This window comes from Acidovorax sp. Root275, from assembly GCF_001428965.1.
In the GTDB taxonomy this organism is placed as follows: domain Bacteria; phylum Pseudomonadota; class Gammaproteobacteria; order Burkholderiales; family Burkholderiaceae_C; genus Acidovorax; species Acidovorax radicis.
The window spans coordinates 799,082-909,342 of record NZ_LMJH01000010.1; the positions used below are offsets into that span (position 1 = coordinate 799,082).

General features: G+C 65.2%; 85 protein-coding genes and 2 tRNA genes (1 of these 87 cut by a window edge). 23 read left to right on the forward strand and 64 right to left on the reverse strand.

Features of this window, described 5'->3' with window-relative positions; all coding sequences use genetic code 11:
• Positions 1-288 carry the beginning of an FMN reductase gene (gene msuE / locus ASE52_RS23010; RefSeq protein WP_057229501.1) on the reverse strand. The gene continues 306 nt to the left of window position 1, outside the view, so 288 of the gene's 594 nt are visible here — the first part of the coding sequence; its start codon is at positions 286-288; its stop codon lies beyond the left edge, outside the window.
• A 77-nt stretch (positions 289-365) separates the two neighbouring features.
• Between msuE and ASE52_RS23015 the strand changes: the two genes are divergently transcribed.
• On the forward strand, positions 366-1,268 hold the full coding sequence (locus ASE52_RS23015; RefSeq protein ID WP_010462941.1) for a LysR family transcriptional regulator: 903 nt from the start codon (positions 366-368) through the stop codon (positions 1,266-1,268).
• On the opposite strand, the gene ASE52_RS23020 is transcribed toward ASE52_RS23015, so the two are convergent.
• The 4 genes from ASE52_RS23020 to ASE52_RS23035 all read right to left on the reverse strand — a co-directional run bounded on the left by ASE52_RS23020 (position 1,249) and on the right by ASE52_RS23035 (position 6,842).
• Positions 1,249-2,901, reverse strand: coding sequence for a tannase/feruloyl esterase family alpha/beta hydrolase (locus tag ASE52_RS23020; RefSeq protein ID WP_057229503.1), 1,653 nt, complete (start codon positions 2,899-2,901; stop codon positions 1,249-1,251). The genes ASE52_RS23015 and ASE52_RS23020 overlap by 20 nt on opposite strands.
• A gap of 268 nt (positions 2,902-3,169) precedes the next feature.
• Positions 3,170-4,177: a helix-turn-helix transcriptional regulator gene (locus ASE52_RS23025; protein ID WP_057229505.1), complete on the reverse strand. Its 1,008-nt coding sequence runs from the start codon at positions 4,175-4,177 to the stop codon at positions 3,170-3,172.
• Positions 4,178-4,422: 245 nt separating this feature from the next.
• Positions 4,423-5,520: a M14 family metallopeptidase gene (locus ASE52_RS23030; protein ID WP_057229507.1), complete on the reverse strand. Its 1,098-nt coding sequence runs from the start codon at positions 5,518-5,520 to the stop codon at positions 4,423-4,425.
• 110 nt (positions 5,521-5,630) lie between these two features.
• Positions 5,631-6,842 (reverse strand): M20 aminoacylase family protein, encoded by a 1,212-nt coding sequence (locus ASE52_RS23035; protein ID WP_057229508.1) that lies wholly within the window; start codon positions 6,840-6,842, stop codon positions 5,631-5,633.
• Positions 6,843-6,918: 76 nt separating this feature from the next.
• Between ASE52_RS23035 and argE the strand changes: the two genes are divergently transcribed.
• Positions 6,919-8,079, forward strand: a complete 1,161-nt coding sequence (gene argE, locus ASE52_RS23040; RefSeq protein WP_057229510.1) for an acetylornithine deacetylase — start codon at positions 6,919-6,921, stop codon at positions 8,077-8,079.
• 146 nt (positions 8,080-8,225) lie between these two features.
• Here argE and ASE52_RS23045 read toward each other — a convergent pair whose 3' ends face one another.
• Complete coding sequence (locus ASE52_RS23045) at positions 8,226-9,374, reverse strand: ABC transporter substrate-binding protein (RefSeq protein ID WP_010462952.1); 1,149 nt, start codon at positions 9,372-9,374, stop codon at positions 8,226-8,228.
• A 128-nt stretch (positions 9,375-9,502) separates the two neighbouring features.
• Between ASE52_RS23045 and ASE52_RS23050 the strand changes: the two genes are divergently transcribed.
• Positions 9,503-11,602: a molybdopterin oxidoreductase family protein gene (locus ASE52_RS23050; protein ID WP_057229512.1), complete on the forward strand. Its 2,100-nt coding sequence runs from the start codon at positions 9,503-9,505 to the stop codon at positions 11,600-11,602.
• Positions 11,603-11,696: 94 nt separating this feature from the next.
• Here ASE52_RS23050 and ASE52_RS23055 read toward each other — a convergent pair whose 3' ends face one another.
• From ASE52_RS23055 to ASE52_RS23075, 5 genes are all read right to left on the reverse strand, one after another.
• The gene (locus ASE52_RS23055; RefSeq protein WP_057229514.1) at positions 11,697-13,373 is read right to left on the reverse strand and encodes an MFS transporter; all 1,677 of its coding nucleotides are present in this window, start codon (positions 13,371-13,373) and stop codon (positions 11,697-11,699) included.
• A complete protein-coding gene (locus ASE52_RS23060; RefSeq protein ID WP_057229716.1) occupies positions 13,363-13,773 on the reverse strand; it encodes a DoxX family protein in 411 nt (136 codons plus the stop codon). Before ASE52_RS23060 ends, ASE52_RS23055 begins: the two co-directional genes overlap by 11 nt.
• 2 nt (positions 13,774-13,775) lie before the next feature.
• Positions 13,776-15,677: an amidohydrolase gene (locus ASE52_RS23065; protein WP_057229515.1), complete on the reverse strand. Its 1,902-nt coding sequence runs from the start codon at positions 15,675-15,677 to the stop codon at positions 13,776-13,778.
• 161 nt (positions 15,678-15,838) lie between these two features.
• Complete coding sequence (locus ASE52_RS23070; RefSeq protein ID WP_057229517.1) at positions 15,839-16,528, reverse strand: hydrolase; 690 nt, start codon at positions 16,526-16,528, stop codon at positions 15,839-15,841.
• 135 nt (positions 16,529-16,663) lie between these two features.
• Positions 16,664-17,392 (reverse strand): pirin family protein, encoded by a 729-nt coding sequence (locus tag ASE52_RS23075; RefSeq protein ID WP_057229519.1) that lies wholly within the window; start codon positions 17,390-17,392, stop codon positions 16,664-16,666.
• 185 nt (positions 17,393-17,577) lie between these two features.
• On the opposite strand from ASE52_RS23075, the gene ASE52_RS23080 reads away from it, so the two are divergent.
• On the forward strand, positions 17,578-18,480 hold the full coding sequence (locus ASE52_RS23080) for a LysR family transcriptional regulator (RefSeq protein ID WP_057229521.1): 903 nt from the start codon (positions 17,578-17,580) through the stop codon (positions 18,478-18,480).
• A 257-nt stretch (positions 18,481-18,737) separates the two neighbouring features.
• Here ASE52_RS23080 and ASE52_RS23085 read toward each other — a convergent pair whose 3' ends face one another.
• The 5 genes from ASE52_RS23085 to ASE52_RS23105 all read right to left on the reverse strand — a co-directional run bounded on the left by ASE52_RS23085 (position 18,738) and on the right by ASE52_RS23105 (position 22,988).
• On the reverse strand, positions 18,738-19,808 hold the full coding sequence (locus ASE52_RS23085; protein ID WP_241777083.1) for a hypothetical protein: 1,071 nt from the start codon (positions 19,806-19,808) through the stop codon (positions 18,738-18,740).
• Positions 19,809-20,047: 239 nt separating this feature from the next.
• Positions 20,048-20,728 carry a type 1 glutamine amidotransferase domain-containing protein gene (locus ASE52_RS23090; RefSeq protein ID WP_057229525.1) on the reverse strand — a complete coding sequence of 227 codons (681 nt, stop codon included), beginning with the start codon at positions 20,726-20,728 and terminating at the stop codon, positions 20,048-20,050.
• A gap of 98 nt (positions 20,729-20,826) precedes the next feature.
• Positions 20,827-21,990 (reverse strand): iron-containing alcohol dehydrogenase, encoded by a 1,164-nt coding sequence (locus ASE52_RS23095; RefSeq protein ID WP_057229527.1) that lies wholly within the window; start codon positions 21,988-21,990, stop codon positions 20,827-20,829.
• Positions 21,991-22,304: 314 nt separating this feature from the next.
• Positions 22,305-22,622 (reverse strand): hypothetical protein, encoded by a 318-nt coding sequence (locus ASE52_RS23100; RefSeq protein WP_057229530.1) that lies wholly within the window; start codon positions 22,620-22,622, stop codon positions 22,305-22,307.
• 36 nt (positions 22,623-22,658) lie between these two features.
• A complete protein-coding gene (locus ASE52_RS23105; RefSeq protein ID WP_057229532.1) occupies positions 22,659-22,988 on the reverse strand; it encodes a hypothetical protein in 330 nt (109 codons plus the stop codon).
• A 257-nt stretch (positions 22,989-23,245) separates the two neighbouring features.
• Between ASE52_RS23105 and ASE52_RS23110 the strand changes: the two genes are divergently transcribed.
• Positions 23,246-23,659: a VOC family protein gene (locus ASE52_RS23110; protein ID WP_057229534.1), complete on the forward strand. Its 414-nt coding sequence runs from the start codon at positions 23,246-23,248 to the stop codon at positions 23,657-23,659.
• Between the two features lie 196 nt (positions 23,660-23,855).
• Here ASE52_RS23110 and ASE52_RS23115 read toward each other — a convergent pair whose 3' ends face one another.
• Together ASE52_RS23115 and ASE52_RS23120 are read right to left on the reverse strand one after the other, a co-directional pair.
• The gene (locus tag ASE52_RS23115; RefSeq protein ID WP_057229536.1) at positions 23,856-24,836 is read right to left on the reverse strand and encodes a tripartite tricarboxylate transporter substrate binding protein; all 981 of its coding nucleotides are present in this window, start codon (positions 24,834-24,836) and stop codon (positions 23,856-23,858) included.
• A 330-nt stretch (positions 24,837-25,166) separates the two neighbouring features.
• The gene (locus ASE52_RS23120; RefSeq protein WP_057229538.1) at positions 25,167-26,180 is read right to left on the reverse strand and encodes a fumarylacetoacetate hydrolase family protein; all 1,014 of its coding nucleotides are present in this window, start codon (positions 26,178-26,180) and stop codon (positions 25,167-25,169) included.
• 103 nt (positions 26,181-26,283) lie between these two features.
• Here ASE52_RS23120 and ASE52_RS23125 point away from each other — a divergent pair, with 103 nt between their 5' ends.
• The 3 genes from ASE52_RS23125 (at position 26,284) to ASE52_RS23135 (ending at position 28,882) form a co-directional block, all read left to right on the forward strand.
• Positions 26,284-27,066 (forward strand): IclR family transcriptional regulator, encoded by a 783-nt coding sequence (locus ASE52_RS23125; RefSeq protein WP_010462987.1) that lies wholly within the window; start codon positions 26,284-26,286, stop codon positions 27,064-27,066.
• Between the two features lie 28 nt (positions 27,067-27,094).
• Positions 27,095-28,249: a DUF3108 domain-containing protein gene (locus tag ASE52_RS23130; RefSeq protein ID WP_057229718.1), complete on the forward strand. Its 1,155-nt coding sequence runs from the start codon at positions 27,095-27,097 to the stop codon at positions 28,247-28,249.
• A 333-nt stretch (positions 28,250-28,582) separates the two neighbouring features.
• Positions 28,583-28,882 carry a DUF3567 domain-containing protein gene (locus ASE52_RS23135; RefSeq protein WP_010462989.1) on the forward strand — a complete coding sequence of 100 codons (300 nt, stop codon included), beginning with the start codon at positions 28,583-28,585 and terminating at the stop codon, positions 28,880-28,882.
• A 110-nt stretch (positions 28,883-28,992) separates the two neighbouring features.
• Here the strand turns inward: ASE52_RS23135 and ASE52_RS23140 are convergent, their stop codons facing one another.
• From ASE52_RS23140 to ASE52_RS23235, 20 genes are all read right to left on the reverse strand, one after another.
• Complete coding sequence (locus tag ASE52_RS23140; protein ID WP_057229540.1) at positions 28,993-31,422, reverse strand: tetratricopeptide repeat protein; 2,430 nt, start codon at positions 31,420-31,422, stop codon at positions 28,993-28,995.
• A 97-nt stretch (positions 31,423-31,519) separates the two neighbouring features.
• Positions 31,520-32,587, reverse strand: coding sequence for an AbrB family transcriptional regulator (locus tag ASE52_RS23145; protein ID WP_057229542.1), 1,068 nt, complete (start codon positions 32,585-32,587; stop codon positions 31,520-31,522).
• Between the two features lie 177 nt (positions 32,588-32,764).
• Complete coding sequence (locus ASE52_RS23150) at positions 32,765-33,715, reverse strand: UDP-glucuronic acid decarboxylase family protein (RefSeq protein WP_057229544.1); 951 nt, start codon at positions 33,713-33,715, stop codon at positions 32,765-32,767.
• Positions 33,712-35,112, reverse strand: coding sequence for a UDP-glucose/GDP-mannose dehydrogenase family protein (locus tag ASE52_RS23155; RefSeq protein WP_057229546.1), 1,401 nt, complete (start codon positions 35,110-35,112; stop codon positions 33,712-33,714). Before ASE52_RS23155 ends, ASE52_RS23150 begins: the two co-directional genes overlap by 4 nt.
• Before the next feature lie 69 nt (positions 35,113-35,181).
• The gene (locus ASE52_RS23160; protein ID WP_057229548.1) at positions 35,182-37,398 is read right to left on the reverse strand and encodes a glycosyltransferase family 41 protein; all 2,217 of its coding nucleotides are present in this window, start codon (positions 37,396-37,398) and stop codon (positions 35,182-35,184) included.
• A gap of 192 nt (positions 37,399-37,590) precedes the next feature.
• Positions 37,591-38,148, reverse strand: a complete 558-nt coding sequence (locus ASE52_RS23165) for a hemerythrin domain-containing protein (RefSeq protein WP_057229550.1) — start codon at positions 38,146-38,148, stop codon at positions 37,591-37,593.
• 7 nt (positions 38,149-38,155) lie between these two features.
• Positions 38,156-38,569, reverse strand: coding sequence for a hypothetical protein (locus ASE52_RS23170; RefSeq protein ID WP_010462995.1), 414 nt, complete (start codon positions 38,567-38,569; stop codon positions 38,156-38,158).
• Between the two features lie 48 nt (positions 38,570-38,617).
• Entirely contained in the window at positions 38,618-39,289 is a 672-nt protein-coding gene (locus ASE52_RS23175) for a nitroreductase (RefSeq protein ID WP_140426318.1), read from the reverse strand.
• 24 nt (positions 39,290-39,313) lie between these two features.
• Positions 39,314-40,645: an NnrS family protein gene (locus tag ASE52_RS23180; protein ID WP_241777084.1), complete on the reverse strand. Its 1,332-nt coding sequence runs from the start codon at positions 40,643-40,645 to the stop codon at positions 39,314-39,316.
• Positions 40,642-43,086, reverse strand: a complete 2,445-nt coding sequence (locus ASE52_RS23185; protein ID WP_057229724.1) for an adenosylcobalamin-dependent ribonucleoside-diphosphate reductase — start codon at positions 43,084-43,086, stop codon at positions 40,642-40,644. The genes ASE52_RS23180 and ASE52_RS23185 overlap by 4 nt, the downstream gene beginning before the upstream one ends.
• Before the next feature lie 96 nt (positions 43,087-43,182).
• Positions 43,183-43,863 carry a carbonic anhydrase gene (locus ASE52_RS23190; RefSeq protein ID WP_057229552.1) on the reverse strand — a complete coding sequence of 227 codons (681 nt, stop codon included), beginning with the start codon at positions 43,861-43,863 and terminating at the stop codon, positions 43,183-43,185.
• Positions 43,864-43,890: 27 nt separating this feature from the next.
• Positions 43,891-44,697 carry a peptidylprolyl isomerase gene (locus ASE52_RS23195; RefSeq protein ID WP_057229553.1) on the reverse strand — a complete coding sequence of 269 codons (807 nt, stop codon included), beginning with the start codon at positions 44,695-44,697 and terminating at the stop codon, positions 43,891-43,893.
• Positions 44,698-44,854: 157 nt separating this feature from the next.
• Entirely contained in the window at positions 44,855-45,589 is a 735-nt protein-coding gene (gene narI / locus ASE52_RS23200) for a respiratory nitrate reductase subunit gamma (RefSeq protein ID WP_010463001.1), read from the reverse strand.
• On the reverse strand, positions 45,586-46,287 hold the full coding sequence (gene narJ, locus ASE52_RS23205; protein ID WP_057229555.1) for a nitrate reductase molybdenum cofactor assembly chaperone: 702 nt from the start codon (positions 46,285-46,287) through the stop codon (positions 45,586-45,588). The genes narI and narJ overlap by 4 nt, the downstream gene beginning before the upstream one ends.
• A gap of 21 nt (positions 46,288-46,308) precedes the next feature.
• Positions 46,309-47,832 (reverse strand): nitrate reductase subunit beta, encoded by a 1,524-nt coding sequence (gene narH / locus ASE52_RS23210; RefSeq protein WP_010463003.1) that lies wholly within the window; start codon positions 47,830-47,832, stop codon positions 46,309-46,311.
• Positions 47,833-47,855: 23 nt separating this feature from the next.
• Entirely contained in the window at positions 47,856-51,659 is a 3,804-nt protein-coding gene (locus ASE52_RS23215) for a nitrate reductase subunit alpha (RefSeq protein ID WP_057229557.1), read from the reverse strand.
• 34 nt (positions 51,660-51,693) lie between these two features.
• Complete coding sequence (locus ASE52_RS23220; protein ID WP_057229559.1) at positions 51,694-53,103, reverse strand: NarK family nitrate/nitrite MFS transporter; 1,410 nt, start codon at positions 53,101-53,103, stop codon at positions 51,694-51,696.
• Between the two features lie 20 nt (positions 53,104-53,123).
• Positions 53,124-54,416, reverse strand: a complete 1,293-nt coding sequence (locus ASE52_RS23225) for a nitrate/nitrite transporter (protein WP_057229561.1) — start codon at positions 54,414-54,416, stop codon at positions 53,124-53,126.
• Positions 54,417-54,803: 387 nt separating this feature from the next.
• Entirely contained in the window at positions 54,804-55,583 is a 780-nt protein-coding gene (locus tag ASE52_RS23230) for a response regulator (RefSeq protein ID WP_241777085.1), read from the reverse strand.
• A complete protein-coding gene (locus ASE52_RS23235) occupies positions 55,580-57,568 on the reverse strand; it encodes a type IV pili methyl-accepting chemotaxis transducer N-terminal domain-containing protein (RefSeq protein WP_057229565.1) in 1,989 nt (662 codons plus the stop codon). Before ASE52_RS23235 ends, ASE52_RS23230 begins: the two co-directional genes overlap by 4 nt.
• 73 nt (positions 57,569-57,641) lie before the next feature.
• On the opposite strand from ASE52_RS23235, the gene ASE52_RS23240 reads away from it, so the two are divergent.
• Positions 57,642-58,520, forward strand: a complete 879-nt coding sequence (locus ASE52_RS23240; RefSeq protein ID WP_057229567.1) for a ChaN family lipoprotein — start codon at positions 57,642-57,644, stop codon at positions 58,518-58,520.
• 6 nt (positions 58,521-58,526) lie between these two features.
• On the opposite strand, the gene ASE52_RS23245 is transcribed toward ASE52_RS23240, so the two are convergent.
• Complete coding sequence (locus tag ASE52_RS23245; protein ID WP_057229569.1) at positions 58,527-60,839, reverse strand: bifunctional diguanylate cyclase/phosphodiesterase; 2,313 nt, start codon at positions 60,837-60,839, stop codon at positions 58,527-58,529.
• Between the two features lie 85 nt (positions 60,840-60,924).
• Between ASE52_RS23245 and purU the strand changes: the two genes are divergently transcribed.
• The 6 genes from purU to ASE52_RS23270 all read left to right on the forward strand — a co-directional run bounded on the left by purU (position 60,925) and on the right by ASE52_RS23270 (position 67,921).
• A complete protein-coding gene (purU, locus tag ASE52_RS23250; protein ID WP_057229571.1) occupies positions 60,925-61,773 on the forward strand; it encodes a formyltetrahydrofolate deformylase in 849 nt (282 codons plus the stop codon).
• A 13-nt stretch (positions 61,774-61,786) separates the two neighbouring features.
• Complete coding sequence (locus ASE52_RS23255) at positions 61,787-62,692, forward strand: LysR substrate-binding domain-containing protein (protein ID WP_010463019.1); 906 nt, start codon at positions 61,787-61,789, stop codon at positions 62,690-62,692.
• A gap of 175 nt (positions 62,693-62,867) precedes the next feature.
• Entirely contained in the window at positions 62,868-64,925 is a 2,058-nt protein-coding gene (locus tag ASE52_RS23260; RefSeq protein WP_241777086.1) for an ATP-dependent helicase, read from the forward strand.
• A gap of 175 nt (positions 64,926-65,100) precedes the next feature.
• Entirely contained in the window at positions 65,101-66,600 is a 1,500-nt protein-coding gene (locus ASE52_RS23265) for an FAD-linked oxidase C-terminal domain-containing protein (RefSeq protein ID WP_057229575.1), read from the forward strand.
• Positions 66,601-66,791: 191 nt separating this feature from the next.
• Positions 66,792-67,304 carry a hypothetical protein gene (locus ASE52_RS25870; RefSeq protein WP_140426320.1) on the forward strand — a complete coding sequence of 171 codons (513 nt, stop codon included), beginning with the start codon at positions 66,792-66,794 and terminating at the stop codon, positions 67,302-67,304.
• Positions 67,305-67,486: 182 nt separating this feature from the next.
• Entirely contained in the window at positions 67,487-67,921 is a 435-nt protein-coding gene (locus ASE52_RS23270; protein ID WP_057229577.1) for a hypothetical protein, read from the forward strand.
• A 446-nt stretch (positions 67,922-68,367) separates the two neighbouring features.
• Here ASE52_RS23270 and ASE52_RS23275 read toward each other — a convergent pair whose 3' ends face one another.
• The 4 genes from ASE52_RS23275 to ASE52_RS23290 form a co-directional block, all read right to left on the reverse strand.
• The gene (locus ASE52_RS23275) at positions 68,368-69,663 is read right to left on the reverse strand and encodes a DUF445 family protein (protein WP_057229579.1); all 1,296 of its coding nucleotides are present in this window, start codon (positions 69,661-69,663) and stop codon (positions 68,368-68,370) included.
• A gap of 33 nt (positions 69,664-69,696) precedes the next feature.
• On the reverse strand, positions 69,697-70,836 hold the full coding sequence (locus ASE52_RS23280) for an aminotransferase class V-fold PLP-dependent enzyme (protein ID WP_057229582.1): 1,140 nt from the start codon (positions 70,834-70,836) through the stop codon (positions 69,697-69,699).
• A gap of 39 nt (positions 70,837-70,875) precedes the next feature.
• The gene (locus ASE52_RS23285; RefSeq protein WP_057229726.1) at positions 70,876-74,148 is read right to left on the reverse strand and encodes a carboxyl transferase domain-containing protein; all 3,273 of its coding nucleotides are present in this window, start codon (positions 74,146-74,148) and stop codon (positions 70,876-70,878) included.
• A gap of 87 nt (positions 74,149-74,235) precedes the next feature.
• A complete protein-coding gene (locus ASE52_RS23290) occupies positions 74,236-75,846 on the reverse strand; it encodes an AMP-binding protein (RefSeq protein ID WP_057229583.1) in 1,611 nt (536 codons plus the stop codon).
• A gap of 155 nt (positions 75,847-76,001) precedes the next feature.
• Here ASE52_RS23290 and ASE52_RS23295 point away from each other — a divergent pair, with 155 nt between their 5' ends.
• The 3 genes from ASE52_RS23295 (at position 76,002) to ltaE (ending at position 79,152) form a co-directional block, all read left to right on the forward strand.
• Positions 76,002-76,652 (forward strand): TetR/AcrR family transcriptional regulator, encoded by a 651-nt coding sequence (locus ASE52_RS23295; protein ID WP_057229585.1) that lies wholly within the window; start codon positions 76,002-76,004, stop codon positions 76,650-76,652.
• Between the two features lie 73 nt (positions 76,653-76,725).
• Positions 76,726-77,976: a branched-chain amino acid ABC transporter substrate-binding protein gene (locus ASE52_RS23300; RefSeq protein WP_140426321.1), complete on the forward strand. Its 1,251-nt coding sequence runs from the start codon at positions 76,726-76,728 to the stop codon at positions 77,974-77,976.
• Positions 77,977-78,084: 108 nt separating this feature from the next.
• Complete coding sequence (gene ltaE / locus ASE52_RS23305; RefSeq protein WP_057229587.1) at positions 78,085-79,152, forward strand: low-specificity L-threonine aldolase; 1,068 nt, start codon at positions 78,085-78,087, stop codon at positions 79,150-79,152.
• Positions 79,153-79,404: 252 nt separating this feature from the next.
• Here ltaE and ASE52_RS23310 read toward each other — a convergent pair whose 3' ends face one another.
• Positions 79,405-80,112, reverse strand: coding sequence for a YggS family pyridoxal phosphate-dependent enzyme (locus tag ASE52_RS23310; protein WP_057229589.1), 708 nt, complete (start codon positions 80,110-80,112; stop codon positions 79,405-79,407).
• Between the two features lie 37 nt (positions 80,113-80,149).
• On the opposite strand from ASE52_RS23310, the gene ASE52_RS23315 reads away from it, so the two are divergent.
• The 4 genes from ASE52_RS23315 (at position 80,150) to ASE52_RS23330 (ending at position 84,168) form a co-directional block, all read left to right on the forward strand.
• On the forward strand, positions 80,150-81,193 hold the full coding sequence (locus ASE52_RS23315) for a type IV pilus twitching motility protein PilT (RefSeq protein WP_010463046.1): 1,044 nt from the start codon (positions 80,150-80,152) through the stop codon (positions 81,191-81,193).
• Between the two features lie 57 nt (positions 81,194-81,250).
• Entirely contained in the window at positions 81,251-81,886 is a 636-nt protein-coding gene (locus ASE52_RS23320) for a cyclic nucleotide-binding domain-containing protein (RefSeq protein WP_010463048.1), read from the forward strand.
• Positions 81,887-81,947: 61 nt separating this feature from the next.
• Positions 81,948-83,084, forward strand: a complete 1,137-nt coding sequence (locus ASE52_RS23325; RefSeq protein WP_010463050.1) for a PilT/PilU family type 4a pilus ATPase — start codon at positions 81,948-81,950, stop codon at positions 83,082-83,084.
• Positions 83,085-83,253: 169 nt separating this feature from the next.
• The gene (locus ASE52_RS23330; RefSeq protein ID WP_057229591.1) at positions 83,254-84,168 is read left to right on the forward strand and encodes an NAD(P)-dependent oxidoreductase; all 915 of its coding nucleotides are present in this window, start codon (positions 83,254-83,256) and stop codon (positions 84,166-84,168) included.
• A 245-nt stretch (positions 84,169-84,413) separates the two neighbouring features.
• Here ASE52_RS23330 and ASE52_RS23335 read toward each other — a convergent pair whose 3' ends face one another.
• The 3 genes from ASE52_RS23335 to ASE52_RS23345 all read right to left on the reverse strand — a co-directional run bounded on the left by ASE52_RS23335 (position 84,414) and on the right by ASE52_RS23345 (position 86,192).
• A complete protein-coding gene (locus tag ASE52_RS23335; protein ID WP_057229594.1) occupies positions 84,414-85,082 on the reverse strand; it encodes a BON domain-containing protein in 669 nt (222 codons plus the stop codon).
• Positions 85,079-85,681 carry an SIS domain-containing protein gene (locus ASE52_RS23340; RefSeq protein WP_010463055.1) on the reverse strand — a complete coding sequence of 201 codons (603 nt, stop codon included), beginning with the start codon at positions 85,679-85,681 and terminating at the stop codon, positions 85,079-85,081. Before ASE52_RS23340 ends, ASE52_RS23335 begins: the two co-directional genes overlap by 4 nt.
• 100 nt (positions 85,682-85,781) lie before the next feature.
• Complete coding sequence (locus tag ASE52_RS23345; RefSeq protein WP_010463057.1) at positions 85,782-86,192, reverse strand: YraN family protein; 411 nt, start codon at positions 86,190-86,192, stop codon at positions 85,782-85,784.
• Between ASE52_RS23345 and rsmI the strand changes: the two genes are divergently transcribed.
• Positions 86,192-87,145: a 16S rRNA (cytidine(1402)-2'-O)-methyltransferase gene (rsmI, locus tag ASE52_RS23350; RefSeq protein ID WP_057229595.1), complete on the forward strand. Its 954-nt coding sequence runs from the start codon at positions 86,192-86,194 to the stop codon at positions 87,143-87,145. The genes ASE52_RS23345 and rsmI overlap by 1 nt on opposite strands.
• A gap of 137 nt (positions 87,146-87,282) precedes the next feature.
• Here the strand turns inward: rsmI and ASE52_RS23355 are convergent, their stop codons facing one another.
• The 17 genes from ASE52_RS23355 to ASE52_RS23435 all read right to left on the reverse strand — a co-directional run bounded on the left by ASE52_RS23355 (position 87,283) and on the right by ASE52_RS23435 (position 110,185).
• A complete protein-coding gene (locus ASE52_RS23355; RefSeq protein ID WP_057229597.1) occupies positions 87,283-88,539 on the reverse strand; it encodes an Hsp70 family protein in 1,257 nt (418 codons plus the stop codon).
• A 471-nt stretch (positions 88,540-89,010) separates the two neighbouring features.
• Entirely contained in the window at positions 89,011-91,077 is a 2,067-nt protein-coding gene (locus ASE52_RS23360; RefSeq protein WP_241777087.1) for an IPTL-CTERM sorting domain-containing protein, read from the reverse strand.
• An 863-nt stretch (positions 91,078-91,940) separates the two neighbouring features.
• A tRNA-Phe gene (locus tag ASE52_RS23365) sits at positions 91,941-92,016 on the reverse strand.
• A 65-nt stretch (positions 92,017-92,081) separates the two neighbouring features.
• Entirely contained in the window at positions 92,082-92,765 is a 684-nt protein-coding gene (locus ASE52_RS23370; protein WP_057229601.1) for a response regulator, read from the reverse strand.
• A 39-nt stretch (positions 92,766-92,804) separates the two neighbouring features.
• On the reverse strand, positions 92,805-95,102 hold the full coding sequence (locus ASE52_RS23375; RefSeq protein WP_057229603.1) for an ATP-binding protein: 2,298 nt from the start codon (positions 95,100-95,102) through the stop codon (positions 92,805-92,807).
• A complete protein-coding gene (locus tag ASE52_RS23380) occupies positions 95,099-95,668 on the reverse strand; it encodes a DUF4390 domain-containing protein (RefSeq protein ID WP_100199533.1) in 570 nt (189 codons plus the stop codon). Before ASE52_RS23380 ends, ASE52_RS23375 begins: the two co-directional genes overlap by 4 nt.
• Before the next feature lie 46 nt (positions 95,669-95,714).
• Positions 95,715-97,142: a 16S rRNA (cytosine(967)-C(5))-methyltransferase RsmB gene (rsmB, locus tag ASE52_RS23385; protein WP_082606992.1), complete on the reverse strand. Its 1,428-nt coding sequence runs from the start codon at positions 97,140-97,142 to the stop codon at positions 95,715-95,717.
• Positions 97,143-97,197: 55 nt separating this feature from the next.
• Complete coding sequence (locus ASE52_RS23390; protein ID WP_057229605.1) at positions 97,198-97,782, reverse strand: LemA family protein; 585 nt, start codon at positions 97,780-97,782, stop codon at positions 97,198-97,200.
• 149 nt (positions 97,783-97,931) lie between these two features.
• Entirely contained in the window at positions 97,932-102,167 is a 4,236-nt protein-coding gene (rpoC, locus tag ASE52_RS23395) for a DNA-directed RNA polymerase subunit beta' (RefSeq protein ID WP_010467244.1), read from the reverse strand.
• A gap of 21 nt (positions 102,168-102,188) precedes the next feature.
• On the reverse strand, positions 102,189-106,301 hold the full coding sequence (rpoB, locus tag ASE52_RS23400; protein WP_010467243.1) for a DNA-directed RNA polymerase subunit beta: 4,113 nt from the start codon (positions 106,299-106,301) through the stop codon (positions 102,189-102,191).
• A gap of 266 nt (positions 106,302-106,567) precedes the next feature.
• Entirely contained in the window at positions 106,568-106,942 is a 375-nt protein-coding gene (gene rplL / locus ASE52_RS23405) for a 50S ribosomal protein L7/L12 (RefSeq protein ID WP_010467242.1), read from the reverse strand.
• A gap of 40 nt (positions 106,943-106,982) precedes the next feature.
• Positions 106,983-107,507 carry a 50S ribosomal protein L10 gene (gene rplJ, locus ASE52_RS23410; protein ID WP_029414402.1) on the reverse strand — a complete coding sequence of 175 codons (525 nt, stop codon included), beginning with the start codon at positions 107,505-107,507 and terminating at the stop codon, positions 106,983-106,985.
• Positions 107,508-107,747: 240 nt separating this feature from the next.
• Positions 107,748-108,446, reverse strand: a complete 699-nt coding sequence (rplA, locus tag ASE52_RS23415; RefSeq protein WP_010467239.1) for a 50S ribosomal protein L1 — start codon at positions 108,444-108,446, stop codon at positions 107,748-107,750.
• On the reverse strand, positions 108,447-108,878 hold the full coding sequence (gene rplK, locus ASE52_RS23420; RefSeq protein WP_010467238.1) for a 50S ribosomal protein L11: 432 nt from the start codon (positions 108,876-108,878) through the stop codon (positions 108,447-108,449). It abuts the gene before it with no gap.
• A gap of 160 nt (positions 108,879-109,038) precedes the next feature.
• Positions 109,039-109,635 (reverse strand): transcription termination/antitermination protein NusG, encoded by a 597-nt coding sequence (nusG, locus tag ASE52_RS23425; protein ID WP_010467237.1) that lies wholly within the window; start codon positions 109,633-109,635, stop codon positions 109,039-109,041.
• Positions 109,632-110,018 carry a preprotein translocase subunit SecE gene (gene secE / locus ASE52_RS23430; RefSeq protein WP_010467236.1) on the reverse strand — a complete coding sequence of 129 codons (387 nt, stop codon included), beginning with the start codon at positions 110,016-110,018 and terminating at the stop codon, positions 109,632-109,634. The genes nusG and secE overlap by 4 nt, the downstream gene beginning before the upstream one ends.
• A gap of 91 nt (positions 110,019-110,109) precedes the next feature.
• A tRNA-Trp gene (locus tag ASE52_RS23435) sits at positions 110,110-110,185 on the reverse strand.
• Positions 110,186-110,261: the final 76 nt, after the last annotated feature.

Here is a 110,261-nt window from a genome sequence, read left to right on the forward strand (position 1 = left end):
GAACAACCCCGCATAGGACCCGCGGTACACCGGTGTCGCCACCACCAGGATGTCGGCCTGCTCGACCGCCGCCAATTCCCGCTCTACGGCGTTGGGCAGTTGATCGCGCCAGACCGCGCCAGCGAACATCGGTGCCAGCTGGCCCAGGTCGATCAGGCGTTGTTCGCAGGGACGCTCGTCGGCGATGAGGTCCAGCAGGTGCTCTGCCAGGGCAGCGGACCTGGAGGGGCGCTGCAGCCCGCCGGAGACTGCGACGATGCGCAGGGGATGTGCTGTAGGTGCGTTCATGGGAGGGGATGCTAGTGGCTGCGAACCATGAAGTAAAATGGTCTTATTTCATAAATCCATGAAAACGGATCATCTGAATGCTTGAGCGCATCCACCTCAGCATCGTCCAGCAGGTCGAAAAACAAGGGTCGTTGACGGCCGCTGCAGGCGTGCTGAACCTGACCCAGTCGGCCCTGAGCCACAGCATGAAGAAGCTGGAGCAGCAACTGGGCACCGACGTGTGGTTGCGCGAAGGTCGAAGCCTGCGCCTCACGCAGGCCGGCCAGTACCTGCTGGCAGTGGCCAACCGGGTGCTGCCGCAGCTGGACCTGGCCGAAGAGCGCCTGGGCCAGTTTGCACAGGGCGAACGCGGTGCGCTGCGCATCGGCATGGAATGCCACCCTTGCTACCAGTGGCTGCTCAAGGTGGTGTCCCCTTATCTGGCCGCATGGCCCGACGTGGACGTGGACGTCAAGCAGAAGTTTCAGTTCGGCGGGATCGGCGCGCTCTTCGGCTTCGAGATCGACCTGCTGGTCACGCCCGACCCGTTGTTCAAGCCAGGGCTGAAGTTCGAACCCGTGTTCGACTACGAGCAGGTGCTCGTCGTGGCCAAGGGCCATGCCCTGGCTTCGGCGGCCTATGTGAAGCCCCAGCAGCTGACACAGGAAGTGCTCATCAGCTACCCCGTCGACATCGAGCGCCTGGACATCTACAGCCAGTTCCTGTTGCCGGCCGGTGTCACGCCCAAGCGCCACAAAGCCATCGAAACCACCGACATCATGCTGCAGATGGTGGCCAGCGGCCGCGGGGTGGCCGCCCTGCCGCGCTGGCTGGTGCAAGAGTACGCGGCCAAGATGGACGTGGTGCCTGTCCGGCTGGGCGTGCGCGGCATCGCCAAGCAGATCTTCCTCGGGGCACGCGAGACGGACACCGCCATTGACTACGTGCGGGCCTTCATCGAACTGGCCCGCACCGCAGTGCCTACGTCGCAGAGCAGGTGAAGCTCTCGGCCTTGGACGGGTCACCCGTGCCGTTGTGGCGCGGGAACTTCGGGTACTCGCACACCGGGCGCTGCGCCACGGGTGTGCTGGTGCCGGGTGCGAACTTCGTGGCGACCAGCTTGTCGGGCGCCGTGCTCTTTTCCACCCAGGCGTCCATGGCGGCCAGCAGGTCGATGGAGCGCGGCTCGGTGCCCGCGCCGTCCAGGTCATGCCCGTTGGAAGGCGAGGTGACCATGCGCGCAAAGCCCTGCACCTTGCTGGCGCCCAGACGCTGCTTCACCGAGTCGAAATAGTCCGCCGTGCGGTACACCGACACGCAGGTGTCGCCCAGGCCATACCAGATCAGCAGCTTGCCGCCGTTGTCGGCAAAGGCGGAGATGTCGGGGTCGGTCGCGTCGATCATCTCGGCAAGCCGCGCGTACTGCGTCTGGTACTGCGTGGGGTCGTGGCTCAGAACGCTGGCGTTGGGGTTGCCCTCTACCAGCCGTGCGGCTTCCGTCACGGCCATGTGGTTGAACGAATCGGGCGCGTCGAAGCTGGTGCCGAACATGTACGACTGCCAGTCCGAGGTGGACGCCCCGCCCCGGCCGTAGCGCGGGTAGCCCACCGCGCCGCGCGACAGGGTCACGGGCGTCCGGTGGTCGCTGTAGATGAGGCGGATCGATTCGATCTGCCCGGCGGTGAGGCAGGTGTCGCTGTCGGCGCCCTTGCACAGCAGGTCGGTGGGCACATAGCTGCAGGCCTCGACGTTGCCGATGATGCCGTCCTTCAAGCCATCCAGCCCATCGCAGGCGGCGGTTTCGGCTTTGGCGTAGAGCGCGATCTTGGCGGGGCTGAGCCAGTTGTCGCGGCTCTTGAAGATGTGCCGCAGCACCGTGGGGCCCAGGTTGACCTGGTGCGCCTGCTGGCTGATGGCGGGCTCCATGGCGACCACGCCGTCGTAGTCCTTGGGGTACTTCTGCGTGGCGATGAGGCCGGAGCGCCCGCCGTTGGAATGGCCCATGTGGTAGCGCCGCGCGGGGCGCTTGCCATAGAACTCGGTAGCGATCGCCGTGCCGACTTCGAGCACGAAATGGTTGGCGTCGAACGCATGGTTGCGCAGCGCGACATCGCTCTTGCCCCAGGCGAAGCCGCGAATCTGGTGGCCCGAGTCGGAGCTGATCTTCACGTACGCGTGGGCGGACGGCCCCACGAGCTGCTGGTACCACGGGTCGTCCGTGGGGATGAACCCGTCGAAGCCCCCGCCGCCGATGGTCAGCGTCTTGCCGTTCCACTGCGCGAGCGTGGGCAGCTCGACGGCCCAGCGGATGGTGGACTCGGCCGACGAGACGATCTCGCCGCGCACGATGCAGGCGTCGGGCAGCGTGGCGTCGGCCTTGCGCAGCTCGGTGCGGGTGACCTTGGCGCCGTGGGGCAGCGCGGCGGAGGTGTAGGCGGCGCAGGCTTCGGCCAGTGGCTTGGCGGCCAGGGGGGGGGCGGCGTCGCTGCCGCCGCCACCGCAGGCCGCCAACGTCAGCGCGGCAATGGCGCCCAGGCCGCCGATGGCCCAGGGGCGGTTGCGTGCAGCAGTGCCTTGGGTGCCGCGGGTGCGGTGGGGGGGCGCATTGGTGGCGCGCGGTGGGTTGAATGTCATGCGTCGGTCTCCTGTTGTTGGGGTTTTGAAGGAGCCGGGGTGCAGCAGCAGCCGCTGCAGCCATCGTTGCAGTACCGCCACCACAGCCCTTGTGGCTCCGGTGGGGACGATAGAAAAAGAGGCTGCGTTTGCAGCCTCTGCAAATGCAGAGGGGCCGGGAAACTACCGAGCGCTGCCGCCGGCCGACCCGCGCCACGGTCGGCATGCCAGGCGCCACGAACTTCACGAACCCAACGATCCCAACTAACGCGGCGAACGCGTCAAAGCTTCAGGCAGTGCGCAGCGCCGCCACCAGCTCCAGCTTGTTGCTCACCCCCAGCGCGGCATAGGCGGTGCGCAGGTACGTGCGCACGGTGGCGGGCGTGAGCCCGAGCGTGGCGGCGATGTCCTTGTGCGAGCGCCCCTGCGCGTAGAGCATGGCCGCGCTCAGTTCGCGCGGCGCCAGCGGCGACTTCGGGTGGCGCGATGCGATGCTGATGGCCACCAGCGAGCCGCAGGGTTCCATCCGCAGGCGGCAGGCCTTGCCCACGGCCACGGTGCACGGCGCGCGCGCAAGACCTTGCACCACGGCCGTCGGCAGCCGCGTGCCGGCCCAGCCGGGGTGGGCCTCGCCCAGCGCCAAGCTGATGCGCAGCCCCGCAAACAGCAGATCGCCCGAAGGCTCGGCGAGCGCAAAGCTGTCCCACGGGCGGCTGGGCGAATCGCTTTGCAGCGCCTGCAGCCGGTGGTGCCAGTGCTGCAGCAAGTGCACGACAAACTCGCCGAACAGCACGGTCTCCTCGTCAGTGAATTCGGTGCGGGTCTGCGGGCGGTACACCGAGACGAAGAACAGCAGGCCGCTGTGCGGCAGCTCGGCCGTGAGCGCCATGCAGTGGTACAGGCCATGGCGCTCGCTGAACGCCAGCACCTTGGCGTGTTCGGCGATGTCGCCGGTCACGTCGCGTTCGCGGATCACCACGCCGAGCCGGCTCATGGACTGGCGCGCGAACTCGTCCACGGCAGACAGTTCATTCCATTCCTGCGCGAAGCTCTGGCTCAGGCCCATGCTGCCATGCAGCCAGTTGCGAGGGCTGGTGTGCACATCGCCTGCCGACATCTCGCCCCACCAGGCCGAGTCGAACGGCACCAGCGCCTGCAGCGTCTGCAGGGCCTGGTGCAGCATGTCCTGGGGTTGCGTGTGCCGCGCCAGCTGCCCCAGCGCGAGCAGGCTGCGGCTGAGCGCCCGCACGGCATCGGGGTGCCGGCCCGTGCGGGGCTGGGAGCCTGGCACGCTCATCGGAGCGGGTGCTGCGCTGCGCGCAGCGCGGTGGGTGCAAAGGCCATGGCGCGGTCTCCTGGTTTTTTGGGCGATGGTAGCCGCCGCGCGCACGACGCCAGCGCCCCCGGCCCGCGCAGAGCGTGCACCCGCGCCGCCGTGCGCCCCGCGCGCCGCATCGCAAACGGCCTCACATCCACCAGACACTATATTTTTTATAGCGCCTTGCGCTTAATGGTTAAGCGCTAGAGGCCGATTCGACCTATCTATCGGGCCAGGCCATCCACCGCCTGGAACATCGACTGGCGCGCCTGGCTCACGATCTGGCCCTTCCACGCATCGGTGTCGGTGTAGAACGCGGCCAGCATTTTCGCCTTGATCTGGGCATGCTGCTCGGCCGGTGCCTCGGGGTGCAGGTTGAGCCACTGCTCGGCGCGGATCGCGTCCATCACCTCCAGCACCGGCACGGTGCCGTATTCCATCGCGATGCCCGTGGTCTCGGCATGGGGGCACTCGTCGTAAACGGAGTTCCACATCAGCCCGGTGAGGAAGGCCGACGTCGAGGAGCCGTCGTAGATGGACGTGACCGGCGTGGCGCCGCCGCCGTCCCACCAGGCACGGGCGCGCGCCACAGAGCTTGCATCGTCCTTGCCGGCGTAGATGCGCTCGCCATGGCCGCTCGGGCCCAGGCCCGTGTGCAGGTCAATCCAGGCGATGTGCGATGCGTTGGCGCCATGCTGGCGCAGCACCTGGCGCAGCGTGCGGTTGCTCCAGGTGGGCTCGGTGCCGCCAAAGAACACGCCCTGCGGAAACTCGTGCTGGCCCTGCGAGATGGCAGCCTGCCAGGCGGCTTCGCCGTGGGCGTCGATGTACTGCTGCCGCGCGGCGGCGTTCTCTGCCGAGGGCGGCCACTGCTCGGGCAGCAGCAGGGGCTGCACTTCGCGGTAGGCCTTGTTCACGGGCAGGGGTTGGGAGAAGTCCTGGAAGTTGCGGTTCAGGTCCACGTTCTCGTGCGTGAAGCGGCGCACGTGCGAGAAGCCGTAGGGGTTGAGCGCATGGATGTACAGCGTGGCCACGCCGGCGGCACGTGCCTTGTCGCGCCACTCTTGGTCGTGCAGCGCAAACACCTGCACGCCGCTGCCGCAGTAGCCCTCCACGCCGTGGCAGGCGCTGCTCACGATGAGCAGCTTCTTCGCATCGGCCGGGCCGTCGCGCACCACGTCCATGGCCAGGTCTTCGCCGTCACGGCCCTTGAGTGGGTGGACATGGGATTCGATGGGCAGGCCAGCTGCAGCGGCGCCCTCCAGGAACTTGGTGCGGGCCTGCGCGTAGCTCGCGGAAAAGGCGCTGGGGATGCCGATCATGGGCGGGGCTTTCAGAGGTCGGGAAGGGGGACAAAAGAAAACCCGGGGCACACGGGTCGCCCAGGGTTTCAAGAAAGAACGAAAAATCAGCGGCTGCAGAGCGGTGGCGCTCAGGCCGTCGCCGTGGGCTGGGCCAGCCACTGCTCGGCCAGCTTGACCCAGTAGGTGGCGCCCAGCGGGATCAGGTCGTCGTTGAAGTCGTAGCTCGGGTTGTGCAGCATGCAGGGGCCGCCGCCATGGCCCATCTCGCGGTGCGCGCCGTCGCCGTTGGCGATGAAGCAATACGCGCCGGGCTTGGCCTGCAGCATGTAGGCAAAGTCTTCGGCGCCCATGGTGGGCTCCTGGGGCAGCACATGTTCAGCGCCGACGATCTCGGTCATGACCTTGCGCGCGAACTCGGCCTCGGCGGGCGAGTTGACGGTGGGCGGGTAGTTGCGCACGAACGCGAATTCGCAGGTGGCGTCGTGCGCCGCGCAGGTGTGTTCGGCGATCTGGCGCATGCGCTTTTCGATCAGCTCCAGCACCTCGACGGTGAAGGTGCGCACGGTGCCTTGCAGCTCGACGCTGTCGGGCACCACGTTGGTGGCCTCGCCCGCGTGGATCATGGTGACCGAGATCACGCCCGCATCCACCGGCTTCTTGTTGCGGCTGATGATGGTCTGGAAGGTCTGCACCATCTGGCAGGCGATCGGCACCGGGTCGATGCCGGTGTGCGGCAGCGCTGCATGGCCACCCTTGCCGCGGATCACGATCTTGAATTCGCTGGTCGACGCCATCACGGGCCCGGGGCTCACGGCAAACGTGCCCACCGGCATGCCGGGCCAGTTGTGCATGCCGTACACGGCCTGCATGGGAAACTGCTCGAACAGGCCGTCCTCGATCATCACGCGGGCACCGCCGCCGCCCTCTTCCGCGGGCTGGAAGATCAGGTACACGGTGCCGTCGAAATTGCGGTGCTTGGCAAAGTGCTGCGCCGCGGCCAGCAGCATGGCCACGTGGCCGTCGTGGCCGCACGCGTGCATCTTGCCCTGGTGCTTGCTGGCGTGGGCGAAGGTGTTGAACTCCTGCATGGGCAGGGCGTCCATGTCGGCACGCAGGCCGATGGCCCGGCCGCTGGCGCCGCCATCGCGCCCCTTGACGATGCCCACCACGCCGGTCTTGCCCAGCCCCCGGTGGATCGGAATCCCCCATTCGGTGAGCTTTTGGGCCACCACGTCAGCGGTGCGCACCTCTTCGAAGCACAGCTCGGGATGCGCGTGAATGTCCCGGCGCACCGCTGCAATACTGGCCGCCTGGGTGACGATGGAGTCGATAACGTTCATGATATGTGTCCTTACGATCTCACAGTCTAGCCCGCTGGCCTGCCTTGCGCCACCCGGGGTTTATTTGCACTGCAACATGAAGCTTTCCCCACACGCCCTCGAACTTGCGCAAACCCTCGTACGCATGAACACCGTCAGCGACCAGTCCAACCTGGAGCTGATCCATTTCATCCGTGACCACTTGGCACGGCTGGGCGTCAAAAGCCGCCTGACCTTCAATGCCGACAAAACCAAGGCCAACCTGTTTGCCACGCTGGGCGAGGGCAAGTCGGCGGGGGTGATCCTGTCGGGCCATACCGACACCGTCCCCTGGGACGGCCAGGACTGGAGCATGGACCCGCTGAGCGCGCTCGTGAAGGACGACAGGCTCTACGGGCGCGGCAGCGCCGACATGAAGGCTTTCATCGGCATTGCCGTCTCACATGCGGAGCAGTTCCTGAACAGCCATGCACCCTTCGCCATCCACCTGGCCTTCAGCTACGAAGAAGAGATCGGCTGCTTCGGCGTGAAGGAGCTGATCGCCGACCTGCGCGACGCGAACATCAAGCCCCTGGCGTGCATCGTGGGGGAGCCCACCAGTATGGTGCCGGCCATCGCCCACAAGGGCGTATACCGCTACAAGTGCTGCGTTCGGGGCAAGGAGGCGCATTCGTCCCTCACGCCACATTCCGTCAACGCCATCGAGATGGCCGCCCGCGTGGTGGGCCGGGTGCGCGACATGGCAGAAGATTTTGAAAGGAACGAACCCCGCTTCGAGGGCTTTGACGTGCCGTTCTCGACCACCAGCGTGGGGCAGTTTCACGGCGGCATCGCCGACAACGTGGTGCCGCGCGACGCCGAGTTCCGCTACGAATTCCGCGACCTGCCCACGGCCAACGCCGCGCAGATGCAGTCCGAAGTGGTGGCGTACGCCAAATCGCTGGAGCCGCGCATGAAACAGGTGGCGCCCGCAGCCGGCTTCTCGTTTGAAACCATCTGCGAGATCCCGAGCTTTCTGGGTAGCAAGGACGACCCGGTCACGCGCCTGGCGCAAACCCTGTCGGGCGAGAAGAGCACCACCCTCGTGGCCTTCGGCACCGAAGCCGGCCTGTTCAAGAACGCCGGCATCTCCACCGTGGTCTGCGGCCCCGGCAGCATCCAGCAGGCGCACCAGCCCGACGAGTACGTGAGCCTGGAACAGCTCGGCCGGTGCGAGGCGTTCATGCAGGGCCTGGCGCGCACCACGGCCATTGGCTGAAACACAGACATTCGACAGACGGTAGACAACGCCCGTCCCACCCGCAACTGGCGCGCCCCAAGGCCAGCGCCACCGTGGAACTGGCTCCGCCAGGCCACGGGTGGCGTCCCCCTTGGGGGGAAGACGCGAAGCGGCTCAGGGGGATATCAAGTCCTCACTCGCCCATCACCGGTCAGCATCGACATTTCGACAAATTTCGATGCCGCATGGCTGGTGGCACTGAACGCAATGGGAAAGCCCGAGACCACCTGGTTGCCCAAGGACTCAATGCCGGCAATCAGCCCTTCGCGCGTGGGTTTTCCACTGCCCTGGGCTTGGCGCAGGCCCTCCGTGAACACCCGGGCTGCCAAGTAGCCTTCCATGCTCGAGTAATTGGCCTGCACCTTGTCGCCACCCTTCTTGATGGCTTCGAGAAACTCGCGGGTGATCTGGCGCGACGGCTGGTAAGGGGAAGGCACGACCTGCGACACCACCACGCCAGCGCCATCCTTGCCCAGCTCATCGGCCAGCGCCTGGGTGCCCACAAACGACACGTTGTAGAACGTGCCGCCAAAGCCCGCCTTGCGCGCTGCGCGCACGAAGGCTGCGGCCGAGGCATAGGCGGTGATCTGCACCACGGCATCCGGCTTAGCCGGCACCAGCTTGTCGACTGCCGCTTTCACGTCGGTCGAATTGCGCTCCACCGTGGCGGTGGCTACAGGCGCGAGCTTGAGTTCGGTCAGCGCCTTCGTCACACCATCGAGCCCGGCCTTGCCATAGGCATCGTTCTGGTAGAAAACCGCGATCTTCTTGAGTCCCAGGTTGGTGAGCTGGCGCACGATGAGCGCGGTCTCGTCATAGTACGAAGCACGCACATGGAAAATCAGCCGATTGAAAGGCTGGCGCAGCGCCTCGGCGCCGGTGAAGGGGCCGAAAAACGGCACTTTTTCCTTGGTGAAGATGGGCATCGCCGCCAAGCTGGTGGGCGTGCCGATGTAACCAAACAGGGCAAACACGTCTTCGGCAATGAGCTTCCTGGTGTTCTCGGCACAGCGGTCGGGCTCGTAGCCGTCGTCCATGGTGCGGATTTCCACCGTGCGCTTGCCCACGCCACCCTGCGCATTGAGCTGGTCGAAAAAGAGCTTGGCGCCCAGGTTGAACTGCACACCCAGCTGAGCGGCAGGGCCGGTAAAGGCGGCAGACTGCCCCAGCACAATCCGGCCTTCGCTTTGCGCGTGTGCCAGATGGAAGCCCCCGAGGGCTGCCGCACCCAAGCCCACGGAAAACTGCCTGCGCCCCAATACCGGTTGGTTCATGGTGAAATCTCTGCTCTTGTAAAAGAGGGTGAACCCTCTGCGCTGCCTTCAGGCAGCCTCTTTGGAACTGCGGCAACCTATGCACGCCGTTTCCAACCCTGCTTGCAGTTTAACGATCAACCCACAGAATGCACACGTCTTCTGCCGCCAATTCCCCTCTGTCTGTACCGATTCAGGTGCGCGGGGCCTGCCCGCACGACTGCCCGGACACCTGCGCTCTGATCACCACGGTGGAAAACGGCGTGGCCACCCGCGTGCATGGCAACCCCGACCACCGCCACACCGACGGCGTGCTCTGCGCCAAGGTGAGCAAGTACACCGAACGCAGCTACCACCCCGAGCGCGTGCTAACTCCGCTCAAGCGCACAGGCCCCAAGGGCAGCGGCCAATTCGCGCCCGTGGGCTGGGACGAAGCCCTGGACGACATCGCCCAGCGCCTGCAATCCATCGCCGCGCGCGCTCCCGAAGCCGTGTTGCCATACAGCTACGCCGGCACCATGGGCATGGTGCAGGGCGAGAGCATGGACCGGCGCTTCTTCCACCAGTTGGGCGCATCGCTGCTGGACCGCACCATCTGCGCATCGGCCGGCGCCGAAGCGCTGACGCAGACTCTGGGCGGCAAGGTGGGCATGAAGGTGGAGTTCTTCGCCGAATCGCAGCTCATCCTGATCTGGGGCAGCAACTCCATCGGCAGCAACCTGCACTTCTGGCGCTACGCGCAGCAGGCCAAGCGCAATGGCGCCAAGCTGGTGTGCATCGACCCGCGCAAGAGCGAGACGGCCGACAAGTGCCACGAGCACATCGCCCTGCGCCCGGGCACCGACGCCGCGCTGGCCCTGGCGCTGATGCACGAGCTGATTGCCCACGGCTGGCTGGACCACGACTACATCGCGCGCCACACGCTGGGCTGGGACCAGCTGCGCGAACGCGCCCTGCAGTGGCCGCCCGAGCGCGCGGCCGAAGTCTGCGGCATTCCGGTCGAGCAGATCCGCCAGCTGGCCCAGGACTACGGCACCACGAAGCCCGCCGCCATCCGCCTGAACTACGGTATGCAGCGCGTGCGCGGCGGCGGCAATGCCGTGCGCGCCGTGGCCTGCCTGCCCGCCCTCACCGGTGCCTGGCGCCACCGCGCGGGCGGTTTGCTGCTGTCGAGCTCGGGCCAGTTCCCGGCCCAGCGCGCGGTGCTGCAGCGGCCCGACCTGATGCCCCAGGCGGCCGCAGGGCGCGTGCCGCGCACGATCAACATGACGACCATCGGCGACGACCTGCTGCGCGAGGCATCGCCCGCCTTCGGCCCGAAGGTCGAGGCCGTGGTCGTCTACAACAGCAACCCCGTGGCCGTGGCCCCGGACTCGGGCAAGGTGGTGCGCGGCTTTGCGCGCGAAGACCTGTTCACCGTGGTGCTGGAGCACTTCCAGACCGACACCGCCGACTACGCAGACTACATCCTTCCCGCCACCACGCAGCTCGAACACTGGGACGTGCACCTGTCCTATGGCCACACCGACGTGGTGCTCAACCGCCCCGCGATTGCGCCGCTGGGCGAAGCCCGCAGCAACGCCCAGATCTTCCGCGACCTGGCCGCGCGCATGGGCTTTGCCGACCCCTGCTTTGCCGACACCGACGAGGCGCTGTGCCGCCAGGCCTTTGGCGATGCCGTGGACTACGCGCTGCTCGAATCCCAGGGCTTTGCCACCGTGGCCATTCCCGACGCGCTGTTTGCCGAGGGCAACTTTCCGTCACCGTCGGGCAAGTGCGAGTTCTACAGCGCCCGCCTGGCCGCCCAGGGCCTGGACGGCCTGCCCGACCACCTGCCGAATTACGAACTGCAGGGCACCGACGCACGCTACCCCCTGGCCATGATCTCGCCGCCGGCGCGCAACTTCCTGAACTCCACCTTCGTGAACGTGACGAGCCTGCGCAACATCGAAGGCCGCCCGATCCTGGAGATCCACCCCGACGACGCCGAGGCGCGTGGCATTGCCAACGACGCCGTGGTGCGCGTGTTCAACGACCGGGGCAGCTACCAGTGCCACGCCACCATCTCCCGCCGCGCACGGCCCGGCGTGGTCAACGGCCTGGGCATCTGGTGGCGCAAGCTGGGGCTCGATGGGACGAACGTGAACGAGGTGACGAGCCAGGCACTGACGGATTTGGGGCGGGCGCCGACGTTTTATGACTGTTTGGTGGAGGTGGAGGCTGTGGAGGCAGCGGCAATAGCAGGCTGACCGCGCTCTGCCAGACACGCAGAATGCTCATTTTTTGATAGCTTCTGGCGCTTATTGGACAGGCGCCAGTAGCTATTTTCACTAAAACCACCTCTCACTGCGCCTGCATGGCAGGGACGCGGCCTGCGTCCCCCGCAGTCAACGCCAGAAAGTGATGCACCACGGGCCGCTCCGCTCCCTGGTGAAACTGCAGCGCCTCCGCCTGCAAGTCCGCGTCCGCCTTCGAAACGCGGTGGTGCTGGCGCAGGTGTTCGGCCCAGGACTCGACCAGAAACCACTCGATCACGCGGCCCGGCTCGCCGGTGTGTTCGGCCACGCCCCAGGCGTAGGCGCCGTCGCGGCGGCGTTCCTGGGACAGGCGCTGCATGGCCTGCAGGAAGGCGGGCAGGTCGGGCTTGGCGATGCGGTATTCGATCTGCACCATCACCGGGCCCCGGTCGTGCGCGACGGGCTCGGCCAGCAGAGGCTCGGGCCAGTGGTTGGAGGGCTGCAGGTCGGCCTCGCCGGTGGGCAGCTTCACGCGGTGAAAAATAAGCGACGCCACCACCAGCCCGGCCGCGCCCATCAGCAGCGTGACCGGCAAGCCGGCCTGCCCCGCGATGAGGCCCCAGCCCAGGCTGCCGGCGGCCATCGCGCCGTTGAAGACCATGAGGTAGATGGCCAGGCCGCGGCCGCGCACCCAGTTGGGCAGCACGGCCTGGGCCACGCCGTTGAGGGTGGTCAGCGCGATGATCCAGCCCAGGCCCAGCACCAGCATCAGCGCCACGGCGGCCCACTGGGGCGGGGCCACGGTCAGCACGCCCATGACGGCAGCAGTGAGCAGGGATGCCAGCAGCATCAGGCCGTCGGTGTCGAGCCGCTGGCGCAGGCGCGGCAGCAGCAAGGCGCCCAGGATGGCGCCCGCGCCCACGGCGCCCAGCATGACGCCGTAGAAGCCTGCCGAGCCGCCCAGCATGCGGCGCGCCACCAGCGGCAGCAGCGCCCAGACGGAGCTGGCGAACAGAAAGAACACGGCCGCGCGCAGCAGCACCACGTGCAGCTCGCGGCTGGCGCGTGCGTAGCGCACGCCGGCACGGAATGCGCCGAAGAACTGCTCGTTCAAACCCGACGCCTCGGCCTTCGGGCGCTTCCACCACAGCAGCGCGGCGATCACGAACACATAGCTCAGCACATCCAGGCCGTAGGCCATAGCGGCGCCGAAGCTGGCCAGCAGCAGGCCGCCCGCCGCAGGGCCGATGGCGCGTGCGATGTTGATGCCCAGCGAGTTGAGCGCCACGGCGCTCTTGAGCTCGCTGCGCGGCACCAGCTCGGGCACGATGGACTGCCAGGTGGGGCCCATGAGCGCAGCGCCGATGCCGCCCACGAAGGTCAGCGCCACCAGCCACTCCACCGTCAGCGTGTGGGTGTTGGCCAGGATGAGCAGCGTGCCGCTGACGGCCGCCAGCAGTACCTGCACGCCGATGAGGAAACGGCGACGGTCCAGGATGTCCGACAGCACGCCCGCAGGGATGGCGAGCAGAAAGACGGGCAGCGTGGCGGCGGTCTGGATCAGCGCGACCGCGGTGGGGCTGGACGAGAGCTCGGTCACCATCCAGGCGCTGGCGACGTCGCGCATGAAGCTGCCGATGTTGCCCAGCACGGTGGCGGCCCAGAGCACCGCGAAGACGGGGATGGCCAGCGGAGCGAAGCTGCCGGATGCCGCGGGTGCAGGCGATGCCGGCGCTGCAGCAACGGGGGCGTGGTGATGGTGATCGTGTTGGTTATCCGGCATGGTGGCCTCCGAGGTCGTGCCAGGCGACGAGCAGCATGCCGCCCACCAGGCCCCAATGTTCAAAGAATGCGTTGGCGCTGCGCTGCCGTTCGCTTGCCGGTGCAGCCCAGAAGCGGTCTGCCAGCAAGGCTGCGAGCACGGTGAACCCTGCCAGGGCCAGCGCCCCCAGCCAGCGGTACCAGCCCGACAGGATGAGCGCCGAGGCTCCGAGCTGCAGCACCAGCGTGGCAGCCGCGATGGGCGCGGCGGGCGCAAGGCCAAGCGAGCGCACCTCGGCCACGGCACTCGCAAAGTCGCGGGCCTTGCCGATGCCGCCCTGCAGGTATGCGGCGCACAGGCACAGCAGCGCCAGCGTTTGCACCCAGGGCGCGGTGGCGGCGATTTGCAATGCGTGCGGCACGGTCACACCGCCCAGCAGGCGCAGCCCATCGCACCCCAGAAGCCCTGCAGGTCGGACACCGGCAGCTTGCTGCTCCAGGCCGTGGCATGGGCGTGGCCGTGCAGGTTGCAGTTGCTGGCACAGCCGCAGTTCGCCGCCGCGTTGCGCAGCACGGCCTGCAGCGGCGCGCCGTCCGGCCCTCCCTGGGCGCCCCAGGCGCCGTAGCCGCCGAAGGTGCGCACGGGCGACCAGTCGGGCATGGCGGGCGGCGGGGCCGCGTCGTCGAAGCGCGCAAAGTCGCCCACGCCATAGACCACCTTGCCGCCCACCACGGTGAGCAGGGCCGTGGTGTCGGCGATGTCGGACTCGGGGCAGGCGAAGAAGTCGCGGTCGGGCACGACGAGGTCGGCCAGCTGGCCGGCTTCGATGCGGCCCTTCTTGCCCTGCTCGTTGCTGAACCACGTGACGTTCTCGGTCCACATGCGCAGGGCCTGGTCGCGGGTGAGGCAGTTGCGCTGCGGCGTGAGCTGCAGGCCGCCCACCGTCTTGCCGGTGACGAGCCAGGACAGCGACACCCAGGGGTTGTAGCTGGCCACGCGGGTGGCGTCGGTGCCGGCGGACACGTTGACACCCTTCTCCAGCATGCGCTTGACCGGGGGCGTGGCCTCGGCCGCCGCGGCGCCGTAGCGCTCCACGAAGTACTCGCCCTGGTAGGCCATGCGGTGCTGCACGGCCACGCCGCCGCCCAGCGCCGCGATGCGGTCGATGGACTTTTCCGAGATGGTTTCGGCGTGGTCGAAGAACCAGTTCAGGCCGGCCAGCGGCGTGTCCTGGTTGACCTTTTCGAACACATTGAGCGCGCGCTCGATGGTCTCGTCGTAGGTGGCGTGCATGCGCCAGGGCCAGCGGTTCTGCGCGAGGATGCGCACCACCTCTTCCAGCTCGCCTTCCATGCCGGGGGCGAGCTCGGGCTGGGGCTGGCGGAAGTCCTCGAAGTCGGCGGCGGAGAACACCAGCATCTCGCCCGCGCCGTTGTGGCGAAAGTAGTCCGTGCCCTGCTTGTACTGCGACGTGGCCGTCCAGTTCAGGAAGTCTTCCTTCTCGTGCTGGGGCTTTTGCGTGAACAGGTTGTAGGCCAGGCGGATGGTGAGCTGGTCGGCATCGGCCAGCTCCTGGATCACGTCGTAGTCATCCGGGTAGTTCTGCATGCCGCCGCCCGCGTCGATGGCGCCGGTCACGCCCAGGCGGTTGAGCTCGCGCATGAAGTGGCGCGTGGAGTTGACCTGGTAGTCGTGCGGCAGCTTGGGGCCCTTGGCCAGCGTGGCATACAGGATGGCCGCATTGGGCTTGGCCAGCAGCAGGCCCGTAGGGTTGCCCGCGCTGTCGCGCACGATCTCGCCACCGGGTGGCGCGGGCGTGTCCTTGCCATAGCCCACGGCGCGCAGCGCGGCGCCGTTGAGCAATGCGCGGTCGTACAGGTGCAGGATGAACACGGGCGTGTCCGGCGCCGCGGCGTTCAGCTCGGCCAGCGTGGGCAGGCGCTTTTCCGCAAACTGGTGCTCGGTGAAGCCGCCCACCACGCGCACCCATTGCGGCGCGGGCGTCACCGCGACCTGCGCTTTGAGCATGGCCATGGCGTCGGCCAGGCTGCGCACCCCGTCCCACCGCAGCTCCATGTTGAAGTTGAGGCCGCCACGGATGATGTGCAGGTGGTTGTCGATGAGCCCCGGCAGCACGCTGCGCCCGCCCAGGTCGATGACCCGCGTGCCCGCACCGGCCAGCGCCATCACTTCGCGGTCGTCACCCACCTTGGTGAAGCGCCCTTGCGCAATGGCCACCGCACTGGCCGTGGGGTTGGCGCGGTCCAGCGTGGTGAAGCGGCCGTTGCACAGGATGAGGTCAGGGGTGATGGCGGGTTGGGTCATGGTGTTCAGGCCTTCAAGAATTTCAGCAATGGCAGAGCGCAAAAAGGGTGCAGTGGCCGTAGCGAGCGGCCCTAGCCTGCATCGAGGACCGCAGCCGTACTCTCGTACGGTGAGGACCACAGGTGCGGTATCCGGCCGCGCAGTAGGCTGATGCGCCCTTTTTAACCTTCGTGGGCGTTGAACATGGTTTTGGCGTAGGTGATGCCCAGGCCATAGCCGCCGCCGAACTTCTTGGCGATGCCCGTCGTCATGTCGTACGTCTCGCCCCGCGCCCAGTCGCGCTGCAGCTCCAGCAGGTACTGCAGGGCCGTGATGGGCCGCGCGCCGGCCTGCACCATGCGCTCCATGGCGCGGTTGTGGGCTTCGGCCGAGATGTCACCGCTGGCGTCGGCGATCACATACACCTCGAAGCCCTGGTCCAGCGCCGACAGCGCCGGGCCCACGATGCACACGCTGGTCCACAGGCCGGCCAGCACGATGCGCGGCTTGCCGATGGCGTTGACCCGGGCGATCACGGCCTCGTCTTCCCAGGTGTTCATGGAGGTACGGTCCAGCAGCGCCTGGCCAGGGAACGGCGCGGTCACTTCCTCGAACATGGGGCCGCTGAAGCTCTTTTCGGCCACGGTGGTGAGGATGGTGGAGACACCAAACCCGGCGGCTGCGCTGGCCACCAGGCCGGCGTTGGAGCGCAGCGTGATCGCGTCGATGGAGTGCGTGGCAAAGGCCATCTGCGACTGGAAGTCGATCATGACCAGGGTGTGGTCGTCGGCGTTCAGCAGCGTGGCGCCGGGCTTGGCGTAGGCGACGGGGCGGGCGGTGGTGTTGGCAGTCGTGGTGTTGGCGTGGGTCATGGTGAGCTCCCTGGAATTTTGAAGATGAGGTAGTACGTCGAGAGGAACAAAAACGAGACGAGGCAATGCGGCGGGCCGGGGCGCAAGGGATGGGCGGCATCGCCCACCCACCCGCACCTCAGGGTGCCCATTCGCTCAGTGCGGCATCGTGGGCAGCTCGTTCGGCCGCAGGTCGAACACCAGCACCTCGGCGCCTTCGCCGTGGGCAAAGCGCAGGGCCCCGGCGTCGCGGATGCGGGCGCCGTCGCCTTCGGACAGCCGCTCGCCGTTCACCTCCAGGCTGCCGCGGGCCACGTGCACATACACGTTGCGGCCCGGGCCCACGTCCAGATCGGCCGCTTCTTCGCTGCCGTTGAACAAGCCGGCATAGACCCGGGCGTCCTGGTGCACGGCCAGCGATCCGTCGGCCCCTTCGGGCGAGATGATCTGGCGCAGGCGGCCTCGCTTGTCGGCCTCGCTGAAGTGCACCTGCTGGTAGCGGGGCGCGGCGCCGCGATGGCCGGGCACGATCCAGATCTGCAGGAAGTGCACGGGCTCTTCGCTGGAGTGGTTGAACTCGCTGTGGCGCACGCCGGTGCCGGCGCTCATCATCTGCACGTCGCCGGGGCGGATGACCGAGCCGGTGCCCATGGAGTCCTTGTGCTCCAGCGCGCCTTCCAGCACGTACGAGAAGATTTCCATGTCACGGTGCGGGTGGGTGCCGAAGCCCTTGCCCGGGGCCACGCGGTCGTCGTTGATGACCAGCAGGTCGGAAAAGCCTTGCTGGTTGGCGTCGTGGTAGTGGCCGAACGAGAAGGTGTGGCGCGAATGGAGCCAGCCGTGGTTGGCGTTGCCGCGGTGTTGGGATTTGCGGATGTCGAGCATGGTGTCTTCCTTTCAATGTCTGTCGATGATTTTCACACTGGGTGGGCGGTTTGAAATCTGCTGGATTTCATTGGTCTTCAGTGCTGCGATGGATGAAGTATCCTGCGCATGGCAGGGCATCAGGTTGAAAGGTTTGGCCTGCAATCATCGATAATTTCGATGATTGAAATTTCGGGTTTTTTGCCATGCTGAAACTTTCCCTCGAAGCCATCGAACTGGTGGATGCGATTGCCCGCTACGGCTCGTTCGCGGGCGCCTCGGAGCGGCTGCACAAGGTGCCGTCCACCATCTCCTATGCCGTGGGCAAGCTCGAGGAGCAACTGGGCCTGGCCCTGTTCACGCGCAACGGGCCGCGCGTGGCGCTCACGCCCGCGGGGCACGAGCTGCTCAAGGAGGGCCGCTGGCTGCTGGCCTCGGCCCGGCAGCTCGAATCGCGCCTGCGGCAGATCGCCACCGGGTTCGAGTCCGAGCTGCGGCTGGTGCACGACTCGCTGATACCCACCAGTGCGTTCAACGACGACATCGCGGCCTTTGAAGGGCTGCACTGCGGCACGCGCCTGCGCATCGGCTGCGAGGCGCTGACGGGCACCTGGGAGGCGCTGCGCGACGGGCGCGCCGACATCATCGTGGCGGCGGGCGAAGGCCCCGCCGGCGGCGGCTACAAGGCCGTGGCGGTGGGCAGCCTGGACTTCGTGTTCTGCGTGACCGCGTCGCACCCGCTGGCGCGCCTGGGTCGGCCGCTCACGCGCAGCGACCTGCTGGAGCACACGGCCGTGGTGGTGGGCGACGGGGCGCGCACGCTGTCGGACCGCACGGTGGGCCTGCTGTCGGGCCAGCGGCGCATCACCGTGCCGTCGATGCAGGCCAAGATCGCCTGCCAGGCCGCCGGGCTGGGCCACGGTTTTGTGCCGCGCGCCTGCGTGCGGGTGGAGCTGGAAAACGGCATCCTGGTGGAGGTGCCGGTGGAGGAGCCCCGGGCCGATGAGACCTTCTGGCTGGCCTGGAAGCCCGAGCACCGGGGCGAGGCGCTCAAGTGGTGGTGCGAGCGGCTGGCCCGGCCGCTGCTGCCCGGGATCCTGCCGTACTAGGGATCCTCTGCACGAATCGAGCTGCCAAGTGTGCGCTGCGGATCGGGATGGACTGCAAGGCGCAAAACGCGGCAATAGCCGTAGCTATTGCGAGTATTTGCAACGCCGCAGGCCGCCCGAGACCGCAGATGCACACAGCGCGATGATTCGTGCAGAGGGTCCCTAGGGGCCCGGCGGAAGCCGGCACTACACTTTTGATAGCTGTTTGCGCTCGCCAGACAAGCGGTAGGCAGCTTTTTTATCTTAGAAAGTCAGACTTAGCGCCACTGCTGCGCGAAGAACTGCACCACTTGCGCCTCCAGCACCGCGTGGTAAGCCACGCGGTCGAAGCTTGCAGGATTGGCGGCGGCGTCGCCCGCGTCGGACGGCAGGCTCTGGACAGGCTGGGCCATGAAGGCGAAGTGACCTGCGCCGGGCACGGTGGCCGCCTGCGCGGTGGTCAGATTCGCGGCCACCAGCCCGCCGTGGTACTTGCCCGTCAGCACGGCATCCTGCTCGGCCACGCGCAGCAGCACCGGCACGGTCACGGCTTTCAGGCTCTCGGGGGTGAACACAACGGCCATGGGCGCCAGGGCGACGATGGCGCGGATGCGCGGGTCGGGCACGGAGACCAGGGCGCCGTCCGGCACCACGTTGGCGGGCGTGGCCGTGTTGGCAGCGGCGACCGGCTGCGGCGCCTTGGGGCCCTGGGCCAGGCCGCAGAAGCCGGGGTCGTCCTGCACGCTGCGGCAGTGCTGCGCGGCACGGGCGGGCTCGGCCTGCGCGCCGGCCAGGGCCAGCACGGTGTAGCCGCCGGCCGAGTGGCCCAGTGCGCCGATGCGGCCGGCCGGAATGCGGGGGCCCCACTCAGGGCTGGCCAGCAGCGCGTCGAGCACGCGGCTGACCTGGCGCGGGCGCTCGCCGAAGTAGCGGCCCGAGGTGATCATGGAGCGGTCCTGCCAGTTGTCACCCGGGTGGCGCACGGCGGCCACCAGGTAGCCCTCGGCCGCCAGGCGCGTGGCCAGGTTGTGGTGCGCGAGTTCATTGCCGCCCGTGCCGTGCGACACCAGGATCAGTCCCTTGAGCGGCTCGGCCGACACGGGCGCGCCCAGGCCGACCACTGGGCGCCAAGGGCCCAGCTGCACCACGCCTGCACTGCGCACGGTGGGGTAGAACAGCGCGACGTTGATCGGCTCGTCACCGGGCACGACCAGGGTGCGCAGGCCGGCGTGCTGGGCCGATGCGGGGCCTGCCAGTGCGGCCAGCGCCACGAAGGCGGTGGCCGCCACGGACCGGACGTGCCGCGCTGCCCACCGCAGAGCGAGGGAAAGAAGAATGAGGAGGATCACGGTGCGCCTTTCGTCTTGGAGTGCCAGGGGCCGCGACCGTGGAGTGACGATCGGTGCAGCATGGCGGCACTGTAGGCACCGCGGGCCGGCAGAGGCAACGGCATGCGACGAAACGCAAGGGCGTGGCGCGAAACGGCAGGCGACGGGCGCGGGCCGTGTGCGAACCGGGCGTTAACGCGCGCTGGGTGGGCGGGTTGTGACCCGTCCGGGTGGCCGGCCTCCCGGCCACCCCGTGCGCGTCAACCCAGCGCTTTGAGCAGCGCGTGCGCCGCCGGCTCCGACGACGCCGGGTTCTGCCCGGTGATCAGCAGCCCGTCGGTGACCACGTGCGGCTGCCAGTCGGCCTGCTTCGTGTACAGGCCGCCGTGCGACATGAGCATGTTCTCCACCAGGAAGGGCACGACGTCCGTCAGGCCCGCAGCGGCCTCCTCGCCGTTGGTGAAGCCCGTCACATTCTTGCCGCGCACCAGGGGCGTGCCGTCTGCCGCCTTGACGCCGCGCAGCACGCCGGGCGCGTGGCACACGGCCGCCAGGGGCTTGCCAGCGGCCAGGGTGGCCTCGATGAGGGCGATGGACTGCGTGTCGTACGCCAGATCCCACAGCGGGCCGTGGCCGCCGGGGTAGAACACGGCGTCGAACTGGGCAGCGTTCACCTCGGACAGCTTCAGGGTGCTGGCCAGGTGCGCCTGGGCGGCGGCATCGCCCTTGAAGCGGCGCGTGGCGTCGGTCTGCGCATCGGGCGCATCGCTCTTGGGGTCCAGCGGGGGCTGGCCGCCCTGGGGCGATGCCAGGGTCACCTCGGCCCCCGCATCCTTGAACACGTAGTACGGGGCGGCAAACTCTTCGAGCCAGAAACCGGTTTTCTTGCCGGTGTCGCCCAACTCGCTGTGGGATGTGAGAACCATAAGGATGTGGGCCATAGCGATCCCTTTCTGGGGTTGAGTGAAACGTCAAGCCGCCCACCGTACCCGCAATCCGCGCAGATGCGCCCTGGTGCGGCGCAGGTTGCGGCGTTGGCTTACAGCGCCGCTTCGAGAATGCGCCGGCTGACGGCGGGCGTGATCTCGCGCTGCTCGCCCAGCGTGACCATGCCGTGCGCCTCCAGCTGCGCCACCACGGCACCTACGGTGTCGGCGCCCAGGCCATAGCCCGACAGGCGCGTGGCGATGCCCATGCTTTCAAAGAAGCCGCGCGTGCGGTCGATGGCGGCGGTGATGCGCTCGTCGTCGGTGCCGGTGGTGATGCCCCACACGCGCTCGCCGTACTGCAGCAGCTTGGCGCGCTTGGCACCGCGGCGCTCGTGCAGCAGCGCAGGCAGCACGATGGCCAGCGTGCGCGCGTGGTCGATGCCGTGCAGCGCCGTGAGCTCGTGGCCGATCATGTGCGTGGCCCAGTCCTGCGGCACGCCCGCGCCGATCAGGCCGTTGAGCGCCATGGTGGCCGCCCACATGAGGTTGGCGCGGTCGTCGTACACGGGCTCGGGGGCGGCCAGCAGGCGCGGGCCGATCTCGATCAGCGTCTGCAGGATGCCTTCGGCAAAGCGGTCCTGCACGGGTGCGTTGACCGGGTAGGTGAGGTACTGCTCCACCGTGTGCACGAAGGCATCGACCACGCCATTGGCCAGCTGCTGGGGTGGCAGTGTGTAGGTCTTGGTGGGGTCGAGCACCGAGAACACGGGGTAGGTGTGGTTACTGCCAAAGGCCAGCTTGGCGCCTTTGGCACGGTGGGTGATGACGCCGCCGTTGTTCATCTCGGAGCCCGTGGCGGGCAGCGTGAGCACGGCGCCGAAGGGCAGCGCGGCGGTGACGTTGCGTCCGTGCTTTTCCAGAATGGCCCAGGGGTCGCCGCCTTCGAACTTGACGGCCGCGGCGATGAACTTCACTGCATCGATCACCGAGCCGCCGCCCACCGCAAGCAGGAAGTCGAACCCGCCGCCCTCGATCTGCGCGACGGCCTTCATCGAGGTCTCGTAGCTGGGGTTGGGCTCGATGCCGCTGAAGGTGGCGTGCTGGCGTCTGGCGAGTGCCGTGCGCACCTCGGCCAGCGTGCCGGTCTTCTCGGCGCTGGCGCCGCCCACGAGGATGAGTACCTTGGCGGCGGCGGGCACGAGCTTGTCCAGGTCGGCGATGCGGCCCTGGCCGAAGGCGATGTGGGTGGGGTTGTGGAAGTCGAAGTTCAGCATGGGGATCCTTGGTGGTGGAAGCGAGACCAATGGGTCACTGGCAGGCGCCGGTCAACATGCAACGCAGGCGGCGCTGGCGCCCGTGGTCCGAAAAGACAAAACGGCCCAGGCATGGAGGCGATGCACGCGGCATCTGCAACGCCACACGCTCTGCACGCCACGGCTCCGTTGGCCCCCTCGGCGGCCAGGTTGGCGCTGAGATTGTGTCGCGATTGCGCCGGCCGCCGGTCGCCTTGGCAACAGAGCCCGTGCTGGCGTGCAGGGCAACGGTCGCCACCCCAAGCGTTCTAAGCTCGGGGAGGTTAAACGACGCCCTAACGCGCCAACACCAGCACCGCAAACCCGCCCAGCACCAAAGCCGCAATCCCCGCAAAGGCCGCGATGCCAACGACCAGTGCCTTGACCGCCCACTGCCAGCGGCCCCGCCCGCCTCCGGGCATCGAGCGCAAGCCCCACAGGAGCAGGACCACAGCGACACACAAAGTGCCCAAGGCAATGGCAAACGCCGAGCCGATGCAAGTCATGCCAAAGGTGCCACAACCCGCCGCATGCCCAAAGCCGCTGAGTGCGGCTGCCGCCGCCCCCAGGCCCACCAGCAGGACCGCCAGGCCGACCCCAACGGGAGCCGGCACCGCAGGAGCAGAGGAGGAATGATTCGGCTTCATCGGTCAACCCAGGGCCGGCTGCCACGGCAGCGTGGCGTCAGTCAACGCCATCTGCCAGAGGTCGGCGTAGACCGGGAACGCCTGCATACGGGTTTCGTCGGACTCAAGCTCCAACGCCTCATCGGTCAGCGCCCGCACGCTCCAGTCGGCAAACGCTGCGTACCGCCGCCCGTGCATGTCGATCAGCACCGAATGCAGAGCACTGGTGGTGCAGGCCACGTACCGCCCGTTGGGGCTGACGAAAAAATAGCGCACCTCGGCCGGCACGAGGGCGGCCATGGGCAGGGCGCGATGCAATGCGTCGGCCCATTCGGGGGCTGTGGGAGTGGACATCGGGGAAAGCTTTGGTGGGCGCGGGTGAAGAAATGCCGCACCGCGGACGCATCCGTGTTGGGGCACTGTACCCCGGCGTCCGAAAATCGAGGCCGTGCCCTGCCCAAACGCCACGGCAGTCTGCGTGCGGAGCCAGTGGCAGGGTTCTCGTGCCCACAACACCCATCCGTTTTAGCTTGCGACAAATACTGTATTTGCATACAGTCTCCACATGTATGCAAAACGCGTGCAGAACAACCCAGAGAGCAAATCTCCCCATGATTGACCACATGACTTTCCGCGTGACCGACATCGGCCGCGCCAAGGCTTTCTACGGCGCAGCCCTTGCGCCCCTCGGCTACAGCCTGTGTTTTGAGGGCAACTACGGCTCAAACATGCTGGGCTTCGCCTACCCCGATGCATCCGAGCCCGATGGCAAAAAGGCCGATGTGTGGTTCATCGACGGACCGTCGCCGTACGGTGGCCCGCCAGCCACCACGGGCTGCCACCTGGCGTGGCGGGCGGCAAATCGGGCGCAGGTGGATGCCTTCTACGCCGCAGCCATCGCCGCCGGCGGCAAGGGCAATGGCGCCCCCGGCCTGCGGACCGACTACCACGAGCACTACTACGGCGCCTTCGTCATCGACCCCGAGGGCAACAACGTGGAAGCGGTGTGCCACCTGCCAGAGTAGGCGGCCTTTTTGCGCTTGGAACGGCGCGGCAAGTACCTGGGTCGTACCCCGCGGAACTGGCTTTTCCGCTCACTGGGAACGAGCCCTTGGGCTGAAGCCTGCAACCGCAGTCTGCCGCGCAGGCATGGACAGATAGAAGATCCCTCGTTTGGAGCGAGCACCGAGTGGCGCGGCGCTCAAACCGGGCATGAATGCATCAGTCCAGCTTCACGCCCGCCGTCTTGATGATTTCGCCCCAACGTTTGGACTCCGCCCGCGCCATCGCACGGAACTGCTCCGGCGTACCCGGCAGGGCTTCCATGCCGAAGTCGTTCATGCGCTTGACCACGGCGGGGTTCAGCAGGGCCTTGTTCAGGTCACCGTTCAGTCGGGCCGTGATGGCCGCGGGCAGGCCGGCGGGCGCCAGGATGCCCTGGAAGGCGAACACCTCCGTGTTGGGCACACCGGCTTCGGCCAGCGTGGGCACGTCGGGCAGCGCGGCCACGCGCTTGGCCGAGCCGATGGCCAGGGCGCGCACCTTGCCGGAGGTGATCACGGGCAGGCCGGCGGCCAAGTCCAGGAACATGCAGGGCACCTGCCCGCCCATCACGTCCTGCAGCGCAGGCGCAGCGCCCCGGTAGGGGATGTGCGTGAGGAAGGTCTTGGTGCGGTTCTTGAACATCTCCATCGCCAGGTGGTGCGGCGAACCGTTGCCGGGAGATGCGTAGTTGAGCTTGCCGGGGTTGGCGCGCGCGTAGGCCAGGAATTCCTTGACCGTCTTGGCTTCGAACGCGGGGTTGACCACCAGCGCCAGCGGAAAGCGGCTGATGCCGCCCACGTAGGTGAAGTCTTTCTCGGGGTTGAACGGCAGCTTGGTGAACAGGTGCTCGTTGAAGGCCAGCACGGCGTTGTCGGCCGACATGAAGGTATTGCCGTCGGGCTTGGCGGTGGCCACCATCTGCGCGCCGATGTTGGTGGACGCGCCGGGGCGGTTATCCACGATGATCTGCTGGCCCAGGGTCTGGCGCATGGCCTCGGCCACGGTGCGCGCCAGCACGTCGGTGCCGCCGCCGGCCGGGTACGGCACGACCCAGCGCAGGGGTTGGTCAGGCCAGGCGGCCTGCTGGGCAGCGCCCCACGGGGCTGCGGTGGAGGCGCCTGCGGCGGCCAGGGCGGACAAGAGGGTTCTGCGTTGCATGGGGCTGTCTCCTTGTAGTTACTATGAATTTAATAGCTGCTAGCGCTTGACTATCAAGCGGTAGAGGCTGTTTTTATTGATATTTTGCACCTGCTGCGGGAGCCTGGGGGCTGAACACGGTGTTCCATCGCTCGGCCCTGGCTTCGACAGGCTCAGCCCGAACGGGCGAGGGGTGGGCTGGCAGGCGCGCCCTGCAGAACGAGCGGTGCGCGGGGCCCGCCCTGCCGGACAAGGCCACTGCACATTCGCTCGCAACCGCTACTGCTAACGCTGCCAGCAGCCACTGGCTGTGGCGACGGTTGCAGTTGCAGTGGCCGTCGCGGCTCAGGCTCAGGCTTCAGGCGCAGCAATCGTCTGGTCGATGGCGCCAAAGATGCTGGCGCCGTCCTTGCCCTTGACCTCGATGCGGATGGTGTCGCCGAACTTCATGAAGTCCGTGCTGGGCTTGCCGTCCTGGATGGTCTCGATGCAGCGCTTTTCGGCGATGCAGCTGTAGCCCTTGGGCCACTCGGTGCGGCCGCTGGCGTCGGTGATGCCCTTGTTGCTCACGGTGCCGCTGCCGATGATGGAGCCGGCGCGCAGGTTGCGCGTCTTGGCCACGTGGGCGATCAGTTGGCCGAAGTGGAAGGTCATCTCGGGGCCGGCGTCGCACATGCCGACCTTGCGGCCGTTCCAGGTGGACTGCACGGTCAGGTGTACGCGGCCATGGTCCCAGGCGTCGCCCAGCTCGTCCAGCGTCACGGCCACGGGGCCGAAGGCGGTGGCGGGCTTGCTCTGGAAGAAGCCGAAGCCCTTGGCCAGCTCGGCCGGGATCAGGTTGCGCAGGCTCACGTCGTTGGCAATCATCACCAGGCGGATGCCGTCCAGCGCCTGGTCAGCGTTGGTGCCCATCTTCACGTCGCCGGTGATGACGGCAATCTCGGCCTCGAAATCGATGCCCATGGCTTCGCTCGGGACCACCACGTCGTCGCGGGGGCCGATGAAGTCGTCGCTGCCACCCTGGTACATCAGCGGGTCGGTGTAGAAGCTCTCGGGCACCTCGGAGTTGCGCGCTTTTCGCACCAGTTCAACGTGGTTGATGTAGGCCGAGCCGTCAGCCCACTGGTAAGCGCGCGGCAGCGGTGCCATGCACTGGGCGGGGTCGAAGGGGAAAGCGTGGCGCGCGCGGCCGCTGTTGAGCTGGTCGTACAGGTCCTGCAGCTGGGGCGAGAGGAAGCCCCAGTCGTCCAGCACCTGCTGCAGCTTGCTGGCAATGCCGGTCGCATAATGGGCTGTGCCCAGGTCGCGGGAGACGACAACCAGTTGGCCGTCGCGCGAGCCGTCTTTGTAGGTAGCGAGTTTCATGGTGGCAGGACCTTTGTCTCAAGGGGTTGAAAGTCTTCACCCAACACGAATTACGCTTGGGTAAATTGATTTAACTAAACAAAACTCGCAAATTTTAGTGCACATGGACAAAGAACGTGCAGGAATTCAATCGGTCGAGGTGGGTTTTGCCCTGCTGGAGGGGCTGACACGCTCGCGCGGGCCACTGATGCTCAAGGATGTGGCGGCCTCGGCCGGCATGAGCGCGGCCAAGGCGCACCGGTATCTGGTGAGCTTTCAGCGCCTGGGCCTGGTCACGCAGGACCCGCGCAACGCGCGATACGACCTGGGCCCCGCCGCCCTCAAGCTGGGGCTGGCCTCGCTGGCCCGGCTCGATGCCGTGCGCCTGGCGCGCGAGCGCATGCCCGAGCTCATGGAAAGCATCGGCCACACCTTGGCGCTGGCCGTGTGGGGCAACCACGGCCCGACCATCGTGCACTGGGAGGAATCGCCTCAGGCTGTCACTGCCAACTTGCGGCTGGGCGACGTGATGCCGCTGTTGTCGTCGGCCACCGGCCGCTGCTTTGCGGCGCACATGGCGCCTGATGTGGTGGCCCCGCTGCTCAAGGACGAGTTGGCCCGCGCCGTGAAGATGCGGCGCACCGACCTGCCCTCCACCATGACCGAGGTGAACGCCCTGTTGGCCGAGGTGCGCACGCGCGGTGCCGCCCGCGTGGTCGACACCCTGCTGCCAGGCATCGTGGCGTTCTGCGCGCCCGTGTTCGATTCGGACGGGCACCTGGAGCTGGGCATCACCACGCTGGGCTCCATCGCCACCTTCGACCCCGAGTGGGGCGGCGCCATTGACGTGCCGCTGCGCGCGGCTGCCGCCCAGCTCTCCAGTGATCTGGGCGCAGGCAGCGCCTGACACCCGCCACCGTACAGCGACCGACTGGATGCCACGACAGGCCCTGGTTCTCATCACCGCCTTGGTATTGGCCTTGCACTGGCTGGTGCTGCACGGCGTGCCCCTGGCCTGGGACAGCCCTCAGCAGCCGATGGCGGGCCGCGTCTTCAGCACGCGCAGCGTGGCAGCCGCGCCACCCGCTCCAGCCCCCGTTGCGGCCCCAACAGCCGCGCCCACCCCGCCTGCGGCCATAGCGGCCAAGCCCGTGGTGCGCAGAAGACAGGCGCCACCCGCCCCCTCCCCGGCTGCAGCAGATCCGACGGTTGCGGCGCCCGAGGCCTCTGTGCAGGTGGCGGGTGCAGAGGCCAGCGCAAACTCCACCGCCGCGGCGCCAGCACCAGACATTGCCACGCCAAGCACAGCCACCCCAGCATCACCCCCCCCGGCCGAGGTGCCGGCGTCAGGGGCTTCGGCACCGTCTGCAGAAGAAACCACCGCCGCCGGGATCGACATCGCGCCCCCTGGCTCCGGCACAGACCGCACTGCAGGCGCCCCACCGCCCCCCGTACGGATTCCGGCCCCCACCCGGCTGGTGTTCGACGTGAGCGGGCAGGCCAAGAAGTTCGCCTACAACGCCCGTGCCGAGCTGCTCTGGCAACACGACGGCAGCCGCTACGAAGCGCGCCAGGAGGTCAGCGCCTTCCTGGTGGGCAGCCGTACGCAGCGCAGCGTGGGCGCCATCACGGCCCAGGGCCTGCTGCCCGAGAAGTTCTCCGACAAGTCCCGCAGCGAGCAGGCTGCACATTTCGACCATGCCAAGGGCCGGGTGACCTTCAGCGCCAACACGCCCGAGGCCGCCGTGGGCCCTGGCGCGCAGGACCGGCTGAGCCTGTTTATCCAGCTGGGCGCCATGCTGGCCGCCGACCCCGTCCGTTTTGTGCCCGGCACCCAGGTCACCATCACCACCGTGAGCGCCCGCACCGCCGACCGCTGGACCTTCACCGTGGAGGGCCCGGAAACGCTGGATCTGCCTGCAGGCCCCACCCCCGCCTTGAAGCTGCTGCGCCTGCCCCGCAAGGACTACGACCAGAAGGCCGAGCTGTGGGTGGCGCCCAGCCTCAACTACCTGCCAGTGCGCATCAAGCTGACCCAGGCCAACAGCGACTTTGCGGACCTGCTACTGCGCAGCAGTGGCGCACCTTGAGGCGTGGTCGGGGCAAGGCCGACTGAAGCTGGGCTCCGCGAGAGAGAAGGCGGCAGAGCGGACGGCTGCGACACCCCCTCCTGCATCAAAGTGTTGCGCCCGAACGCCACCCGAGCCCTGGAGCGGTAAAAAACCCGCACGAACCCGGTCGCATCACTTTTTCATGAAATACTGGAACGCAGCAGAGAACCAAGCCCAGAGCGGGCTTCCCCTGATAACCGATCCGTAGGACAAGGCGTTACGCGCCTTGCCAGCGTTTCCTGGAAGCTGCCTTGGGCCTTGAACTCTGCGAACCCGCTGTCATCTGACATCTATATCGACAAGGGGAACACGATGCACATGCTCTACGACTCAGAATCCTTCGTGGTGGTCCACATGCTGCCCGACGCCGTGGAGAAAAAGAGCACCCAGGCGCTCAACGACACCGCCCCCGCAGTTCCCCAGCTCGCACGCCATGGCTTTGAAATCGTGGACAAGCGTTCGGGCAAAGAGGTGTACCTGGACGGTTCCTGGGCCGAGATGTTCCAGGAGCAGATCCTGGCCTGGCAGCGCGACACCCCCACGCAAGAAGAAGTGGAAGACGCCTTGGACCGTTATGCGGGCCTGGCGCAGAACCCCGTGGTCGTGCACTGATCCACCTGCGGTTCAGCTGTTTCTACTGCAACGGTAGCGGCACACCCGGAGGCCCTACGGGCCTCGCCAAAACCCGGGGCTGGGGGAGCATGCCCTCCCCGCCTTCGGCTCTATACATCGATCACTTCAGGCGCCAGGCCCTGCATGTACCGCCCATGCATCGCCACGTAGGCGGCCTCGATGTCGCGCGCAAACTGACGGGTGTTGAACAGTGGGGACTGGGCTTTTTCCGCTTGGAGTTTGTCGCGGAGCGCTTTCAGGCGCGCAGGATCCCGCGCGAGTGAGATCGCCAGAGCTTCATACTCTGCGGCGCTGTGGGTCACGAGTTCCGGCAGGCCCACGGCATGCAGCAGGCTCGCCGCCACACGCGCCGCAAACGATTCTCCCAGCCGCGTAAGCACCGGTAGACCCGCCCACAAGGCATCACTGGCCGTGGTGTGGGCGTTGTAGGGCAAGGTATCCAGAAACAGGTCGGCCAGCCGGTGGCGCGCCAGGTGCTGATCCAGAGGCAGGCGCTGTGCAAACACCAGCCTCTCAGGCGCCACGCCGCGCGCCTGCGCCTCACGCCGCAGGCTGCCCTCCACAGCAGGGTTATCTGCCAAAAGCCAGAGAACGCTGTCCGGAACCGCCTGCAGGATGCGCATCCAGCTATCAAAGACCTGTGGAAGGATCTTCTGGTTGTTGTTGAAACAGCAGAACACGCGCCCTGTCGCAGGCAACCGTGCCTCCTCTCTGGTGAAGACCCGATCACTGATTGCGCGCTGCGAGTCATTGACTTGGTAGCTGTGCGGCAGGTAGGCGAGTTTTTCGGTGAAATGGATCTGCGCCTGGGCTGGGACGACCACCTTGTCGGCAATCACGTAGTCCATATAGTTCGCACCGGTCGTCCCCGGGTAGCCCAGATAACCGGCCTGGATGGGTGCGCAGCGGTGGGCAAAAATGCCAAATCGGCAGCCCGTCGTGAAACCCATCAGGTCAATGGCGATGTCAATGCCCAGCTCCCGCGACAAGCGGGCGATATCGGTCTCGCTGCGCTCGCGCACGTCGATGAAATGGTCGAAACCTGCGACCAGACGCGCGCGCATGGCATCCGTCGCGGGAGGTCCAAACGAAAACGCAAACCACTCGAAGCGTTCACGGTCATGGACTTCGAAAAGCTGCGCTATCAGATACGAAGTGGCGTGGCCGTGGAAATCCGCAGAGTAGTAGCCGACCCGGATCTTGCCTCCGCCAGCACGCGCAAGGATGGGGCCCAGGACGGTGGACTCTGGGAAATCCTGCTGCACGGAAGCTTGTGCCGCCTGCTTATGCAGCTCGGGCGCGTCGAACAGCGAAAGAGCGATGAAGGGCTTCACACCCAGCTCACCGGCCCGGATACTCTGCTCACATTGCGCCATATCGTCCGCCAGGTGCCTCCAATCGCCGGTCTTGAGCCGACTGCTCGCAAGATACCCCAGCAAATACTTGGCATCTGGCTTGAGGCGATACACCGCCATGTAGTCGGCCACGGCATCCTCATGCCGATTGAACCGGATGTGCAAATTTGCGCGGTTGTAGTGCAGGTCCGGCCTTTCAGGCGCCAACCGGATCGCCTGGTCGTAGGCGGCCAGTGCTTCGGCATACCGCCCCGCCTCCAGCAATGAAAGAGCCAGAAACGACAGGATCTCCACATCTTGCGGGCTCAGCTGGACAGCCCTCTGAAAAGCCGTCACGGCATTCGACAATTGGAAAAGGCTGCGCTGCGCGAGCCCCAGGTTCTTGTGGGCCTGGACCAGTTTTTCATTGCCCTGAATGGCGGCCTCGAAGTGCGCAATGGCCTGCGTCCACTGCTCCCTTTGCGCCAGGATCGCGCCCTTGCCGTTGTTGGCTTCCGCATGCTGCGGCCGCAGAGCGATGACCCGGTCAAAGCACTGCAAAGCCTCGTCCGGGCGGCCTGCGTCGGCATGCAGCATGCCCATGTTCTGACACGCATCCACGTCGTCGCTGTCCAGGGCAAAGGCCTGCTCATAACATTTCAGCGCCTCTTCCAACCGGTCGAGCTGGCGCAAGGCATTGCCCTTGTTGTTGAACGCGGCCGCCAGACGGGGCTGGAGGGCAATCGCCTGGTCGTAGCTCGCAATGGCATCCAGGGGCCGCGACAGCTCTTTCAGGGTGATCCCCCGGTTGACATAGGCCTCGGCGAAACCAGGGCGCAGGCTGATGGCCCGCTCAAAGTGCGCCAGTGCTTCGTCATGGCGCTTCAAAGCACCCAAGGCAAGCCCGCGATTGACATGGGGAGCCGCATCCTCTGGCACCAGCTTGATGGACTGGCCGATCAGATCCACCGCCATTTGCAGATGGCCCGCCTGGTACGCCAGCACACCTTGCATGTGCAGGGCGCCAACGTTTTTCGGATCATTCTTCAAAATGGTGTTGTAGAGCTGGTTGGCCTGCGCAAGGCGTCCCTGCTGGTGCGCTTGCATGGCCTGCTCCAGCCACGCGGCCAGCTGGGCTTTCGTTGCTTGGGGAGGGCGTACGCCGAAGTTGTAGTGAATGCTCATGGTCGGGGATGTGCAACGGATGGGAACGCTCACAGACCGTCGCCAGGACAATCCATCAGCGTCGACAGAGGTGGGATTGTGACGCGCCCGCAACCGGTCAGGCCACGGTGGCAGGGTAGATGCACCGGTAGAGCGGGCCGACCAGCATCAGCACGGCCATCAGCCGACACACCTGAAACGCAGTGACCACCGGCACGCCCAGCTGCAGCACCTTGGCGGTGATGGCCATCTCGGTGATGCCTCCTGGCGAGGTACCCAGCAGCAATGTGACCCACGGCAGCCCCGTGGCCCAGGCCAGCAGTACCGCAAACAGCGCACACGCCCCCATCAGCACCACGGTGCCCGCAGACACAGACACGAGCCAGCGCGGCGCCGTGTGCAGGAAATCTGCGCGAAACCGGACGCCCAGGCTTATGCCGATCACCAGTTGCGCTGCATTCACCATCGACTGCGGCACGGCGGACAGGGTGATGCCCGCCATGGTGAGCCCCATGGACACCAGCATGGCCCCCATGAACCAGGGGTTGGCCCGGTCCAGCCGGTCCATCAACAAAGCCCCAGCCCCCGTCAGCAGCGCCATCAGCGCCAGCCCGGGCCAGCTCACCACGCGGGCCATCGGCGGCAGCATGTCCAGCCCCTGCAAGCCACTCCACTGCAGGGCAAACGGGATCGTCAAGGTGACGATCAGCAAGCGCAGGCTGTGGCTGGCCGCCACCAGGTCCGTCCGGGCGTTTTCACGCTCGGACAGCAATGTCATTTCAGATGCCGCACCAATGGCCCCAGAAAAATAGCTCGTGGCACGCAGCATGGGTGCAGGTACACCATGCATACGCGGTGCATGCACACGGTACAACCAGGCCCCGAACAGCCAGCCCAGGAACAACGCCCACATGACACCCAGCGCAATGGCCCACCAGAGCCCCCCAATCAGCACGACCACCTGCGGGGTGAAATACAAACCCAGCGCCGCACCAATGGCCCATTGCCCCGCATTGCGCAGCGGCCCCCAGCTGTGCGTAGGGCCACCCGCCATCGACACGATGGACGTGGCCAACAACGGACCGATCATCCACGGCAAGGGCGTGTGCAGCGCGACACAGCCACCGGCGGCAACCAGGGCGAGAAAAAGGGTGAAAAGGACGCGAAGCAGAAAATTCACAGGCATGGGTTTGGAATGCTTACGGAGCACAAGGCGGCGCCTCCCACGGGGACCATACCCTCACTTGGACTCAAACCACCGGAGGAAAATGGAACGGGGGGCATCGTGGAATGCCACCGCAAACTCCGAGAGCCAGATCCCACAACACTCCATGCCACCCGGTGCCCATCGCGCCTTTTCAACTCAACCGGTGCCCTCCGCCCTGAAATAGGCAATGGTCTTGCGCAAACCGGCGTCAAGATCAATGCGGGGCTCCCAGCCACCCAGCAGCTGCCGCGCCAGCGCGATGTCGGGCTGGCGCTGACGGGGGTCATCTCCCGGCAGGGTATGGTGGGTGATCCGGGCAGAGGACCCAGTCTGCGCAAGAACCTTTTGCGCCAGCTCGAGGATGGTGAACTCATCCGGATTGCCCAGGTTGATGGGGCCCGCCACTTCGTCGGGCGTGGCCATCGTGCGCACCAGGGCTTCCACCAGGTCGTCTACATAGCAAAAACTGCGGGTCTGCGCCCCTGCACCATATACCGTCAGGTCCGCGCCGCTGAGAGCCTGGACGATGAAGTTGGAAACAACCCGGCCATCGTCGGGGCGCATGCGGGGGCCATAGGTATTGAACAGCCGCACCACCTTCGTGCGCACACCATGTTGGCGCCGGTAGTCGAAAAACAGGGTCTCTGCACAGCGCTTGCCCTCGTCGTAGCAGGCACGCACCCCGATGGGGTTGACGTTGCCCCAGTAGGACTCCGGCTGCGGATGCACGCTGGGGTCGCCATACACCTCGCTGGTGGAAGCCTGCAGAATAAAGGCCCCGCACTTACGGGCCAGCTCCAGTAGGTTCATCGCACCGATCACGCTGGTGCGCAGGGTCCGCAGTGGATCGGCCTGGTAATGCACGGGTGACGCAGGGCAGGCGAGGTTGTAGATTTCATCCACCTCGACATCCAGCGGCTGGGTGACATCATGGCGAAGCAAGCGAAAGCCCGGCAAAGCCTGGAAGTGGGCGATGTTTTTTTCCAAACCCGTCGAAAAGTCATCCATGCACCACACCGCATGGCCATCGCCCAGCAGGCGCTCGCACAGATGGGAGCCAAGGAAGCCCGCGCCCCCGGTGACCAGGATTTTCTTCGCCGTCGTCATGGTGTGGTGGATCCCAGTGCCTCCAACGCGTTACGGCCCACGGTCAGATAGTCAAAACCCAGGGCTCGCATGGAACGTGGTTCGTAAAGATTTCGCCCGTCCACGATCAGCGGGTGCCGCAGGGCCGCCCGCAGGGCATCGAAGTTGGGACTGCGGAAAACCTGCCATTCGGTCACGATCAGCAAGGCGTCTGCGTCGCGCGCTGCCTCCATAGGGCCCTGGGCATAGCAGATACGCTCCAGCAGGCGAGGCCTGTCGCGCAGGTCGTCCTCCAGACAGCGGCGAGCCTCCTGCATGGCTACCGGATCGAATACCTGAAGCACGGCCCCACGCTCCAGCAATTCGCGCACCAGCACCCGGCTGGGAGCCTCACGCATGTCATCGGTATTGGGCTTGAAGGCCAGACCCCACAACGCAAGCCGGCGGCTGGAGAGATCCGACCCGAGCCGTTGTACGAGTTTGTCCACCAGCAGCCGCTTTTGGCCATCGTTGACGTGTGCCACCGCTGCAAGCAACTGCAGCGGCAGCCCCACGTCATTTCCCATCCGCTGCAACGCGGTCACATCCTTGGGGAAACAGCTGCCGCCGTAGCCCACGCCCGGGTAAAGAAAGCTGTCCCCAATGCGAGGGTCGGCGCCAATGCCCACCCGCACTGGCTCGATGTCCACACCCAGGCGGTCGGCCAGATTGGCCATTTCATTCATGAAGCTGATGCGCGTTGCGAGCATGGCGTTGGCCGCGTACTTCGTGAACTCGGCGCTGCGACGGTCCATGCAGATGACACGATCATGCCCATGCCCAAATGGTCGATACAACGCACGCATGAGATCACCAGCACGCTGCTCTTCGGGCGCGTCGCCCAACCCAACGATGATGCGGTCAGGCCGCATGAAGTCGTTGATCGCACTGCCCTCTTTGAGGAACTCTGGGTTCGATACCACCGCAAAGCCAGGTGCTGGTCGGGCACCGGGCCAACGCTGGGCAAGCACAGTGGCTACGGCCTTGTGCACCACTTCGCCCGCGCCCACAGGTACGGTGGATTTGTTGACGATCACCTTGAAGCTGGTCATGTGGGTCGCGATGGCACCCGCCACCTCAAACACATGGCTCAAGTCCGCACTGCCATCGTCCGCAGAGGGTGTTCCCACCGCGATGAACTGCACGTCACCGTGGGCAACACCGCGCGCCATGTCGGTGGAAAACGCCAGCCTGCCGGCGCGGACATTGCCAACGATCAACTCCTGCAGCCCTGGCTCGTAGATTGGAACCTCTCCGCGCTGCAGTGTGGCAATTTTGTCGGCATCCGTGTCGATGCACAGGACATCATTGCCCAGCTCCGCAAGGCATACGCCGGTAACGAGCCCCACATAACCGGTTCCGAACAAGGTGAGATTCATGAAGGGGGCAAAAAAACTGAAAAATACAAGACATGGGGCTCGCGTCCACGCGAAGGGCGCCGTGAAGTTTCACACCTCAATCACATCGGGAGGCAGCCCCTGGTGCACGCGTTCGACCATTGTGGTGTATGCCGACTCGATATGCCGCGCAAAGAGCCGGGCATTGAACAAGGGCGACCGGGGCCCCTGTTCCTCCAGCTTGTCCCGAATGCTCTTGAGTTGCGCCACATCGCGGGCAAGCTCTATGGCTCGGGCCTCAAATGCAGACTGCGTCTGGGTGACAAGCTCGGGCAACCCCACGGCATGCAACAGGCTCGCCGCCACTCGGCTCGCAAACGATTTTCCTGAACACGTCAGAACTGGCAGCCCTACCCACAATGCATCGCTCGCGGTGGTGTGCGCGTTGTAGGGCAGCGTGTCAAGGAAAAGGTCGGCCATCCGCTGGCGGGCAAGATGCTGATCCATGGGCACACGGCCGGCAAACACGAGGCGGTCTGCAGAAATCCCCCGGGCCTGCGCCTCTCGGCGCAGATTCCGGGCCGCAATCGGGTTGTCTTCCAGCAGCCACAAGACGCTGCCTTCAACAGCGCGGAGGATGCGCATCCAGCCGTCGAATGTGGACGGCAGGATCTTGAAATTGTTGTTGAAGCAGCAAAACACAAAACCAGTAGCAGGCAAACCCAGTTCGTCGCGGGAAGAGCTGCGGTCAGCTACTTTCCGCTGGGAGTCGTTGACTTGATAACTGTGCGGCAGATAGACCACTTTTTCAGTGAAGTCGGCCTGGGCATGGGGAGGAATCACCACCTTGTCGGCAATCACGTAGTCCATGTAGCTGGCGCCGGTGGTGCCAGGGTAAGCCAGGTAGCTGACCTGAACGGGTGCACATCGGTAGGAAAAACACCTCAAACGCGTCGCTTGCGTAAAGCCCATCAGATCCACGGCAATGTCGATACCAAGCTCTCGCGAAAGCCGCGCAATATCAAGATCGGTACGCTCACGCACATCCAGAAAATGGTCAAAAGCCACCACCAGTCGCTCGCGCATACTGTCGTGCACCTGGGGACTGACCGAAAACGCGAACAACTCAAATCGCTCGCGGTCATGCACTTCAATCAGCTCTGCAATCAAGTACGCAGAGGGGTGGTTGCGAAAATCTGCGGAGTAGTAACCGATGCGAAACTTCTCGCCCCTTGCACGAACAGGAATCGCGCCCAACGCCGCAGACGCTGGCAGATCGCGTTCTACAAGAAGGCGTGCAACCTCTTTGTGGAGGGCAGGCTGGTCGAACACGGACAGGGCAGAGAAAGGCTCAAGGACAGGATTCCGAGCCCTGATTTCTTGCTGGAGTTGAAGTAACTCCTCATCCAGGTTGTCCCAAATACAACCATGGACCTTGGCGGTAACTATCTCGCTTTGCAGCATCGCCAAAGGAGCAGGCAGGCGCTGGGCCACATAGAACTGCTGCAAAGCCTCGTCGTACCGCTTCATCTCCCGCAAAAGCCGGCCCATAAGAAACCTGGACTCCGCTTGCTGGGGCCGAAGCTCGATCGCCCGGCTAACGTCCGCCAGTGCACTTTCCAAATTTCTCAATTGCAGTTGCGCCTCGCCACGGTTGTTGTACGCCTCGGCGGACTGCGGATTGAGCTCCAGCGCCCGGCTGAAGGCAGCGACCGCTTCTGCATACCGGCCCAGCCTGAGTAAGGCCGTGCCCCGGTTGTTGTGCGGCTCCGGTATCTGGGGTGCGCGTTCGATCACCTGGTCCATGCACTCCAGGGTTTCATCAAACTGCTTCATCTGCAGGTGAATGCAGCCCAGATTGAAACGCGCCTGAACATTCGCAGGATCTATCGCCAGCACCTTGCGGTAGCTTTCCATGGCCTCCGGCAACCGGTCCAAGGTTTGCAGGACCGTTCCCCGGTTGTAATGCGCGAGCCCCAATGCGGGCGACAGCGCGATGACCTGGTCGAACGAAGCCAGCGCTTCCTGGTTGCGCTGCAGGCGTAGCAGCGCGTTGCCACGATTGAAATAGGGATCAATGTAGTCGGGCTTGAGAGCGATGGCCCGGTCGTAGGCGCGAATGGCGTCTGCGGGCCGGTTGGACAGCAGCCATTCATTGCCCCGGGTGTTGCACGCCGTCGCATCATCGGGAAGGGGCGACTCCACAGCTCTACCGCCCGCAACCAAGCCCGTTCCGTAATTGATTCCGAATTTGAAACTGGGCTGGCTGGATGGTATGGCGCCAGGCTTGAAGGACTGGCCGAAATGGGGTTTCTTTGCGTCGGTCAAGGTGCTTCCCGATACGGATGAGAGGTTGACATCCCCTCATGGTAAACACCTGCGCAGTACCGAACCGCCGTCCGACGCTAGCCGGGCCGCTCCCGGGCCAACAGCCAAGCACTCACCGTCAAGCGAACCACCATGGAAAGCGGGTAGCGTAACGCCCTGTTTCAGAGCGCGCTGATGGAGCCTGCCTGCGCCTCAGGCAGCGCCCCGCCGGTGCGCCATCTCCTGCCCCATCCGGCCAAGCACAGCGGGCTCCAGCAGATGCAGCGCAGCCGGGTAGGCCAGATGTTCCTCTTGGTGGATATGGCTCGCATAGCGCGCCGCAAATCGATCAAAGAGCGCCTCGATCGATTCCGAGAATCCCTGGATAGACCCTTGCGCCAGCGCCTGTAGCGGAACTCGCGCCGCCTCCCAGTCAGCTACCATGTCCACATGGTCCTTTTGCAATGCCTGCACCAGCACCTTCACCTCAGGCGAGGCCTGGGCCAGGAGCAGCGGGAAGACATGCAGCTCCTCATCCTCATGGTGCAATGGCGCAGCCACATCAAAGTAGCGCAGCACATCGCGTGCGGCCTGGCGCGCGCTCTCGTCGGCACCTTGCTGGCGGACATGTTCACGCAGGCGGCCCAGAAGTGCCAGTGTGCGCTGCACGCGTTCGTGGCAGGCTTCCAGCATGGCAAAGGGCTCTTCGAACCCTACTGCGGGCGCGCTGAAGCCAGGAATGTGGCGAGCGGGTGCAGGAGAGGACGCCATCCTCGCCTCACCCAAAGCGCACGGGCTGGCCCTGGCGGTCGAAGGGAATGTAGGCACCATGCGCGCCGCCCTTGATCGCATCCACCATGCGCTGCAAAGGCGCCTCGGCATCGGCGCTGGTGGGCGCCTTGTTGAGCGTGCCCGACATCGCGGCTGCAAACACCATCGCCCAGTCGTGACCAGGGGCAGTGAACTGGCGCGCCTCTCCTACCAGTGCGTCGAATGATGGCAGTTCCTGCGGCGTTTTGTCCACGCACATCAGCGGCACCAGGGCACCGCCTTGCCCGGCTTCAAAGCGCGCGCGCTGCGCGGGGGTGGCGTCGTCGGGGAGTTCAACGGCAGCAAACACAAACAAGAGACGCTGAGGTTCGGGTTGCATGCGGGCTGCCTGCAACAGATCGTCGAAGCTTGAAATGTTCATAAAAATCTTGGTGAAATAAAAAATGCTGTCGGGTTCTTTCTGGCTTGCTCAGAAACCAGGCACCACGCCCTGCTGCGCGTCCAGCGTGCTCACATAACTATCTGCAACGGGCCGCGCCCGCACGGCCTTGCGCGATTGCACGGTACCGATGCTGATAAAACACAGCGCCTGCTCCCAGGCTGCCAGCTGGAACAAGCCGCGCAATCCAGCTGATTTGAGCGCTTTGCCACTCGTGAGGGCGGATCCATAGCCCTGCGCAGTGGCCATCAGCAGCATGTTCTGCACGGCACAGCCTGCTGACATCAGGCGTTCGGACAGGTCGATGGCGGGGTCCCCGCATTGACCGTCGACCACCACCAGCATGAGCACCGGGGCTCGGTAGGCTTTTTCGCGGGCCTGCTCGGCCTGCTCTGGTGTGGCGGCTGGATCGCGCTCACGAAGAGCCCGAGCAAACACGTCTGCCAGCGCTGGCCGTGCCGCGTCGGACACCAGCACAAAACGCCAGGGCGTCAATTGACCATGGTCGGGGGCATGGGCCGCAGCGCCAAGAATCTGGGCCAGCTCCCCCCCTCTAGGCCCAGGGGCGGCCAAGCGTTTGGGCAGGATGGTCTGGCGCGACTGGATCAGCGCAGCAGCCATCGCGGCAGTGTCGTCTGAGATGGTCGCAGCAGCGGGCATGCGCCGTTGTGCATGCTTCAAAGGCCAGGGAATGACAGCCATCGCAGATCCTTGAAAGAGCCGCCGTCAGCCCGGGCGACCGTCAGCCCGCAGGCAGCCGTACCACCTGCCAAGCCGGACACCCCACACGCCCATGGTGGCGGCCCACAGGCATGCCGCCAGCGGCAAAAGCGACACCCACGCAACGCCAAATACCCCCGGCACCGCCGCGGCAATGCGCAGCACCGTGGCCACCTGCAGGATCCAGAACAGCGTCCATGCCGTGCGGTCTGCCACCAGCGCACGGCCACTGTGTCCACAGGACACTCGCGTCACCATGGCCAGCATCAGCGATGCCAGGCAGCCCATGGTCAACGCGTGCAGTGCTCCCAGGCCCAGCGCTCCCATGCCAAAGCCCCAGGCCAGCCACGGTGACAGCCCGCCAAGAAGAAAGGCCAGGCCGAGCCATAGAAAACCAATGTGCAGCATCGCGAGCAGCCTGTTCTTGAGGCTTTGCACCAGGCCCCAGACACAGGCCAGCCAGACCAGCACGCCACCCACGGCCAATTGCAGCGTGCCGTATATCAGCCCCCAAACCGTCCCTGCAGCACCGGCAGGCAATCCGGCCCATTCCAACCATGCAGCCAGCACCTGCAGCAGGGCCGCTGCCAGCATCAACCACAGCACCCAGAAAGGCCTCCACGCCTTCACCATGGGCATGGCGCTGGAGGTGAAAAACGGAATCATGCGATGCGCCACCGTCACATACACCACGACAACAAATCCCCACAGACCGGTGAATACCCAGACACGCGCGAGCGCATGGGTCCCCACCGCCAGACTCAGCCACAGCCCTGCAAGACTGACGCAACCCAGCGTGCAAGCCCAGGCGATGGTGCGAGCATGCAACTGGTCCTCGGACTGGCTTTTTCGCACACGCCCCCAGAACTGCACGGTCATCCAGACGAGGCCCACCACCGCCACCGCCAGCCCGCCCAGCGCCACACCAACCCACAGGTGCGCGCCTGCCAGCCACAGCAACCATCCAACCGTCTGCGCCACCAGGGGTGTGCGAAGCGCCTGCACGGGCAAAGGCTCCACCCCAAGCCATTTGGGGCCTGCCGTGAACAAGAAGCCCGAAAAGAACAGTGGAATAAATCCGAACGCCATCACGGTCGAGTGCACCAGCGTGGGAGACACCGCGTAATAGAGCCCCCACCCACCGGTAGACCGCGCCACCTGCACCAACGCCCACCACCCCCCCGACGCCACCAGCACCACCATGGCCAGGAAGAACCCCAACCGGTGCGGCGCCAGCATCAGATAGCGCCAGCGCCAGTGACTGTCCAACGACGCAAGCACTTCGGGCGAAGGTTTTCCCGACGCGGTACGCAGTGGGATGACAGGACGAGACGTCACCCGCAGGTCCCCAGGTGCCCACACTGCGTGCAATAGTCGCAACCATCCTTGCGGATCACTGCATGGGCGCCGCATTCGCTGCACTTCTTGCCCGCCATGGCCTGCGGGACCGCCAGAGGCGCGGGCGCGGGCTCATCCAGCGGCAGTTGCTGTTGCACCGGGTCCGCCACGCGGCGCGCCAGGATGTTCTGGATGGCATAGGCCATGGCCGCCACTTCGGAGTCATGCCACATGGGCACCAGCGTGCCGTCGTCCTTGCGGTGGGTGCCCAGACGCACGGGCCCACGGTCCCAGGCCACTTTGCGCATGTCGGAGAGCGCCCGCTCCAGGAAGCCGCCGCGCGCCGCCAGCGACAACATGCGCATGCTGGACGTGATCCACTGCTGCGACTCGCCGCTCTGACCTACAGGCATGAAGAACTCGATGGCCCGGTCCACCGTGCCATTGCCAACCCCCGTGGGGACCGGCAAGAACGAGACGATAAGGTACAGCGTCTTGTGGCCTTCCTGCGTCCAGTATTCGAGCTTTTCGGCCACCGCCGAGAGGCCGCCTTGCGGGCGGCTTTCGATCACGGTACGCATGGGGTCCACCGGAGGTGCGGGGGGTACTACAGGTGCGGCAACGGCTGCGGGTTCAGGCGCTGCATGGGTTTCCAGCACCGATCCCAGGATGGCATTGGGCCGGTAGGTGGCCAGGCCCTTGAGCTTGGCGCGCCAGGCCTGCAGGTACAGGTCCTTGAAACCTTCGTAGGGATAGTCGGCGGGGATGTTCACCGTCTTTGAAATGGCCGTGTCCACAAAGGGCTGCACAGCTTCCATCATGGCGATGTGGCCTTCGGCGGGCATGGCGAGGGCCGAGACGAAATAGTCCGGCAAAGCACCCACGTCACCGCCCAGTTCGCGGTAGAGCCGCCAGGCGTGGTCTTCGACGGCGTATTCCGAGGTAGTGCCGTCGGATTCACGCTTCTTGCGCTTGTACATCCACGAAAACGGCGGCTCGATGCCGTTGGAGGCGTTGTCGGCAAAAGCCAGGCTCACCGTGCCCGTAGGGGCGATGGAGAGCAAGTGGCTGTTGCGGATACCGTGCTGGCGGATGGCCGCCTTGAGCGAGTCGGGCAGGCGGCTGGCAAACGTGCCCTCTGACAGATAAGGCTCGGCCTGGAACTTGGGGAACACCCCTTTCTCGCGCGCCAGGTCCACCGACGCGGCATAGGCAGCATCGCGCATGCACTCGGCAATGCGGGCTGCCATGGTGCGGCCCTCGGGCAGGTCGTAGCGCAGGCACAGCATGGCCAGCGTGTTGCCCATGCCGGTAAAGCCCACACCAATGCGGCGCTTGGCCATGGCCTCGTCGCGCTGCTGCGGCAGCGGCCAATAGGTCACATCGAGCACGTTGTCCAGCGCTCGCACCTGCAGCGCCACGGCTTTGGTGAAGTCATCGAAATCAAACGCAGCCATGCCCCCAAAACCGAAGGGGTGGCGCACAAAGCGGGTCAGGATGATAGGGCCCAGGTCACAACACCCGTAGGACGGCAATGGCTGCTCGCCACAAGGGTTGGTTGCCGCGATGTCTTCGCAATAGTGCAGGTTGTTGTCTTCGTTGATGCGGCCCAGGAACAGGATGCCAGGCTCGGCGAAGTCGTAGGCCGACTTCATGATCGTGTTCCACAGCTCGCGCGCGGGCACGGTGGCGTAGACCCACAGGCCATCAGCACGCTGGCGAGCGCCCAGGGCCAGCAAAGCGGCACCCGGTTTCGCCTTGTGCACCAACTCCCACTGCGCGTTGTTCTGCACGGCGTGGATGAACGCATCCGACACGCCCACCGATACGTTGAAATTGTTCCAGCGGCCCGGCGTGCGCTTGGCGGTGATGAACTCGTGCACATCGGGATGGTCAATGCGCAGCACACCCATCTGAGCCCCCCGGCGCGCGCCTGCGCTCTCTACGGTCGAGCACGACTGGTCGAACACGTTCATGTAGCTGCACGGCCCCGACGCCATGGAGGCCGTGGCCTTCACTTGCGCGCCCTTGGGCCGGATGCGGGAGAAATCGTAGCCCACGCCGCCCCCACGGCGCATGGTTTCTGCAGCCTCGCGCAGGGCTTCGTAGATGCCTGGAAAACCCTCGTCGTCCACCCCCTGGATGCAGTCGCCCACGGGCTGTACAAAACAGTTGATCAGCGTGGCCTGGATGTCGGTGCCTGCCGCGCTCATAATCCGGCCCGCTCCGATGGCGCCCGCCTTCAGGTTGGCGAGGAACAGGGCTTCGTATTTGTCGCGCAGCTCCGGCGCCTCCACCGAGGCCAGGGCCCGCGCCACACGCTGGTAAAGCTCGTCTGCGGTGGTTTCCCCGGGTTTGAGGTATTTCTCACGCAACACATCCAGGCTGATGGGCTGCAATGAAGAGGTGGGCTTGAGGGGGGGCTGTGGTTCGCGTTTCATGGGGGCCGATGATTTGGGTTTCACGCCAGTGAGGTCTTGCGTTCCATCAAGAGGGCCTCATTCCTCACGGATATGCCGCGAGAATGCCGGACAAGGTCAAAGCTCGTCCAGAAGAACTTGCCCATCATGCTCCACGTAGGGGTGGTAGGGACCAGTGCCGCTGTTGTCCGCCCGCGAGGCCGGCACAAAGCCGCCCGTCTTGACATCAAACACATGGACTTCTCCTTCCTCGATCACATAGTGCCAGCCATGCAGGCTGATCTGCCCTGACTGCACACGGCTCCGCACCATGGGGTACTCCATGAGCCGCTCCAGCTGCAGCACCACAGCGCGTTGCTCGGTGCGGCGCAGCACCTCAGGTCCGGGCTGCATGGGCAACAAGGCCTCTCGCCCCAGGTCCAGCCAGCGGTTCAGGTTGGGCGCTTCGGGCGAAACCTCACCATACATCGCCTTGATAGCCCCACAGTGACTGTGGCCGCACACCACAATGCGGCGCACCTGCAGGTTGAGCACCGCAAACTCGATGGCCGCCGTGGTGCCATGGTGGCCGTGAGATCCGTCATACGGCGGGATGAACGCACCCACGTTGCGCACCAAGAACAGCTCCCCCGGGCCCGCACCGGTCAGCAGGTAGGGCACCAGGCGCGAGTCGGAACAGCCGATGAACAGGGTGGTCGGGTGCTGCCCTTCGTCCACCAGCGCCTGGAACTGCTCGCGGTACTGGGGAAAGGCGTCGTTATGGAAACGGCGCAGGCGATCAAGCAGCTCGTCGGGCATGGGGCAATCGGTTGAAGCGTGGTGCAACTACTGTACAAGCGGTGAGTCGGCCGCGTCCAGTGCCACGCCTTCCACCACGGCAGCGCCCGCCAGCAATTGCAGGTACTGGCGCAGCGCATTCACCCAGGCCTGCTGGCGCAACGTGAGCGCAATGGCCTGGCGCACTTCTTCAAACGAAGGCTGCTGCCCGGGGTCGCGCGCCACCACCTCCACCACATGCAGGCCAAACCGGCTGTGCACCAGGCGTGCCAGCACACCGATCTCCGCGCTGCCAAACACCTCGCGGGCGAATTCAGGCGCACAGTCGGCGCGGGTCAGCCAGCCCAGATCGCCGCCTTGCTGGCCGCTGGGGCAGTTGGACCACTGCGCTGCCGCTTCGGCAAACTTGGCGCCACCGTCGTCCGCACAGCGCAGGTCAATCAGCATGGCTTCGGCACGCAGGCGCAGCTGCTTGACGTCCACGCCGGGCGTCACGGCAAACAGCACGTGGCGCAGCTGGGCCCGCTCACCATGGGCGTGTGCCGCAGGGTGGGCGTCATGGTAGCGGCGGCAGGCTTCTTCCGACGGGTCGGGGATGGGCAGCTCGCGCTCCAGCAGTTGCTCGATGGCATTCGAGGCCTTGGTGCTGATGGCCCCTTCGACACCCGGCACATCGTCCTGCGCCAGCAGGCCGCCTTGCTGGGCTGCCTGTCGCAGCAGCTCGGTGCAGGCACGCTGGCGCAAGGCTTCATCATCCAGCCACTCGGCCGTTGAATTCAATGCCACGCCGTTGATGCGCGCCACCGGGGCCTGCCCCATGGGCTGAGGGGTTGCCATGGCGGGCGTGTCTGCCATGGCCGTCGCTCCTACCGTGGCGGAGAGCGCCTCGTAGGCGGCCGTTTGCTCGGGGGAAAGCGTGCTTTGGGGGGCGCTCTGGCTGGTTGCGCTGGTGCCGCAACCGCAGCTACCGGTTCCACATCCGCTCATGGTGTGCTCCTTGGGTGGTATGAATTCATACGCCACGGCGGTCTTGCGACTGCATATGGCCGGGTGGCAGATTCAGGCGGCGCGCACGCACTACCTGATAGGGGCGCAGCACATAGGCCAGCGTGCCAAAGCCGCTCCACACATGCACCAGGCGGGTGAACGGGAAGATCAGGAAGATGCTCATGCCCAGGAACATGTGCGTCTTGAAGATCCAACCCGCACCGGCCAGCAGATCGACCGCACCACTGCGGAAAGTGACGATGCGTTGCCCCCACTCAGCCAGGCGCATCATCATGGAGCCGTCCAGATGTTGTGCCGACAGCGGGATGGTGGCCAGGCCCAGCGCCAGTTGTACCCACAGGAGCACCAGGATCAGGATGTCGCTGGTCTTGGAGGTGGCGCGGATGCGCGCATCCGACAGGCGGCGGTGCAGCAGGAGGGACAGGCCCACGAAGCCCATCAGGCCTGCAATCCCCCCCGACACCATGGCCATGAGCTGCTTGGCGCCGGCGCCGATAAAGTGCTCATACAAGAAGTGCGGCGTAAGCATGCCCACGGTATGGCCAAAGAACAGGAACAACACGCCCACATGGAACAGGTTGCTGCCCCAGCGCAAGCTGCCGGTGCGCAGCAGCTGGGAGGAATCGCTTTTCCAGGTGTACTGGTCGCGGTCAAACCGCGCCCAGCTGCCAATGAAAAAGACAGCGAGGCAAATATAGGGATAGATGCCAAACAACAGGGTGTCAAGCCAGGTGGTCATACGGAGACTCCTTCTGGTGCCCGCTCGGCGCGGGGGGTACGAACAAAATGCATAGGTTGTGGCTGGTCCGGCTTGGACTGCCCCTGGGTGCTGCAACCGCCAAACGCCTCGGGCTCGGCCCAGACCTCGTCCATCGGCGGCTCGGGGGTCAGCGCTACCGACTGCACGCGCTGGCCCGACACTTCGAGCACCGCGGCAATCACGCTGGCATAGGGGCTGTTGCGCGCCACCAGCGCACTGAACAGCGCGTTCAGGATGTGGGCCATCTCGCCCAGGAACTCCTTGGCCACTTCCACAGGCTGGGTGGAGGCGAACTCCAGCACCACCGGCAGGTGGTCGGGCAGTTCGTCGGCTTCGAACTTCAGGCCTGCTTTGTCGTAGGTCTGCAGCAGGTCGATAAGCGCCGGGCCCCGGTCGCGCGAGTCGCCGTGCACATGCTCGAACAGGTGCAGCGAGGTCTGACGACCCCGGTCGAAGTTGTCCACATAGCGGGCCTCGGCTTCGAGCGGGTCGAGTGCAGCCAGGTGCTCGCACACAGCCTTCAGTTCATTCATGCGATCGGCCGTAAGGGCCTGCTCTGCCTGCAGGGCGTCGATGAGCTGCGGCATCACGCTGCGCAGTTGCGCATCGGGGTAGCTCAGCAGGTAGCCCAGGGCGCGCAGGGTCAGGCGCACGGAGGTCGGGTTCTTTTTGAACATGGTGATTCCTTTGCCTGTGCTTCAGACCGTGGCTTTGATCGGGATCGTGCGGGGCTTCTTGCCGCCGAACATGCTGGTCTCGGTGGCGCCATCGGAACAGCCGTTGCCAAACGAGAAGCCGCAACCACCCCGAATGTCGAACGCGTTTTCGGCATATTCGCGGTGGGCCGATGGGATGACAAAGCGGTCCTCGTAGTTGGCAATCGCCATCACGTGGTACATCTCCTCGACCTCGGCCATCGACAGGCCCGCCTGCTTGAGCACACCCAGGTTCTGGCGCTGCTCCACATGCTTGTCGCGCTGGTAGGTGCGCATGGCCAGCATGCGCTCCAGCGCCCGTACCACGGGGCCGGTGTCGCCTGCAGTCAGCAGGTTCGCCAGGTACTGCACGGGGATGCGCAGCTGCGACACATCCGGGATGTCGCCATTCACACCCACATGGCCCGCGTTGGCTGCGGCCGTGATGGGCGAGAGCGGAGGCACATACCAGACCATGGGCAGCGTGCGGTACTCGGGGTGCAGCGGCAGGGCCACCTTCCACTGCACGGCCATCTTGTAGACCGGGCTGTTGCGGGCGGCGTCCATCCAGCTGTCCGGAATGCCGTCGATGCGCGCCTGGCGGATCACATCGGGGTCGTTCGGGTCCAGGAAGATGTCGAGCTGCGCCTGGTACAGGTCGCGGTCGCGTTCCACGCTGGCGGCTTCCTGGATGCGGTCTGCGTCGTACAGCAGCACACCCAGGTAGCGGATACGGCCCACGCAGGTTTCCGAGCACACGGTCGGCTGGCCCGCTTCGATGCGGGGGTAGCAGAAGATGCACTTCTCGGCCTTGCCCGATTGCCAGTTGTAGTAAATCTTCTTGTAGGGGCAGCCGCTGACGCACATGCGCCAGCCGCGGCACTTGTCCTGGTCGATCAGCACGATGCCGTCTTCCTCGCGCTTGTAGATCGAGCCGCTGGGGCACGATGCCACACACGCCGGGTTCAGGCAGTGCTCGCACAGGCGCGGCAGGTACATCATGAAGGTGTTTTCGAACTGGCCGTAGATGTCCTTTTGCACATCGTCGAAGTTCTTGTCCTTGCTGCGCTTGCTGAACTCGCCGCCCAGGATTTCTTCCCAGTTCGGGCCCCACTCAATCTTCTCCATGCGCTTGCCGGTGATCAGGCTGCGCGGGCGGGCTGTGGGTGCGGCCTTGCTCTCAGGCGCGGACTGCAGGTGGTCGTAGTCGAACGTGAAGGGCTCGTAGTAGTCGTCGATCTGCGGCAGGTTGGGGTTGGCGAAGATGCGCATGAGCAGCTTCCACTTGCCGCCCTGGCGGGGGGCGATGGAGCCGTCCGGGTTGCGCACCCAGCCGCCGTTCCACTTGTCCTGGTTTTCCCATTCCTTGGGGTAGCCGATGCCGGGCTTGGTCTCGACGTTGTTGAACCAGGCGTATTCCACGCCCGGGCGACTGGTCCAGACGTTTTTGCAGGTGACGGAACAGGTGTGGCAACCGATGCACTTGTCCAGGTTCAGCACCATGCCGATTTGTGCGCGAATTTTCATCGTGTTTCTCCTTGTCTTCGGCTTCAGGCGTGGGCTGCCGTGCTGGACACGGGCTCGTCGTCGAGCCAGTCCACGCGGTCCATCTTGCGCACCAGCACGAACTCGTCGCGGTTGGTACCAATGGTTCCGTAGTAGTTGAAGCCGTAGCTCAACTGCGCATAGCCGCCGATCATGTGGGTGGGCTTGAGCACGATGCGCGTGACCGAGTTGTGGATACCTCCGCGCGTGCCGGTGATCTCGGAACCAGGGGTGTTGATGATCTTCTCTTGCGAGTGGTACATCATCACCATGCCCGGGTTCACACGCTGGCTCACCACGGCACGGGCTGCAATCGCGCCGTTGGCGTTGAAGAGTTCGACCCAGTCGTTGTCCACGATGCCGGCGCTCTTGGCGTCGTCTTCGCTCAGCCACACCACCGAGCCACCGCGATTGAGCGTGAGCATCATCAGGTTGTCGCTGTACGTGCTGTGGATGCCCCACTTCTGGTGCGGCGTGATGAAATTCAGCGCGATCTCGCGGTTGCCGTTGGGCTTCTTGCCTTCGACTTCTTCCAGCGTCTTCAAGTGAACGGGTGGGCGGTAGCTCACGAAGCCTTCACCAAAGTCACGCATCCACGGGTGGTCCTGGTAGAACTGCTGGCGGCCCGTGAGGGTGCGCCATGGGATGTACTCGTGCACGTTGGTATAGCCGGCGTTGTAGCTGACCTTTTCGCTTTCCAGGCCCGACCAGGTGGGCGAGCTGATGATCTTGCGCGGCTGCGCCTGGATGTCGCGGAAGCGGATCTTTTCGTCCTCGCGGTGCAGCGCCAGGTGCACGTGGTCGCGCCCGGTCTGCTTGCCCAGGGCCTCCCAGGCCTTGCAGGCCACGTGGCCGTTGGTCTCGGGCGCCAGCATCATCACCACTTCGGTCGCATCGATGTCGGTCACGATGCGGGGCATGCCCTGCGTCACGCCCTCTTCCTTCACGCGGCCGTTCAGGTCACCGAGCTGGCCCACTTCGGTCTGCGTGTTCCAGCCAATGCCCTTTCCGCCATTGCCCGCCTTGTCCATCAATGGGCCCAGGGCGGTGAAGCGCTTGTAGAGGTTGGGGTAGTCGCGCTCGACCACCGTGACCTGCGGCGCGGTCTTGCCGGGGATGAGTTCGCACTCGCCGTTCTTCCAGTCGCGCACGCCATACGGCTGCGCCATTTCACCGGGGGTGTCGTGCATGATGGGCGTGAGCACCACGTCCTTCTCGACGCCGAGATGGCCCACGCTGACCTCGCTCACGGCCTTGGCGAAACCCTTGTAGATCTCCCAGTCGCTCTTGGCCTGCCATGCAGGGTCCACTGCGGTGGACAGCGGGTGGATGAAGGGGTGCATGTCGCTGGTGTTGAGGTCGTTCTTCTCATACCAGGTGGCTGTGGGCAGCACGATGTCGGAGTACAGGCAGGTGGTGCTCATGCGGAAGTCGAGCGTGACCAGCAGATCCAGCTTGCCCTCGGGCGCATTGGCGTGCCACTGCACCTCCTCGGGCTTGGCTTCGTCCTTGCCCAAGTCTTTGCCCTGCACGCCGTGGGTGGTGCCCAGCAGGTGCTTGAGGAAGTATTCGTGCCCCTTGCCCGACGAGCCCAGGATGTTGGAGCGCCACACGAACATGTTGCGCGGCCAGTTGGACGGATGGTCTGGGTCCTCGCAGCTCATGGTGAGCGTGCCGTCCTTCAAGGACTTGACGACGTAGTCCTTCGCATCCATTCCGGCCGCAGCGGCGTCCTTGGCGACCTTCATCGGGTTGGTCTTGAGCTGGGGGGCCGATGGCAGCCAGCCCATGCGCTCGGCGCGCACGTTGTAGTCGATCTGTGCGCCGTGGTAGGCGCGCTGGTCGGCCAGGGGCGACAGAATCTCTTCCATGCCCAGCTTTTCATAGCGCCACTGGTCGGTGTGGGCATAGAAGAAGCTCGTGCTGTTCATCTGGCGCGGTGGACGGATCCAGTCCAGCGCAAAGGCCAACGCCGTCCAGCCCGTCTGTGGGCGCAGCTTTTCCTGGCCCACATAGTGCGCCCAGCCGCCACCGCTCTGGCCAATACAGCCGCACAGCATCAGCATGTTGATGATGCCGCGGTAGTTCATGTCACTGTGGTACCAGTGGTTCATCGCCGCGCCGATGATCACCATGGACTTGCCATGGGTCTTGTGCGCGTTGTCGGCGAACTGGCGGGCTACGGTGATGATCTGCTCGCGCGGCACACCGGTGATTTTTTCTTGCCATGCGGGCGTGAAGGGACGGTCAGCGTCGTAGCTGCCACCGGGTTCTTCGCCCGGCAGGCCACGGTCGATGCCATAGCTGCCGGCCAGCAGGTCGAACACGGTGGCCACCATCACGCGGCCCTGGGCTTCGTGGCCTTCCAGTTCCAGGTGGGTGACGGGTACGCGGCGCACCATCACGTCACCGCCTTGTTCATTGGCCGTGAAGTTGGGCGTGGCTACACCACCAAAGTACGGGAAGCCCACATCAGCCACGTCGTGCGCCTGCTCGCCGTCTTCAATCACCGAGAGCTTGAGCTTGACGGTGTTGCCGGTGCGTGCTTCTTTGTTCTCCAGGTTCCACAGGCCCTGGTCGGGGCGGCCGTCCGCCCCCCAGCGAAATCCGATGGAACCATTGGGCAGCGTGACCTGGCCCAGTTCGTCGTAGCCCACGGTCTTCCAGTCGGGGTTGTTCGACTGGTCGAGCTTGTTCGGAAAGTCGCTGGCGCGCACATAGCGGTCGGGCACCATCACCGTGCGGCCATCGGGCAGCTTCTTTTCCTTGAGCACCACCAGGAGCGGCAGGTCGGTGTAGCGGCGCGCGTAGTCGTCAAAGTACGCGCTGCGGCCCTTGCCGCCGTCCTTGAAGTAGAACTCGTTCAGGATCACATGGCCCATGGCCATGGCCACGGCGGCGTCCGTCCCCTGCTTGGGGTGCATCCACAAATCGCCCAGCTTGGCGACTTCGGAATAGTCGGGCGTGATGGACACGACCTTGGTGCCCTTGTAGCGCACCTCGGTCAAAAAGTGCGCATCGGGCGTGCGCGTCTGGGGCACGTTGGAACCCCAGGCAATGATGTACGAGCTGTTGTACCAGTCGGCCGACTCGGGCACGTCGGTCTGCTCACCCCAAACTTGCGGACTGCTCGGGGGCAGGTCGCAGTACCAGTCGTAAAAACTCATGCACACGCCGCCGATGAGGCTCAGGTAGCGCGAACCCGCTGCATACGAAATCATCGACATCGCCGGGATGGGCGAGAAGCCGATGATGCGGTCCGGCCCGTGCTTCTTGATGGTGTACACGTTGGCCGCAGCGATCATCTGGTTGACTTCGTCCCAGGTGCTGCGCACAAAGCCGCCCAGGCCCCGTTGCTTTTGCCATTCGCGTTTGGAGGCATCGTTCTCGACGATGCTGGCCCAGGCGTCCACCGGGCTCTTGGCCAGGGCGATGGCGGCGCGCCAATGCTTGAGCAGGCGGCCACGCACCATGGGGTACTTCACGCGGTTGGCGCTGTACAGGTACCAGCTGTAGCTGGCGCCACGCGCGCAGCCACGGGGCTCGTGGTTGGGCAGGTCGGGGCGGGTGCGGGGGTAGTCGGTCTGCTGGGTTTCCCAGGTCACGATGCCGCCCTTGACGTAGATCTTCCAGCTACAGCTGCCCGTGCAGTTCACGCCGTGCGTGCTGCGCACGATCTTGTCGTGCGCCCAGCGGTCGCGGTAGGCGTCTTCCCAGGTGCGGTCTTCACCGTTGGTTTCGCCGTGGCCTTGGGCAAAGGTCTCGCGGGGCTGCGAGAAGTACGAAAGGCGATCGAGGAAATGGCTCATCGGGGGCTCCTTTTTCTGTTCTGTCCAGGGGTGATCAGCAAGGCATCTCGGCGTGCTTGCGTGCGTAGTACCACCAGGTGATCACGATGCAAACGAGATAGAAAGCGAAAAATGTCCACAGCGCCGCATGGGGGCTGCCAGTCAGGGCAATCGAGCTGCCATAGCTTTTGGGGATGAAGAACCCGCCATAGGCGGCCATGGCGGCTGTGAAGCCCAGCGTGGCAGCGCCCAGCGTGTTGCCTTCCTTGTTGGCCTGTGCCACGGCGGCGGTGTTGCGGGGGTCCACACCCCGCATGGCTTCGGTCAGGAAAATCACGGGAATCATGCGGAAGGTGGAGCCGTTGCCGATGCCGGTGGTGAGGAACAGCACCAGGAAGCACACAAAGAAGCCTGCAAACTGGCCTTCGTTACCCGCCGAGGGCAGGAAGAACGTGACGCCCACCACCGCTATGACCATGACGATGAAGTTCCACAGCGTGACGCGCGCACCGCCGAGCTTGTCGGCCATCCAGCCGCCAAACGGGCGGATCACCGCACCCACCAGCGGGCCCAGCCAGGCGTAGGCCAGGGGGTTCACGCCAGGGAACTGGCTCTTGATGAGGAGCGGGAATCCTGCGGCATAGCCGATGAAGGAGCCGAAGGTGCCGAGGTACAGCACGCACATCAGCCAGTTGTGCTTGCGCTTGAAGATGGCGGCCTGGGCGGCGAACGAGGCGCGCGCGTCGGCGATGTCGTTCATGCCGAACCAGGCGGCCAGCGCCGTCAGCGCAATCCATGGCACCCAGATGAAGGCGGCGTTCTGCGTCCACACCTGCACGGTCTGGCCGTTCTTCACAATGGTCTGACCTTCGCCGCCAAAGATGCCGAAGATGCCGGCCGTGACCACCAGCGGGCTCAGGAACTGCACCACCGACACGCCCAGGTTGCCCAGGCCCGCGTTCACACCCAGCGCGGAGCCCTTGCGCTCCTTCGGAAAGAAGAAGCTGATGTTGGCCATGCTGGAGCTGAAGTTGCCGCCGCCCAGGCCGCACAGCAGCGCCAGGATGAGCATGGTGGGGTAGGCCGTGGTGTTGTCCTGCACCGCAAAGCCGATGCCGATGGCCGGGATCAGCAGCGAGGCGGTGGAGATCGCCGTCCAGCGGCGGCCACCGACCAGCGGCACCATGAACGAGTAGAAGATGCGCAGCGTGGCGCCCGAAAGCGCGGGCGCTGCCGCCAGCCAGAACAGCTGGTTGGTCGAATACTTGAAGCCCAGGCCTGGCAGGCTCACTGCGACCACGCTCCAGACCTGCCAGATGGCAAAGGCCAGGAACAGCGCGGGCACCGAGATCCACAGGTTGAGCTTGGCGACGGCTTCGCCTTCGCGCTCCCAGAAGGACTTGTCCTCCGGGGTCCAGAGGGTGAGCAGGCGCCCCTGGCGCCCGCTGTTGGTGGTGGCAGACATGGTGAGGTTTCCTTGAAAAATCAGCGGGTGGCAGGCTGTGCGACAGCGCCCTGCGAGCCCATGAGGCGGGTGTTGCGCACTTCGGTGAAGTACATCCAGATGAGCGAGACCCACACCACGCCATACATCAACATGAAGGCGCTGGAACGGATGCCGGTGAGGTCCATGAGCGCACCAAACAGGATGGGCAGGATGAAGCCGCCGAGGCCACCGGCCAGGCCCACGATGCCGCTGATGGCACCGATGTTCTTGGGATAGTCATCGCTGATGTACTTGAAGACACTGGCCTTGCCGAAGGCCCACGAAATGCCCAGCAGGAACATCAGGCCGGTGAACGCGTAGACGTTGAGACCCAGGTGGAAAGTCTTGGGGCCGTTGACAGTGAGGATGGTGAAGTCGGTCTGTGGATAGCTCAGCAGGAACAGGCAGATCCAGCTCACCCACATCACCCACCAGGTCACGCTGTGGGCGCCGTACTTGTCGCTCAGCATGCCGCCGATGGCGCGCAGCACACCACCGGGTAGCGAGAAGCAGGCCGCCAGCAAAGCCGCCACGCGGATGTCGAGGCCAAACTCGCCCACGTAGTACTGCACCATCCACAGCGACAGCGCCACGTAGCCGCCGAACACGATGCTGTAGTACTGGCAGTACTTGAGCACCTTGGGGTCCTTGAGCGCCTTGAGCTGGTCGGTGAACTTGACGCTGCTGGGCACCAGGTGGGCCGGGTCGCTGTAGCTGAAGAGCCAGAACAGCACCACGGTGCCCAGCATGATGGCCGCATACACCTGCGGCACCATGGTCCAGCCAAAGGCCACCAGCAGCACCGGAGCCACGAACTTGTTCACGGCTGCGCCCGAATTGCCCGCGCCATACACCCCCATGGCCGTGCCCTGGCGGTGCTTCGGAAACCAGCGTGCCACATAGGGCGTGCCCACCGAAAACGAGCCACCTGCCAGGCCCACAAACAGGCCGATGGTGAGAAAGTGCCAGTATTCGGTGGCGTAGCCCATCATCCAGATGGCAGGCACGGTGGTGGCCATCACCGCAGTCATCACGATGCGGCCACCGAAGCGGTCGGTCCAGATGCCGAGCGGCACCCGCACCAGCGAGCCCGTGAGCACGGGCATGGACATGAGCAGCCCGAACTGCGTGGAGTTCAGGTTGAGCATCTTCTTGATGGGAATACCGATGACGCCGAACATCATCCAGACCATGAAGCAGACGGTGAATGCGAAGGTGCTGACGATGAGCACCGACCAGGCCTGGCGGGTGCGCTGTGGGCTGTCGCCCGGGGGCAAAATGGTGTGTGCCATTGCGCGGTTCCTCTTCTCTTTGCGTATGGCGGTATCGTCCCGCTTTGGGCACGCACTGCCTATCCTTCGCAAGGACACCTGGGGCGCGGCAGAAGGACTAGTCCAGGCCTACGCCACCGCGCCGACCCATCGTCCGAAAGAACTATGGATGGATGACCAGGCAGGCGCGCGCAGCGGCGGGCCGGTTCGAGAGAGGAAATGCAGGGGAGGGACAGAGCACCAAGGCCCGCGGGCGCAACGCTGCAGCGGCGATGGGCTCCGCACCGAAAAAATTCAGCAAAAAATGCCGCCAGCGCTTGATAGGAAAGCGCAAATAGCTATTGAAAATATAGCAAACCCACGCACAGGCGACCGCACGGCCGTGCGCGCAGCGAATCCGCTATTCGGCTACTCCGCGCGCTGGCGGTCTGAGGCGTAGACCGCAGCCTGCACGCGCGAACTCAGGCCCAGCTTGCGCAGGATGTGCTGCACATGGATCTTGACGGTGGTCTCGGCGATGTCGAGCGTGCGCGCGATTTCCTTGTTGCTGGCACCCCGCGCGATCTCGCGCAGCACGTCTTCCTCGCGCGGCGACAGGGGCGCTGCGCCATGGACGGCCTCGGGCGGCTGCGCGGGCGCGGCAGGCGCTGCGGGCGCGGCAGACATATTGGGCGCAATGAGCGCTGCCGCCTCGGCAACACCTTGCGACTGGAACGCTGAGACCAGCTTGCCCATGAGTTCGGGGCTCACCACCGGTTCGCCACGGGCCGCGCGGCGGATGGCCTGGGCCAGCAGGTCGCCGTCAATGGTCTTGAGCAAATAGCCCTGCGCGCCATTGCGCAGCGCGGCGGCCAGGTCCTGCCCGTCTTCGCTCACGGTGAGCATGAGCACGCGCGACGCAGGCGACACCTCGCGCAGGCCCCGGATGGCGTCCACGCCCATCACGCCGGGCAGGTGGTTGTCCAGCAGGATCACCTGGGGCTGCAGCTGGGGCGCCAGGCGCAGCGCCTCGGCAGCGTCACCCGCCTCGCCCACCACCTGCAGGCCCGCGTCCTGCCCCAGCAACGCGATCAGTCCCCGGCGGAACAGCGTATGGTCGTCCACCACCAGCAGCGTCACCGGCGGTGGCGCCGGGACGTGGGGGGCCACACTAGCAGGTGTTGCGAAAGGGATGGTGGAGGTCGTCATGGAGTGAGTGTTGCCACCCGGCCGTCGGCCAAGGCGGGGGGGAATTCGCCGCCAAAAGCGGCGCCTTGGTCGATGTGCTCCGCAGCAGGACACGGCGCAGGCTGGGCTGGCAGGGTGGTGGCGGAAGTCACCGTGGGCAGTTCGATGCACACGCGCGTGCCCTGGCCCGGGGTGGATTCGACTTGCAGGACGGCACCCACGCGGTGGGCCCGCTCGCGCATGATGCCCAGGCCCACATGCAGCGAATCGGGCGGCACCGTGGCCACGTCAAAGCCCTTTCCGTTGTCCTGCACCTCAAAGCGCCAGCGCGGATGCCGGTGCACCAGCAGGTCCACCCGCGTGGCACCCGAATGCTTGCGCACGTTCGACAGCGCCTCCTGCACCATGTGCAGCACCTGGATCTGCAGGTCGGGCGCCAACGGCAGGCCGTGGCCCACCATGCCCAGCGTGGTGGCCGTACCGGTCTGGTGTTCGAACTTGGACAGCGTGGCGCGCAGGGCAGATTCGATGTCCTCATCGCTGGTGCGAGTGCGAAAGTGCACGAGCAGCTCGCGCACGTCGGAATAACACTCGCGCACGCCCACATCCAGCTCGCCGATGCTGCGGTCGCGTTTGGCCTCGTCACCACGCTTCACGGCGTCGCGCAGCAGCTGCGTCTGGATCTTGAGGAAAGCCAGCGACTGGGCGATGGAGTCGTGCAGCTCGCGCGCCAGCATGCCCCGCTCTTCGGCCACGGCAGCTTCGCGCTCCAGGGCGTTGGCGCGCAGGCCTTCCATGGCGCTGGCCAGGTGGCGCGTCATGGCTTCGAGCAGGTCGCGCAGTTCGTCGGTCAGCTCGACGGGCGATCGGAAGAACAGGTCCACCTCGCCCAACAGGCGCTGCTGCATCTGCACGGGGATGGTCACCATGGTTTCAAAACCCGCTTCGCGGCAGTGGGGCAGCGCGACGTGGGTGGACGGCGTGATGGGGATGACCCGCGTGCGCGCCTGGGCCTGGGGCTGGCCGCACAGGCAGGTGCCGGTGTGCAGGCAGTGCTCGCCCTCGGCCATGGAGCGCGGCAGACCGTCTGCGGCCAGCAGCACATAACGTTCGTTGGCCTCGTTGGACCAGCGCACGGCGGCCGCATCGGCCCCGGCCACACGGCGGATCTGCTGCACGAAGCCCTGGGCCAGAAGCTCCAGGCTGCTGGCGGTGGAGGCCAGCGCACTCACCTCGTACAGTGCGGCCAGGCGCTGGTTCTGCACGGCGATGCTGGCCGTCTTTTCGCGCACCTTGTGCTCCAGATCGTCGTGCGATGCCTGCAACGCGTGCGCCATGAGATTGAAGCCCGCCGACAGCTGGCCGAACTCGTCATCGGTATCGACCGGCAGGCGCGTGCCCAACTCGCCCTGGCGCATCCGGGCCTGGGCCTGCTGCAGGCGCGCCACCGGGTTGATGACCAGCAGATAGCTCACGGCCATGAAGGTCACGGCGGCCACAATGGCCAGCGCCATCATGAACAGCTGGAACAGGTGCAAGGCCGCCGTCCAGCCCGCGATCTGGATTTCGATGGCATCGACAAACCCATCCACCTGCTGCACAAACGCATCGGCCTGCGCCAGTGTCTGCGCGCGGTCGGGCGGCTGCGTGGCCACCCAGCCGCTGCGCGCCTGCGCCCATTGGGTGCGAATGGCCTCAAAACGCGTGCGGGTCTCGTCGCTCCAGGGCACGAACAGCGGGCGCGACGGATCACCCGTGCGCAGCAGATCCAGGCTCGCGTCGAACAGGCGGGCGCGCTCCTGCACCGCCTCGGCCGGTTCGGTCTGCAGCACCAGCACCATGCGCAGCATGTTCATGCGCAGGCGCCCGGCCTCGTTGACGGCGGCAGCCCCGCCTTCGAGCTTCCAGGTCACCCACAGCGTGAGGCTGATCGAGGCCAGCGCCACCAGCAAAAAGCCCGCGCCCATGGCCAGCAGTTTGGTGGTCAGTGTGGGCTTGGTGCGCATGCAGGGCAGTGTAGGCACCGAGCTTGCGCCGACTCTTGACCTAGGTCAAGGCTGGCCCGCGTAGCATGGCGCCATGCAACGACCCACACGCTCCCCCCTGCGGACATGGCTGGCACTCGGCGGCACCCTGATGGCGCTGGCGGGCTGCGCGGGAGCCCCGCCCCCCGGCACCCTGACCGGTACCCTGGCCGCCACCCAGCCTGCCCCCCCATGGCCCGACCGCCTGCAGGCCCTGCTCCCCGCCGATGTGCTGCTGCTCGGCGAGCAGCACGATGCGCCCGACCACCAGCGCCTGCAGCGCGAAGCCGTGCTGTGGCTGGCGGCCCGGGGCCAGCTTGCCGCCGTGGTCCTGGAAATGGCCGAGAGCGGGTACCACACCCGGGCGCTGGCGCGCGACGCCACCGAAGCCCAGGCCCAGGCCGCACTGCAGTGGAACGATGCCGCCTGGCCATGGAAGGCCTATGGCCCCGTGGTCATGGCGGCCGTGGCCGCAGGTGTGCCGGTGCTGGGTGGCAACCTGCCCCGCGCCCAGATGCGCGCCGCGATGGGCGAAACCGCCTGGGACCAGCACCTGCCGGCCCCCGCACTGGCGTTGCAGTACCAGGCGCTGCGCGACGGCCACTGCGGCCTGCTGCCCGAATCGCAAATCCCGCCCATGGCCCGTATCCAGATCGCCCGCGACGCGAGCATGGCGCGCACCGCCCAGGAGGCATTGCGCCCCGGGCAGACGGTGCTGCTGGTGGCCGGGGGCGGCCATGTGTTGCGTGGCCTGGGCGTGCCCACCCACTGGCCTGCCAATCTGGTATCAAAAGTGGCCTTGACGCAAGCAGGAAAAGCGCCAACAGCTATCAAAAATGATGCAGATACGGTGATCAACACCCCCGCCCTGCCCCCGCGCGATGCCTGTGCAGAGCTGCGCGCAAAATGGCGCCCGGCGTCCTCAGCGCCTTGAGGTGATCTATGGGACTGCTGGCAGCGGCTGCGCCCGCAGCAGCGCCGCGAAGTCATCGGCGGGCACGGGACGGCTGCACAGGTAGCCCTGGTACGAATCACAGCCCCGCTCGCGCAGGAAGGCCAGCTGGCCGTCGGTCTCCACCCCTTCGGCCAGCACCGACAGCCCCATGCTGTGCCCCATGGCGATGATGGCGGCACTGATCGCCATGTCGTCCTCGCTTTGCGGAATGTCGCGGATGAAGCCCTGGTCGATCTTGAGCACGTCGATCGGAAACCGCTTGAGCTGCGCCAGCGACGAGTACCCCGTGCCAAAGTCATCCACCGCAATGCGCAAGCCCAGGGCGCGCAGGCGCATCAGCACCTGGCGCGCCTCCTCGGTGCGCTCAGCCAGGGCGGTTTCGGTGATCTCCAGCTCCAGCAGCTCGGGCGGGAAGCCCGAATCGGCCAGTGCGCCCGACGCGCAACCCGCCAGGTCCGTCAGGTGGAACTGGCGCGGCGACACATTCACCGCCAGCGTGAGTTCCGGCAGGCCCGCCAGGCGCCACTGCTGGCCCTGGCGGCAGACCTCGCGCAGCACCCATTCGCCCAGCGGGCCGATCACGCCCGAGGTTTCGGCCACCGGGATGAAGCGCGCGGGCGAGATCAGGCCCTCGTGGGGGTCGTTCCAGCGCACCAGCGCCTCGGCCCCCTGGATGCGGCCTGTGGCAATGTCCACCTGCGGCTGGTAGTACATCTGCAGGTGGCCCTGCGCCAGTGCCAGGCGCAGGCGCGACTCCAGTGCCAGCCGCTCACGCGCGGCCTGCGTCATGGCTTCGTGGAAGAAGCACCACGCGCCCCGGCCCCGCGCCTTGGCGCCGTACACGGCCGCGTGGGCGCCCTGCAGCAGCAGCTCGGTGGTGCCCGCATGTTCAGGAAACATGCAGATGCCCACACTCACCCCCGCCACCACCTCGAAACCGTCGGGCGAACGCCAGGGCTCGGCCACGGCCGTGATCAGGTGCCGCGCCACGGCAGCGGCGCCGTCGGAATGGCGCAGGTGGCGCGCCACCACGGCCAGCTCGTCCCCGGCCAGCCGCCCCATCACGTCACCCGGCCGCAGGGCCGACTGCACCTGCCGCGCAATGTGCTTGAGCACCTCGTCGCCCGTGGCATGGCCGTAGCTGTCGTTCACATCCTTGAAACGGTCGAGGTTGAGCAGCAGCACCGCAAGGTGCTCGCCACTGGCGCGCGCCGACTGCACGGCCTGCTCCAGCTGGTGCCCGAACCAGGCGCGGTTGGACAGCCCCGTGAGCGCGTCGTTGTGGGCCAGGAACTCCAGCCGCTGCTGCTGCACTTTTTCTTCGGAGATGTCCGTGAACATGCACACGTAGTGCGTGATCTGGCCCGCAGGGTCGCGCACGGCCGACAGGGACATGTGCTCCGGAAAAATCTCCCCGTTCTTGCGGCGGTTCCAGATCTCGCCCTGCCAGTGGCCCGTCTGGCGCAGCGTGCCCCACATGGCCTCGTAAAACGCCTTGTCGTGCCGGCCCGACTTGAAGACACGCGGCGTCTGGCCCAGCAGCTCGTCCTCGGTGTAGCCCAGCAGGCGCGTGACCGCGGCGTTGGCCGACAGGATGCGGCTTTGCGCGTCGGTCACCACCACGCCCTCGATGGTGTTGTCCACCACCGTGGCGGCCAGGCGCTGGCGGGCCTCGCTGTGCTTCAGCGCGGCGCGTGCGGCCTTGATCTCGTCCAGGTCCTGCACCACGCAGACCAGGTGGGCGGGCTCGGCGTCCGACACGGGCACCAGCGTCACGGTGCACAGCACCGCCACCTTGCGGCCATCGCCCGGCCGCAGGCAGTCACGCTCGCCCACGTAGTGGTCGATCTCGCCCGCCAGCAGGCGCGACAGCTGTGCCGCCGCCCAGTCACTATCGACCGCCAGCATCACGTCGCGAAAGTTCAGGGTGCACACCCGCTCCAGGGATGCGCCCAGCAGGTCACACAAGCGTGCGTTGGCCCACAGGAAGCGCCCGTCCGGTGCTACCCGCGCAAACCCGGCCGGCGCATGGCGCACGATCTGCGACAGCTCCCAGGCCATGGCCAGACGCACCTTCTCGGCGCGGCGCATGCGCCGCAGCATGCACCAGGCAAGCACGCTGGTCAGCAGCACATAGCCCCAGCCCTTCCAGGTCTGAAAGCGCGTGAGCAGCGCCGGGTCGCTCACCCAGCGGGCCAGCAGCACGTCGCCCACGAACACCCAGGCCACCCCGAGCACCAGGTACAGCAGCATCCCCCGCCAGGGGACAATACGCGAGGCATCGCTCGGATTGGTCATTGATTTCCCCGTTCAATAGAACGTGCCCACGATCTCCCAGGGGCCGTCAACACGTTCTTAGCCATGCTGCGACAATCGCACCGCTATGACCAACGCCTACATACTTACCCTGTCCTGCCCCGACCGCCTGGGGCTGGTGCATGCCGTCTCGGGTTTTCTGCTGGAGCACAGCGGCAACATCGAAGAAGCCGCGCAGTACAACGACCACGATACCGGCCTGTTCTTCATGCGCGTTCAGTTTGCCTGCGATCAGCACGACCACGCAACGCTCAAGGCCCGCCTGGCCACGTTTGCAGAGCCCTACAACATGCACTGGCGTCTGCACGCAACAGCTGCGCCCATGAAAACCGTGCTCATGGTCAGCAAGGAAGGCCACTGCCTGAACGACCTGCTGTTCCGCTGGAAGAGTGGCCTGCTGCCCATCGACATCCGCGCCATCATCAGCAACCACCGCGACTTCTACCAACTGGCGGCCAGCTACAACGTGCCGTTCCACCACATTCCGGTGACCGCTGCCACCAAGCCGCAGGCCGAAGCCAAACAGTTGGAGATTATCGAGGCCGAAGGGGCCGAACTGGTGGTGCTGGCGCGCTACATGCAGGTCCTTTCTCTTGATCTGTGTCAAGCTTTGGCCGGACGGGCCATCAACATCCACCACAGCTTCCTGCCCAGCTTCAAGGGCGCCAAGCCTTACTACCAGGCCCATGACCGGGGCGTGAAGCTCATCGGCGCCACGGCCCACTACGTGACGGCCGACCTGGACGAAGGCCCGATCATCGAGCAGGACGTGGCCCGCGCCGACCACACCGACACGGTGGAAGACCTGACCGCCCGCGGCCGCGACACCGAAAGCCAGGTGCTGGCCCGCGCCGTGAAGTGGCACAGCGAGCACCGCGTGCTGCTCAACGGCCACAAGACCGTCATCTTCCGCTAGTCCGTTCTGCCCCATGGCCACGGCAGCACCGTCCTCCTTCCTCAGCAGTGCGGCGCGGCGCATTCCGCCGATCCAGTGCCTGCTGACGTTTGAAGCCCTGGCCCGCCTGCGCAGCGTGACGCAGACCGCCGAGGAGCTGTGCGTGACGCCCAGCGCGGTGAGCCACCGCGTCAAGCAGCTCGAACAGATCCTGGGCGTGCGGCTGTTTGGCCGCGCCGATTTTTCGCTGACCACCGAGGGCAGCGCCTACCTGGCCCACGTGCGCGAAGGGCTGGGCGCGCTGCAGCGGTTTCCGGGTGCGGCATCGGCGCCGGGGCGGCGGCGGCTCAAGCTGGCCGTCACGCCCACGTTTGCGCGCACCATCCTGATCCCGCGCCTGCGGCAGTTCACCGAGGCCTACCCCGAGATCGACCTGGCCCTGCAGGTGTCCATCCCGCTCCTGGACGTGGTGGCCGAGGATGCCGACCTGATGGTGCGCTTTGGCCCCGGCCACTATGCCGACGTGGAGCATGTGGAGCTGGCGCGCGATGTGGTCACCCCCCTGGCCTCGCCCGCTTTCGTGCGCGAACACGGCCCGTTTGACCGGCCGGAAGACCTCGAAGGTGTGGCCCTGCTGCGCAGCCCGCTGGAGCCCTGGCGCACCTGGTTTGCCGCCACGGGCCTGGACTGGGCCGAGCCCAGCGAGGGCTCGCAGTTCAACGACATCGGCCTGATGTGCGACGGTGCCGCCGCCGGTATGGGCGTGGCACTGGTGCGCCTCAAGCTCGGCGCACCGTGGCTGGAGAACGGCACGCTGGTGCGCCTGTTTGCCACCGACACCGCCAGCCCCCACGCGCACTACCTGTGCTGGCGCACCGGCACCATGGACCGCTGGGAGTGCGCGGCGTTTGCCGAGTGGCTGCGCAAGACCATGGCCTGAACACCCATTTATTGGTGATTTTGGCCGCCAGCGCTTGTCCATAAAGCGCAAAAGCTATAAATTCAATAGCATTCCTGAAGTATCCAGCCTTCACCTGTGGCGCTCAGGACTCCAGATTCCCACAGCCCGCCTGCCGCAACCACCGGGCACGCGCCTTTCACATCTCGCCTGTCTCTTGACCCCTCCACCCCCTCACCACGCCGTGCCGCAAGACGCCCACTTCAAGAAGAGATACCCCACGCTGGAGCAGAACGCGGTGCTCAATGCCACGGCGCGCGCGGTGCTGGTCAACGCGCTGGCCGGCACGGGCAAGACCACCACCCTGGCCATCAAGGCTGCGGACCTGATCCGCACCCAGGGGGCGAGCCGCATCCTGATGCTCGCGTATTCGGAGGCCGGGCTGGCGGCCATTGCGCAGCGCCTGGAAAAGTTCGTCCCCACCATTCCCCGCCAGGTCCAGATCATGACCGTGGAGCAGCTGTGCGCCACCGTACTCAAGGAACAGGGCGACCCCCTGGTGCGCGTGACCGAGCCCCTGCACAAGAGCCTGCTGGTGCGCCAGGCCCACGCCGCGCTGCTGCAGGACGACGCGCTGGACGGCGACCTGGACAGCGCGGCCGAAGTCGGCGACTTCCGGTCGCGCGATCTGGACGTGCAGGCCTTCATCGACTTTGAAGCCCAGGCCAAGCAGCGGCTGCTGCTGCGCGCCATCGACCAGTCGGAGCTGGGCGCCCGGCCCTACTGCCGCGAGCACCAGCTCGACTACGGGCTCTACCAGCTCTTGGTCAAGTACGAGCGCCTGCGCAGGGGGCTGAACAACGAGCCGCAGTTTTACGCACCCGGCGACTGCACGTATGAAATCGCCACGCAGCTCGGCGAGCTGGATTTTGGCGAGGCCTTTGCGCCGCTGCAGGGCCGCTTTGATGCCGTGTTGTTCGACGAACTGCAGGACCTGGACGAGGCCGCCATGATGGTGCTGCGGACGCTGGTGCAGGGCGGCAACGGTCTTTTTGTCGGCGCGGGAGACTTCAACCAGCACATCCTGCCCGGCGCGTTCTCCGTCTTTGGCGACAGCCTGGCCCGCATCCGGCAAGAGTTGCCTGCAGACACGCAGGTCGTCGCCCTCAACACCACCTACCGTTTCGGCAACGCCATCTGCCAGGGGCTCAACCCCTTGTTCGGCGTGGAGTTTTCGGCGCACTACCCCACCAAGCCTGCCGCATTTGAGCGGCGCAGCTACACCGACGACGAGGACTGCGCCCGGCAGCTGCTGGCGATCCACGACGCCGTGCTGCACCAGCCGCCCCCACCGTCGCAGTCGGCCCATTCGACCCATTTGCCCGGCAGCCCCACGGCACCGTGCCTGAACGTGGTGCTGCGGTCGCCGGAAGACTCGATCCTGCTCGAATGGATGTTTGCCCATGAAGGCGTGCACTACGCCTGCAAAGGCATGAAACGCTTCTACCAGCGCCGCGAGATCGCGCTGGTGCTCGCCATCATGGGGGCCATGCAGGGCTGCGGCGACGGGGTACGGCTCACCCAAGGCATTCTAAGCAGCGCGATGGAAGGTCTGCTGCGCTACGTGCGGCGCGGCAGCCAGCCCGACCAGGATATGCTGGCCAATGGCGCTTTCGACATGCAAGCGCTGGTGGAAGACTCCCCCGCCGAAGTGGACACCCGCGTCGTGGCCGCAGAACTCATCGGCAAGCGGGACCTGGTGCGCCGATTTCTGGTGCGCGCCAGCTTCAACCCCCAGGCCCCGGTGGCTTCGCCCCTGTGCGAACAATTGCTGGCCTTGCCCCCCGAGGCCTGTGCGGACGCCGGGCAACTGTGCGGGCACCCACTGGTGCTTCAGCTCTTTGCGCAGGCGCCCATCAGCCCGGACGAGCTGCGCTACTGCACAGACAGCCTCGGCGCACTGGCCCGCATCTGCGCCGGGTTGTCGGTGGACGAATTCCTGGGCCGGCTGGCGCTCATGGTGCAGGCCAGCATCCAGCAGCACACGCAGCAGGAAGCATCGAGCCTGCAACTGCTGACGGTGGAGCGCTGCAAAGGGCATGAATACGACTATGTGGCCGTACCCTTGGTAGAACGCGGGCGCTTTCCGCGCAGCGCCGCCCGACAAGACGCCTACCGTGAGCGCAACATGCTCTATGTCGCCATGACGCGGGCCAGCAAACGCCTGTGGCTTCTGGAAGGCAGCCAACGCCCGGTCAGCCCCGGGCCGGTGTGAGGGGGCTGCGGGCTCTGCTCACAACAAAATTTCTAGTCAAATTGGCCTTCAGCGCTTTATCCAAAAGCGCTAATAGCTATATAAATCATAGCAAACAGCCACATCCAGGCCATTTCACAGACTGCTGCAAGAAAACTCACGCTCCCGCGCGCAGCCTTCCTCTACAGTGGCAGCCATGAACACTGCCGCCCAACCCACCGCAGCCCTGTCCGAACGCGCCGCACGCCAGGCCGAGGTTGTCCTGGCCCTGGGGCGTGTGCTGCCCGCACACGCGCTGCTCTGGCACACCGAAGACACCACGCCCTACGAATGCGACGGCCTCACCGCCTACCGCCAGCGCCCGCTGGTGGTGTGCCTGCCTGAAACCTACGACGAAGTGCAGGCCGTGCTGCAGGTCTGCCACCGGCTGCAGGTGCCGGTGGTGGCGCGCGGCGCGGGCACGGGCCTGTCGGGCGGCGCCATGCCCCACGCCCTGGGCGTGACGATGTCGCTGGCCAAGTTCAACCGCATCCTCAACCTGAACCCCGAAAGCCGCACGGCCGTGGTGCAGTGTGGCGTGCGCAACCTGGCGATCAGCGAGGCGGCGGCACCCTACAACCTCTACTACGCCCCCGACCCCAGCAGCCAGATCGCCTGCACCATCGGCGGCAACGTGGCCGAGAACTCCGGCGGCGTGCATTGCCTGAAGTACGGCCTGACGGTGCACAACGTGCTCAAGGTGAAGGGTTTCACGGTGGAAGGCGAGCCCGTCGAATTCGGCAGCGAGGCACTCGACGCCCCCGGCTACGACCTGCTGGCCGCCGTGATCGGCAGCGAAGGCATGCTGGCCGTGACCACCGAAGTGACGGTCAAGCTCATCCCCAAGCCCCAGCTGGCGCGCTGCATCATGGCCAGCTTCGACGACGTGCGCAAGGCGGGCGACGCCGTGGCCGCCGTCATCGCGGCCGGCATCATCCCCGCAGGCCTGGAGATGATGGACAAGCCCATGACCGCCGCCGTGGAAGACTTTGTCCACGCAGGCTACGACCTGACTGCGGAAGCCATCCTGCTGTGCGAAAGCGACGGTACGCCCGAAGAGGTGGAAGAAGAAATCGGCCGCATGAGCGAGGTGCTGCGCGCTGCAGGCGCGACAGCCATCTCCGTCAGCAACGACGAAGCCGAGCGCCTGCGCTTCTGGAGCGGCCGCAAGAACGCCTTCCCCGCCAGCGGCCGCATCAGCCCCGACTACATGTGCATGGACTCGACCATCCCGCGCAAGCGCCTGGCCGACATCCTGCTGGCCATCCAGGAGATGGAAAAGAAATACCAGCTGCGCTGCGCCAACGTGTTCCATGCGGGCGACGGCAACCTGCATCCTCTCATCCTGTTCGACGCGAACGACGCCGACCAACTGCACCGCTGCGAGCTGTTTGGCGCGGAGATTCTGGAGACCAGCGTGGCCATGGGCGGGACGGTGACGGGCGAACACGGCGTGGGCGTGGAAAAGCTCAACAGCATGTGCGTGCAGTTCACAGCCGAGGAGAACGCGCAGATGTTCGGGCTGAAACATGCGTTTGACCCGGCGGGGTTGCTGAACCCGGGGAAGGTAATTCCTACGCTGAACCGGTGTGCGGAGTACGGGAAGATGCTGGTGCGCGGGGGGGCGATCAAGCATCCGGATTTGCCGAGGTTTTGATGGGTGGCGACCCGCCCCCTCCGGCAACGCGGGATTGATTTCTCGGCCCTACGACCGGCCACAAAACGACGGGCCACGCGGCAGAATCTAGTCAACGCAAGCTGCGCCAAGCGCTTCATCCGTCGAGTTCTTCCATTCGTGCGTTAGTCGCTAATTCCAGCGGAATTGCGGCTCACCAAAAAGTTAGCCACATGTCAAACACAACCGCATCCTTCGCGAGAGCTTCAAGCGCCAAGGCGTTTCTCTGCCTTCTGTTCAGGCATGAGAAGTATCTAGACTGGGCTGTTTCTCACGGCATGGCAATCAACCTTGAGGCTCAGGATCTGCGACTGGCCTTTGACGCAGGCAAGTTCCCCCCCGCAGGGTGGGAGGTTGATGCCCGCTTGAATGCGGCCGTCCATGCCCACGAGCTGAAGCGAGGATTGTTCTCGGCCCTCGCTACAACACTTGCTTTTGCAGCTGCAGGCCTTGCCCTAGCTGCAATTTCGGGCAAAGTTCATCCGGGTCTACCTTGGGATTGGGGCAAAGTACTCAGCGTGGCAGGAGGACTCCTCGCCGCTTGGGCCACGCTATTTGAACTAGGCGGGTACCGCGAAACCTTTAGTGGAGAGTTGTTGCATGAGCAATTGCGACCGTTCTTCTTTCGGGCAGCATTTCTGCCCGGACTCTTCTTCGCAACCGCTGGGCAGTTATGGTGGCAATGAGGGAGGATTGAGCCGGTCGCACTAGGCGAATCGCGTCGGCAGATCGCGGTTCGCGGTTCGCGGTTCGCGGTTCAGCTTCACGGCTCAACGACAGCCCCTTGGTACCAGTGACAGTTCGTGGCGGATTGCATCCAGCAAAATCCCCGACAATCCGCAGCCCCAACCGTCCACCCTCCCCAACCATGCCCAGCGACTCCGCCTCCACCCTCCTCCAATCCGGCAACGCCCTGGTCTCCCAGGCGCAGGCCGTAGCCACGCAAGACTTCGCAGCAGCACGCGCTTTGTGGTGGCAGGCGGGGGTGCTGTTTCAACGGGCGCACGAAGCCGATCCCACGCTGCACTCGGCCGCGTTTCGCTTGGGTCAAGCATGGGTTGCCGAAGCCCATGCGCTGCAGAAAGAAGGCTCAGAAGATGCGACCGCGATGTGGCGACAGGCAGCACTGCAGTGCGAGGTGGCCTTCGCTCTCGACCCACACCATGCGGTGACGGCCATGCATATCGCCAGTTGCTACGCCTGGGCGCAAGACGCCGAGGCCAAGCAGGCGTGGGCGCAGATTGCGCAGCATCTGCAGGAAGAACACGCAGCCAACATGGCGGCGGATGAGGCGGAACGCTAGCCGACGCCAGCTCAAGCGCGGCCGAGCAACGCGATGGCCCGTGTGGCTGTTCGGCTCCCCCACCCCTGCTGGCTGCGCCTGCGGCGGGGCGGTTGCGGGGTGAGCATGCGCGCCGGAGCGCGCATGCCTCGTGAACTGACTCGCCGTGGTTGTCCGAGCGGCGCTGCGCAGCAGCAAAGCGAGTTCCACGGCGCACCCCGCAACCGCCCCGACGCAGGTTTGCCCCGTAGCGAAGCGCAGGGGTCGCAGATTGGGGGTCGCCTTTCTTTTGGGTACTTTTCTTTGGCGAAGCAAAGAACAAGTACCTCGCCCGCCGGGGCGAGTCCCGGCTTCCGCACTCAACACAAGCATGCTTTTCTAACCAGCACGCCCAGGTTTCGACAAGCTCAGCCCGAACGGTTGGGGTGGAGTGCCCTGGCTTCGACAGGCGCAGCCCGAACGGGTGGTCAACTGCCCACCACCGCACGCCAAATCTCCCCCGCATGCGACACCACAAACAGCACCAACCCAATCAACCCACCCACCACCGTCCCATTGATCCGGATGTACTGCAGGTCCTTGCCAATGTTCAGCTCAATCAGCTGCGTCATCTCCTCGGTATCCCACCGCCGCACCGTCTCCTCAATGTGCTGCGCAATGAACGCCGACACATCCGGCGCCAGGTCCTCCACCCAACGTTCCAGCCGATCATTGAACGACTGCCTGAGCGCCGCATCCCCCGCCAGAGACTCCCCCAGCCACAACCCCAACTTGCCCACCTGCCGCGCAAACACCGAATCGGCATCGGCCAAGTCGCGCTGCAACGCACCTCGCAGGTCCTGCCACAGCGCCTGCACATAGCCACCCACCGTGGCATCGGTCTGCAACCAGGTTCGAATCTCCTCACCCTTGTGCACCCACTCCGGGTCACTGCGCAGGCGCTCGATAAAACGCTGCACCGCCGCATCAAACTGCGCGCGCAAGGCATGCTGCGGGTTGCCGGCGACGTCGGCCATCACGCTCTCCAGAGCGCGTGCCAGCAGGGCCGAGCCCTTGTCGCCCAGCCAGTCGCTGGGCAACAGCTTTTCGGTGCGCGGGTGGTCTTTCTTGAGCCACAGCACGATGGTCTGCGCCACCCAGGCGCGGGTTGGTTCGTTCTGCAGCAATTCGATGAGTTTCGCCAGCACGTCGTCCAGCAGTGCCTGGTGACGGCCGTTGTGGGTCAGGGTGTCGAGCACCGCCGCCAGGGCACGCGACATATCCACCTGCCCGATCAAGGCACGCGCGGCCTTGTGGATGAAGCGCTCCACCTGCGCGTCCTGCACCGTCTCCAGCGCAGCCGATGCCAGGCGCGTGGCTTGGTGCCCCAGCAGCGCGGCGTTGCCGGGGGCAGTCAGCCACTGCGCCAGCCGCTCGGCGGGGTCGTGCCGGCGGATCAGCGACACGAGCGAAGGCACATCCAGGAACTTGTCGCGTACAAAGGTGGCCAGGTTGCGGCCGATGCGCGCCTGGTTGCGCGCGATGACCGCGGTGTGCGGAATGGGCAAACCCAGCGGGCGGCGGAACAGCGCCACCACCGCGAACCAATCCGCCAGCGCGCCCACCATGGCGGCCTCGGCCATGGCCTTCACGCAGTTGAGCCACAGGCCGCGGTCGACCACGCTGGTAGCCACGAACACCGCCGTGACCAGCAGCAACAAGCCCAGGGCCTGCCGCTTGGCACGCCGCAAGGCGAGGGTTGCGCTGTCAGCTTCGGCGCTCATCAGGCCTGACCCGCCGACTTCGACGGCAGGCCGTCAGGCAGCCGCCGCAATCTGGTCCAGCGCCTTCGACAGATGGCCCACGCTGCGGTCCACGTTGTGCCACTTCTCCAGGCCAAAAAGCCCGATGCGGAAGGTTTTGAACCCGGGCCCTTCGTCGCACTGCAGCGGCACGCCCGCAGCGGTCTGCAAACCCACTTCCAGAAACTTCTTGCCGTTCTGGATGCCGGGGTCGGTGGTGTAGCTCACCACCACGCCAGGGGCCTTGAAGCCCTCGGCGGCCACGCTGGGGAAGCCACGCGATTCGAGCAGTGCGCGTACCTTGGCGCCCAGCTCGATCTGCTCGTCGCGCACCTTGGCAAAGCCGTAGGCGCGCGTCTCGGCCATCACTTCGGACAGGCGCACCAGCGCGTCGGTGGGCATGGTGGTGTGGTACGCGTGCTGGCCCTTTTCATAGCCCTCGGCGATCTGCATCCACTTCTTGAGGTCGCACGAGAAACTGCTGCTCGTGGTGCCGTCGATGGCCTGCCGCGCGCGCTCACTCAGCATCACCATGGCGCAGCAGGGCGAGCCGCTCCAGCCCTTTTGCGGCGCGCTGATGAGCACATCCACGCCGGTGGCCTGCATGTCCACCCACATCGCGCCCGAGGCAATGCAGTCGAGCACAAACAGCGCGCCCACCTCATGGGCAGCGGCTGTCAGAGTGCGGATGTAGTCGTCCGAAAGGATGATGCCGCTGGCCGTCTCCACATGGGGCGCGAACACCACCTTGGGTTTTTCGGCGCGGATGGTGGCCGCCACCTCATGAGCTGGGCAGGGTGCCCAGGGTGCCTGCGGGCCATCGCCCTGGCGGCGCGCCTTGCACACCACCGCGCCACCGCCCAGGCCCGTGTCGGCATCAAAGATCTGGCTCCAGCGGTAGCTGAACCAGCCGTTGCGCACGATGAGCACCTTTTCCTTGTTGGCGAACTGGCGGGCCACGGCCTCCATGCCGAAGGTGCCGCTGCCGGGCACCAGCACGGCGGTGTGGGCGTGGTAGACCTCTTTCAGCGTGCCCAGAATGTCCTGCACCACGCCGGTGAAGCGCTTGGACATGTGGTTGAGCGCGCGGTCGGTGTAGACCACCGAAAATTCGAGCAGGCCATCGGGGTCGATATCGGGCAAAAGGCCGGGCATGGGCAATCTCTCCGTTGAACAAATCAGCGGGTCAGCTTATCACCACGTGTCCACGAAACGGTGCCCCAGCTGCGCCACCTGCGCCGATGCCAACCCGCGCGCCAGCCACGCCCGCGTGTCAGCCGGGTCGATCACCGCGTCGATCTCCAGCGTGGCGGCCATGTGCATCGCCTCGCCATTGGCGTAGGACTTGGCCAGCAGCTTGGCAAACAGCGCATCGCGCTCGGCGCCTTCGGGCAGCGCCTCCAGCTCCTTGCGAAAGCCCAGGCGCACTGCGCCTTCGAGCCCCATGGCGCCGAACTCTCCTGTGGGCCAGGCGACAGTGAACACGGGCGCATGGAAGCCCCCGGCCGTCATGCCCATGGCACCCAGGCCGTAGCCCTTGCGCAGCACCACGCTGAAGGTGGGCACGCGCAGGCTGGCGGCGGTGACGAACAGGCGGCTCACGTGGCGCACCTGGGCCGTGGCTTCAACCTCGGGGCCGACCATGAAGCCGGGCGTGTCCACCAGACTCACGATGGGCAGACCATGCGCGTTGCACAGCTGCATGAAGCGCGCGCCCTTGTCGGCCGCATCGGCGTCGATGGCGCCACCCAGGTGTTGCGGGTTGTTGGCCAGCAGGCCCACGGGGCGGCCTTCGATGCGCGCGAGTGCGGTGTGGATGCCCGCGCCAAAGCCGGTGCGCAGCAGCAGCAGGCTGCCGTCGTCCACCAGGCCCGCCATCGCCGTGCGGGTGTCGTACACGCGCAGGCGGTTCTCGGGCACCACGGCGCGCAGCAGGCGCTGGTCGGGTGCAGACCACTGCGATGTACGGCCCTGGAAGAACGACAGGTAGTGGCGCGCGGCCTGCACCGCACCGGCCTCGTCCTCGACCAGCACGTCGATCACGCCGTTGGCATGCTGCACGCGGCTCGGGCCGATCTGCTCGGGCTTGAAGACGCCCAGCCCGCCACCTTCGATCATGGCCGGGCCGCCCATGCCGATGTTGCTGCTGCGCGTGGCGATGATCACATCGCTGCAGCCTAGCAGCGCCGCGTTGCCCGCAAAACAGCGCCCGGCCGCGATGCCGATCACCGGCACCTGGCCCGACAGCGCGGCGTAGCTGGCGAACGTGTGCACGTGCAGGCCTGCCACGATGGGCATGTCGGTATCGCCCGGGCGGCCGCCGCCGCCTTCGGCCAACAGCACCACTGGGAGCTTCTGCGCCAGGGCGATGCCCAGCATGCGGTCGGTCTTGGCGTGGTTGCGCGCGCCCTGGGTGCCGGCCAGCACGGTGGCGTCGTACGACATGACCACGGCGCGGGACTGCTCGGGCCCGAAGAGTGCGCCGTTGATGCCGCCGATGCCCGTGACCATGCCGTCGGCGGGCGTGTTGGCGATCAGGTCCTGAAGGCTGCGGCGGCGCGTCTGCGCGGCAATGGCCAGCGCCCCGTATTCGATGAAGCTGCCGTCGTCGCACAGGTCGGCGATGTTCTCGCGCGCGGAGCGGCCGCCTTGTGCGTGGCGCTTGTCCATCGCCTCGGGGCGCGCGGCGTCGAGCGTGAAGGCGTGGCGGTCGATCATGCGCTGCAGGTCGGCACGGATGTGGTCGGGGTCGTGCGCAGCGCTGCCCTGCACTTCGACATCGGCCGCCTCATCCACCGCGTCCAGCACCAGCAGCGGCTGCCCCTGCGCGACGTAGCCACCGGCCACGGCCAGCAGCGCGCCGACGCGGCCCGCGTGTGGGGCCAGCAGCACATGCTCCATCTTCATGGCTTCGAGCACGGCCAGCTCGGCGCCGGCGGCGACCACGTCGCCCTCGGCCACGCTCAGTTGCACCAGGCGGGCGGGCATGGGAGCCAGCACTGCGCCGTCAGGGGTGTCAGAGGCAATATTTGGGTCGTTTTGCCCTGTAGCGCTAGTCGAGTCTGCCTTAATAGCTATATTTTTAGTAGCAACCAGAAGCTCTGGCAGCACCGACTCCAGCCAGCGCGTGTGCACCTGCTGGCTCTCCATTTCGGGCCGTGTTGCCAGCGCCTGCAGCAGCGCGAGGTTGGTGGCCACACCGTCGATGCGGCACTCGGCCAGCGCGCGCTGCGAGCGGCGCAGCGCATCGGCAAAACGCGGGCTGCGTGTGTGCACGATGAGCTTGGCCAGCAGCGTGTCGTAGTGCGGCGACGGCGTGGCGCCTGCTGCGCCGTGCGTGTCCACGCGCACGCCTGGGCCTGCGGGCAGGTCAAAGCGGCTGAGCGTACCGCTGCCGGGGGTGGCGTTGCCCTGTGCGTCCAGCGTCTCGGCGTTGATGCGCCACTGCACGGCAAAGCCCAACACGGCAGGCGGTGCGGCAGGGTCGAGGCCGATGTCTTGCAACGTGCGGCCCGCGGCCAGCGCGATCTGCGCCTGCACCAGGTCCACGCCGGTGACCTCTTCGGTGATGGTGTGCTCCACCTGCAGGCGCGGGTTGCATTCGATGAAGACAAACGGCAGGTCGCTCGACGCCAAGTCCACCAGAAACTCGAAGGTGCCCAGGCCTTCGTACTGCACCGCCCGCGCCATGGACAGTGCGGCGGTGGTGATGCGCTCGCGCAGCGCTGCGGGCAACGAAGGGCTGGGCGCGATCTCCACCACCTTCTGAAAGCGCCGCTGCAGCGTACATTCGCGCTCGCCCAGGGCGATCACCTCGCGCCCATCGCCCAGCACCTGCACCTCGATGTGGCGGGCGTTGCCCATCAGGCGCTCCACGTACACGCCGTCCACACCAAAGGCGGCCTGCGCCTCGCTGCGACAGCGCGCGTAGGCAGCGGGCAAGTCATCGGCCGACGCCACCGCGCGCATGCCGCGCCCGCCGCCACCACCGATGGCCTTGATGACGATGCCAGCATGGGCGTGCTGCGCAAAGAAGGCCTGCGCCTCCTGCAGCGTCACCGCCGCCTGCGTGCCGGGCATGAGCGGCACGCCCTGCTGCTGCGCCAGCGCACGGGCCTGCGCCTTGTCGCCGAACAACGCGAGCTGCGCAGGCGTGGGGCCGATGAAGCGCAGCCCCGCCTCGGCACACACACGGGCGAAGTCGGCGCGCTCGCTCAAGAAGCCGTAGCCCGGGTGCACGGCATCGCAGCCCTGCGCCTTGGCAATGTCGATGAGGCGCGCACCGTCCAGGTACGCCACAGGGCCGGTCGACCCCAAGGCCACGGCCGTGGTGGCCGCGTGCACGTGGGGGCCGGCGGCGTCGTCGTCGGCAAACACGGCCACGCTGGCGATGCCCAGGTCGTGCAGGGCGCGCACGGTGCGCAGCGCGATTTCGCCCCGATTGGCAACCAGCACTTTGGTGAACAGAACAGAAGATGGCATGGGGCAGTCGCTATATTTTGTATAGCTGCCAGCGCATATTCATCCGGCGCCAGCAGCCGATTTCTCGTCAGATCACGCAATATCCCTTAGCAGGCGGCGCAGCACCTTGCCCGCGCCCGTGGCGGGCAGCGCATCGATGAAACGCACCTCGCGCGGGGCTTTGTAGGGCGCCATGTTCTCGCGGCACCAGGCCACCAGGCCGGCGGCGTCCACCTCCTGGCCGGACTTCTTGACGATGAAGGCGCGCACCACCTCGCCCTTTTCCGCATCGGGCACGCCAATCACGGCGGCCTGGGCCACGGCGGGGTGCTTGATGAGCAGGGTCTCGACCTCTTCGGGGAACACGCTGTAGCCCGATACCTTGATCATTTCCTTGAAGCGGCCGATGAAGGTGAGGTAGCCGTCCGCATCGATCTTGCCCATGTCGCCGGTGTAGACCCAGCCGTCACGCAGGGTCTTGGCCGTGGCCTCGGGCTTGTTCCAGTAGCCCTTGAAGTTGCCGGGGCCGTGGATGGTGATCTCGCCCACCTCGCCGGTGGGCAGCGGCGCGCCAGTGTCGGGGTCGACGATGCGGATGGTGTTGCCCGGCACGGGCTTGCCCTGGGTGCCCCAGCGGATGGCGTCCACCGGCATGGCGGTGTCCACCGTGTGGGTTTCCGACAGGCCATAGGCCGCCTCGTGGGAGATGCAGTTCGGCGCGAACTGCTGCCACTGCAGGGCCAGCGCCTCGGTGAAGGTGATGCCAAAGCTGGTGACCGGGTTGCGGCGCAGCGCGCTCCAGTCCATGTCGCGTGCGCCCGGCACCTGCATCAGGGCGCCATTCATGGGCGCGATGCTGTACCACCAGGTCACGCGGTGGCGCTCCAGCGCCTGCGCCACGCCCAGTGGGTCAAAGCGGTACAGCAGCACGGCGGTGGCGCCGGTGTAGACGGGCAGGTTCACGCCCATCACCATGCCCGCGATGTGGTACAGCGGGGCCACCGCCAGCAGCGTTTCGTGCGGCGTCATGCCGTTGCAGTCGGCCGATGCAGCGGTCTTGAACGTGGCGTTGCCGTAGCTCAGCATCGCGCCCTTCGGTAACCCGGTGGTGCCCGAGGTGTAGGTCATCAGCGAGATGTCGTCCATCGACAAGGCCACCGGCGCAGGCCGCGCGCCGGTGCGGGTGGCGGCCAGGAAGTCTTCGCAGCCCGCAGGCACCGGCGCCATGGCGGCGCGCATGGCCAGCAGCTCGGCGGGTACCTCGATGCTGGGCGTTCCCTCGGGCAGCAGCTCGGCATAGCGCACCACAAACACCTGCTGCAGCGCGGTCTTGGCGCGCACCTTGTCCACCACGGGCAGCAGCACATCGGCCGCGACGATCACGCGCGCCTGCAGGTCGGTGAGCTGGTATTCCAGCTCATGCTCCTTGTTCAGCGGCCCGCAAGGACAGACGATGGCGCCGATCTTCTGGATGCCGTAGTGCGCCATCACGTACTGCGGGCAGTTGTTCATGAACAGCGCCACGGGCTCGCCCTTGGCCACACCCAGCGCCTGCAGGCGCGCGGCAAATGCATCGCTGGCCGCATCAAGCTGCGCCCACGTGAGGGGCTGGCCGTACCAGAGGTAGGCGATGTGGTCGGGCGTTTCGCGCGCGTGGCGGCGCAGGTGTTCGTGCAGCGGCAGCTGCGGTGCGGCAGAAGGCATGGCGTTGTCTCCGAGGTGTCTGGAATCGCTGGTTCTTGGCGGCCACTCAGGGTTTTCTCTGAGCGCCCTCACCCGCCAGCGTCTTGCCAATATATACCGCTCGGTAGAACAATGCTACCCATGGGTATAACTCCAACGTCGCGCAAAGGACACCGATGAACCAGCAGCCCCCCGTGCAGGCCAGCGGCCGCCAGAAGGCCGCCACGGCCGGGTCGGACGAGAAGCGCGAACGCATCTTGCGCGCAGCCGAGGCGCTGTTCGATGCGCAGGGCTACGCCAACACCACCATCGAGCAGATCGTGCAGCAGCTGGGCGTGACCAAGCCCTTTGTGTACTACTACTTCCGCAACAAGCAGGAGATCTTCGAGACGCTGTCGTGGGCGCCTGCCGTAGCGTGTTTCACTGCGATGGACTTTGCGGCGGACGATGACCGGCCTGCCCATGTGAAGGTGACGGAGGGCATCGAGCGGCTGATCCGCGCCACGCTGGCGCACCACCCGTCGGCGTTCTTCCCGTACCGCGAACCGCAGGTCTACCGGCCCGAGTACCTGGCGGCGCAAAAGGATCTGGCGAACCACTTCTACGACCGGCTGTGCGCGCTGCTGGAGCAGGGCCGCGACGACGGCATGTTCGAGTTCAACGACACCAAGATCACCGCGCTGGCCGCATGCAGCCTGCCCGGCTTTCTCTACAACTGGTACCGGCCCGACGGCCGCCTGTCGCAGGACGAGGTGGCGCGGGAGCTGGCACAACTGGCGTGGCGCGTGCTGGGCCTGCGGCGCACCCGCAAGCGGGAAACCGCATAGCACCCCACGCTCCTCTGCGGCGGCGCCCCATCAGACCAAGACAAACCTTACTACGACAGGAGACAAAGACACCATGAATACCGCCTTCCTCACCACCCCACTGGCCGCCGCGGCAGCCTTGCTCATCGGCACGGCCGCCAGCGCGCAGGAGACCTTCAAGGTCGCCTATATCGACCCGCTGTCGGGCCCGTTCGCCAACGTGGGGGAGCTGATGCTCACGCACACGCAGTACGCCATCGAGGACATCAACGCCAAGGGTGGCGTGCTCAAGGGCGTGAAGCTGCAGCTGCTGCAGTTCGACAGCAAGCTCTCCGCGCAGGAGAGCCAGAGCGCGCTGCAGGCCGCCATCGACCAGGGCGCCAAGGCCATCGTGACCGGCGGCTCGGGCTCATCGGTGGTCACGGCGCTGGTGCAGGCGGCAGCGCGCCACAACCAGCGCAACCCGGGCAAGGAGATCCTGGTGCTGAACCACTCCTCCATCGACCCGGAGTTGACAGGCAAGGCGTGCAACTTCTGGCACTTCCAGTTTGAAGCCAACACGGCCATGAAGATGAAGGCGATTGCCAACTACATCAAGAAACAGCCGGACATCAAGAAGGTGTATCTGCTGAACCAGGACTACGCGCACGGCAAGCAGTGGGCGCACTACGGCCGCGAAATGGTGGGTCTGGCGCGGCCTGACATCCAGTTCGTGGGCGAGGCGCTGCACCCCATCGGCCGCGTGAAGGACTTCGCGCCCTACCTGGCGAAGGTCAAGAGCAGCGAGGCCGATTCGATCATCACCGGCAACTGGGGGCAGGACATGACGCTGCTGCTGAAAGCCGCGGGCGACGCGGGCTACAACCTGCGCTACTTCAACCACAGCGCGGGCTCCATTCCTGGCACGGTGCTGGCGGTGTCGCAGGCCAAACAGGGCCAGCTGACCTGGGTGGCCGAATGGCACCCGGGCCAGGCCGATACGCCCAAAGTGGATGCGCTCGCCAAGGCCTACAAGGCCAAGACGACCAAGGACTTCCTTGCACCACGCATCGAGATGACGCCACGCTTTCTGGCGGCGGCCATCAACAAGGCACAGTCCACGGACCCGGTGAAGGTGGCACGCGCGCTGGAAGACCTGACCATCGACTCGGTGGTGGGCCCCGTGCGCATGCGCGGCGAGGACCACCAGCTGCTGCTGCCGCAGGTGGTCAACACCATCGCGCCGGTGGACGGCAAGACAGTCAAGGCCGGTTGGGAAGGCACAAACTACGGCTTTCGCACCGATGCGGCCTACACCGGCAATGAGCTGGCGCAAGGCACCGACTGCAAGATGAACCGGCCCTGACGCCGCGGCTCGGGAAGGGGCCGTAACCCCACAGCGGCAGCCGCCACGGAGCGCCGCTACCATGGCCGGTCATTGCATTCATTGACCCGACCCACAAGGACCGCGCCCATGCCCGACTTTCGCAGCGACACCGTCACCCAGCCCACGCCCGCCATGCGCGAGGCCATGTTCAAGGCGCCGCTGGGCGACGATGTGTTTGCCGACGACCCTTCGGTGAACGTACTGCAGGAGCATGCGGCGCAGCTGCTGGGCTTCGAGGCCGCGCTGTTCGCCCCCTCGGGCACGCAGACCAACCTGATCGCGCTGTGGGGCCACTGCCAGCGCGGCGACGAGGCCATCGTGGGCCAGAGCTGGCACACCTACCGCTGGGAGGCCGGCGGCATGGCGGTGCTGGGCTCCATCCAGCCGCAGCCGATTGAGACGCAGCCTGACGGCACCTTGCGCATTGCCGACATCGCTGCCGCCATCAAGCCGGACGACCCGCATTTCGCGCGCACCCGCCTGGTGGTGCTGGAGAACACGACCGGCGGCCAGGTGCTGCCGCCCGCCTACATCGCCGAGGTGGCCCAGCTGGCGCGCAGCCGGGGGCTGGCGATGCACCTGGACGGCGCACGCTTGTTCAACGCCGCTACGGCCAATGCGGCGCGCCACGGCACCGATGTGTATGACGAGGCGCGTGCGCTGTGCAGCCATTTTGACTCGGCGTCGCTGTGCCTGAGCAAGGGCCTGGGCGCACCGGTCGGCTCGCTGGTGCTGGGCTCGCGCGACTTCATCCGCCAGGCGCGCCGCACCCGCAAGATCCTGGGCGGCGGCATGCGCCAGGCCGGCGTGCTGGCCGCTGCGGGCCACTACGCGCTGGAGCACCACGTGCGCCGCCTGGCCGACGACCACGCGAACCTGGCGCGTCTGGCCCAGGGGCTGAGCGATATCAACCAGAGCCATCCGGTGCTGCAGGGCAAGATCACGGTCCACCCCTGGCAGACCAACATCCTCTTCACCGACCTGCATGCGGACGTGGCCCCGGCCTTCACGGCCTGGCTGGCCGAGCACGGCGTGCGGGTGACGAGCAGCCTGTACGGCGTCGCCACCCGCCTGCGCTGGGTGGCGCATCTGGATGTGAGCGAGGCGGATGTGACAGCAGCACTGGACTGCGTGGGGCGTTTCACCGGCAGGTAAGGCAGGAGCGGCGCCCCCCTACGTGCGCCTTTTCCCCACGCCGTTCAATACCGACACGCTTCAAGCCAGAGACCACCGCGCAAGGGCCGCCCCGCAGCGCTGGCGGTGCCCCCTTCCCGAATTGCGTAGCAATTCGAGAGAAGGGGCTGAGGGCCGCGGCTCCAAGCCTGCCTGCGCAGGCTTGGACGGCCTGAAGAGCTGCCGACTGCGGCGGCCAGCACCGAGGCGCGCAGCGCCACAGGGGGTTGCCCTCTAGTTTCTGCCGCCGAAGATGCCGGTGCCCACGCGCACGAGGGTGCTGCCGGCGTGGATGGCGGCCTCCAGGTCGGCCGTCATGCCCAGGGACAGGGTGTCGAAGCGCTCGAGGCGGGGTTCCTGCAGCGCCGCTATCTGGTCGAAAAGCGCCTTGGCGCTCGCATGAAGGGCGCGTTGTGCTTCAAATTCAGGAGCATGGTCCGGAATGCCCATGATCCCACGCACCACCAGCCGTGGCAGTTTCGCGACAGCGCGGACCAATTCCAATGCCTCAGTCGGCGCCACGCCCGACTTGGTGGGGCCGCCATCGATGTTGACCTGCACGCATATTTGTAACGGCGCCAGGTGCTCCGGGCGCTGGGCCGACAGGCGCTCGGCGATCTTCAGGCGGTCCACCGTGTGGACCCAGTCAAAGTGCTCGGCCACCAGGCGCGTCTTGTTGCTCTGGATGGGCCCGATGCAGTGCCACTGCAGCGCCACGCCGGGCTGGGCAGTGCGCAGGGCGACGATCTTGTCCACCCCTTCCTGGATGTAGTTCTCGCCAAAGTCGCGCTGGCCGGCGGCCACGGCCTCGGCCACGGCGTCGGCGCCAAAGGTCTTGGAAACCGCCAGCAGGGAAACGCCGGCCGGATCGCGCCCGGCAGCTTTGCATGCCTGCGCCATCCTGCCCAGAACCTGTTGGAGGTTGTTAGCAATCGTGGTCATAATGTTTGGCAAGCGTACCAAACGATAGAGGGACTCCGTGGACATTACCCAACTGCTCGCGTTCAGCGTCAAGAACAAGGCCTCCGACCTGCACCTTTCCGCAGGCCTGCCGCCCATGATCCGGGTCCACGGCGACGTGCGGCGCATCAACGTCGATGCGCTCGACCACAAGACGGTGCATGCCATGGTGTACGACATCATGAGCGACTCGCAGCGCAAGACGTATGAAGAGTTCCTCGAGGTCGACTTCTCGTTCGAAATCGAAGGCCTGGCACGTTTCCGGGTCAACGCCTTCAACCAGAACCGCGGCGCGGCCGCCGTCTTCCGGACCATTCCGAGCAAGATCCTGACGCTGGAGCAGCTCAATGCGCCCAAGATCTTCGGCGACCTGGCCCTCAAACCTCGCGGCCTCGTGCTGGTGACCGGCCCCACGGGCTCGGGCAAGTCCACCACGCTCGCAGCCATGGTGAACTACCTCAACGAAACCGAGTACGGCCACATCCTCACGGTGGAAGACCCGATCGAGTTCGTGCACGAGTCCAAGAAGTGCCTGATCAACCAGCGTGAAGTGGGCCCGATGACGCTGTCGTTCGCGGCCGCGCTGAAGTCCGCGCTGCGCGAAGACCCGGACGCCATCCTGGTGGGCGAAATGCGCGACCTGGAAACCATCCGCCTGGCCATGACGGCGGCGGAAACGGGCCACTTGGTGTTCGGCACGCTGCACACGTCCAGCGCCGCCAAGACCATCGACCGGATCATCGACGTGTTCCCCGCCGAAGAAAAGGAAATGGTCCGCGCGATGCTCTCCGAATCGCTGCAGGCCGTGATTTCGCAGACGCTGTGCAAGACCAAGGATGGCTCGGGCCGCGTGGCGGCACACGAAATCATGCTGGGCACCAGCGCCATCCGCAACCTGATCCGCGAGGCCAAGGTGGCGCAGATGTACTCCACCATCCAGACCAGCAACAGCGTCGGCATGCAGACGCTGGACCAGAACCTCACCGACCTCGTGCGGCGCAACATCATCAGCCCCGCCGAGGCGCGCGCCAAGGCCAAGATTCCTGAGAATTTCCCTGGCTGATCTGCGCCCACCCATGTACCTAGCGGCCTCACGATGTGCCGCACACCGGAGCACTGTATGAAAGGCATTCTGAGCCTTCTGAAAATGAAAACCCGGGGTGGCAAGCCCGCGGAGGATCACACGGATTCCGTGCTGTTCTCCACGGCCTTTGCCGGCCAGGGCGTGGACGATTCGATGCTGGTGCCCTGGGAAGCCCGTGCGGTGGAAGTGGGCGCCAAGCGCCTGCCCACCAGCCGTGGCGGCAAGCTGCTGCAGGGGCTGTGGGCCAAGGACAAATACATGGCGCACCTGGACAAGGACGCCGTGGAGCGCATGGAGCGCTTCTTCGAATTCGCGGCCATTCCGTCCAACCGCGACGTGATCCGCCAGGACGAGTACGGCAACTTCATGGTGGTGCTGCTCACCGGCACCATTGCGGTGGACCGCGTGCAGCCCTGGGGCGAGCAACTGCGCCTGGCCGAGACACGGCCGGGCGATATCCTGGGCGAGATGTCGCTGCTCGACAGCGGCATCCGCTTTTCGGCCTGCACCACGCTCACGGACTGCGAAATTGCCGTGCTGAGCGCCGAAGCCATGGACGACATGATGACCAAGGACCCGCAGCTGGCCGCCAGCCTGATTGCGCTGCTGGCCCGCAAGCTGTCGCTGCGCCTGCGTGTAGTGAGTGCCCGCCTGAGCGACAACCAGAAGTAATGATGCGGCGAACCAAGACCCACGGTCGACCGACCGACGAACAGACCCGGGAGAAACTCTGATGGAACGCGATCAGGCCAGTAAATTCATCAATGACCTGCTCAAGTTGATGGTGGGCCGCAACGGCAGCGACTTGTTCATCACCGCGGAGTTTCCGCCCGCCATCAAGGTGGACGGCAAGGTGACCAAAGTGTCGCCCCAGCCACTCTCGCCCAACCATACGCTCACGCTGGCACGCGCAGTGATGAGCGACAAACAGGTGGCGGACTTCGAGCGCACCAAGGAGTGCAACTTCGCCATCTCGCCCGCGGGCATCGGGCGCTTTCGGGTGAACGCGTTCATCCAGCAGGGCAAGGTTGGCATGGTGATGCGGACGATTCCGCTCACATTGCCCACCATCGACGGACTGGGCGTGCCCCAGGTGCTCAAGGAAGTGACGATGGCCAAGCGCGGCCTGTGCATCCTGGTGGGTGCCACGGGCTCGGGCAAGTCGACCACGCTGGCCGCCATGGTGGACTGGCGCAACGAGAACTCGTTCGGCCACATCATCACGGTGGAAGACCCGGTGGAATTCGTGCACCCGCACAAGAACTGCGTGGTCACGCAGCGCGAAGTGGGCCTGGACACCGACAGCTGGGAAGCGGCCCTGAAGAACACGCTGCGCCAGGCGCCCGACGTGATCCTGATGGGCGAAATCCGCGACCGCGAAACCATGGAGCATGCCGTGGCCTTTGCGGAAACCGGCCATTTGTGCCTGGCCACGCTGCACGCCAACAGCGCCAACCAGGCGCTGGACCGGATCATCAACTTCTTCCCCGAGGAGCGCCGCCCACAGCTGCTGATGGACCTGTCGCTCAACCTGCGCGCCATGGTGTCGCAGCGCCTGATCCCCAAGCAGGACGGCAAGGGCCGGGCAGCCGCCGTGGAGATCATGCTCAATACACCGCTGATCTCCGACCTGATCTTCAAGGGCGATGTCCACGAAATCAAGGAGATCATGAAGAAGAGCCGCAACCTCGGCATGCAGACTTTTGACCAGGCGCTGTTCGACCTGTACGAGGCCAACCTGATCACGTACGAAGATGCGCTGCGCAACGCCGACTCGCTCAATGACCTGCGCCTGCAGATCAAGCTCAACAGCCAGCGCGCCAAGTCGCCCGACCTTGCGTCGGGTACCGAGCACTTCGCGATCGTGTGACAACCCCCTGAGCGGCTGCGCCGCTTCCCCCTTCTCTCATCGCTGCGCGATGGGAAGGGGGACGACGCCAGTGGCCTGGCAAAGCCAGTTCCACGGCGTCCACTGGCCCAGGCCGCGCCAGTTTCAAACGCCGCCGACATGGCGGCCTTTTCTTACAAGAACCATTTCCATGCCAAGCACCAACCCCCGAAACTACGACGCCACCCCATCCCGCAAGGTCGCCTTTCTTGGCCTGGGAGTGATGGGCTACCCGATGGCTGGCCACCTCGCGCTGGCGGGGCATGAGGTTACGGTGTACAACCGCACCGCTACCAAATCAATAGCTTGGTGCGCAGAGTACGCAAGCGCCAAGGCGCCAAAACATGCAGCAACACCGCGCGAGGCGGCTGCGGGTGCAGACATCGTGTTCTGCTGCGTGGGCAACGACGATGACCTGCGCGCCGTCACCCTGGGTGCTGACGGCGCGTTTGCGGACATGAAGCCGGGCGCGATCTTCGTGGACCACACCACCGCGTCGGCCGAAGTGGCACGCGAGCTGCACGCAGCTGCCAAGGCCCTGGGCCTGCAGTTTGTGGATGCGCCCGTGTCGGGCGGCCAAGCCGGTGCGCAGAACGGTCTGCTCACCGTGATGTGTGGTGGCGATGCGGCAGCCTTCGAGGCCGCCCAGCCGGTGGCCATGGCGTTCTCGCGCGCCTTCACGCTGCTGGGCGAAAGCGGCGCGGGCCAGCTGGCCAAGATGGTCAACCAGATCTGTATTGCCGGACTGGTGCAGGCCCTGTCCGAGGCGGTGGCGTTTGGTCAGAACGCGGGCCTGGACATGAAACAAGTCCTCGACGTGATCGGCAAGGGCGCAGCCCAGAGCTGGCAGATGGACAACCGTGGCAAGACCATGGTGGACGACAAGTTCGACTTCGGCTTTGCCGTGGACTGGATGCGCAAGGACCTGGGCCTGGTGCTCGACGAAGCCAAGCGCAACGGCTCACGCGTGCCCGTGACGGCACTGGTGGACCAGTTCTATGCCGATGTGCAGAAGATGGGCGGCAACCGATGGGACACGTCTAGCCTTGTCAAAAGGCTGAAGTAGGCTCCCTGGCCGGTTCCCCTGAGTCGCCTGCGGCGCCTCGGTAGCACACGCGCCAGAGGCGCGGCCTCTTCGGCCTGTCCAAGCCTGTGCAGGCAGGCCTGGAGCCGCAGGACTCAGCCCCAAGCCAGTTCTTCGCCGCCGCGCTCGGTGTGAGCCGCCCACAAAAAATCCCGGCCGCTTGGTGCGCGCCGGGATTTTTTGTTCAGCGGTCGTGCAGGCTATCGAGCCTGACCGACCGACTGCTTTCAGCCGCCGGGCGATGCGCTGTTGTCCGTGGTCACGGGCGCGGGCTGCGGTGCGATGCGGCGCAGCTCTTCTTCCGAGACGATCTCGAACACGCGCACGACCTTGCTCACGCCACTCACGCCCCGGGCGATCTCGGTGGCGCGGTTGGCCTCGCGCTGCGATACGCGGCCCATCAGGTAGACGATGTTGCGCTCGGTCACCACCTTGAAGGAGTTGGCCGAGATGTCCTGGGCGTCCACCAGGCTGGCGCGCACCTTGCCCGTGATGAAGGTGTCGTTGGAGCGCTGGCTCAGGCTGCTGGCGGGCAACACAGCCAGGTCATTGACCACCGAGCGCGCGTTCTCCACCTGCGACACGATCTGCTCGACAGTCTGGCGGTCCTGGGCGCTGGGCACCTCGCCCGTCAGCAGGGTCTGGCGGTTGTAGCTGGTCACGTTGACGTGGGCGCGGTCGCCCAGGGTTTCGCGGATGCGGTTGGCGGCACGCAGCTCGATACCTTCGTCTTCGATTTGCGTGCCGGTCGTACGGCGGTCCACGGCCATCACGCCGCCCACCACCGCGCCTCCGACGATCAACGGCGCGCAGGCCGAGAGGCCCGCCGCCAGGGCGGCAGCGGCCAGCACGGTGCACACCGTGCGCTGGGTACGGTTCATGGTTGTTTGCTTCATAGCGGAATCTCCTGTTCACCAAGTAACTGGGCGTCCACGCCGTCGCTCAGGCAATGCAGCACCAGGGCATGGACTTCTCGCACGCGTGCGGCGCGGTCGTGGGGCACGCTGATCAACACATCGGTCTCGCGCAACATGGCGGCCAGCTTGCCGCCCGTGCGGCCAGCCAGCACCACCACGGTCATGTCGCGCTCGTGGGCGGCTTCGGCGGCGGCCAGCAGGTTGGCGTCGTTGCCGGTGACCGACAGGGCCAGCAGCACGTCCCCCGCCTGGCCCAGCGCCCGCACCTGGCGGGCAAACTGCTGCGCGGCATCGTGGCTGCCGCCCGCCGCAGCGGTGAGCAAGGTGCTGTCGGACGTGAGGGCCAGGGCTGCCAGCTCGGGCCGCTCACGCTCGAAACCGGCCACACAGAACGCGGCGAACTGCTGCGCCTCGGCGGCCGAGGGGCCATTGCCGCAGGCCATCACCTTGCCCCCGCTGGTCACACAGGCCAGGACGGCCTGCACGGCGGCGGCGATGGGATGGCTCAAAACCTGCGCGGCCTGGTACTTCAGGTCGGCGCTGTCGATGAAATGCTGTTGGATGCGTTGCTCAAGCATGAGGGCCCGATGATACCCGCCGCGTGTTACAGCTTTTGTAGCAAACCGTAGTCACCGGCATTGCGCTGGCGCCCAAAATGGCCATGGGGAACGGACGCACCTACTGCGCATCAAAGGCCGCCTTGAGCCACTGCGTCGATGCCTCGACCAGCACCACGTCAAAGCGGCAGGGCGGCGGGGAAGGCATGCGCAGCAGGTAGTGCCGGGCTGCAAAAATGATGCGCTGCTGCTTCGTGGCACTGATGCTGGCCCCAGCGCCCCCAAAGGCACTGCCTGCACGGCTGCGCACTTCGACAAACACCAGCGTGCCGTCCCGTTCGCGCATCACCAGGTCGATCTCACCACCACCACGCCCGGGCGTCCGATAATTGCGCACCACCAGTTGCAGGCCGGCTGCCTGCAGATGGGCCAGGGCCTGGTCCTCCGCCACATTGCCGCGTTCACGCGTGGTGGTGGTTTTGGCAGCCAGACCGGGGGCCCCCGCCGGTTTTCTCTTTCCAAGGAATTTCATTGAGCGCATCTTTCGCTTCAGCCCAGGGCGCCGCGCGCGAAGCGGCGGCTGCGCAGCATTATCCCGAGGGCGCGCTGTACGTGGTGGCCACGCCCATCGGCAACCTGGCCGACATCACCCTGCGCGCGCTGCATGTGCTGCAGATGGCCGACACCGTAGCCTGCGAGGACACGCGCCATACACAATCCATGCTGCGCGCCTACGGCATCGACAAAGGTGCCGCGCAGTTGCTGGCCGTGCACCAGCACAACGAGGCCGAGGCTGCCCAGAACGTGGTGCAGCGTCTGCAGCAGGGGCAGCGCGTGGTGTATGTGAGCGACGCAGGCACGCCTGGCGTGAGCGACCCCGGTGCCCGGCTGGTGGCCGCCGTGCAGGCGGCCGGCCTGCGTGCCGTGCCCCTGCCCGGCGCCAGCAGCATCACCACGGCGCTGAGCGTGGCAGGCGCCGTGGCCCACAGCACCGAACATGGCGGCTTCGTGTTTGCGGGCTTTCTGCCCGTCAAGAATGCCGAACGCGCCACGGTGATTGCGCAGCAGCTGGCCCACGAGCCGCGCTGCGTGGTGCTGCTCGAAGCCCCCCACCGCATCAACGAACTGGCCCAGGCCCTGGCGGTGCTGGGCGATCGCCCGGTAACCCTGGCGCGGGAATTGACCAAACAGTTCGAGGAAGTGACCACACGGCCCGCCCGTGAGCTGACGGCGTGGCTCGACGGCGCCCCCCAGCGCTCGCGCGGCGAGTTTGTGGTGCTGCTGCACCCGGTGGCGGTGGCCAGCGACGATGGCGCCAGCCTGCGCGTGTTGCGCCTGCTGGTGCAGGAGCTGCCACTGAAAACCGCCGTGCGCCTGGCCGCCGAGATCACGGGTGCATCGCGCAACGTGCTGTACGACACGGCCCTGGCGTGGAAGCGCAGCGGCGCGGACGATGAAGGCGAAGCAGGCGACGCCGGGGACTGACGAAGCATCGGATTTGAGGCAAAAATGGCACCTAGCGCTTGATAGGAAAGCGCAAGCAGCTATATTTTCAATAGCAAACCTACTCGCTACGGCGAACTCCCCCCATCGACCGTGGCGCCGCTGCACCTCTTCCAGATCTATCGCCCCGACACTGCCAATCCGGCCGCCACCCCGCCGAACAGATCGCCTTCTACCTGCGGGGTAGCGGGAAACGCGGCCTTGAGCGCCTGGCGCAGCGGCCGCAGGGCCGACGAGCCCCCGGTGAGATAGATCGCATCAAGCCCCTGCAGACCCAGGCCCGCCAGCTGCACGCATTCGTGCGCGCAGGCCACCACCTGTTCGAGGGGTTGCAACAGAAACTGTGCCAGTCCCTCCGGCGTCACGGCGGCGCCAAGTCCAGCCTCGATCCAGTCCAGTGGCATGGGCGCTTCGGCATCGGCCAGCGAGGCTGCAATCTTGGCCTGCTCCACCGTGTTGGCCATGCGGTGCCCCAGGCGCTCGTGCAGCACCCGCATGAGCCGCGCGTGCAGCCGTGCGTCTGAATAGTCCGTGCGCAGGTTCTGCGCATCGCGCAGCGCGCGCGGCGAGTACAACCACTGAATCAGGTGCCAGGTGGACAAATCAAAGAACACCCGGCTGGGCACCTCGCGCCCCGTGGGCCCGGTATGCCGAAGTCCCAGCAAGGGCATCAACAGGTCCAGACTCAGCCGCCGGTCAAAGTCGGTGCCACCCACGTGCACGCCGGTGGTGGCCAGCACGTCGCTGCCGCGCTCAGCGCGCGCCATGCGCTCAGGCCCGAGCCGCACCACCGTGAAGTCCGACGTCCCGCCCCCAATGTCCACCACCAGCACCAGCGACTCGTGCGCGATGCGCTGCTCGTAGTCCAGCGCTGCGGCAATCGGCTCCAGCTGGAACGACACCTCGGCAAACCCCGCGTCCAGTGCCGCCTGGCGCAACGCATCTTCCGCCTGCTGGTCCCGGTCGGCATCCCCGTCCACGAAATGCACCGGGCGCCCCATCACCACCCGGGCGGGCATGCCGCCCAGCTCATCGCGCGCCTTTTGCACCAGCATGCGCAAGAAGAGGCTGATGATGTCCTGGTAGCTCACCATCTTGTTGTGCACCGCCGTCTTGTCCTGGAGCAGCGCACTGCCGAGCAGGCTCTTGAGCGACCGCATCAGGCGCCCTTCGGTGCCCGCCAGATATTGCCCGACGGCATCCCGGCCAAAGTGCGTGCGATGGTCCTCGGCATTAAAAAACAACGCTGTGGGCAGTGTGTGCGCACTCCCTTCCAGCGAAATCATGCGCGCCAACCCCGCCCCCTGGCGCACGGCCATCGCGGAGTTGGAAGTGCCAAAGTCGATACCGAGGGTGGTGTCCTTCAAAAGGGGCATGGGTCAAATGTCGAAACGATGGGGACGGGTCTGCACGCACGGGCGACTGCCTGGGTGGGCACAAACATCGAATGCGGCGCCGCGGGAAAACCCGTTTCGAGCAACCGGGGCGCTGGAGAGGCGCCCTGTAAAAAGCACACCCCAGGCACAACCCAGCGCCGCATTCAGAATGGAAAAAGCCCTTGATTGGCAAAAATCAAGGGCTTTTATTGGGTGGCGGGGGCTCTACCAAAGAACGCCTAGAACCCGCACAAACGCTGGAAACGATGGCTTTGAAAACAAGCCAGTGGTCCCCAGAGCTGCCTCCAAAAAACTGCTTCAATGATAACCAACTGTGAGAGCCCTCACCGCATCGGATGCCATGAACGAGGCCCCAGGGCAGGTTCTGGGGCTCACAGTGCAAAAGCCCCGGCAGTGATGTCGGGGCTTTTGCATGTGCGCAGCCAGCATTGCCCGGCCGCTGCGAGGGCCCTATCTTCCGAAGCGCTTCGCCCTGCGGCCCCAGCCCGCCAAGGCAGCGAGCAACAAGGCACTGAGTGAAAGCCCGGCGGGAGAAAGCGTGGGCACCGCGACAGGGTTTCCGGCAAGCACGGCAGCGCCAAACGGGTCCAGGATGACACCGCTGGCGCTGTCACTGTCGCCCACGCCGTTGTCGGTGATGGAGTAAGTCACAGTCCTGCGATCAGGGCTGAGCGTGACCCCGGGGTATTCAAACCATGTGGCTGCAGCTGCGGGGGTTGCAGGACCATGCTTCCAGAACTCCGTTTGCGGCGCAAGAGGGCTCGGGTAGGTGATGGCGACCTGAAGCGTGCTTCCATTCACGCAGCCGCTGGCCCGAAACCGGAATACGCCATACGGAAAAGAAAGCTGTGGCGGTGCGCCTGCGGGGGGTGTCGTCGCGTAGGTGTCCACCCCAATCAGGGTGCAGGTAGCCCCACCGCCCCCGACCACTACGTTGATGGAGCCCCCACCCCCCGGCGTAGGCCCACTGTACTGCCGGGTCCCGGGCGTCACAGGCGCAGAGGCCACCGACAAGGGCCCTGGGCCATTGGGGTGCTGCGCCTGCACCGTGAAGGTGTAGGGGGTGCCATTCGCCAGCCCCGGCACCGTGCAAACCGTCAAAGGCGCCGTGGCGGTGCAACCCGCACTGGCGGGGCTGGAGGTAACGGTGTAACCGTCCGGCGGATTGCCACGGGTGTCGGCGGGCGGCGCCCAGCTCACGGTCGCCTGCCCATCGCCTGGTGTGCCCATGGGTGTACCCACAGGGTCGGTAAACCGGACCAGCCGTGCCACGGAGGGCACGCCATCCACGACCAACCGCGCCATGTACAACCCGGCCGGCAAAGTGCCCAGGGCGGGCGATGTGAAGCTGTTGGCGGTATGGCTGACCGAGAACCACGTATGGATCGCTCCGTTCTCTGCGCGCTGCAACTGGAGCTGGGGCGTGCTTGTGCCCGTAGCGCCCTTGAAATCGGTGCCCGTGAAGGTCAGCGCAGCACCGGCGCGCTGCAGCAGCAGCGGCAGCGCATCCAGCACCGGAGCAGGCCCCGGGGGCACGGCCGGTGTGTAACGTTCGACCGTGCTGTGGAAGGTCAGGGTGGGATTGCTGTTGTATCCACCCGCCAGCAGCACGTCGCCGTTGGGCAACAGGTTGGCCGTGCCATTCTCCCTACCCGTCGCCATCGACCCAGCGGCCGCCCACGTGCCCGATGCGGGGTCATAGAGCTCTGCGGCAGGCTGCGTGTTTCTCGTACCATCCGAGCCACCAGCCATCAACACCCGGCCTGAGGCAAGCACCGTGGCATGGGCCAGCGGCGAACCCATTGCACCATGGCGGGCAAAGCTCAGGGCACCAGTGACGGTCCAGGTGTTGGACACTGGGTCATAGATTTCTGCATGCGTGGTGACGCCACCCGCCGTGAATCCCCCTGCCAGAAGCGCCCTGCCATCCGGAAGCAGGGTCAGACTGGCATAGTGGCGCGGCACCAGCGGGGGAGCCACCACCGTCCAAGTGCCAGTGGCAGGGTCATAAATTTCAGCCACCGGCACTTCGCCGGCGACGTTATTGAACCCTGAAGCCACCAGAACGCGGCCGTCGCGCAGCAGCACAGCCCCGTGTGCACGGCGCACCACCGACATGCTGCCTGTCGCCGTCCAGCTGCGGGTCTGCGGGTCGTACAGTTCTGCTGTGGCGAGGTTAGTGCCCCCCGCCACCAGGACCTTGCCGTTGGCCAGCAGCGTCATCGACGGCAGGCTGCGAAATACAGTCTGCGTCCCCCCGGGAGCCCAGGTGTTGGCCGCAGGGTCGTACAGCCGTGCGCTCAGGCTGCCGTCCGATCGGACAAGCACATGGCCGGTCCCCAGCGTGACCGCCTCCGTCACATTGCCCTGAATCCCATGGAGCCCCAGAGAGGTCCAAGCCCCCCCGGCATAGCGCTCGCTGCCTCCGACGAATCCATTCCGATTGACGCCACCAAAAACAGCGACCGAACCATCATCCATCAAAGCGCCTGCATGCTGCGCTCTGGGGGCGGCCATGGATGCATCGACATTCCAGCCCACGGCAGCGCCGGCGTTGATCTGCCAAAGGAGGGCTGCGAGACCAAGGCTCGCCGGACGGACCAGCCGATACGCGGGAGTTGGAGCGGACGCGCGTATGGCGGCGAAGGGGGGGCGGACTGGGGCTGCGCGGTTCGTCGGTTTCGTCATGGTCTTGCGATGTGGAGATTGAACAGGGGACGCCAATCGGCCGAACGTGTACAAAGTCCAAACCCCGTCCTCCCCTTGAAAGCCGGGAAAGACTATCTGAGTCGTGTCCATTTGTATGTCCCCCATTTGGGCGACATGGGGTCCTGGGATGACAGCACCCAGGGCCACCCTGCCCGGCGGCTTCGCGACGCTCAAAACCCGTCCGATCCCGCTACACACAACGCCCAGAAACCTGTTCGGCAAGCCACGCCTGGCTTTGCGCTGCCCGGGGGTCGGCAGGGTCTGCGAAACCGCACCATGGGGAAGGCAGACGAGGCGGGCGTCCACTGCGCGCCGACAGCCTCTGCCGATGCCAAGCCTGGCCTGCATGGCGGGGCCACTTTGCGTGGCCGCATCGGCCATACAGGGAGACGCTCAATGTAAAAAGCCCTTGGATCCGTTAGAGATCAAGGGCCTATGTACTGGATGACGTGAAGAGCACGGTGAATTGTGGTGTTTGCCAGAGGCATTGGGGCAACTTTTGAGAGCAGCTGACCCGAATTGAGCCGTTGCCCCCAAAGTTGCCCCCGCAAGTGGCTGGCTTGGCATGGACAACATGAATACCGGCAGACAAGAAAAAAGCCCTAAGCAGTTGATTTACTTAGGGCTTTTTGCATCTGCTAGACGCCTGTAGACGTCTGCGGATTATTGAATGGTGGCCTGGGGCGGAATCGAACCACCGACACAAGGATTTTCAATCCTCTGCTCTACCGACTGAGCTACCGGGCCTGAGCCTCAAATTATAACCAGAAAAAAACGCCGTTTTGACGAGCTGGGCAAGAATTTATCGCGGGCTAGCCGCGTTTACCCCGCCCCAGATCGACACCCAACTGGCGCAGCTTGCGATACAGGTGGGTGCGTTCCAGGCCCGTTTTTTCAGCGACCCGCGTCATGGAGCCACCCTCTCGGGCCAGGTGGAATTCGAAATAGGCCTTCTCAAAACCATCCCGCGCTTCGCGCAGAGGGCGGTCCAGGTCGAAACCCTGGTGCGCGTGGGGCCCGGCGTCCACGCTGGCCATGATGGCCGACACGGCGGGCAGCTGCGAAAAAGTGGGATCGGCCGGGGCATGGACTGGAGCCTGGGCCGCGGCCACCGGGGCAGCTTGGTGGGCCGCGTTGCGTGCCAGGCCTTGCTCCACGGCCTTGAGCAGCTTTTGCAGGGTGATAGGTTTTTCAAGAAACGAGAAGGCGCCGATCCGGGTCGCCTCTACGGCGGTGTCGATGGTGGCATGGCCGCTCATCATGATGACGGGCATGGTCAGCACGCCAGCCGTCGCCCATTCTTTGAGCAACGAGACTCCATCAGTGTCCGGCATCCAGATGTCGAGGAGCACGAGGTTGTAGGTGTTGCCTGCCCGCGCCGTGCGCGCCTGTGTGGCGTTTTCTGCCAGGTCTACGCTGTGACCTTCGTCGTTCAGGATTTCCGACAGCAGATCACGAATGCCGAGCTCATCGTCGACCACCAGAATGTTTGCCATGTGTGTTGAAGCGCCTTGGGATGCTGCGGGGCGGTGTTGTTATGACGCCACCGCTGGTTCAGGGGCGAATGATAACGACACTTGGGCCCCGTGCACCACGCCATCTTCGGTGCGATTGGACAAGTCGATGCGCGCACCGTGCTCATCGGCAATCTTTTTGACCACCGCCAGGCCCAGGCCGGTGCCCCGGGGCTTGGTGGTGACGTAGGGTTCGAAGGCCCGCTGCAGGATGTGCGCCGGAAAGCCACCGCCACTGTCGGATACCGTGAGCCGCACGCGGCGCGAGGACTCACTCCAGCGGGTGGTGATGCGTACCGGGGGCACGGGCTCAGAGGTTCCTGCGCGCGCCTGCTCGGTGGAGTCCTGCGCGTTTTGGAGCAGGTTGTGCACAACTTGGCGCAGCTGCTGCGCATCCCCGGCGATACAAGGGCAGCGCGGGTCCAGCTCGGCTTCTACGCGCACGGCTGCGTTCTCTTCTCCATACAGATGGAGCACATCGGACACCAGGGCATTGAGGTCCAGCGCATGGAGTTCTGCGGCAGGCAGGCGTGCGTAGTCGCGGAATTCGTTGACCAGCCGTTTCATGGCATCGACCTGGTCCACGATGGTCTTGACGGACTTGGCGAGGATGGCCTGCTCGGGGCCGGACAGCTTGCCGGAGAGCTTCATTTCCAGCCGCTCGGCAGACAGCTGGATGGGCGTGAGTGGGTTCTTGATTTCGTGCGCCAGACGCCGCGCCACCTCCCCCCAGGCCTGCGCGCGCTGGGCGGAAACAATTTCCGAAATGTCGTCAAAAACCAACAGTCTGGCCGAGTCGGGCAATTCTGCGCCCCGCGCCACTAGGCTGGTGGCGTGCTGCCCCACCCCACCAGAAGACGCATGCAGCTCAAACGGCTGCTGCCAGTGGTCCAGCCCGTGGCGCTCATGGTCGCCCAGGAAAGCGTCGAAATGCCCCTGTACCGACGACGCAAACTCGGCGAGCCCAGGCACCTCGGACAGCGGACGCCCTTCATAGGCCGCCATTGGCGCGCGCAGGATTCGGGTGGCGCCGGGGTTGGACGAACGGATCAGGCCCTGGGCATCCAGCACGATGACCCCCGCCGTGAGGTTGTCCAGAATGGTCTGCAGGTTGGCGCGCGAGGCATCGACCTCGCCCATGCTCTGCTCCACGGCCTGCCGCGCATCGGACAGTTGCTGGGTCATCAGCGCGAAGGAGCGCGTCAGGCCGCCCAGCTCGTCTTTACCCTGCAGCGCAGCCTTGGGGCTGAGGTTGCCTGCCGCCACCTCGCGCACCCCCTCGGCGAGCACAAGCAGCGGGCGGGCCAGCTGGTTGCCCAGCAGCACCGCCAGCAGCACGGCGCCAAAGACCGCCAGGAACAGGCTCAGCGTGAGCGTGCCCACGTACATGCGCCGCAGACCGCCACGGGCCAGAGCGCGCTCCTGGTATTCGCGGTTGGCCTCCTGCACTGCAATGGCGTTGGCCACAAGCGCAGGCGGCAGGGGCAGTGTGGCCTGCAGGTACCGCGGCTCCACCAGCAACCCCACGCTGGGGCTGCTAACCAGCGCGATCACCTTCACACGCGCATTCTGTGCAGCGGCGGGGTCCGAAATGTCGTCCAGCCCCTCGATCTGCGCGGTGGCGCGCTGCTGCCGCACGGTGCGCAGCAGCGGTACGCCGGGCCGGTCGGGGTTCAGGCTGAAGCGCGACTGGCCTGCACTGGCCACCGCCTGGCCGGCCGCGTTCCAGAGCACCACATCGGAGGCTCCCAGCTGGTCGCGGATGCGCTCCAGTACCAGCCCAGCCGCCGCATCGGGCACCTGGGCTACCTGGGCGCTGGCATTGCGCGTCTTGGCGGCCATGTCGGCGGCCAGCGAATCCAGCGAAACACGGGCCAGGTTCACCCCCGCGGACAAAGCCCCCTCCACTTTCACATCGAACCAGCTCTCAATGGACCGCGTGACAAACTGGTAGGACACCACATAGATCAGCAGCCCCGGCATCAGCCCCACCAGCGCAAATATCGCAGCGAGCTTGACCAGCAGCCGGCTGCCGAAGCGCCCTTTCCGCAGGCGCATGGCCAGGCGCACCGCCACCCATACCAGTACCGCCAGCAGCAGCAGTGCCACCAGCACATTCACGCCAAAGAGCCATGCGTAGTTGCGCTCGTACAGCGCGCGGTTGTTGGTGGCCAGGGTGAGGAGGAACAGCAGCACCATCCCGATCGCCGACATGATGGCCGCCCCCACCCCCACCGCCCAGCGCACAGCGCGCGACTGGCGGGCTGCGGCATGGGCCGATGCCGAGGCTTCGGGTTTGGATGAGCCCGTGGGGGTCACTTCACAGGCTCCGCAGCCAGGCGCTGGCTGCGGGAGACCAGCAGATTCCAGCCCGAACGCCCGACGGCACCAATCTGGAACGGCCGGGGCAGCTGGGACATGTCGAGCCTGAACCGGAAATTGACGGTGTGAAGGGCATCTGCCTCAATCACGTCGTTTTCAGCGATCTTCCAGCGCGAAATTCTTTGAATGGCAGACAACGCATCGGCATAGTCGTCAAAATTTTGCCCCAGCACCACACCCAGGCCGCTGTTGGTAAAGGGCACTGGAGAGATATTCAGACGCCATCGGCGCGTCAGAGGTTGATAACTTAGGCGCAGATAGCGGGTGGTTTCAGCCACTTGGCGGTCAGACCAATACCAGCGGTCACGCAGCACCTGCGCTTCGGCCACAAAAAACATGGGGATGCCCTTGTACAGGGCGTCCTCTGCAAGCTCAGGCAATACAAACTGCAGCGTGGCGCTGAGGTAGACGCCATCTTCGGCCCGATCCAGGCGAAGTTCGCCCACCTCGGGGGACACTGGCTGCCCCGCGACGGCCTGCTGCACCATTGCGGCCCATCCCATCAACAGAAACAGTACGCATATCGCCACCCACTGAGTCCAACGGGACTCATTGAGGCGATTTTTGCAACAGTGCGTAAAAAAATCCGTCGTGGTCACCCGGTTGATTGTCCGGGACAGCCCCGGGCTTGTCCCCGTTGCCGGGAATTAAATGGCCCGGCGATGGCAGCAATTGCGCATCGGTGTTGTGTGCAAGAAACGTTTGTACTTGGGCGTCACCTTCGGCACGGAACACGGAACAGGTGCAGTACAGCAACCGGCCACCCGGGCGTAACAGCGGCCACAGTGTCTTCAGCAGCCGGGCCTGCAATGTGGCGAGCTGTGCAATATCGCTTTCGCGGCGCAGCCACCGCACATCGGGATGGCGGCGCACGATGCCGGAGGCCGTGCAAGGCGCATCCAACAAGATGGCATCAAACAGAGCGCCATCGCAATGCTGCTGCCACCAGTCTTGCGGGCGCGCTGCATCGGCCACCACCACCTGGGCGCGCAGCCCGAGGCGCTGCAGGGTTTCGCCAATGCGGGCACTGCGGGTGGAATCGATCTCCAGCGCAATGACCTGCATCGGCGCGTCGGCCCCCGCCAGCTCCAGCAGGTGCGCGGTTTTGCCCCCGGGGGCCGCGCAGGCGTCGAGCACCCGCAAAGGCTGGGTGAGATCAAGGCCTTGAAGCAGCAAAGGCGCAGCCATCTGGGCCGCAGCGTCCTGCACCGAAACCCAGCCCTGGTCAAACCCCGGCAGCGATTGCACCGGCACGGGATGCGCCAGCACCAAGCCTGCGTCACCAGACCGCTCTGCTTCCAAATTAATAGCTGCTAGCGCTTTCTGGTAAAGCGCTGGGCTGCTTTTTTGTACATTTACACGCAGCGTCATCGGTGCGTGGGCGTTGTTGGCCTGCAGGATCTGCTCCCAATGCCCAGGATGGTCCTTGCGCAACCGCTCAATCCACCACACAGGATGGTTCCAGCGGGCCAGCGGATCACCATCGGTACGGGCGACCAGCGCATCGCGTTCGCGCAGAAAGCGGCGAAGGCAACCGTTGAGGAACGAAGACTGCGCACGGGTGGACGCACTGCGCTTGGCCGCCTCTACCGTCTGATTCACCAAAGTGAACGGCTCATACGGGGACTCATCGGGATTCCAGCACAGCGCAAGCGCCGTACACAGCAAGGCATCCGCCGCCGGCGGGGGGGTGCGTGCGACCATTTGACGGCGCAACGCCTCGGCGCGCCCTGCCTGGCGCAGCACCTGGAACAACAGGGACTGCACGCCAGGGCGCAGGCCTGCCTCCACGGCCACCAGTGCGGCCGTCCCCGACTGACCGCCACGAATGGCCTGCAAAGCGCCAGCCACAGCCTCCAGCTGCTGCCACAGAGCTACCGGCTGGCTGGCCGCCGCCACCGCGCGGCGGGTGTCGTCGCCGGGGCTGGCGAGAGGGCGGGCACGCCGTGGCCCGTTAGTGGCGCCTGCGGAGGGCATTGGGCGTACACGTGGTGGTACAGATGGAGGGTTCATTGTGGTCCTGGCAACCTTTCTACAGCCTGCGGGCGGCCTTGAATCCAAACACCCAGGCCAGCAAATTGGCTGGAAACTGGGCAATGGCTGCGTTGTAGTGCAACACCGCGTCGTTGAAAACACGGGTGGCCTGGTCATTCTGCTGAACGTGCTCGTCCCACCGCATTTGCCACAGCAACGCAGGCCGGGGCAACAAGTCTGCGGCATCGGCCAGCGCAGGCATCTGCGCGTTGTTGTCCCCTGGAAAATTGGGTACAGCCTTTTGCCAGGAGGCATGCAGCACTTCCCGTGCGGCCACCAAGGCCGCCACAGCCTCTGACTGCAGCGGACGGGCGCGCGCCATAGCAAGCGATGCGCTCAACTGGGTGGTGGCGCCTTGCAGGGCAGCCATTTCCGGTGCCATAACACCCGCTGGCGGAAGCTGCTGCACAGCATGCGCTGCACCAAACTCCCCCAGCAACGCCAGCAACCGCACCATGTGCGCGTCAAAACTGCCAAAAGCCTGCACAACGGCCGAACGCAGCCGCATCAGGCGGTTGTAGGCACCCAAGGCCCAAAAGACAGCAATGGCGAAAACAATCCAGAAAAGAGGCGATGACCACATGCACTGTTGCCGTCTTCACGTGCACCACGTGTTCCGGCCCGAAAAGGGAATGAGAGAAAAAGACAAAAAAGATCGAAGCGCGTGCTCCAGAAAAAAGCTCCCGGCCTGCCAAGGACAGGACGGGAGCTTTTCAGAGGCAGCCCGAGGGCTTAGTCAGCGGCTGCGTCGGTCGCCGTGGAGATGCTGCCTTCGACTTCCGGTGCATCCGCCTGGGCTTCCATTTCGGCTGCTTCGGCGTCGGCGATGGCACGGCGCTCGGCGTCGTCCATGGCGTCCTTGGCCTTGCGAGCCTGGTGGTAGGCCATGCCGGTACCGGCAGGGATCAGGCGGCCCACGATGACGTTCTCCTTCAGGCCTCGCAGCTCGTCGCGCTTGCCCATGATGGCAGCCTCGGTGAGCACGCGGGTGGTTTCCTGGAAGGAAGCCGCCGAGATGAACGAGTCGGTCGACAGCGATGCCTTCGTGATACCGAGCAGCAGGTTGCTGTAGGTCGCAGGGATCTTGCCTTCGGACTGCAGCGCATCGTTGGTGTTGAGAATCTCGGAACGCTCGACCTGCTCGCCACCGATGTAGTTCGACTCGCCGACGTTCTCGACCACGACGCGGCGCAGCATCTGGCGAACGATCACCTCGATGTGCTTGTCGTTGATCTTCACGCCCTGCAAGCGGTACACGTCCTGCACTTCGTCCACGATGTAGCGCGACAGCTCTTCGATACCCAGCAGGCGCAGGATGTCTTGCGGGTCGGCCGGGCCGTCCACAATCGATTCGCCCTTGTTCACCACCTGGCCTTCGTGCACCAGGATGTTCTTTTCCTTGGGCACGAGTTCTTCGAACACGTGGCCTTCGGGATCGGTGATCTGCAGGCGGACCTTGCCCTTGGTTTCCTTGCCGAACGACACGGTACCGGTCATTTCGGCCAGCGTGCCCTTGTCCTTCGGAGTACGGGCTTCGAACAGCTCAGCCACGCGGGGCAGACCGCCGGTAATGTCGCGGGTCTTCTGACCTTCGACAGGGATACGGGCCAGCACTTCGCCGGGGCCCACGTCCTGGCCGTCGCGCACCTGGATCAGCGCGCCGACCTGGAAGCCGATGGTCACCGAGTGGTCGGTACCAGGGATCTTCACTTCGTTGCCTTGGGCATCGATCAGCTTCACCTGTGGACGAACGACCTTGGCAGCGCCGCGGCGCTTCGGATCGATCACCACCAGCGTGGACAGGCCGGTCACTTCGTCGACCTGCTTGGCCACCGTGAGACCTTCTTCGACGTTCTCGAACTTGGTCTGACCGGCGAACTCGGTGATGATGGGGCGCGTCAGCGGGTCCCAGTTGGCGAGGATCGTGCCAGCCTTGATGGTCTGGTCGGCCTTCACCGTCAGCGTCGCGCCGTAAGGCACCTTGTGGCGTTCGCGCTCGCGGCCATGCTCGTCGTGGATGATGATTTCACCCGAACGCGCAATCACCACCAGCTCGCCCTTGGTGTTGCTCACGTAGCGCATCGTGGCGTTGAAGCCGATCACGCCGTTGGACTTGGCTTCCACACTCGAGGCGATGGCGGCACGCGAAGCGGCACCACCGATGTGGAACGTACGCATGGTCAGCTGCGTGCCGGGTTCACCGATGGACTGGGCAGCGATCACACCCACGGCTTCGCCGAGGTTGATCAGGCCACCACGGCCCAAATCGCGTCCGTAGCACTTGGCGCACAGGCCGTAGCGGGTTTCGCAGGTCAGTGCGGTACGCACCTTCACCTCATCCACCCCAGCGGTTTCGAGCCCTTCGATGATGTCTTCGTCGAGCATGACGCCCGCCTGGACCAGCACCGAGCGGTTCTCTGGATGCAGCACGTCTTCAGCCGCCGTGCGGCCCAAGATACGGTCGCGCAGCGATTCGATCACTTCACCGCCTTCGACGATGGCGCGCATCAGCGAACCATTGGCGGTGCCGCAATCCTCTTCGGTCACAACCAGATCCTGCGTCACGTCCACCAGACGGCGGGTCAGGTAACCCGAGTTGGCGGTCTTCAGCGCCGTATCGGCCAGACCCTTACGGGCACCGTGGGTGGAGATGAAGTACTCCAGCACGTTCAGACCTTCGCGGAAGTTCGCGGTAATGGGCGTCTCGATAATCGAGCCGTCAGGCTTGGCCATCAGACCCCGCATACCGGCCACCTGGCGGATCTGCGCAGCAGAACCCCGGGCACCCGAGTCGGCCATCATGTAGATGGAGTTGAAGGACTCCTGGTCCACTTCCTTGCCGTGGCGGTCCATGACCTTCTGCTTGGAGAGCTGGGCCATCATCACCTTGGACACTTCGTCGCCGGCCTTGCCCCAGATGTCCACCACCTTGTTGTAACGCTCGCCAGAGGTGACCAGACCGGACACGTATTGCTGTTCGATCTCCTTCACTTCCTTCTCGGAGCGCTCGATGATGCCGGCCTTTTGTGGGGGCACCAGCATGTCGTCGATGGCGATCGAGATACCTGCGCGCGTGGCCAGACGGAAGCCGTTTTGCAGCAGCTTGTCGGCGAACACGACCGTTTCCTTCAGACCGCACTTGCGGAAGGACACGTTGATCAGGCGCGAGATTTCCTTCTTCTTGAGCGCCTTGTTCATGTTGGAGAACGGCAGGCCCTTCGGAAGAATCTCGGACAGCAGTGCACGGCCCGCAGTGGTTTCCACGAGCGAGGTGGACGGAACGAATTCGCCCGTTTCCTTGTTCTTGGTCCACTCGGTCATGCGCACCGTGATCTTGGCGGCGAGCTCGACTTCGCCGGCGTCCAGAGCACGTTGCACTTCACCGGTATCGGCGAACACCAGGCCTTCGCCCTTGCCGTTGATACGGTCACGGGTGGCGTAGTACAGGCCCAGCACCACGTCCTGCGAAGGAACGATGGAGGGTTCGCCCGATGCGGGGAACAGCACGTTGTTGGAGGCCAGCATCAGCGTGCGGGCTTCCATCTGCGCTTCCACCGACAGCGGCACGTGAACAGCCATCTGGTCACCGTCGAAGTCGGCGTTGAAGGCCGCGCAGACGAGGGGGTGCAGCTGGATGGCCTTGCCTTCGATCAGGATGGGCTCAAAGGCCTGGATGCCCAGACGGTGCAGCGTAGGCGCACGGTTGAGCATCACTGGGTGTTCCTTGATGACCTCTTCCAGGATATCCCACACCACCGGCGTGCCGGATTCGACTTCCTTCTTGGCGGCCTTGATCGTCGTCGCAATGCCCATGGCTTCCAGGCGCGAGAAGATGAAGGGCTTGAACAGCTCCAGGGCCATCAGTTTGGGCAGACCGCACTGGTGCAGCTTGAGCGTAGGGCCCACGGTGATCACGGAACGACCGGAGTAATCCACGCGCTTGCCCAGCAAGTTCTGGCGGAAACGGCCAGACTTGCCCTTGATCATGTCGGCCAGCGACTTCAGTGCGCGCTTGTTGGCGCCCGTCATGGCCTTGCCACGGCGGCCGTTGTCCAGCAGCGAGTCGACGGCTTCCTGCAGCATCCGCTTTTCGTTGCGGGCGATGATTTCAGGGGCCTTCAGCTCCAGCAGGCGGCGCAGGCGCGAGTTGCGGTTGATGACGCGGCGGTACAGGTCGTTCAGGTCGGACGTGGCGAAGCGGCCGCCATCCAGCGGCACCAGCGGACGCAGGTCCGGTGGCAGCACGGGCAGCACTTCGAGCACCATCCATTCGGGCTTGATGCCCGACTTCTTGAACGCTTCCAGCACCTTCAGGCGCTTGGCGTTCTTCTTGACCTTGACTTCGGAGCCGGTCAGGTCGCCGCGCAGGCGTTCGATCGACAGGTCGATGTCGATGGATTCCAGCAGGTCCTTGATGCCTTCGGCGCCCATCTTGGCGATGAATTCGTCGCCGTATTCCTTGCGCTTGGCGTCGTAGTCGTCCTCGGACATGATGCTGAACTTCTTCAGCGGGGTCATGCCGGGGTCGGTCACCACATACGCTTCAAAGTACAGCACGCGTTCGATGTCGCGCAGCGTCATGTCGAGCACCAGGCCCAGACGCGATGGCAGCGACTTCAGGAACCAGATGTGCGCGCAAGGCGCGGCCAGGTCGATATGACCCATGCGCTCGCGGCGCACCTTGGTCTGCGTGACTTCAACGCCGCACTTCTCGCAGATCACACCGCGGTGCTTCAAACGCTTGTACTTGCCGCACAGGCATTCGTAGTCCTTGATGGGGCCAAAGATCTTGGCGCAGAACAGACCGTCGCGCTCGGGCTTGAACGTGCGGTAGTTGATGGTTTCGGGCTTCTTCACTTCGCCGAAAGACCACGAACGGATCTTTTCGGGCGAAGCCATGCCGATGCGGATGGCATCGAAATGCTCGTCCGGCGTGAATTGCTTGAACAGGTCGAGTAGCGATTTCATAGTGACTCTTTCCTTTTCTGCTTAGGAGCGTTCCAGCTCGATGTCCAGGCCCAGCGAACGGATTTCCTTGACCAGCACGTTGAACGATTCCGGCATGCCGGCTTCGATGGCGTGTTCGCCCTTGACGATGGACTCGTACACCTTGGTACGGCCCACCACGTCATCGGACTTCACGGTCAGCATTTCCTGCAGGACGTAAGCGGCGCCATAAGCTTCCAGCGCCCACACTTCCATTTCCCCGAAACGCTGGCCACCGAACTGGGCCTTGCCGCCCAGCGGTTGCTGCGTGACGAGCGAGTAAGGACCGGTCGAACGGGCATGCATCTTGTCGTCCACCAAATGGTGCAACTTCAGGTAATGCATGTAGCCGATGGTCGTCGGACGCTCGAAGCGCTCGCCCGTGCGGCCATCGAACAGGTACGCCTGCGTGCGGGTGGGCGTGAGGCCCTTGCGCTCGGCGATGTCGTCTGGATAGGCGATCTTCAGCATGTCCTTGATTTCTTCTTCCGAAGCACCATCGAACACGGGGGTGGCATAAGGCACACCGGTGGTGAGGTTGGCAGCCATGGCCATCAAGTCTTCGTCGCTCAGCTGAGACAAGTCTTCCTTGCGGCCGCGGGAGTTGTACACCTCTTCCAGGAACGTGCGCAGTTCGGACGCCTTGGCCTGCTGCTGCAGCATGTCGCCGATGCGCTGACCGATACCCTTGCCAGCCCAGCCCAGGTGGACTTCCAGCACCTGACCAATGTTCATCCGCGAAGGCACGCCCAGCGGGTTCAGAACGATGTCGGCAGGGGTGCCATCGGCCATGTAAGGCATGTCTTCGACCGGAACGATCTTGGAGACCACGCCCTTGTTACCGTGGCGGCCGGCCATCTTGTCGCCAGGCTGCAGGCGGCGCTTGACGGCCAGGTAGACCTTGACCATCTTGAGCACGCCCGCTGGCAGCTCGTCGCCTTGCGTGAGCTTCTTGCGCTTTTCTTCAAAGGCCAGGTCGAAGCTGTGGCGCGTCTGTTCCAGAGCGTTCTTGATGGACTCGAGTTGCGTGGCGACTTCGTCTTCCGCGGGGCGGATGTCGAACCAGTGGAACTTCTCGACCGAAGCCAGGTAGGCCTTGTCGATCTTGGTGCCCTTGGCCAGTTTCTGCGGGCCGCCATTGGCCACACGGCCGTTGAGCAGCTTTTCAATACGGTCGAAAGCGTCGGCCTCGACGATGCGCAGCTGGTCGTTCAGGTCCAGGCGGAAGCGCTTGAGTTCATCGTCGATGATCTGCTGGGCGCGCTTGTCGCGCTGGATGCCTTCGCGGGTGAACACCTGCACGTCGATCACGGTGCCTTGCGAACCCTGGTCCACGCGCAGCGAGGTGTCCTTCACGTCGGAAGCCTTCTCGCCGAAGATGGCGCGCAAGAGCTTCTCTTCAGGCGTCAGCGTGGTCTCGCCCTTGGGCGTGACCTTGCCCACCAGCGTATCGCCGGGCTGCACTTCGGCGCCCACGTAGATGATGCCGGACTCGTCCAGGCGGTTCAGCTGCTGTTCCGACAGGTTCGGAATGTCGCGCGTGATTTCTTCCGCGCCCAGCTTCGTGTCACGGGCCATGACCACCAGTTCCTCGATGTGGATCGAGGTGTAGCGGTCTTCGGCCACCACGCGTTCGGAGATCAGGATCGAATCTTCGAAGTTGTAGCCATTCCAGGGCATGAAGGCGATCAGCATGTTCTGGCCAATGGCGATTTCGCCGAAGTCCGTCGATGCGCCGTCGGCGATCACGTCACCCTTGACCAGCATGTCGCCCTTCTTGACGATGGGGCGCTGGTGGATGTTGGTGTTCTGGTTGGAACGCTGGTACTTGATGAGGTTGTAGATGTCCACACCCACTTCACCGGCCAGTGCTTCTGCGTCGTTCACGCGCACCACGATGCGGGTGGCGTCAACGTAGTCGACGATACCGCCGCGGGTGGCCGTCACCACGGTGCCCGAGTCCACAGCCGCCACGCGCTCGATGCCCGTACCCACCAAAGGCTTCTCAGGGCGCAGCACAGGCACAGCCTGGCGCGACATGTTGGCGCCCATCAGCGCGCGGTTCGCATCGTCATGCTCCAGGAACGGAACCAACGAAGCCGCCACCGACACGATCTGTGCGGGGGACACGTCCATGTACTGCACACGGTCTGCACCGCACAGGATGGATTCGCCCTTTTCACGGGCAGAGACCAGTTCACCCGTCAGGCGACCATCCTTGTCGAGCACGGCATTGGCCTGCGCGATCACGTACTTGCCTTCTTCAATGGCCGACAGGTAGTCGATATCCATCGTCACCTTGCTGTCCACCACACGGCGGTACGGGGTTTCGATGAAACCGTACTCGTTGAGGCGGGCGTACAGGGCCAGCGAGTTGATCAGGCCGATGTTTGGACCTTCAGGCGTTTCGATAGGGCAGACGCGACCGTAATGGGTTACGTGCACGTCGCGCACTTCGAAGCCTGCACGTTCGCGGGTCAGACCACCCGGACCCAGTGCGGAAACACGGCGCTTGTGCGTGATTTCAGCGAGCGGGTTGGTCTGGTCCATGAACTGCGACAGCTGCGAGGCACCGAAGAATTCCTTCAGTGCTGCCGAGATCGGCTTGCTGTTGATCAGGTCGTGGGGCATCAGCGGCTCTTGCTCGGCCTGGCCCAGACGCTCCTTCACAGCCTTTTCGATACGTGCCAGGCCGGTGCGGTACTGGTTTTCGGCCAGTTCGCCCACGCAGCGCACGCGGCGGTTACCCAAGTGATCGATGTCATCGACTTCGCCGTTGCCGTTGCGCAGGTCCACTAGGATCTTGACCACAGCCAGGATGTCTTCGTTGGACAGCACCATGGGGCCGGTGGATTCGTCGCGGCCGATCTTGGCGTTGAACTTCATGCGGCCCACACGTGAAAGATCGTACGTGTCGGGGTTGTAGAACAGGCGCTGGAACAGGGCCTGCACAGCGTCTTCCGTGGGCGGCTCGCCAGGGCGCATCATGCGGTAGATGGCCACGCGCGCAGCAAATTCGTCCACCGTTTCGTCGATGCGCAGGGTCTGCGACATGTACGCACCCTGGTCGAGTTCATTGGTGTAAATGCATTGCACGTCTTGCACGCCAGCGCTGCGCAGCTTCTTGAGAAGTGCCTCGGTCAGCTCATCATTCGCCTTGGCGATGATTTCACCGGTGTCCGCGTCCACAATGTTGCGGGCGACAACGCGGCCGATCAGGAAGTCTTCGGGCACGCTGATGTGCGTGGTGCCGGACTGCTCCAGTTCACGGGTGTGGCGTGCCGTCACACGCTTGTCCTTGGCCACAACGACCTTGCCGGACTTGTCGGTGATGTCGAAACGGGCCACTTCACCACGCAGACGCTCGGACACAAATTCCATTTGTGCACCGCTGTCCATGAGGCGGAAGTTGTCGTTGACGAAGAAATTCGCCAGGATAGATTCTGGATTCAGGCCGATGGCCTTGAGCAGAATCGTGACGGGCATCTTGCGGCGGCGGTCGACGCGGAAGTACAGGATGTCCTTGGGGTCGAACTCGAAGTCGAGCCAGGAGCCACGGTACGGGATGATGCGCGCCGAGAACAACAGCTTGCCCGAGCTGTGGGTTTTGCCCTTGTCGTGTTCGAAGAACACGCCAGGCGAACGGTGGAGCTGAGACACGATCACGCGCTCGGTCCCATTGATAATGAACGAGCCCTTATCGGTCATGAGCGGCACTTCGCCCATGTAGACCTCTTGCTCCTTCACTTCCTTGACCACTTTGGACTGCGATGTCGAAGACTCACGGTCATAGATGATCAATTGCACCTTGGCGCGCACAGCCGAGGCGAAGGTCAGACCACGGGTCTGGCACTCACGCACGTCAAAAGCTGGCTTTGCCAGGTTGTACTCGATGAACTTCATCTCCACAAAACCGTTGTGGGAGACGATAGGAAAGGCAGCGTCGAATGCAGCCTGAAGGCCTTCGATGGTTCTTTTCTGAGGTGCTTTATCAGCCTGCAGGAAAGCGGTGTAGGCGTCCTTCTGCATCTGCAGCAGATAAGGAACTTCGAGCACGCTATCGCGGGTGCCGAAACTTTTGCGAATTCGCTTGCGTTCGGTGTAGGAATAGGCCATGAGATCTCCGGGCAAAGACATGAGTCCTGGGTCTTCGACGACTGACCCGCGAGGAGAGGTGTCCTCACGGGCTTGGCGGTTGGCCACTACCAACCATGGCGGACGGTGATGCGTTGCACATCACCCGAACCAAGGCGTCTTCTGCTGTCGGGGTTGTCAGAAGACACTCGCAAGCCTCGTTGACAACGAGGCTTGCGGGTGCTCTCTGAAAGCACCAAAGGCTGGAGGCCCTTTGAGGAGCACTCCAGCCCTTGAGCAAGACCGAATTACTTGAGTTCGGCCTTGGCGCCAGCTTCCACCAGCTTCTTGACAGCTGCTTCGGCGTCGGCCTTGGCAATGCCTTCCTTGACGTTCTTGGGAGCGCCGTCCACCAGGTCCTTGGCTTCCTTGAGGCCCAGGCCGGTGATTTCGCGCACAGCCTTGATCACGGACACCTTGTTGGCACCAGCTTCGGTCAGAACGACGTTGAATTCCGTCTTTTCTTCAGCAGCAGCAGCAGCGCCACCACCAGCGGCAGCAGGAGCAGCCATGGCTGCAGCGCTCACGCCAAACTTCTCTTCAATGGCCTTCACCAGGTCATTGAGTTCCAGAACCGTCATGCTGTCCAGCGCGGTCAAAAATGCGTCTTTATCGAATGCCATTTTGATTTCCTAACAATTTTGTTGGTTAACTGCCGAGCGATCAAGCTGCGACAGGTTCGGCGGCCGTTTCGGCAACGCCTTCGCCTTTTTTCGCCGCCAGCGCGCCCAGCACAACGGCCGTACGCGACATGGGGGACATAAGCAAGCCACAAATCTGAGCCAGCAGAACTTCCTTGGAAGGAATGTTGGCCAGTTGCTTAACGCCGTTGACATCCAGGGCCTTGCCACCGAAAGCGCCACCGCGAATCACCAGCTTGTCGTTGGTCTTCGCGAAATCGGCCACCACCTTGGCGGCGGCCACAGCGTCTTCAGAGAAGCCGTAGATCAGCGGGCCGGTCATCTGGTCTGCCACCACGTCAAACGCGCTGCCAGCCACAGCACGGCGAGCCAGGGTGTTCTTCAGAACACTCAGGGTCACGCCCTTGCTGCGAGCATCAACACGCAGTTTGGTCATGTCGGCGACCGTGATGCCACGGTATTCCGCGATCACAAGCGTTTGAGCTTTAGCGGCGAGGCTGGTCACTTCACTGATGACCGCTTCTTTCTCACTGCGATTAAGACTCAAGGTCTACTCCTTAAAATGCGCACTCGGCGAGTGCCTCATGCGCGCTCTTGTTGCAGCGACCAACTGTTTCGGAAAATTTTTCCATCTGCAGCGGGATCGCCATCTGCGTTGGTGCCTTGTCTGGCTTTAAGCGCGACCGGATCGCGCACCAACGGTCTTGGATGGCCTGTCGCTACTTTCGTAGCTCCAGCCCACCACATCGGGCCTGCCCGTGAAGGCACGCCCGAAGATTTCTTGCAATTACGCTGCAGCGATGGTTTGCGTATCCACGCGGACACCCAGACCCATCGTGGAAGACACAGCCACCTTGCGCAAGTACAGGCCCTTGCTGGTTGCTGGCTTGGCCTTGTTCAGGGCTTCGATCAGTGCAGCCAGATTGCCTTGCAGCTTGTCGTTGTCGAACGAGCGGCGGCCGATCGTGCTGTGCACGATACCGGCCTTGTCCACGCGGAACTGCACCTGACCAGCCTTGGCGTTCTTCACGGCCGTAGCAACGTCAGGGGTCACGGTGCCCACCTTGGGGTTAGGCATCAGGCCACGTGGGCCCAGGATCTGACCCAGGGTACCCACAACGCGCATCGCGTCAGGCGCGGCAATCACCACGTCAAACGGCATGTCGCCGGCCTTGACCATGGCGGCCAGGTCGTCCATACCGACGATGTCAGCACCGGCGGCCTTGGCTTCTTCAGCCTTGGCGCCTTGGGCAAACACCGCAACACGCGTCGTCTTGCCGGTACCATTGGGCAGCACCACGGCGCCACGGACCACTTGGTCGGACTTCTTGGCATCGATACCCAGCTGCACAGCCACGTCGATGGACTCATCGAACTTGGCAGTAGCCGCTTCCTTCACCAGAACCACAGCATCCGCGAAGGCGTACAGCTTGGTGCTGTCAACCTTGCCCTGCTGGGCCTTTTGCTTTTTTGTCAACTTGGCCATTTACAAACCCTCCACCGTCACGCCCATCGAGCGTGCAGAACCAGCCAGCGTACGGACTGCTGCGTCGACGTTCGCGGCGTTCATGTCCTTCATCTTGGTCTTGGCGATTTCTTCGAGCTGTTCGCGCGTGATCTTGCCGACCTTGGTCTTCAGCGGATTCGAAGAACCCTTTTCAAGCTTGATAGCCTTCTTGATCAGCGTCGTTGCGGGCGGCGTCTTGATGATGAAGGTAAAGCTCTTGTCTGCAAAAGCCGTGATGACCACAGGCAACGGCAGACCAGGCTCCACACCCTGGGTCTGCGCATTGAATGCCTTGCAGAACTCCATGATGTTGAGACCACGCTGGCCCAGGGCGGGACCAATGGGTGGGGATGGATTGGCCTTACCAGCTGGGACTTGCAGCTTGATAAAACCGACGATTTTTTTCGCCATGTTTTACTCCTTACGGGTCATAACGCCTTCGCTGCACCACGCAGCAACTGGCTCCCCGGGGTTAACGACTCGCTATCACAATGTTCGCACCGAGTCGAAAAGTGCGACATTCAACTTTTTCCCTGGTTTTCCAGGGAGGACTAGGTTTTATCGAAAAGACTTACGTCTTCTCGACCTGTCCAAACTCCAGCTCAACGGGTGTAGAGCGACCGAAGATCATTACGGAGACGCGCACACGACTCTTTTCGTAATTGACTTCTTCGACCGAGCCATTGAAGTCCGTGAAAGGACCTTCCTTGACACGAACCAGCTCACCCACCATGAATTCGATCTTGTGGCGCGGCTTCTCCGTGCCTTCCTGCATCTGGCTGACGATTTTCTGAACTTCTTCTTCAGAAATAGGTGCGGGACGATTCTTTGCACCACCCACGAAACCAGTCACCTTGTTGGTGTGTTTCACCAAATGCCAGGTGTCATCGTCCATGACCATTTCAACGAACACATAACCAGGAAACAGGCGACGCTCAGTCGTCTTGCGCTGGCCGTTTTTCATTTCCACAACTTCTTCGGTCGGCACCAGAATGCGGCCAAACTTATCCTGCATGCCAGAGCGGCCAATACGCTCCTGGATGTTGCGCTCCACGGCTTTTTCCATACCCGAGTAGGCATGGACGATGTACCAGCGCAGATCGGGGTTTACCGAAGCAGAAGCGCCTGCAGGAGCCTCTGCCCCAGTGATTTCCGCAGCGGTCGTCATGATTTTCTCCAACCCAGAACCAAGTCGTACAGAACCCATTCCAGCGTCTTGTCCGTGAACCACAGGAAAAGTGCCATGATCACCACAAAGGCAAACACATAAGCCGTCATCTGCAAGGTTTCCTTGCGAGTGGGCCAGACAACTTTTTTCACTTCGCGCCATGCATCCTTTGCAAAAGCAACGAACTGCCGACCGGACTCCGATACGAGAAATACGCCTGCAGCCGCAACCAGCCCGACGATCAGCGCAGCCCATTGAACGAGAGCGCCTTGTTTTCCCAACAAATAAAAACCCGCCACCGAGGCGATGACCAAAGCCACCACCGCTGCGAGCTTGGCCTTGTCTGCGCCTGTATTGACAGTTTCAACCTGTGAAGTGGCCATCTTTGAGTATTTCCTGCTTCCGATTCACGGCGCCGCTTAAGACACCGAAGCCCGCCAGGGCCTGGCGGGCTTGTTTTAGGCCACATTCAAGTGGCAGGGGCAGTAGGAATCGAACCTACAACCTTCGGTTTTGGAGACCGACGCTCTGCCAATTGAGCTATACCCCTGTATCCCTTGCCAATTACGCGAGGATCTTGGCCACGACGCCAGCGCCCACGGTACGGCCACCTTCGCGGATAGCGA

What these genes read in the sequence shown, in the direction of transcription:
- ASE52_RS23275 (WP_057229579.1), bottom strand. Translation starts at nt 69,663, where the DNA reads ATGAGCGCCGAAGCTGACAGCGCAACCCTCGCCTTGCGGCGTGCCAAG.
- ltaE (WP_057229587.1), top strand. Translation starts at nt 78,085, where the DNA reads ATGCCCGACTTTCGCAGCGACACCGTCACCCAGCCCACGCCCGCCATG.
- ASE52_RS23030 (WP_057229507.1), bottom strand. Translation starts at nt 5,520, where the DNA reads ATGATCGGCATCCCCAGCGCCTTTTCCGCGAGCTACGCGCAGGCCCGC.
- ASE52_RS23325 (WP_010463050.1), top strand. Translation starts at nt 81,948, where the DNA reads ATGGAACGCGATCAGGCCAGTAAATTCATCAATGACCTGCTCAAGTTG.
- ASE52_RS23055 (WP_057229514.1), bottom strand. Translation starts at nt 13,373, where the DNA reads ATGCCGGATAACCAACACGATCACCATCACCACGCCCCCGTTGCTGCA.
- ASE52_RS23270 (WP_057229577.1), top strand. Translation starts at nt 67,487, where the DNA reads ATGCCCAGCGACTCCGCCTCCACCCTCCTCCAATCCGGCAACGCCCTG.
- ASE52_RS23255 (WP_010463019.1), top strand. Translation starts at nt 61,787, where the DNA reads ATGGCCACGGCAGCACCGTCCTCCTTCCTCAGCAGTGCGGCGCGGCGC.
- ASE52_RS23135 (WP_010462989.1), top strand. Translation starts at nt 28,583, where the DNA reads ATGCACATGCTCTACGACTCAGAATCCTTCGTGGTGGTCCACATGCTG.
- ASE52_RS25870 (WP_140426320.1), top strand. Translation starts at nt 66,792, where the DNA reads ATGTCAAACACAACCGCATCCTTCGCGAGAGCTTCAAGCGCCAAGGCG.
- ASE52_RS23195 (WP_057229553.1), bottom strand. Translation starts at nt 44,697, where the DNA reads ATGGCAGACACGCCCGCCATGGCAACCCCTCAGCCCATGGGGCAGGCC.
- ASE52_RS23080 (WP_057229521.1), top strand. Translation starts at nt 17,578, where the DNA reads ATGCTGAAACTTTCCCTCGAAGCCATCGAACTGGTGGATGCGATTGCC.
- ASE52_RS23125 (WP_010462987.1), top strand. Translation starts at nt 26,284, where the DNA reads ATGGACAAAGAACGTGCAGGAATTCAATCGGTCGAGGTGGGTTTTGCC.
- ASE52_RS23065 (WP_057229515.1), bottom strand. Translation starts at nt 15,677, where the DNA reads ATGACCCAACCCGCCATCACCCCTGACCTCATCCTGTGCAACGGCCGC.
- rplL (WP_010467242.1), bottom strand. Translation starts at nt 106,942, where the DNA reads ATGGCATTCGATAAAGACGCATTTTTGACCGCGCTGGACAGCATGACG.
- ASE52_RS23230 (WP_241777085.1), bottom strand. Translation starts at nt 55,583, where the DNA reads ATGACGACCTCCACCATCCCTTTCGCAACACCTGCTAGTGTGGCCCCC.
- ASE52_RS23165 (WP_057229550.1), bottom strand. Translation starts at nt 38,148, where the DNA reads ATGGCGTCCTCTCCTGCACCCGCTCGCCACATTCCTGGCTTCAGCGCG.
- ASE52_RS23150 (WP_057229544.1), bottom strand. Translation starts at nt 33,715, where the DNA reads ATGACGACGGCGAAGAAAATCCTGGTCACCGGGGGCGCGGGCTTCCTT.
- ASE52_RS23265 (WP_057229575.1), top strand. Translation starts at nt 65,101, where the DNA reads ATGAACACTGCCGCCCAACCCACCGCAGCCCTGTCCGAACGCGCCGCA.
- ASE52_RS23370 (WP_057229601.1), bottom strand. Translation starts at nt 92,765, where the DNA reads ATGGCAAACATTCTGGTGGTCGACGATGAGCTCGGCATTCGTGATCTG.
- ASE52_RS23140 (WP_057229540.1), bottom strand. Translation starts at nt 31,422, where the DNA reads ATGAGCATTCACTACAACTTCGGCGTACGCCCTCCCCAAGCAACGAAA.
- ASE52_RS23110 (WP_057229534.1), top strand. Translation starts at nt 23,246, where the DNA reads ATGATTGACCACATGACTTTCCGCGTGACCGACATCGGCCGCGCCAAG.
- ASE52_RS23355 (WP_057229597.1), bottom strand. Translation starts at nt 88,539, where the DNA reads ATGCCCCTTTTGAAGGACACCACCCTCGGTATCGACTTTGGCACTTCC.
- ASE52_RS23295 (WP_057229585.1), top strand. Translation starts at nt 76,002, where the DNA reads ATGAACCAGCAGCCCCCCGTGCAGGCCAGCGGCCGCCAGAAGGCCGCC.
- ASE52_RS23220 (WP_057229559.1), bottom strand. Translation starts at nt 53,103, where the DNA reads ATGTCTGCCACCACCAACAGCGGGCGCCAGGGGCGCCTGCTCACCCTC.
- ASE52_RS23075 (WP_057229519.1), bottom strand. Translation starts at nt 17,392, where the DNA reads ATGCTCGACATCCGCAAATCCCAACACCGCGGCAACGCCAACCACGGC.
- ASE52_RS23045 (WP_010462952.1), bottom strand. Translation starts at nt 9,374, where the DNA reads ATGAACCAACCGGTATTGGGGCGCAGGCAGTTTTCCGTGGGCTTGGGT.
- ASE52_RS23090 (WP_057229525.1), bottom strand. Translation starts at nt 20,728, where the DNA reads ATGGCCCACATCCTTATGGTTCTCACATCCCACAGCGAGTTGGGCGAC.
- ASE52_RS23025 (WP_057229505.1), bottom strand. Translation starts at nt 4,177, where the DNA reads ATGAGCGTGCCAGGCTCCCAGCCCCGCACGGGCCGGCACCCCGATGCC.
- nusG (WP_010467237.1), bottom strand. Translation starts at nt 109,635, where the DNA reads ATGACGACCGCTGCGGAAATCACTGGGGCAGAGGCTCCTGCAGGCGCT.
- ASE52_RS23280 (WP_057229582.1), bottom strand. Translation starts at nt 70,836, where the DNA reads ATGCCCGGCCTTTTGCCCGATATCGACCCCGATGGCCTGCTCGAATTT.
- ASE52_RS23155 (WP_057229546.1), bottom strand. Translation starts at nt 35,112, where the DNA reads ATGAATCTCACCTTGTTCGGAACCGGTTATGTGGGGCTCGTTACCGGC.
- ASE52_RS23035 (WP_057229508.1), bottom strand. Translation starts at nt 6,842, where the DNA reads ATGAACGTTATCGACTCCATCGTCACCCAGGCGGCCAGTATTGCAGCG.
- ASE52_RS23170 (WP_010462995.1), bottom strand. Translation starts at nt 38,569, where the DNA reads ATGAACATTTCAAGCTTCGACGATCTGTTGCAGGCAGCCCGCATGCAA.
- ASE52_RS23130 (WP_057229718.1), top strand. Translation starts at nt 27,095, where the DNA reads ATGCCACGACAGGCCCTGGTTCTCATCACCGCCTTGGTATTGGCCTTG.
- ASE52_RS23185 (WP_057229724.1), bottom strand. Translation starts at nt 43,086, where the DNA reads ATGAAACGCGAACCACAGCCCCCCCTCAAGCCCACCTCTTCATTGCAG.
- ASE52_RS23335 (WP_057229594.1), bottom strand. Translation starts at nt 85,082, where the DNA reads ATGAAGCAAACAACCATGAACCGTACCCAGCGCACGGTGTGCACCGTG.
- ASE52_RS23115 (WP_057229536.1), bottom strand. Translation starts at nt 24,836, where the DNA reads ATGCAACGCAGAACCCTCTTGTCCGCCCTGGCCGCCGCAGGCGCCTCC.
- ASE52_RS23050 (WP_057229512.1), top strand. Translation starts at nt 9,503, where the DNA reads ATGCACACGTCTTCTGCCGCCAATTCCCCTCTGTCTGTACCGATTCAG.
- ASE52_RS23340 (WP_010463055.1), bottom strand. Translation starts at nt 85,681, where the DNA reads ATGCTTGAGCAACGCATCCAACAGCATTTCATCGACAGCGCCGACCTG.
- rpoC (WP_010467244.1), bottom strand. Translation starts at nt 102,167, where the DNA reads ATGAAATCGCTACTCGACCTGTTCAAGCAATTCACGCCGGACGAGCAT.
- ASE52_RS23145 (WP_057229542.1), bottom strand. Translation starts at nt 32,587, where the DNA reads ATGCCTGTGAATTTTCTGCTTCGCGTCCTTTTCACCCTTTTTCTCGCC.
- ASE52_RS23390 (WP_057229605.1), bottom strand. Translation starts at nt 97,782, where the DNA reads ATGTGGTCATCGCCTCTTTTCTGGATTGTTTTCGCCATTGCTGTCTTT.
- narI (WP_010463001.1), bottom strand. Translation starts at nt 45,589, where the DNA reads ATGACCACCTGGCTTGACACCCTGTTGTTTGGCATCTATCCCTATATT.
- ASE52_RS23320 (WP_010463048.1), top strand. Translation starts at nt 81,251, where the DNA reads ATGAAAGGCATTCTGAGCCTTCTGAAAATGAAAACCCGGGGTGGCAAG.
- ASE52_RS23105 (WP_057229532.1), bottom strand. Translation starts at nt 22,988, where the DNA reads ATGTCCACTCCCACAGCCCCCGAATGGGCCGACGCATTGCATCGCGCC.
- rplK (WP_010467238.1), bottom strand. Translation starts at nt 108,878, where the DNA reads ATGGCGAAAAAAATCGTCGGTTTTATCAAGCTGCAAGTCCCAGCTGGT.
- ASE52_RS23290 (WP_057229583.1), bottom strand. Translation starts at nt 75,846, where the DNA reads ATGCCTTCTGCCGCACCGCAGCTGCCGCTGCACGAACACCTGCGCCGC.
- ASE52_RS23175 (WP_140426318.1), bottom strand. Translation starts at nt 39,289, where the DNA reads ATGGCTGTCATTCCCTGGCCTTTGAAGCATGCACAACGGCGCATGCCC.
- ASE52_RS23015 (WP_010462941.1), top strand. Translation starts at nt 366, where the DNA reads ATGCTTGAGCGCATCCACCTCAGCATCGTCCAGCAGGTCGAAAAACAA.
- ASE52_RS23235 (WP_057229565.1), bottom strand. Translation starts at nt 57,568, where the DNA reads ATGCGCACCAAGCCCACACTGACCACCAAACTGCTGGCCATGGGCGCG.
- ASE52_RS23095 (WP_057229527.1), bottom strand. Translation starts at nt 21,990, where the DNA reads ATGCTGAACTTCGACTTCCACAACCCCACCCACATCGCCTTCGGCCAG.
- narJ (WP_057229555.1), bottom strand. Translation starts at nt 46,287, where the DNA reads ATGTTCAAAAAGAACCCGACCTCCGTGCGCCTGACCCTGCGCGCCCTG.
- argE (WP_057229510.1), top strand. Translation starts at nt 6,919, where the DNA reads ATGAAGCTTTCCCCACACGCCCTCGAACTTGCGCAAACCCTCGTACGC.
- ASE52_RS23120 (WP_057229538.1), bottom strand. Translation starts at nt 26,180, where the DNA reads ATGAAACTCGCTACCTACAAAGACGGCTCGCGCGACGGCCAACTGGTT.
- ASE52_RS23190 (WP_057229552.1), bottom strand. Translation starts at nt 43,863, where the DNA reads ATGCCCGACGAGCTGCTTGATCGCCTGCGCCGTTTCCATAACGACGCC.
- ASE52_RS23070 (WP_057229517.1), bottom strand. Translation starts at nt 16,528, where the DNA reads ATGACCCACGCCAACACCACGACTGCCAACACCACCGCCCGCCCCGTC.
- rsmB (WP_082606992.1), bottom strand. Translation starts at nt 97,142, where the DNA reads ATGCCCTCCGCAGGCGCCACTAACGGGCCACGGCGTGCCCGCCCTCTC.
- purU (WP_057229571.1), top strand. Translation starts at nt 60,925, where the DNA reads ATGACCAACGCCTACATACTTACCCTGTCCTGCCCCGACCGCCTGGGG.
- ASE52_RS23245 (WP_057229569.1), bottom strand. Translation starts at nt 60,839, where the DNA reads ATGACCAATCCGAGCGATGCCTCGCGTATTGTCCCCTGGCGGGGGATG.
- ASE52_RS23300 (WP_140426321.1), top strand. Translation starts at nt 76,726, where the DNA reads ATGAATACCGCCTTCCTCACCACCCCACTGGCCGCCGCGGCAGCCTTG.
- ASE52_RS23380 (WP_100199533.1), bottom strand. Translation starts at nt 95,668, where the DNA reads ATGGGATGGGCCGCAATGGTGCAGCAGGCCGTCGCGGGGCAGCCAGTG.
- ASE52_RS23225 (WP_057229561.1), bottom strand. Translation starts at nt 54,416, where the DNA reads ATGGCACACACCATTTTGCCCCCGGGCGACAGCCCACAGCGCACCCGC.
- ASE52_RS23330 (WP_057229591.1), top strand. Translation starts at nt 83,254, where the DNA reads ATGCCAAGCACCAACCCCCGAAACTACGACGCCACCCCATCCCGCAAG.
- secE (WP_010467236.1), bottom strand. Translation starts at nt 110,018, where the DNA reads ATGGCCACTTCACAGGTTGAAACTGTCAATACAGGCGCAGACAAGGCC.
- ASE52_RS23020 (WP_057229503.1), bottom strand. Translation starts at nt 2,901, where the DNA reads ATGACATTCAACCCACCGCGCGCCACCAATGCGCCCCCCCACCGCACC.
- ASE52_RS23240 (WP_057229567.1), top strand. Translation starts at nt 57,642, where the DNA reads ATGCAACGACCCACACGCTCCCCCCTGCGGACATGGCTGGCACTCGGC.
- narH (WP_010463003.1), bottom strand. Translation starts at nt 47,832, where the DNA reads ATGAAAATTCGCGCACAAATCGGCATGGTGCTGAACCTGGACAAGTGC.
- ASE52_RS23345 (WP_010463057.1), bottom strand. Translation starts at nt 86,192, where the DNA reads ATGAAATTCCTTGGAAAGAGAAAACCGGCGGGGGCCCCCGGTCTGGCT.
- ASE52_RS23310 (WP_057229589.1), bottom strand. Translation starts at nt 80,112, where the DNA reads ATGACCACGATTGCTAACAACCTCCAACAGGTTCTGGGCAGGATGGCG.
- rplA (WP_010467239.1), bottom strand. Translation starts at nt 108,446, where the DNA reads ATGGCCAAGTTGACAAAAAAGCAAAAGGCCCAGCAGGGCAAGGTTGAC.
- rpoB (WP_010467243.1), bottom strand. Translation starts at nt 106,301, where the DNA reads ATGGCCTATTCCTACACCGAACGCAAGCGAATTCGCAAAAGTTTCGGC.
- ASE52_RS23360 (WP_241777087.1), bottom strand. Translation starts at nt 91,077, where the DNA reads ATGGCCGCCCCCAGAGCGCAGCATGCAGGCGCTTTGATGGATGATGGT.
- ASE52_RS23215 (WP_057229557.1), bottom strand. Translation starts at nt 51,659, where the DNA reads ATGAGCCATTTCCTCGATCGCCTTTCGTACTTCTCGCAGCCCCGCGAG.